Genomic DNA, 105,578 nt, shown 5'->3' on the forward strand with positions numbered 1-105,578 from the left:
AGCCTCCGCCAAGCTCAACTGGCCCGTCTGCTTCACTGCCATCGCGATTCCCTCAGACCGTCCACCTCAGAGAATCACAATCAGCGAATTACGCAACAGGCCCCGCTGGGGAGAAGAGGCTGGCATCAACGCAGGCGACCTCCTCTCCCCTCGGGGAGAGGTCGGACTGCCCCGAATTGCCCTTCGCAATTCGGTTGGCAATCCGGGTGAGGGGGCACTTGCCCATATGCGCCCTGCCTCCATTGGGCGAGGAACCAGGTTCTGCAATGTCTGGCCCGCTACGCGCTTGTATCCTGCAGGTTTTTCGGGGGATGATGTCGGGCTTGCGGCTGGTGGTGCGTCCTTGGGGCGAAACCGTCGCAACTCTTGGGAGGACATCATGACCTTGGAAACCACTCAATCATCCGTTCAGTCGCCGTGGCAGACCGCGGCAATCCTTGTCGCCCGCCTGATCTTTGCCGCCGTCTTCCTGATGGCCGTGACCTTCAAATTCATCGATATCGGCGCCACCGCCGGCTATATCGCGGCGGCCGGATTTCCGTTCCCGCTGTTCCTGGCCTGGTGCGCAGCCCTGCTCGAGGTCGTCCTCGTCCTATGCTTCCTGACCGGCGCCTTCTTCTCCTGGGCAGCACTCGTCGCCGGCGCCTATGTGCTGTTCCTGGGCTTCGCCTTCCACGGGCCATCGCACTGGGCCGGCAACCAGGCGGAGTTCGGCTTCTTCGTCGACCATTTCACCTTCCTGGCCGGGCTGCTGTTCGCCGCCGTGCACGGGCCAGGCCGCGTCCTGGCGCTGAAGCTTGGCAGGGGGTGATGCCGGAATTTCGGATCCGGCGTCTCGATCCGCACCAGCATCGTCGTGACATCGAGGACGGCCGGGTCCCGTCATTCAGGCCATCGCAGGTCGAGTGCAATAAAAGCGACAGCTAAAGTAACGGGCGTTCTAGGTTTATGCTTTTTGTAGAGGCGCCTGCATTCCCTCTGTACTTCCAACTTTCGACGGGCTAAGCAAGACACGGGTCTTTAGGGGGAATTCATGAACATCGCCACGCGTTTTGCTGCCGCCATGATCGGCGCGTCACTGCTTGCCGGCTGCACCACGTTGACCGAAGGCGAATTCAACACGATGCATGCCACGCTTGAAGGCAGCCCTGCCGTGAAGCGCCTGGTCATCAAGGACTGCATTGCAAGAGAGAAATCCACGTCGCTCGGCGAAAAGAAAACGTACGCTGCGTTCATGAATGTGAGCGTGGCGAAGTACGAGACGGCCCTGTGCAGCCGTATCAGCAATGCCATTGCCAGTGGCAGACTGACCTACGCCGACTATGTGAAGCTGCATTCGCCAACCGCCGACAACAGCAAGGTCATCAGGATCATGCAGGGCCGCTAGCAGTCGCCGCCAGCCCGGCACGGCAGCCGTTATCGCTGTGTCAACTCCGATCGCGGCGCCAGTTATGATCGCCGCGTCACATCTGGTCGTTGTAAGGTTCCTTGATCTGACCGACCATGCGCGCCAGTTTCGAGAAGGACGGCATGTCCGTCTCCGGCTGACACTGATTGGCCAACTCCAGCAGTCGGATCGGGAAGTTGACGGCGTCGCGGCTCGACGCCGACATGCCTTCGGACCTTTCCTCGTTGGTCTCGCTGGCTTCGGCCTTGCGCAAGGCGATGTCTATCTCCTCGACAGAGAGCACGCCCTTGCGGACCAGCACCTGATTGATCGATGCGATGGCCATAAGCAGGCCTTCGAGTTGCAGATTGGCGACATTCATGGCTTTTGCTCCCATTGGCTAAGCTTCAAACGCGCGAATGCCTGTTCTGATCCGGACGGTGGCGTCTCGCCGGCCGGTGTGCCTCGCCCACCACCTCGCATTTTTTGCTGCCGCCACATTTTGTTCTTGCTTTGTGCCGGCAGCTATGCTACTAATCTGGGTATGGTGCTGATTCACACCGACGACCCGCCTCCCGAGGCGGGTTTTTTGTTTCAGGCCGGTTTGGAGACTATCACGGCGAGCGAGGCGAGCTTTCCGTCACTCAGGCTTCGGATGTAGTTGCGGCGGCGCTGCAGGAATTCCGCGCCCATGACGATTTCATTTGCCTGCTGCTGCGCCGGCGAGGGCACGATGCCGGAATTGGCTCTCTTCAGCGCCAGCTCAACATGTTCGCCGGTTTCGTCGACGATCTCGTCGATGCGAAACCCGGCATCGCCAAACAGGGCTTTCAATTTTTCCCGATCGGCGAGGTGACTGGTCGCCGGCGAAACCGCCCATGGCATGGGGTAGTATGGCGCGCCGCCGGCGAGCACGGCCTCGGTCCAGATCAGCCTGCCCCGCGGTTTCAGCACGCGCCAGGCCTCGTCGATGACCGCGGCCTTATTCTCGATGTTCATGCCGACATAGAAGCAGATCGCCGCATCGAAGGTGCTGTCGCCAAAAGGCAATTTCGTCGCGTCGGCCTGATGGAAGCGAACCTTGTCGGACAATCCGCTGAGGGCGGTCAGTCGGCTCGACGCGGCGACAAAGGCCGGCGTCAGGTCGATGCCGTCGACCTGGCAGCCATAGGTCGAGGCCAGAAACCTTGCCGGCCCGCCAATGCCGCTGCCGATATCCAGGATCCGATCTGTCGGCGAAGGCGCAAGACGGGCCGCATGCTCCCGCGTGGCGATCAGTTCGCGGCCATGGAGCTGATCGAATGGATAGAGTTGCGCGGCGGCGAGTTTGCCGGCCGGGTCGGCGTCCGGGATCGCGGCCAAGATGCGATCGATGATGCCGTCGCTGCCGTAGTGACTGGTGACATTGTCCATGACGCGTTCCCCTCAAGCGCAAACACCATCCCATCAACGCAAGTCTCACGCAATGCCCCGCCTTTCTCGCCAAAGAACCCCTCTTTCCAGCCGTCCACCGATGAAGGGTGCGAGGTCGTCAGTGCATTTTTTTCCGCTGATGCCACATTTTGTTCTTGCTTTGTGCCGGCAGCTATGCTACTAATTTGGGTATGGTGCCAATTGGCTCCAACGACCCGCCCGCCGAGGCGGGTTTTTTGTTTCAGGCTTCCTTTTCGACCAAACGTTACGTGAGCTGCCAGCTGTGGGGCCGGCAGGACAGGGGCGCGAAGGAACGCGACCTGACGATCGTCGGAACCGCGAAATCACCAACCATGAATCCCGCAACGCGCTCGTGCGCCCACCCCAGAGAACATCCCCATGTCCAACCGTTACGCCACCATCATCACCGACGATGACGGCCACGAGGTCGTCAGCGCCATTGGCGAGTTCGCCGGCGCCGCACCCTATGCACGCATCGGCCGCTTCGAACTGGTCGCCGCCGGCGTGCGGATCGGTATGCTGCGTGGCGGTATCGTCGATGCGGTCGGCGGCTTCGGCTTCCCGTCGGAAGCACTCGACGGCAAGGCGGTGGCAATTCTCAGGGCACGGCTGAATGCCTTGCTTGACGCCGGTGCGATGAAGCCCGGCACGCTGACTGATGCGAAGCCGGCGAGCCAGCCGCACAAGCCGAAGTCGGCACGCGCCGGCAAGAAGGCCAAGCCGCGCAAGCGCATTGTGCGGCCAGCCAACAAGAAGCCGGCGATCTCCGCCGGGACGGCAGAGTAGGGCATGGCCAAGGCTCCTTCCACCGGCGATCCCCAGCCGCACGATCAAGCACCCGGCAAGCGAACCAAGCGGGCGAAGAAGACGCTGGCCGACGGCTTCCTCGAAGCGATCCGCGCCGATTTCCGCGCCCATGGCGCCGGCGTCATCGCCGAGGTGCGCGCCGAAAAGCCCGATCAGTATCTGAAGCTCGTGCTCTCGGTGCTGCCCAAGGATCTTAGTGTCAACATCAACAATCTGGATGCATTGAGCGATGACGAAATCAGGCAGCGCATCCGCGGCCTCGAAGGCGTCCTTAGGCCGTTCCTCGAGAAGCCGGACTTCGCAAAAGGCTTCGCCCAGCCGGGCGGCAAGGAAGGAATATCTCAGCCTGCTGGCGGAGCTGGACCGGAGGCGCCGCACTAACCAGCTTGCCGCCTATCGGCCTTATCCCCGACAGGCCGAATTTCACGCAGCCGGCGCGACCAATCGCGAGCGCCTGTTCATGGCCGGCAACCAGCTCGGCAAGACCAGGGCGGGCGGCGCCGAGTGGGCGATGCACCTCACCGGCCGCTATCCCGATTGGTGGCAAGGCAAGGTTTTCGATTGTGCGGTACGGATGTGGGCGGCCGGCGTCACCGGTGAAAGCACGCGCGACAACCCGCAGCGCATCCTGATCGGCCCGCCACAGCAGCAGGCGGCCTGGGGCACCGGGATGATCCCGGCCGACGCCCTCGTCAGCACGATGGCGGGACGGGCGCCGGGCGCGCTCGACAGCATCGTGGTGCGCTGGGGCGGCGGCGGCGATGTCCAGGCCGACGAATCGGTGCTGTCGTTCAAGAGCTACGAGAAAGGCCGCGAGAAATGGCAGGGCGAAACGCTGCACGGCGTCTGGTTCGACGAGGAGCCGCCGCTCGACATCTATTCCGAAGGGCTGACCCGCACCAACGCCACCGGCGGCATCACCATCGTCACCTTCACGCCGCTGCTCGGCATGTCGGACGTGGTGCTGCTGTTTTTGTCCGCGGAGCAGGTGGGAGGGATGGGGAGGGGATGACAGCGCTGCGAAATCGCGCAACTCGCGTTCCTTCGCGCCCCCCTCTGTCCTGCCGGACATCTCCCCCTCTAGTGGGGAGATTGGATGTCGCATTGGCTTTCGCCAATCTCCAATGCTTGCGGATAAGCGAGACGCTGAAGCTGCCATCTCCCCCCTTGAGGGGGAGATGTCCGGCAGGACAGAGGGGGGCGCTGTCCCGCCATCATGAAAACATCTTACCGAACAGCAGCATACGTCCAACACCTGCCACCATGATTCAATGCCGCGAGGGTGAAAAACAATGACCCGTCACGTCACCTTCATGACCATCGACGATGCCGAGCATTATACGCCGCAGCAGCGCGCCGAGATCATTGCCGCCTATCCGGCGCATGAGCGTGAGGCGCGGGCCAAAGGCATTCCGGTGCTCGGCTCCGGCCGCATATTTCCGGTGGCCGAGGAGCTGATCGCCTGTGAGCCGTTCCCGCTGCCGCGCTATTGGCCGCGGCTCGGCGCACTCGATTTCGGCTGGGACCATCCCTCGGCGGCGGTCGAGCTCGCCTGGGATACGGAGGCCGACGTCGTCTATATCACAAAGGCCTGCCGCGCTTCGCAGCAGACTCCCGCCATGCAGGCGCTGACTCTGAAACCGTGGGGCGAATGGCTGCCATGGGCATGGCCGCGCGACGGCCGCCGCGAGACACTGGAGGGTGCCGGCACCGCGCTTGCCAAGCAATATTCGGCACATGGGCTGAACATGCTCGCCAGCCATGCGCAGTTCGCCGACGGTTCGGTATCGGTCGAGGCCGGGCTGATGGACATGCTCGATCGCATGCAATCAGGCCGCTTCAAGGTGTTTTCGACGCTTTTGCCGTGGTTCGAGGAGTTCCGGCTCTATCACCGCCGGGATGGCCAGGTGGTGAAGTTGCGCGACGATTTGATGGCGGCGACCCGCTATGGCGTGATGATGCTGAGGGAAGCGGTGGTCGACCCGGCGGTGTTCAAAGCCGCGCGGCGGAAGGCGGGGCAGGCCGATCCGCTGGGGGCGTTTCGGTGACCATCCGCATCATCCCCGCCACACTGCGCGATCTCTCCTATATTGCCGCCAACCTGCGGCCGGAGGATCGAGCCGAGATCGACTGCCAGTTCGACGAGTGGTCGCCGGCTTTGCTGGCGCTGACGGCGCTGCAGGGGTTTGCCTATGTTGCCGAGCTCGACGGCAATCCGGAGGCCGGCTTCGGCGCCGCCGAACAGCGCAGCGGGCTGTGGATCGCCTGGAGCTGGGGCACGCGCCGCATGAGGCGCTGCGTGCCTGGGATTACGGAATTCTTTCACGCCGTGCTCGGGCCGCAGGTTGCGGCGCACGGCGCCTGGCGGGTCGAGGCGCGAGCGCTGGCCGCCAATGAATTGGCGCTGCGCTGGCTGGCCCGGCTTGGTGCCACGCAACGCTGCCGCCTGCCGGGCTACGGCCGGAACGGCGAGGATTTTCTGCTCTACGACTGGACGAGAATCTCTCACTTTGGAGAAAACCATGTGCCTTTTTCGAAAGCCGCCGGCGCTGAAGCCGTTGCCGCCGACACCGACCATTGCCGACAAGGACGTGCAGGCGCGCGAGGCCGCGTTGCGGGCCCAGCTGGCGGCCAATGATGGGACCGCGGGAACGGTGAAGACCGATTTGTCGCCCAGTGAGCTCACCGGCCAGCGCCGCGTGCTGCTGGGGGTTTGACATGGGCGCGATGAGAAGAGTGTTCCGCAACCGCGTGCTGGCGTGGTGGTACTGGCGCCGGCACGCAAGGTTGGTGAAGAAGAGAGGCGGGTGATGCTGCCGATCTCCCCCCTCGTGGGGGAGATGCCCGGCAGGGCAGAGGGGGGCACTGTCCCGCCGGCCTTGGTGATCAATTTGTAAGTTGCCGCCATCGGCTCATTCCGGCGGGAAACGAAAACAGAGGCTGGCGTTCCTTCGCGCCCCCCTCTGGCCTGCCGGCCATCTCCCCCCTCGAGGGGCCTCGAGGGGGGAGATCGCAGCTTCCGCGTTTTCCGTAACAACCGAGCGCAAATCGTGTTCCTTCCGCACGGTTGACATTCTTCCCTCAGCCGCCATGCTGCATTGCAACATGGCTATCGAGAAGTTCGGCATGACGGAAACATCGCGCATCGAGTGCCTGGACGGGCTTCGGGCGCTCGCCGCGATCTGGGTGCTTATCGGGCACTGCCTGCTGTTGACCGGCTGGCAGGTTCCTATCCTCGGCGAACCGGACCTCGGCGTCGATCTGTTCATCATGCTGTCCGGCTTCCTGATGGTGTTCCATTACCAGCTGCGCCAGGACAAGGAGCCCTGGCAAAGGCCGGAAACCTGGCTGAAATTCTGGACCCGCCGCTACTTCAGGATAGCGCCGCTGTTCTACATCATGCTGTTCGCTGCCCTGGCGCTTGGCCCCTATCTCTACCAGTCGAGGATGGTCATCGACGAGTTCCTGCTGAGGTCGCCGCAGGCGCCCGAGCGTTATCTCGACAGCGGCCTGAAGAATATTGGCGCCCATCTGCTGTTCCTGTTCGGCCTGGTGCCGAATTTCGCCTATCGCACGCCGCTGCCGGACTGGAGCCTCGGGCTGGAGATGCAGTTCTATGCGGTGTTTCCGGCGATCATGCTGCTGGTGCGCAGGCTTGACTGGGTATGGAGCGCCATTCTGGTAGCGGCCACCGGCAGCGCGATCGTGTTGTTGATGGGGCAATTGTCGGTGCATTTTCCGATGCCGTCGTTCCTGCCGCTGAAGATGCAGATTTTCCTGTGCGGGATGCTGCTGGCGGGCGTCGTCCATCAAAGGCAAAAGCGGCCCTTCGCATATCTGGCGTTGGCCATGGCTCTGGCCGCGCTGCCCTTCGGCGGCGGCTATGGGCTTGGCAAGCTTTTGATGCGGGAAGCGCTCGTATTGGGTTTCTTTGCCCTGGTTCTCTACCGGATGCTGCCGGGAATGATGGGCATCGTGGCCAGAAAGATCGCCATGACGCTCGCCAACAGGTTCTTTCATCTGATGGGTGAGCTTTCCTTCAGCATCTATTTGATCCATCTGCTGGTTCTCCAGCCGGTCGCGGCCCTGGTCATCACCCAGTTCGGCCACGAATTGTCGGCGCCGCTGCGCTTTGCGGTCGTCACTGTCGTCGTTCTGCCGGTGGTGTGCCTGCTGTCCTGGATCACCTACACGCTGATCGAAGTGCCCGGCCAGAAGATGGGACGTTTCGTGGTGCAGCGTTTTGGGCGGAGCCCGGCGCTCGAGGGCAGCGCATGATCAGCTGAAACTGCCGATCTCCCCCCCCTCGTGGGGGAGATGCCCGGCAGGGCAGAGGGGGGCGCTGTCCCGCCGGCTTGTGGATCATTTGTAACGCGACGTTAGGCGAATTCCGGTTGGGCGAATCCGGTCGGAAAAACATAAAAAACGCAGGCTTGCGATCCTTCGCGCCCCCCTCTGTCCTGCCGGACATCTCCCCCACAAGGGGGAGGTCGGCAGCTTCGGCGTCCCGCCGCTTCTTTTCAATCCAATCCATCAAGCGAGGCTGACCATGAGCGATTCCCGTGCTCGCGATATTCTGTCGCGACAGGCAGAACTGGAGAGCGAACGCAGCCAGTACGAGCATGTCTGGGAGGCGGTGTCCGAATTCTGCGACCCCGATGCGCCCGATATGTGGAGCGGCCGCCGCCAGGCCGGCACGGATTCGCAGGCCGAACGGCAGGAGCGGCGCGGTGCGCGCGTCTACGCCAACACCATCAACTCGGCCGCCAACCGGCTGGCCGCCGGGCTGGAAAGCCTGATCATCCCGCAGTCAGAGAAATGGCATGGGCTGTCGACCGCGGCAATCAACGACGAGGAAACCGACGAGGAAAAGGAATGGGCGGAAGCGCTGCGCGATTTCCTGTTTTCGCTGCGCTACTCCGCCAATTCGAACTTCGTGCCGGCAACACAGGCATGCCTGCGCAATGTCGTGCGCTACGGCCCAGCCTATCTCTACGCCGAGGAGGGTTTTGGCGGCACGCTGATCCGCTATGCCTCGATCCCCGTGGTCGAGGGCTATCTCTCGCGCAACCGCTGGGGCCAGGTCGATATTTTCCACCGCCGCTACGAGCGCACGGCGCGGCAGGCGGCGCAACTGCTCGGCTATGAAAAGCTGCCGATGCGGATCAAGGTTCTGGTCGACGACCCCTCGAAATGCGAGACGAAGATCTCGCTGATCCAGTGCATCCAGCCGCGCGACGAGCGCAAAATGTACAGTCTGAGCGGCACCTATCAGTATCTCGATACGGCGTTCGCTTCCTATCACGTCATCGAGGACGAGGAGGTGATCGTCAGGGAAAGCGGTTTTCGCTCGTTCCCGGTATCGTGCTTCAACTGGCGCCGCTACGAGGGCGATCCCTACGGCATCTCGCCGACCATCGAGGCGCTGACGACGGTGCGCGAGGAGAACGCCGTGCGGCGCTCCGGCCTGCGCGCCCTGCAGCAGATCACCGATCCGGCGACCGCGTCCAAGGCGCGGCTCGACTATGTGCCGGTGCTCAATCCCGGCGAGAATTATCCGGGCCTGATCGACGATGCCGGCCGGCCGCTGATCGCGCCCATCGCCACCGGCCAGAACCCGACCTATGCGTTCAATTATGCCGACAGCCGGGCCGAGGAGATCCGGGACATGATGTTCGTCAACCTGTTCCAGACGCTGGTGCAGAACCCGCAGATGACGGCGACCGAGGCCTTGATCCGGCAGGAGGAGAAGGGCGCGCTGCTCGGGCCGTCCGGCTCGATCATCCAGGCCGGCTTTGCCAGCAATCTCGACCGCGAGCTGGGTATTCTGGAAGACAAGGGACTTTACGAGGAAGACAGCCGCTTCCTGCCGCCGGCGAGCCTCGCCGGCAAGGCGCTGCGGCCGACCTTCACCGGCCCGCTCGACGTGCTGCGCCGCTCGGCCGAAGCCCGCGACACCATCCAGGTGGTGACGACGGCCATGCAGATGGCGCAATTCGATCCCGGCATCATGGACAATATCGACGGCGATGAAGCACTGAAGATCGTGCAGGGCGCGGGCCGCAGCCCGCAGCGCATCTTTCGCCGCCAGGACGAGGTGGCCGGTATTCGCGATGCTCGTGCCAAGGCCCAGCAGGAACAGGCCGGCATGGCGGCGGTCGCCGCCGCCGGCAAGGTCGCCAGGGATGCGGTGCCGGCGGCCGTACAGGCGCGCGATAGCGGCCTGCTGGATGGACTCGGCGAGCTGATGCCGCAGGGTGTGCAAGATGCTTCGGGCGGGCAGGGCGTATGAGTGGCAAACGCTTCGCCCATTCCAGCCAGGCCGGCGGCCCGGCCAAGGCGCAAGATGCGCTGGCCAAGGCCTATCTCAGGGTGTTCTCAGGCCAGGACGGCGAGATGGTGCTGGCCGACCTCACGGCTGCGACCGGCTATTACCGCCGCCCGTCCTATGGCGAGTGGCTGGCCAAGACAAAAACGCCGAACGGCTTCGAGCTGCACAGCGCGCTGAGCAACGCCCGCGCCGAGGTGGTGCAGCACATCATGGGGTTCCTGACGCTGGACGAAGCGCAACTGGCGGCACTGGAGAAGGCGGCGAGGGCGGAGGGGAGGTAGGGTTTGGGGCTACAGGATATCTGAACGCGAATAGCCATCGGTTCTGCGGTGCATCAATTCTGCAAGGCGCAGTCCAAATACCACGTGTTCAGATATGTTGGAGTTTGCAGCGTGACCCGCGCCTTGGTCGGAGGACCTTCAACATCTGCTGTCCTCATAACGAACGTGTCGAGCATGAATGTCGTGCTATCAAATGCAGCGACCTGATACACGCTGCGTTGGAAGATATCGTATTTCGTTGAGGATGGTTTGAACGTGCTCGATTTGCTGGTTACAATGAAGTGATCGGCAAATTCTTGGATATCGAATTTCCTGGCCTTGTTATTTGCGACGAATTCCGGGCTACCAGATGACGGTATGTCGGACCACGTGCGGAAGTCGCTCACCGTACATAAGAAGACGTCGCCGTCTTTCGAGTTTGCCGGCTCCATCGCAAACAAGCAAGCCAGCAAAAGGATTACGAGGCGGAGGATCACCGGCCTCGAAGTTGCAATAGCCCGCATCGCTCGTCCCCCTTGGTAGGGAAGATAGCGCTGACCTCTAATCAGCGGAAGGACCAAATCAGGGAAAAGGATGCGCCGAGGCTGAAGCTGCTTCCCTCTCCCCGTTTTACGGGGAGAGGATGCCGGCAGGCAGGTGAGGGGCGGTGCCGGCATTTCAGAAGTTTGCGCTGCCCCTCATCCCCCTGCCGGGACCTTCTCCCCGCAGAACGGGGAGAAGGGGGCACGCTCAATAATCGCCGTTATAATAGCGGTCGTCACAGGGGGCGGTGTAGATGCGGCCGCTGTTGCGATCCTGATAACGGCAAAGCTGTTCGCCGCGCGGCTGCGGCGTGGTGGCGTTGCCGACGACGGCGCCCAGCAAGGCGCCGGCTCCGGCACCGATGACCGTGCTCTTGGTGTTGCCGCCGATCGCCTGGCCGGCAAGCGCACCGGCGCCGGCGCCGAGCAGCGCACCGGTGCTGGTTCTCTGCTGTGCTTCGGTCTGCGCGCAGCCTGCCAATGCGGCGGTTACGAGCATGGCGGCAATGGCTCTGGAAATGGTCATCGTCTGGTACTCCCTTGAAGTCTATGAACTAATACACGGGCCGATTTTGCCAAGTGCGGTGGCATTTGCGGCGGAACATAGGCACTGAGCCTCACGAAATAAGACATGGTTGTTTTAGTCTGACAGCTCGGTTTCGGAAAGAAATGTAACCGAACAAGACGACGGAGCTTCATCTCAAATCGACCTTCGAGGGGCTACGCTGCCTCGATCTGCATCACCTTTTTTGCCGCAGCGGTCAGAAATCCGGATCGGCTGTAGCCGTGGCGCTCTGCATATCGATCGATCTGATCGAGGATATCTTCCGGAATGGTGACATTGACGCGCACGACTTTCGCCGCTTCGGCTTTCAAGGGAACCAGGATGGCGACACCGCTCAGATTGTCCTTGTCCGACATCACTTCCTCCAGGGACGACGGCTCGGGAATTGCTTCGCCATCCTCGACCAGCCCCTCGACATGAAAGGCCAGTGCTTCCTCGGCCATGGCGCGGGCATCATCCAGATTGACGCCTGCTGTCACCAGGCCCGGAAAATCGGGGAAGGAGACGCCGAAGTCGCTGTCCGCTTGCTTGTGGATCAGTCCGATGTAGTTCCGCATTTCTCTACCTCAGCTCAAGCCGGATTGTTTTTCGATACTCTTGAGAGTGCCGATCGGGATGTCGCGCTTGGGATGCGGTACTGTTACCCGGCCCGGCTTGGCCTTGTGCTTGAACTGGGCGTGACTTCCTTTTCGAGCCACTTCGTACCAGCCATCCGCCAACAGCCTGTGAATGACATCGGCGCTCTTCATGTTGTGTATAGATACACATAGAAGGCCTAAATGTCCATGAGATTTGCGGCAGATTACGTGCCGCGGTCCAGTTGAACCTTCCTCAAATCCCCAAAAATGGAGATACCAGATGACCCGAGGTCTTCCCCGGACGCTTTCGCGTGCCGCCGCCAGAGAAGCCGGCCTTGCCCCGCCCAAGGCGGGGCTTACCGCCAGGACGACCGGGCAGGGCGGCGCCTACCGCACCGTCTTCTGTTTCAATGCCATGCCGGTGCCGGTCACCGATGCACTGGCCTATGCCAGTCAGAAGCTGTTCGATTTCATCGATGGCAAGATCCGTATCAAGGGCGGCACGGCAAGATTGCAGTTCGCGGTGCTGACTACCCGCGCGTCGACCATCAACGACAATGCCGCGCTGACCTGGTCGCTCGGCTCGACGGCGGCGTCGAGTGCTGCGCTCGCCGGCACCATGATCAACGTGCTGGCGGCGACCGGCCGCACGCTGGATGGCGCGGGTGCTGCGCTGTCGAGCGCATCGGTCGCAGATATTGCCGCAGCCGCCACGCTCGACGGCACCGTGACGCCGGTCGACCTCTATCTCAACCTGGCGTTTGCCACCGGCACGGATATCGACGCTGACGGCACGGTTGCCGTCACCGGCACTATCACGCTGCTCTGGGAGAACTGGGGCGACAATATCTAGGTTCCCTCCAGATATGGGTGATTGGCGAAAGCGGAAGTGACGGCCAATCTCCCCCCGCGTGGGGGAGATGCCCGGCAGGGCAGAGGGGGGCGCTGTCCCGCCGGCTTATCCAGCTGATTCGTGCTTGCAATCTTTCCCGGGGCGTTGGTGACGAAGTGCACCGGATCCTCGCGTTCCTTCGCGCCCCCCTCTGTCCTGCCGGACATCTCCCCCACGAGGGGGGAGATTGGCAGCTTCGCCGCTGGCTCTCTCTAAACCTCAACATAAGGAATCTTTTCATGACAGATCTGGCAGACGCCGGGTCCGCGGTGGCGGCGCCACCGGCGGGCAACCTTGCACGGCCACCGGCCAACGGGGACAACGGGTCCGCCCCGCCTGCGGCCAAAAGCTGGTTTGACGGTCTTTCCGAAGGCAACCGCAAGCTTGCTGAAACCAAGGGCTGGACCAAGCCTGAAAGCCTCGATCGGGTTTTCACCTCTTATGCGGAGCTGGAGCGGCAGCAGGGTGAGAGCCTGCGCGTTCCGGCAGCCGATGCAGCCGCGGAAGACTGGGACAGGTTCCATGCCCGACTGCCCGAGGCGATGCGTCCGCTGACCTCGCCCGACAAGGTCGAGTACAGGCGCCCCGACGGGCTCCCCGAAAACTTCGCCTATTCGGACGAGCTCGCCAATGCGTCCAAGGCCTGGGCAGTCGAGGCAGGTGCTACCCCGAAGGTCGCGCAGGCCTATCACGACCGCTTCGTCGGCTACATGGCCGAGCAGGCCAAGGCACAGCAAATCGCCGTTGCCCGCTCGGTCGAGACGACCCACGACGACCTTGTGCGGGATTGGGGACCGACCGGCAGCGATGGCTTTCGCCAGAAGCTCGAGGTCGCCAACAGGGCGATGAAGAAGCTCGGCCTGGTCAATGCCTATAAGGCGAAGGGCATCCTTCTGCCGGATGGCGCCTTGACCGACCCGCAGATCGCCAAGGCGTTCCACGCCATCGGCGAGGCGATGTTCCGCGAAGACACGATCGACGGCGGCGCGGCCTTGAGTGGAGGCAATCCCTTCAAGCGCAATGCTGCCGGCGAGCGCAACCTGACCGGCATCTCGGCGCTGGTCAAAAGCGACCCCGCCCGTGCCCGGCGGCTGGCACGCGAGGCCGGCGAAAACCCCGATCTATGGATGCCCAACAACCCTCTCTGAAATTGGATCATGATCTTTTCCGAAAACCGGTTTCCACTTTTCTGGATCATGGTCCGCCAATCTCCACAAACCTGAAGGAAGACAAAAATGGCAGACGCCTATACCCGCATCGCGGACGCGATCGTTCCGTCCGTCTATGCGCAATACTCGTTCGAAGAGCATGTCCAGTCGCTCGACATCTACCAGGCCGGGATCCTGTTTTCCGACCCGGCCATCGCCTCGAAGCTCTCCATGGGCGGGCGTTCCGTCGACATGCCCGGCTGGAAGGATCTCGGCAACGATCCCTCGGAGCCGGTCAATGACGACCCGGCCGACTCGATCGAGATGAAGAAGATCGGTGCGCGCCGCGAAGTCGCGGCCCGCAATGTGCGTGCGCAGGCCTGGGGCATCCCGGACCTGACTTCGATCCTTGCCGGCGACGATCCGCAGAAGCTCATCGTGCGTCGCCAGACCGACTACTGGCAGCGCGCCAACAAGCTGACGCTGCTCGGCATCCTGAAAGGCGTGCTGGCCGACAACATCGCCAATGACGGCAGCGATCTGGTGCGCGTTACCGGTGCTTCCATCGTCGACACCGACATCATCGAGGCCGCCTATCTGATGGGCGACCGCGCCGACAAGTTCAAGACGATCTGGATGCATTCGAAACAGATGAAGGCGCTGAAGCTCGCCGACCTCATCGACTATGTGCCGTCGTCCGAGCAGGGCGGGCCGCTGATCCCCTATTACATGGGGCTCAGGGCCGTCGTCGATGACGATATTCCGGTCGCCGGCGGCGTCTACACCGCCTTCATGTTCAAGGACAAGGCGATCCTGTGGAACGAGCTGCCGGTCAACACCGAAGGCGGCCCGCTCGAGTTCGACCGCAAGCCGCGGCAGGGCCATGGCGGCGGCGTCACCGAAATGGTCGGCCGCCGTGTAACGCGCAAGATCAGATGGCATCAGCCGCCTAATGCTGGGAAAAGGTGATAATCGCCGGGAAGAGCCGCCAGAAGCCCGGAAAACAAGGCGTTCGGCGGTAACAGGCGGGGCCAGAAAGCCCGATAGCCAGAAAGCGGCCGCGCAACTTCACTTGGCACCAAAACGACCGCCGGCGAGGCGTCGCGCAACTTCACTTGGCACCGCCGAGCCTGCCGCAAAACGGCGCAGCGCAAGGGCGTAGAGCTTCAAAAACAGCCAAAACCGGCGAGCGGCGAACTCTGACCACGCGTCAGAGTTCGGGCGACGATGAGCAAAAAATCGAAAAACACATATTTATCAAGCTACTAAAGTCATTTTCCGGCCTTGGCTGGCTCGGTCGAACTCTGACGCGGCTGTTCGCCCTTATCGGCCCCCTTTGTCGATGATGGCGAGCGCCTCTGTCAGCAGTTGGGCTACGCGCTGCCGATCTTCCCCGTCATCTGCGAACGACTGCTCCAGCCTAGCGGCGATCTCGGCATTCAAAGACCGATCATTCGCGGCGGCGGCAATCCTGATCTGCTTCTGAAGCTGAGCCCGCAAGCGCAAGTGAAAATCGTAGGATCGATCGGCTGCCATAGGGCCGCTTATGGCTGAAAGAACTTTGCTCGAAAATGGCCCCACCGATGGGGTATATACCCCACGCTTGGGGTTTATCCACAGGCGAATCACGGAAGATTACGCGGATGTAATATGTGATTAGACAATCCCGGGTAATTGCCTAAATAACGATCACGAGGCCACTAATGTAAGCAATAAGACTAAAACTTTAATGTCTTGAGTAAGTCTTGCCGGTTGACGCCGGATTGGGCGAGCAACAGGGAAATTAGACCGAAAAATGCGGGCGGCAGAAGCAGACTCCACCGGAGCAGTCAACGAGGATGTGGGGACTAACCTAGTGGTCAGCCGGCGGGCATTGATCGCCGGCTTGGTCGCGGTAACGGCGACCGGCAAGATCGAACCAGCCCTGAGCCTGCCGCAAAAGATCGACGAGGCGGCGGCGAATCTGGCCGCGCTGATGAACCAGCTGCACGGCGGCGGCTCATGGTACGCGGAAGTCGATCACGAGGATCCGTTCGTCCTGATCGGCCGCGATCTGGCGGCTCCATAAACGGTCCGGCGCAGCATTTTCAGGGCAACCCGCTGCACTTCCTCGTCAGCCTTCACCAGGTCGGAGAAAACCTCGGCGAGCTCGGCGCGGATATTTGCCCCATCGTTGGGTGCCCCGTTCTTATCGACGGCGGCCGTGGCGGGTTGCTGCCCACCGTCGAGCAGATCAGCGACGGAAACCCTTAGAACCCGGCTCAGCGCTTCGAGGTTGGCAGTGCTGGGTGTGCGTCCGCGTTTGAGAATGTCGCGGACAAACGTCTCCCCCTTCCCGGCGAGGAGGGAGGCTTCCTTCATTGTCAAATCCCGCTCAGCGAGCCGCCTGACGATTCGATCTCTCCAGCCTTCGTTCATCGATGGGAAAATACCCATTGTGATAACGGTTGTCTCGTGGTCAATTGCCCATTGACGCAATGGGATTTTGCCCATTATTGTTTGGAAATGACCCAAATCGACGATCTCCTGATTCGCATCGAGGCGTATTGCCAAACGGAAGGCATCGCCCTGACCACCTTCGGTTTCCGAGCGGTAAACGACGGCAAGCTCGTGAAGAAGCTGCGGGCCGGCCACACGATCACGCTGCGGACATTCGACCGGATCGAGGCATTCCTCGCGGCCGAGGAGCGTGAAGCCGCATGACGTTCACGATTCCAAAGGGCATCCCGCCGATAGGCGGCATGCGGTGGGATTTTCCCATTTCTGACCATGGCAGCATCCAACACATACGCAACAACGCGCGGCCGGCACAGGTGAACCGCAGCCTCAACGCTAGCAACGGCAGCGAACTGGTGGCTAGGTCAAATCCGCAGCAACTTTTGGACAGTGGAGAGACCCTCTGATGGCTCTTTCGTCCAATTCCGCGTCTATTCTAGACATTGACGTTGCTTCGATCACAATCCTCTCAGGCCGCCGGCGTCTCGATCCTTCATGGGTCGAGACGCTTTCCGATCTTTTCGCCGGCCAAGGCCAGCTCCAGCCGATCGAGGTGATCGCCGAGGGTGATCGCTTCCGGCTCGTCTATGGCGCTCACAGGCTGGCCGCGGCAAGGCTGATCGGCTGGAAGACCGTCCGCGCAATCGTCAAGCAGGCAAAGGATTTCGCCGACGAGGCCGAGATCACGCTGCGCGAGATCACCGAGAACCTCGCCAGACGCGACCTTTCCGCTCTCGACAGGGCCGTCGACATCGCCCGGTGGCGGGAGGTTTATGAGGCGACGCACCTAGTGGCAAAGCCCGGTCGGAAGGCGAAGCCACTACTGGCCGAGGAATTAACTGCAAAGTTTGCAGTTAATTTCTCTGTCGCTGCCACAACGGCTTTCGGCCTTTCCGAGCGCAGCATTTTCAATGCCGTCAAGATCGCCTCGATCCCCGCGTCCGTCCGCGATTTGATCGCGCTCCATCCGGTCGCCGGTAACCAGTCCGAGCTCCTGGCGCTCGCTGCCGAACCGGTCGTCCGGCAGGAACAGATCGCCGCGCTGCTCACCGCCGAGCCGCCACAGGCCGGCTCAATCGCCGATGCCATCGCGATCATCGACCGCATGCCGAAACCGGCGACCGAGCCGCGCTGGCAAAAGCTCGCAACCGACTTCTCGAAGATGAAGGAGAGCGAGCAGGACCGGTTCTTCGAGCTGCACCAGGCCGCCATCCAACGGTGGATGAAAGGCCGGCAAGACTGATGGCCAAGCCTCCCCGCAACAACTCGACCCTGGACCTATTCCGCGACTATCAGCCGGCCCCGGTGGTCGAGCGTTTCGACGCGGAAAAGGTCCAGGCCTGGTCGATGGCGGGACGACTGTCGAAGGCCGTCAGCCTGACCCTGACGGAAGCGGACAAGAGCCGGGCCGATATCGCCCAGGCAATGTCCGACTACCTGAAGGACGAAGTCTCGAAGCCGATGCTGGATGCCTACGCCAGCCAGGCCAAGGAGCATTCGATTTCGGCCCTTCGCCTGCTCGCTCTGATCGCGGTCACAGGCGACGTACGCGCGCTCAACACCCTTCTGGAAGAGGCCGGGATGATCGTCGTCCCCAAAAAATACGAGGCGCTGATCATGCGGGAAATGGCCGACGAGGCCATCCAGCGGGCGACCCTCGATAGGCAGGCGTTCGATGCACAGTGGAAAGCAAAACGATGAAAGGCTTTCACATGAGACGCGATCTTCTCGACCTTGCACAAGACTGTTTATCGCTGCTGGCGGTGGCCGGCTTTGTCGCCTTCGCCACCTTCGGCAGCGCCGGCATTTCGGCGGCTGTCATCGCCTGGAGGCTCGGCCAATGAGCTTCCTCGCAATCGCCCTCGCCGGCGCCGCGCTCTACGCCGCCTTTCTCTACGGCCTGCACGTGTTGTTCACGCGCCAGCAGGGTGCCCGTCTGGCGGCCGGCGCGGCATTCCGGCGCCGTGTCCAGAAGCATGTCCATGGCGGAGGCCTTTGGTCATGAGCCACTGCGCCATGCCGGCATGCTCGAACGCTGCGACAGGCATCTTCTGCCCCGATCACTATTTCAGGCTTCCGGCCTCGCAGGCGCACTGGCTCGTCCGCTGGCAGCTCAAAATGCTGCGCTGCGAGGATGCTGACACCAAGCAGCACATGCGCGAGCAACTGCACGGCTACACGCAAGAAGCCATCCGCACCCTCCAATCCGCCGAGGCGATCTCCCAAGCCGCCTCGGCCAGCAGCGCCCGCCGCACAGACGCGGCGGGCGCATCACAGGCACGAGCATGACAGGCATCGTCATCGACGGCGTCCACCTTGGCACGATCGCCAAATTTGCCGGCAACAAGCGCGCGGCACGATGGGTCGCCTGGTCGATCCACCGGATTTCCGTGAGCGAAGCCAACAGCGCCAGGTTCGCGACCATGCACGCGGCGATCGACTGGCTGACCAGCGAGCACGACCGCGTGAAGGCAAGCGAGGCTGCGTCCAATGGCTGACGGCAAAATCCCGATCATCGGACAGATCGCAGAGGTGAACCGCGAGCTGGCCTTGCGCCGCAACGTGTTCCCGATCCGCGTCCGCGACAAGAAGATGAAACAGGCGGAAGCCGACCTCTGCATGCGCCGCATGGAGGCCGTGCTGGCGACCCTGATGTTCTGCCAGGCGCACGAGGCCGAGATACGGGCCTTCATAGCCGCCAAATCCGAAAAGTCGGGGGGGGGGAACATCATGAGCAGCGATCCTCGGCAAGTGACGATTTTCGATCTGTTGGCGGGCGGTAACCAGCCATGATCGAAGCCCGCCTCGACCTCCTCGAAAAGTTCCGTCCCGACATCATCAGCAACCTCATGCTGTTGTGGTGGAAAGATGATCTCTGCCAGCCGACGGACTTCTACCTTGCCGTAGCGCACGCGCCCTCCGTCACGAAGGACGCGCTCAAAGCCGGATTGCTGAGCGGTCGCCTGAAATACCGTGGCGGCGGCTTGACCGGCCGCCTGGAGCTGACCGCAGAGGGGCGCTACCTCGTCCGCCGGATGCTCCGGCGCATGCGTGTCACCGGTTCGCCAGAGGTGGCCGCATGAAAGACTGCCTGACCGCCCGCGAGATTGCCGCCGAGGCACTGCCGGACATGCCACGCACCGAGAGTGCCGTCATCCGTATGGCGACGCGTGAAGGCTGGGACGAGCGCGCCACACAGGCCCGCCAACGCGCCGGTCGGGGCGGCGCTACCGAATATCATGTCTCGCTGTTCCCGGTGCTCGCCCAGGTGGCCTACCAGCAGAAGCACCTCGTCATCGAACGGCCGGTCACGCCGGTCACAGCGGCGCCCGATGCCAGCCTGACCGCGCGGGCGCAGAAGGAGCGTGATGCCCGGCTGGCGATCGTCGCCGCCTTCGAGAAATTTTCGCGCGGCCTGCAGCTCGGCTACGCCACCCGCGTCCAGGTCTTCACCGATCGATACAATGTCGGCTCGCTCAACATCGACGAGTGGGTGCGAGAGATCGTGCCGACCCTGTCGAAGCGCTCGCTTGCCCGCTGGCAGTCGCAGAAGCGCGACGGCAAGGTCAACGCGCTCGGCCACGATCCCGCGCAGGCGCGCAAGGGGACCGGCATCCTCGAAACCGCCAATGACGGCGCGGTTCGCGCCTTCATGCTGGCGCTGATCGCCCATCAGCCGCATCTTTCCGGCGAGGCCGTCCAGACGCAATGCCGCTATGAGTTCGGCGACACTTTGAAGGTCGTTTCAAAGGGCGTTGAAACAGTCATTCCGATGCCGCCGGTGCGGACCTTCCAGCACGCATTGAAGGGGCTGAAAGCAAACCACAAGGTCGAGCTGCTCAAGCTGACCAATCCCGATCAATACCGCTCGCACATGGCGCCGGCCGGGGTCGGCATGCTGCGCCACATCACCGAGCCGAACCAGCTCTGGCAGATCGACGCCTCGCCAGTCGACGCGCTCTGCACGGACGGGCGACATTCGATCTATGCCTGCATCGATATCGCCACGCGCCGCACCGTCTGGCAACTTTCGCGCACCCCGCGCGCCTCGGCCGTCGCTCTGCTGATCCGCAAGGCCATCCTCGAATGGGGTGTGCCCGATGTCGTCAAGACCGACAACGGGTCGGACTTCGTCGCCAGGGACACGCAACGACTGTTCGCATCGCTGGGCATCGAGCCTGAGACCTCCGACGCCTATTCGCCGCAGCAGAAGGGCCATGTCGAACGCGTCATCAAGACGTTCCAGCATGACCTTGGACCGCTGCTCCCCGGCTTCGTCGGCCATTCGGTCGCCGATCGCAAAGCCATCGAAAGCCGCAAGTCGTTTTCACAACGCCTCGGCGAAACCGAGGCCGAGGTTTTCGGCGTCACGCTGACCGGCCAGCAGCTGCAGAAGCACGTCGATGATTGGGCAAGCACGATCTATCAGCACCGCCCGCATGCCGGCCTGAAGGGCAGCACGCCGTTTGGCGCCGCGCTCGCCTCGTCGAAGGTGGTGCGAAAAGTCGACGAGCGCGCGCTCGACCTGCTGCTGATGCCGGTCGCCGGCAAGGACGGCTACCGCAAGGTGACCAAGCTCGGCATCCCCATCGATAACAACTATTATCTGGCCCCGACCATCATGCCGGCAACCGCCGTGTTCGTCCGCATGGACCCGAACGACGCCGGCCGCGCCTACGCCTTTGCCCAGGACGGCGGCGAGTTTCTGGCCGAAGTCGTTTGCCCCGAGCTTTCCGGCCTTCATCCCGCAGACCTGGTGCGCGCCGCCAAGGAAATAAGCGCTGAACTGATGAGCGAACGCACCCGCGACATCAAGGCGGGCATGAAGCGGCTGGCGAAGGGACCGACACTGATAGAGCGCGCGCTCGAAGTGAAGCGCCGCGATGTGCCGAACGTCATCCCGTTGCCGAAGCGCGAAGAGGCGCACTCGACGGCACAGATCGAGGCGGCGATCGCCGCCATGTCGGAAAGGCTCAACCCGACCAGGGAGCTGACGCCGCGCGAGGCCGCCGAGCATCGCCGGATGATCGAGGAAATGCGGGTCGAGGACGAACGGGAGCTGAACGCCCGTTTCGAGATATTGCGCCAGGACCGGCTCGACGAGATCGAGGCCGAGCGGACGGCGCATCTGCCGAAGGATCAGAACATCGTCGCGCTGCCGGAAACCCCGAAGGAGCGCTATCGGCGCGCCGTCGAACTCAGGAAGCTGGTCGATGCCGGCAAGTTACCCGCCACGACGGCCGCCACGCTCGATGCGGTCTGGCTCGGGGGCTACGAGCCTTCGGCCGAGTTCAAGGCCCATCAGGCCATGCATGAGGATTTCGGGGACGTGTACCTGTCCTGAGTAACGGAAAAGCCCGGTCTGCAAACCGGGCTCTCCGACAGAACGGCCGCCACAGGTGGCACAGCACAACAACGAGGAAAATGATGAACGAAGCACTGAAAGTCAACCGGCCGGCGCCACTGAAGAACGTCGCGGCCTTTTCGACGTTGCTTGCCAAGATGGTCGACCGCGACCCCGACTTGCCGGGGCTCGCCGTGTTCTCCGGCCCGTCCGGCTGGGGCAAGACCAAGTCCGGGATCTATGGCGCCAATCGCTACCGGGCGGCTTATGTCGAATGCGGCCAGTTCACCACAGCGCGCTCACTTCTCTCACAGATCCTGATCGAGCTGGGCGAAACACGCCCGCGCGGCTCGATCGAGGATCTGAAGACCGACGCCATCATGCTGATGGTGGCCGAACCGCGCCGGCCGCTGATCATCGACGAGGCGCACTTCGTCGCCAAGAAGCGCTTCGTCGACCTGCTGCGCGAGTTGACCGACAAGTCGGGCGCGCCGGTCGTCATGATCGGCGAGGAGATGCTGCCCAAATATCTCGAGGAGTTCGAGCGCGTGCACAACCGCGTGCTCGAATGGCTGTCGGCTGTGCCTTGCGACGCCGAGGATTTTGGCCTGCTCGCCGCCAATCGCTGCCCCGGCATCGAGATCGCCAGCGATCTGGCCGCCGCTATTCTCGACAAGACCAAGGGCAACACGCGCCGCATCGTCGTCAACCTCACCAAGGTGGTTGAGGCCAGCCAGATACTCGGAACGAAACAGATCGATCTCGCCGCTTTCGGCGGTGCCGTCGCGATCTTCAGCACGCCGAAATTCACCCCGAGGAAGTTCGCATGAGCGGGCGATCCATCCTCGATATCGTGCAGATCAGCATCGCAGTGCCGCGCGGCGAGGCCGGCTACTGGTCGATCATCCGCGATCTCGATCTCGGCGGTCCCTGGACGGTGCGGCAGATCTGCGATCGGACGAACGTCAAGACGCAGGCGGTCGGCAGGTTCGTTCGGAAGCTTCGCCTCGCGGGCATTGCCCAAGTCGTCGAGCAGAAGACCGCCACCCATGGCGGCGGTGCCAATCTCCCGGCCACCGTCGTCTATCGCCTGGTCAAGCGCCCTCTCGTAGCACCCCGGCTGACGCCGGACGGCGAGACCCCGCCCGAGACAGCCATCGAGCAGGTCTGGCGCGCGATTAAGATGGCCAAGGTGTTCAGTCTTGCCGACATGGCAGAAGATTGCCCTGACGTGCCTCGGCGGACCGTGGAAGCCTATCTCTACGCGCTGTCTACTGCTGGCGTCGTAGCCGGCAGCCCAGGGCGCTATCGGCTTGTGCACAATCTCGGCCTGCAGGCACCGAAGATCCTCGCCACAAAAATGGTGTTCGATCCGAACAGCAAAACGGTCATCGGCCGTCCCGTCGCAAGCGAGGCGAAGCCATGAACCGGGGACCCGTCAAGCACAGCCGGCCGGACGGCAAGTCGTTTGTCGAAAAGGCGATCGACGCCCATGGCTCTCCGTTGCCCGACTGGCTAGACGAGTTGGCGCGGCTTGCCGATGCCAGTGATCTCGGCATTGCAGGCCAGCGCATCGGCTACAGCCGCTCGGCAGTCTCGACCATCATTAGCGGCAAGTATCTAGGCGATGTCGCCCGCGTCGAGCAGATGGTGCGCGGCGCATTGATGGCGGCAACCGTCGAATGCCCGGTGCTCGGCGAGATCGGCCGCGACCGCTGCCTGACTGAACAGAAGGAGCCCTTCCGCGCCACGTCGCGGCACCGCGCCCAGCTTTTCCATGCCTGCAAAACCTGCCCCCAACGGAGAAAATAGCCATGGGCGAAAGAATGTCTTTGGCGCTCTCGGACGGCCTGTCCGAACTGCGCGACCTGATTTCCGACTATCAGCACGAGCCCCGCATCCTCGATCCCGAAGACACCCGTGTCCTCTGCGAGTGCATCAAGGAACTTCGCGGGAAGGCCCGCGACATTGAGAACCGGTTGAGCTGCAAGGTCTGGAATGACCAGGCGCAGGCAGAGCGCGAGGCCGAGGCCGACCGCATCGCCGAAGCGGCGTGCCGGACGGGGTCGAATGTGCGGCTGTTTCCGGTCATCCCGCGGCCGTTTTCGGACGGCCGGCCGGGAGGTCGGGCATGAGCCACCCGTTGGACCAGATCGTCACAACCGACCTTGCCATGAAGGCTATGGGCCGAGTGCTGCAGATTGTCGTCGAAGAAATCCAGGCGACGACGCCTGGGCGCCGGCCCGACCCCACCGCAGCTGACCGCAAGATGATGGCAGCATGCAAGGAAGTCGGTGCCGCCGTCGATCGCCTGCTGCAGGCGAAGTTCTCGCCCGGTGAAATCCCGGCGCGCAAGGCGCTGGAACGGTCGGCCCTCCGCCTCAAGAAGGAACTGGAAAGGCAAAAAAATGCCCGCAAGTGAGGCGCTGCTGGCCGCCGTGGCCAAGCTCGACATGATCGACCTATGCGGCCGCATTGTCGCCGACCCCGAGCGCAACGCCGTGCGGGCCACCACAGCCGAGGTGCTGGCTTTGGCGATGGCCACGGAAGGGCTGTGGGCAATCGTCCTTGAAGCCAGTCTGCTGGTCTCGGCGCTTGAACGAACGATGCCGTGGACCGCCGAGGCTGACGCCGAACACCTGGAGCATGTTGTCCTGCAGATGGCCGCCGTGCGCGACCTGCTGGCCTTCATGCGCCCGATCCCGATCCAACAGGAGAATGACCATGCAAGCAGCAACTGAAGCCCGCGCCACCGGAAAAGTCCTGGTCGGCGACAAGCAATACATGCCCGACGCCAAGGGCAATCTCGTGCCGGTCGAAATGATCAAGCCGTCCGAGATGCTCGAAGACGAAACGGTCCGCACCATCCTCGGCTACGCCGCCGATCTTTCCGCCCAGATCGGCCGTTTCAAGGAACACACGTTCAACGATCTCGGCGCCTTCGAGGCGCTGCTCGCCCAGGAGTACGGCGCGACCAAAGGCGGCGCCAAGGGCAACAAGACCTTCATGACCTTCGACGGCATGAAGATGGTCAAGGTGCAGGTCGCCGACACGATCGACTTCGGCGCCCAGCTGCAGATCGCCAAGAGCCTGATCGACGAGTGCCTCACCGAATGGTCGGCCGACAGTCGGCCGGAGATCCGCGCCATCGTGACGCGCGCCTTCAACACGGACAAGGAAGGCCAGATCAACCGCGCCGCGATCTTCATGCTGCTGCGGCTCGATATCGGCGACGAGCGCTGGCAGCGCGCCATGGCGGCCATCCGCGACGCCATGCGCGTGGTCGGGTCGAAGATCTATGTCCGCTGCTACGAACGCGACCGTCTCGATGCCGACTGGCGGGCGGTCACAATCGATCTGGCGAAGGCGTGACGACGATGAACATCCACGAAAAATTGGACGAGCGCTGCGGGCTCGCGAAAACCTATGCCGAAGACGGCGCGTTTCACTCGGCGGCTCGGGTCTTGAAAGACCTAGCCGCCACCGTCGAACAGCACGCAATCGCCTGCGATCGGATGCTTCTCGAAGCAACGGTGGATCCTGAGGTGCGCCCATGACGCTCTGGATCGAAACGCTTGAGCGCCTCGTCACGCTGCTCGATGAGAAGCTGGCGGTCGCCAAGGCCGAAACCGGCGAATTCAGGCACGCCGACTATTCGGCGTGGCGCGCCGGTCACGACAGGGCAGAGGCCAAGCTGATCGAGTTCTTCACGAACGAGGAAGGCGCAAGGTTCAACCCGCGCCCGGCGGGTGAACATTCGGTCACGATGGCCGGGTTCCGCGCCAGCTCGACCAGCGGGACAACCGGCGCGCTGACGAACTGGCGCACGGCCGCCCGAAAGAAGATCGCGGCCGAAGACGGCTTCAATCCGCACGGCAGCGGCCCAATGCCGATCGAGCGGAGGGACGAGCCATGACCTCGATCTGGATCGACGGCCGGCACATGAGCATCCGCAGCTATGGAGCCACAGCCAAAGGCCCGCGCGCCATCGTCAAGGTAGAGATCGAGGTGAACGACCCTGCCTCGCTCGGCTATCTCCTCAAGGAGATTGGCGAAGTAAAACAGACGGTCGATCGTGAGGTCGACGAAGGGCGCAAAGCCGAGCGTGAGGCTAAAAAGCGGTCCGTCGCTGGTCGGCAGAAGCCTTTGGCGCTGCCCTATTTTGGTGGGAGCGGCTCATGAGCTCGCTCGCCGCCATCCACGTCGCCAACAAGCAGCTCGGCCTCGACGAAGACACCGCGCGCGATCTCTACCAGCGTGTCACCGGCAAGCGCAGCCTGCGCGAGATGAACGAGCGCGAGCACCTGCGCATCGTCGAGGAGCAGCGCCGGCAGGGTTTCAAGCCCGCTGAAAAGGGCCTTCAAGGCCCGTTCGCCAAGAAGCTGCAGGCGCTCTGGATCGCCGCCTGGAACCTCGGCATCGTCCGCGACCGGCGCGATGCCGCCATGCTGTCGTTCGTCAAGCGACAGACTGGCATCGAGCACACAAGGTTCCTGCTCGATGCCGAAGACTCCGCCAAAGCGATCGACGCGCTGAAGGCGTGGATGACGCGGGAGGCCGGCGTAGACTGGCACCTGTCCGTCAGTATGGCGGACTGGCTGCGGCTCTCCGGTGCAAAGATTGCACTCGCGCAATGGCAGCTTCTGTCGGTCGCGAAAGCCGTTGACCCCAAGGGCTTCCGCCAGTTCGTCTGGGACACCGCAAAGCCGCTCGACCAGATGACCGATCGCGACTGGCCGGTTGTGATGAACGCGCTTGGCAACATGATCAGGAAGGTACGCTGATGGCCGAGAAACACTCCACTTTGGTTGTCGAAATGGCCCGCGTCGTTCTGGCAGAGATCCCGCAGAATATCGAAGTTGACGCTGCAAGGTTCATAGCATCGGCGGACCTCTTGGTGACGCGCTTCGATGGCGCAACCCGGGCTGAATACGATGCGGTAATCCAACTCGTCGAAGAGCACAGAGGATCGATGATCCTTGATGCCATCGCCAGCGGCGTCCACAAGGCGAGGGTCGGTTGATGGTCGCCTATAGCTTCAAGGCGATGTTCGGCCCTCAGGTGTCCAGCCTGATCAAACGGCATACCGTGCGCGCCGATCGCAAGCGGCATGCCCGGTCCGGCGAGCCGGTGCAGCTCTACCAGGGCATGCGCACCCGCAACTGCGTCAAGCTGGTCGACCCCGATCCGATCTGCATCCGGGTCCGGCCGATCGCGATCGTCACCACGCCGCTCCTGGATGAGTTCATCGGCTCGATCGTCATCGACGGCCGCTCGCTGCATCGCGACGAGATCGAGGCCTTCGCCGCAGCTGACGGCTTCGGCATCGAGCATGTAGGCGATTGGCGATGGAAGCGCATCGGCAGGGTCGGGTCGGCTCGCTGGAACATGGGCGCCTTCTGGCAGGCCGAGCATGGCGCCGGTCTGTTCGAAGGCAAGCTGATCGAATGGGAGCCAGCATGAGCGTGCGTCGTCGTCACACCGGCAGGGTCAAGATTGACTTCGCCAAGATCGAGGCATTCGCCGCCTCGGAGCTGGCCGCCAATGCCCTTGCGGCTGCGAAGGGCTGCGACTGGACGCTGACCAAGCATTCGGCGCTCTACCGCTGCCGCAGCGGCCTCTATACGCTCTGCCTGATCTGGCATGGGCCGAACCGCGAGACGCTCACCACCACCATGCGCAATCTGCGGCTGGAGCTGGCGTGAGCGACGAGCTGCGATCCGCCGAGCTACTGGCCATGCTTGGCCCGGCGGATTTCGTGCGCCTCGCGGAAACCTATGGCGGCCGCCGCCTCTACGTGCCGGCGTCCGGTGACGACACCGACCTTGCCAAGAACCTCGGCGCTGCCGCGGCCAAGAAACTTGCCCGCCGCTATTCCGGATCGTATATCCGCGTGCCTCTTGCCCGCGAGCTTCGGGCACGGCAGTATCGCGCGAACGGCGCCTCGAACGGCGAGATCGCCGGACGGCTCGGCATCACCGAGACCGGCGTCGACAAGCTCTTCCGGCGCATGCCGGACAAGCCCGTCAAGGGCAGCCACGATCCGCGCCAAGCCGACCTCTTTTCCAGCAACTGACAGACCGCCCGCTTTGGCGGGCATGATTGCCGCCTGCCGCCGAAGGCATGGTGTTGCGAAATGGCCGGGACCTCTCCCGGCCGATTTCACAGGCGGACACTCCATGACCATTCCCAGCGGCTGGCTGCCCAATGCGACCATCCAGCGCGTCATCCTCCATTGGACGGCCGGTGGCCACAAGGCGACGGATTTCGACCGCCAGCACTACCACCTGTTGATCGAAGATGACGGCAAGCTGATCCGTGGCGTCCCGTCGATCGACCTCAATTCGCTGCCCAAGGCCAAGGCCGGCTATGCCGCGCACACGCTGAACTGCAACACCGGCTCGATCGGCGTCTCGATGTGCGCCATGGCCGGCGCGATCGAGCGGCCGTTCAACGCTGGCTCGCAGCCGCTCACGAAGGCGCAGTGGGACGCCGCAGCGTCCGTCGTCGCCGAACTCTGCCGCCGCTACACCATTTCTGTAGGACCAAAGACCGTGCTGTCGCATGCCGAGGTGCAAGCCAATCTCGGCATCCAGCAGCGCGGCAAATGGGACATCGCCAAGCTGCCGTTCGATCCCGCTTTCGATACAGCGCGCGAATGCGGCGACCGCTTCCGGGCCGAGGTGAAGGCGAAGCTCTGATGCCGCTTGTTCAGAAGAGCCGCCGTTTCTCGAAGGGGCTGGTCATCATCAATTGCGCCCTGGCTTGGGCGGCAGTGTTCGCGTCGATCGTCTATGCGCAGGCCGCTTACGTGGCCGCGACGGCGATCGGCCTCATCTTGGCAGTCAGCGGCGCCTACATGGGCGTCGGCCACATGGACCTGAGGCAGATGGTGCGGGCGATGTTGGCGGGGCAACTAGCGCCCCCCATCGCGGTGAGCGATGGCGGAGAGCCGGACGAGAATGGCGGTCTGCAATGACTGGCGCGGCCATCGGCTTGTTCTTGCGAAAGTGGGGGCTGCCCCTTCTTACGTTCGGCATCACGCTCCCGGTCTGGGTTTTCCTCGTCGCCGGTATCTGGCTGTGGTGGGACAAGACCTCGGCCGTGCGCCAGGCCGTCGACAAGGCCGTGACGGAACTCGTCGCCGGTGCCCAGCTCGACGCTCTCAATGCCGAGCTGGTCGAACAGCGCCGGCTGCGCGCCTGGAGCGACGGCAAGGCCGACGAAGCCAGCAAGATCGCGAATGATGAACGGGCTGCGCGCGTCCACCTCGAGACCACGCTCACACTGACCGACGACAAAAAAAGGAAAGCGGAAAATGAACTCGCCGTGCTTCAAGCCCGTGTTGACGGCCTTGTTGATCAGCAGCTGCTTGACAGCCTGCACAACCGATAAGGCCGCCCTGGGCAAAGCCTACGCCGACAAGGCGAAGGCCGGCGTCGTCGAGGAGGCGTTGGCGCAAGCCGATCGCGAGGTGCTCGAAGCGCGGCGCATGCCCGACTACCCGCCAGAATGCCGCCGCCACCATCGCAGCGGCATCAAGCTGGGCGACAAGCTCGGCGTCGCCAACAAGAAGGCCGACATCGCCCTCGGCAATGCTAACGCCCAGATCGACGGCTGCGCCGGCTGGTACGACGAGCGCCGGGCCGCGAGGGATCCGAAATGACGGCGGGCAACGCAGCCATCGACTTGGCCGAGCGGCGCGTCGAGCAGGAGTGCGCCGCCGGCGTCGCGCGCATCCAGGCGGCGATCCGCGGTCAATACGCCGCCGTCGAGGTGACCAGCTCGCCGTTCTGCGACTGCGGCGAGCGTATACCCGATGCCCGGCGTCACGCGGTCCCGAACTGCACTAGGTGCATCGACTGCGAAACCTTCATCGAACGACAGAGCCGGAGACGAGCCTGATGGACATTACGCCCTTGATGCCCTGGCTGGTCGCCATCTCGACGATCCTGTCGCTGGGAACGACCGTGTTCACCTTGCTGACCTCTGGCGCCAAGAAGACGGCCACCGATCTTTCGACGCACAAGAAAGAGACCGGCGAACGCTATGCCGAGTTGGAGAAGACGCTGGACGGCCACGGCGCTCGCATCCAGTCGATCGAAAGCGAAATGAAGCATCTGCCGGATGCGACGGCATTCATGGATCTGCGGCTCGCCGTGTCCGAGATCAAGGGCGATGCCGGAAAGCAGGCCGAGGTGGTCAATGGCATCGCCCGCACCGTCCACCGCATGGAGAATTTCTTGCTATCGGGATCGAAGAGCGAATGACAGACTTTGACGCCTACCTGACCTACGACGCCCGGCTGGTCATCCTGCGGGAACTGCACAAGCAGACCGACGGCCGCCTCAACGAGGCGCTGTTGACGAAGACGCTCGACACCTTCGGCCACAACCGATCGCGCGAGTGGGTCCGCACGCAGCTTCGCAAGCTCGCCGAATTGGACGCGGTGAAGGTGACCGAGGTCGGCACCTTCATGGTCGCGGCCATCACGCGCGCCGGCGTCGACCATGTGGAACGGCGCGCGATCATCGAAGGCGTGGCCCGACCCTCGCCGGAGGCCTGACATGGCGCGCAAAGGCCGAGGTCAGCTTTCGGCGATCGAGCGCCTGCCCGAGGAGTGCGGCCCGATCATCACCTGGGCGGCCACCGCGCTGCAGGACCGCGATCGTACGCAGAGCGAGATCTACGAGGAATTCTTCCTGAAGATGCAGGCCCTGCAGGCCGAGCACAAAGGCGAGCTGGAATTCGTCATCCCCTCTTTCTCGGCCTTCAATCGCTATTCGATCAAGTTGGCGATGATGACGCGCCGGCTGGAAGACACCCGCGAGATCGCCGCCACAATCTCGAAACGGTTCGACGCGCAAAGCTCGGACGATCTGACGCTGATCGCGGCCGAAGCGATCAAGACGCTGGTGTTCGAGCTTTTGACCGATGCCGGCGAGAGCGGGCTGGCGCCGATCGGCGCGATGCAGCTGGCCACGGCACTGAAGATGGCGACGCAGGCGCAGAGCGTTTCCAGCGACCGGCGCACCAAGGTGGCGAAGGAGTTCAAGGCCGATGTCGAAAAGGCCGTCGATACCGTCGCCAAGGCGAAGGGCATGTCGGCCGAGACGGCCGAGGCGATCAAGGCGCAAATCCTGGGCGTGAGGGCATCATGACGCATCCGGCAATCTCAGTCACCTTTTCGGCCTTCGACTTCGGCTGTTTGCGCGGCCTGCTTGTCCATGAGATCGCCAACGTCGAACGGCGCTTGACGGTTGTGGGCTATCCCGTCGCGCCGGGCGACAAGGAAATGACCGACGCCTATCTCCGGCAGCTCCGCTCGGCCCTGGCGACGGTTGAGGAAGTCTATGACGGGATCGGCTCGACATGAACGACCGCAAGAAGGTCGCGAAAATCGCGTTGCCGCGGTCGCCCGCGCCGGGCGCCAGCGCCACGACGACGGTCATCTTCGACGGCAACGGCATCCCGATCGGTGGCACGACCGGAGACAATCATCCGGCGAATGCCGAACTTCTGGTGCACACCTTCAACTTCGCGTGGTCGGACAAGTCTGCAGGAGGCCTGCATTGAGCAACACGATCCGCCTGGAGCTATCGACCGACGAGGCAGCATGCCTCAACAACGCTCTGCGCCTGGAGATGCAGGCCGCTGAAAAGCGGCGCAAGCTGCCGGCATGGATCGGTGTCGACGAATACATCCGGCGGCTCGACGCCTGCATTCAGAAGGTGACCAAGGCCTTTGAGAAAGCGACTGGCGCATGAACGGCGAGGCGATCAACGCGCATATCATCGGCGTGAGGGCGAACTGATGTCAGCCCGATTGCATTGCCTGGTTCCGTTCTGCCGGCGTACGCGCAAGGCCGATTGCCGTGAGTGGATCTGCGGGCCTCACTGGATCGCGATTTCCGTTCACCTGCGGCGGCGCAAATCCAAGCTCTATCGACGCTATCGTCGCTTGTTCGGGGATAATGGGTTCTGGACCTATCCGCCCGGATCGCCGCCGCGACTCCAGGCGGTGAAGCTCGATCGGCTTTGCGGCCGCGCCTGGGATCGGTGCAAGCGGGCGGCGATCGAAAGGGCCGCCGGAATATGACCGGCCCGATCTCCAAAGAGGAATGGGAAAAGGTTCGCCGCGAGAGCATGGCGAACCTCGACCACGTCATCCAAAGCGTCGGGCTGCCCAGCGTGCTGGTCGGTTATCAGAGCCGCACCGTCTCGCTGCTCGAAAGCACGGCTGTCCGGGTCCTGTTCATCGAGAAGAGTCGGCGCATCGGCGAGACCTGGGCGCTGGCCTCCTATGCCGTGCTGCGCGCCGGCCGGGCCAAGGATGCCGGCGGCATGGACGCCATGTACATCTCTTATTCGCAGGAGATGACGCGCGAATTCATTGACGCCTGCGCCATGTGGGCCAGGGCTTTCGCGCACGCCGCTATTGCCCAGGAAGAGTTCCTGTTCGACGACACGGACGCGGCCCATCCGGGTGAGACCCGGCAAATCAAAGCCTTCCGCATCCAGTTCGCGTCCGGCTTCGAAATCCTGGCATTGTCGTCGGCACCGCGTACGCTTCGCGGCAAGCAGGGCCTGGTCATCATCGACGAGGCGGCATTCGTCGACAGCCTGAAGGAACTCCTGAAAGCCGCCCTGGCCAACCTGATGTGGGGCGGCCAGGTCGTAGTCTGCTCGACCCATAACGGCGCCGACAACGAATTCAACGTTCAGGTCCAGGACATCCTGAGCGGCCGACAACCGAAGTTCCGCCACCTGAAGATCGATTTCGACCAGGCGCTGCTGGAAGGGTTTTACCAGCGCATCTGCCTGGTGAAGGGCGAGGAGTGGTCGCCCGAGGGCGAGGCAGCGTGGCGCCAGGACATCATCGACTTTTACGGCGACGGCGCCGACGAGGAGCTGTTCTGCATTCCGTCCATGGGCTCCGGCGCATGGCTGACCAGTCCGCTGATCGAAGCGCGCATGACGCTGACGCCGGAAGAGGCTCCCGTCATCCGCATCAATCTGCCACTCGATTTCCTGCACCGGCCCGAGCTGGAGCGCCGGCATCTGATGGCGCCGCATCTGGACGCGATCAAGAAAGTGGTCGACGGACTTGACGAGAACCGCCAGCACGCCTTCGGCTATGACCCGGCGCGCAAGGCCGATCCTGCAATCATGTCGCTGCTGTCGATCGACAAGGTGCTTCGGCGCGAGGCAGCGCTCACCGTTGAATTGCGCAACGTGCCGTTCCAGGAGCAGAAGGAAATCGCCACCCTGATGCTGAAGCGGGCGCCGCGGCTCTGCGGGGCAGCAGTGGACGCGACCGGCGTCGGCATGAACCTTGCCGAGGATCTCGGCCGGTCGTTCGGCCTGCACACCGAGGAGACACCCGGCGGCCTGGTCTGGTCGGTGACGCTCAGCCAGAACTGGTACAACGAGAATTTCCCGCCGCTTAAAACAGCCTTTGAAGACGCCGACATCGCCCTGACCAGGGACGCCGAGCATGCGGTGGATCTTCGCCTGGTCAAGATCATCCGCGGCATACCGTCGATCCCGCCGGAGCGCGTTGGCATGGCCGGCGCCAAGCGGCACGGCGATTTCGCGGTCGCGCTCGTCCTGGCGTATTTCGCCAGCCGCATGCAGTGGCACGAATATGCCTATCAGCCGGCAGCGATCGCCAAGAGCCGCTTTGAAGAAAGTTCGGAGGGCGCGTGGCGGAACCGGTCCGATGACATCGAGGGCAGCTTCCGTATGGCATCCGCCCGCCGCAACCGTGGGATTTTCTAATGGCTGAAGAATTCAAAGGGATCGTCGACCGCTACGGCCGCCCGATCGCCAAAGCCGCCTTGAAGGTCGAGCAGGCGGCTCCGACTGGCAGCGGCGTTCGCCGCCACGATGCCCTTCACCCGGCGGCTGGCCTCACCCCCGGCCGGCTGGCCGGCATCTTGCGGGCGTCGATTGACAACGATCCCGAGAGCTACCTCGCCCTGGCTGAAGACATGGAGGAGCGCGATCCGCACTATGCCGGCGTGCTTGGCGTGCGCAAGCGGCAGGTTTCTGGCCTAGAGATCACCGTTGAAGCGGCCGGCGAGGATGCCGCCAGTGTCGAGCATGCCGACCTGGTGCGTGAAGTCATCGAGCGAGACGGCTTCGAGGACGAGCTGTTCGATATTCTCGACGCGGTCGGAAAGGGCTTCTCCTGCACGGAGATCATTTGGGACACGTCCGAAGGACAATGGCGGCCGAAGCGACTGGCGTGGCGCGATCCGCGCTGGTTTGTCTTCGATCAGGTCGACGGTGAAACGCCCTTGCTGCGTGACGCAGGCCAGAACGTCCCGCTCAATCCCTATCAGTGGATCTACCATTCGGCCAAGGTGAAGTCCGGCCTGCCGATCCGGGGCGGCATCGCGCGTGCCGTCGCATGGACCTTTCTGTTCAAGAGCTTCACAATCAAGGATTGGGCAATCTTCTGCGAAGCCTATGGCCAGCCGCTCCGCCTGGGAAAATATGACGCCGGCGCGTCCGAGAAGGACAAGCAAATCCTGCTTGATGCGGTGAGCAACATCGGCGTCGACTATGCCGCCATAGTCCCCGCGTCGATGGCAGTCGAGTTCATTAAGGCCGACATTTCGGGGTCGCATGGGCTCTATAAGGAGCGCGCCGACTGGCTCGACCAGCAGACGTCCAAGGTGGTGCTCGGACAGACGGGAACAACGGATGCAATCGCTGGCGGCTATGCAGTCGGCAAAACCCATGACGGCGTGCGTGAGGATATCGAGAAAGCCGACGGCCGCCAGATCGCAGCCACGCTGAACCGTGACCTCACCCGGCCGACGGTCGATCTGAATTTCGGGCCGCAAAAAAAGTATCCAAGGATCTTGATCGGCCGGCCGGAGCAGGTCGACATCAAATCGTTGGTCGACAATGTGACCAAACTTGTTCCCCTGGGCTTGAAAGTCGGGATGTCGACGATGCGTGATCGTATCGGCCTTCCAGACCCCGCCAAGGGCGAAGAACTGCTCGTGCCACCGAAAGGTCCGGCCCCGACTGACCCGCCTGATGACAACCCGCCCCCGCCACTGAAACCCGGCGAGACCGAACAGACGGTCCACTCCACCGCGGGCACCGGCACCCGCGATGCGATCGAGCGCTCGACGGACGCCATGCTGGCCGATTGGGAGCCGCTGGTCTCGCCGATCGTAGCCGGCCTCGACGCGGAGATCGCAGCCGCCAGCTCCGTAGCCGATGTGAAGGCGCTGCTTTCAAAGCGCTTTGCCGGGCTCGATGCCGCCGCGTTGACCGAGCTGCTCGCCCGATCGGCATTTGCAGCCCTGCTCGCAGGCCAAGTTGACGACACGCTCTGAAGGGAACTCCGATGGTCTATTTCTTCGCGCTCTGTTCGTTCCTCGCCCTGCTCGGCTTCTTCATCAACTCCAAACGCCGAAATGGGCACGGCATGGCATACAGCGCCGCTATGATCGTGATCTGGATGCTCGCGGCGCTATGGTGGTCGGGCAGGATCGGTTGAGCCTGTGACCGCAGATCTGAAGCCACTGCCGCCGGCCGATGCGATCGCGGCGCTGTTTGCGCGCGGCCAGCGCTTCGATCCCGAATTCTCCTGGCTGGACACTTGGCAGGACGTGCATGCCCGCAGCTTCACGGTGGCGAAGTCGGCCGGCTTCGACATCCTGGGCGACATCTACCAGGCATTGCTGGTCGCCCTTTCGCAGGGCAAGACCTTTGCCCAGTTCGGCGCCGAGCTGACGCCGCTGCTTCAGACAAAGGGTTGGTGGGGTCAGCAGCCTGCCTTTGATCCGCTCTCCGGCGAAACCCGCTGGTCGCAGCTCGGCAGCGTCAGGCGGCTCACCACCATCTTCGACGTCAACATGCGGGTGAGCTATGCCGCCGGCCATTGGTCGTCGTTCGAGCGCAACAAGGCCACACGGCCGTTCCTGCGCTATGTCCATCTGGAAGGCCAGGAGCACCCGCGCCCGCTTCATGCGCTCTGGCACAACACGGTGCTGCCGGTCGACCATCCCTGGTGGAACACCCATGCATGCCCCAACGGGTGGAACTGCCATTGCACGCTGCAGAGCCTCTCGCAGCGTGACATCGACCGGCTGCAGCGAGAGGGCGAGATCCTGAAGTTCGAGCCGGTGTCCGGCACGATGCGCAAGTTCGTCAACAACCGCACCGGCGAGGTCACGACCGTTCCGGATGGCATCGATCCGGGCTGGGCTTACAATCCCGGAAAGGCGGGCTACCTCTCTGTCGTCGAGCAGGATCTGGCGCGAAAGTCCGGGGCGTCCGACTGGCTTCTCCCTTCGTCCTGACCGTCCCCACAGGATCGCCGCACAGCCGCACAGGAGGCCCGTGGGGCGTGGCACTGGTGCGCGAAGCGCCGTTTGCCGCTGTAGACCCGTTCAAAACCGATTTTAGGGGCTATCTGACTCCTGAGCGAGGTGATCGTAACGCAGCCTTGCCGGTTGCCTCTCGCTCGGCTACCGTTGCCTTGCGAATTCGGCGGCGGACCTGTCACGATCGGTCCCGCCAGTTCGATCCCCCAAGCTTCGACCACCGCCCGCCATGGCGGGCATGATTTGACGGCGTCGGCCGGGCCAATGTCCGGCGATGCAAAACGCACTTGCCGCACTTCTTTCGGCCGCCCTGGTCGCTTCGCATTCCACGGCGCTGACGCCGGCGGATGCGAATGGTTCGTGGGTGCAGCTGACGCCGGCCGGAACTTTTTCCGGGCGCACCGGCCAGGGTCCGTGGGTGACCGGCGACAAGGCATCCATGGAAACCATCGTCGCCAACACACAGCGCTACGCCGGCTCGACCGACCTCGTCATCGACTATGACCACCAGGCCGTCTTCAGCGCCGTGCCGGGTGTTGGCGGAACAGCGAAAGCTGCCGGCTGGATCAAGGAGCTGCAGGCGCGCGACGACGGCATTTGGGGCCGCGTCGAATGGACTGTGGCGGCGGCCACCGCGATCAAGGCCAGTGAGTACCGGTACCTGTCGCCCGTCTTCTTCCACGACAAGACCACCGGCCGGGTGCTCGCCATCCGCATGGCCGGCCTGACCAACACGCCGAACCTCGACCTGGTCGCGGTCGCGGCGAGTGCTCTTTTCCCTCTCAACAACCCAACCGGAGACAGCATGGAAAAAATCCTTGCAGCCCTTGGCCTTGCCAAAGGTACGACCGAAGACAGCGTCGTCGCTGCCATCAACACCATGCAGACCAGCAGCAAGGCGATCGCCAAGGCCGCCGGTCTAGCCGAGACGGCCAATCAGGCCGAGATCCTGACGGCGGTCAATTCCATCGTCTCTGATCGGACGAAGCTCGCCGCCGCCGCCGGCCTCGCTGCCGACGCCAAGCCCGACGACATCGTCACGGCGGTCCAGTCGGCGATCGCCGGCAAGGTGGACCCGACCAAGTTCGTGCCGATCGCGATGGTCACCGAACTCCAGGGAGACCTGAAGAAGCTGCGCGAGGATCTGACCGCCGACAAGGCCAGCGAGGCAGTCAATAGCGCGATCGAGGCTGGCAAGATCGCGCCGGCCCAGAAGGAATGGGCGCTCGGCTACGCCAAGGCCGATCTCAAGGCCTTCGACACCTTCGTTGGCAACGCGCCGGTGATGACGGCGTCACAGATCCGCACGTCCAAGAAGCCGGACGGCGACAACGTCGGCCTGTCGGATGCCGACATCGCCGTCTGCAACGCCATGGGCCTCGATCCGAAGAAATTCGCCGAGACCCTCAAGCTCAACAAGGAAACCGTCTGATGGTCGCGTCCAAGGATCTTGAAATCCCGGCTCGCTCCGGCGACCGCTTCGGCTACCCGGTCAAGTCGGGTGTCCGCATCTTCCGGAAGTCGATCGTAGCCCTGCTAGCAACCGGCATGGCGGTTCCCGCCGGCACCGCAGGAGCGGTGTCCATCGTCGGCCTGGCTGAAGGCAATGTTGACAACCGCGACGGCGCCGACGGCGATCTGAACGTCGAGGCGCTTCGCGGCTGCTTCGGCTTAGTCTTCGCTGCCGACGAGGTAGACATCGGCCGGCCGGTCTATGCCGTCGACGATCAGACGCTGAGCTTCGACGGCTCAGGCGGTCGCCTCCTGGCGGGCACGATCGCCGGCATTGGCGATGGCCGCACCTGGATCGATATCCCGGCAGCGGAGAAGGTCATGATCCCGCTGGCCACCCGCATCGCTACCTTGGTCGGCGCCGGCGTCACCAGGACGATCGCATCCGTCAAGGGCCGCATCACCCGGCTGCGCAGCGTCACCGACGGCATCCTGACCACCGGGGACGCCACCATCACCTGCGCCATCAACGGCGTTCCGGTAACCACCGGCGTCATCACCATCACCCAGGCCGGCTCGGCCGCGGGCGACGTGGACACGGTGGTGCCGACCGCCCTCAACGAGGTCAACCCCGGCGACGTGATCAGCTTCACGGTCGGCGGAACCAACGCAACCGCAACTCCGGCGACCGTCGTCGCCGAGATCGCGCAGTAGGAGAAGGCTTCAGATGGACATTAATGCTTCCACGCTGCGCAGCGTCTACACGGGGCTCAGCACCGCGTTCAACGCGCGGCTCGAAACGACCACGACCCTCTACAAGACGGTCGGCATGGACGTGCCTTCGAGCACGGCTATGAACGAGTATCCGCGCATGGACGATCTTCCCGGCATCCGCGAATGGGTCGGTGATCGCCTCGTCCACGATCTGTCGGCACAGACCTATATCGTCCGCAACAAGGAGTTCGAGGGCACGATCGGCGTCAAGCGCTCCTCGATCGAGGATGACCAGTTTGGCTTCTACACGACCATCGCCAGCCAGATGGGCCAGGACGCGGCCGAGTTTCCGGACCAGCTCGTCTGGCCACTCTGGAAGGCGGGCGACGCCACCCTTTGCTACGATGGCCAGAACTTCTTCGACACCGACCATCCCGGCTTCGACGAGAACGGTGCGGAGACCTCAGTCTCGAACTTCACCGCCGGCGCCGGCCCGGCCTGGTACCTGGTCGACGACACCCGGGTGATCAAGCCGATGGTGTTCCAGAAGCGAAAGCCGTTCAAGCTTGTGCCGATGGACCGGGAGACCGACACCAACGTCTTCATGAAGGGTCAGTTCATGTATGGCGTCGACGGCCGCTGCAACGCCGGCTTCGGCCTGTGGCAGCTCGCCCATATGTCCAAGGCAACCCTGACCCCCGCCAATTTCCAGGCGGCGCGGGAAGCCATGGCCGCGATCCGCAAGAAGAACGGCCAGGTCATCAACATCAACCCGACCAAGCTGATCGTCCCGCCCTCACTCGAAGCCGATGCCAAGCAGATCGTCGAAACCATGCTGATCAATGGCGGCGACAGCAACATCTGGTTCAAGGCGGCGGAAGTCGTGAAGGTCCCGCTGCTCGGCTGATCGAAGCCGATCGCACCTTTGGCCTGCCGGCACCGCCCAACGGGTGCCGGCGGGTTTTTCGGAAGCAGCCGAAGCCCGGCTTCTTCCGCAAGACCCAAGAGGAACCCCTATGACCACGACAGTTAAAGTCCACGTGAACGGCAACTTCCGCGCCACCGTCAAGCAGGACGACCGCGAACCGGTCGAAATCAACCCTGGCGAGGAGCGGTCGTTCTTTCTGCCTCACCCGGCAAGCAGCACCTTTTCTATTACGGAAGTCCCAGTCGATTCCAACGCCGGATAGGACGCTGCCGAATTTCGCCCTGCCGGCTTCGGCCGGCGGGTTTTCGAAAAGCAGCCCGCGAAGGCTCCTTTTCAAAGACCCGGAAACGAGGATTGAACGATGGCGAAAGCCCCGAGAACCCGCAATGCGAAGTCAGTAGTCGCGGATCAGAATATCGCGGCGAATGCTTCGCCTGAAGCCGGCGCCACCATGTTGGCACCGGCCGTTCCGTCGCTGGGGGCAGCGACGGAGAACAGCTCCACCATTCAAGAGGGCGTAACCGCTTCGGCGGCCAGCCCAACCACGGTAGCGACGACAAACGCTGCCGTGGAACCATCCGGCCGTGCGGTTGTCGAGCACGCGCCGGATGCCCCGTCGCCACAGGCGACGGGGACCATTTCCCCCGATAACCCCCCGGAGAGTGAGGGCCAGGGCGGAGCCGGCAATGGGGCCGGCTCCGCCGAGTCGCTCCCTCAATTTCTCGCAAACGACGAATTCAACGGGCCGGGAGGCGATCCGGACGAAATGGACTACGGCACCCTGAAGGACTTGGACACGCGCCTCGGCACGGCAGAGAACGAGTTCCGCTCCAAGTTCCCGCGCATAGCCGCCGCGATCGACGCCTGGCAGGCAGCCAATGCTGACGGAGATGTGCCGAGCGGCGTTCGCATCCGGTCGAAGCTCGACGGGTTCCGCCGTGCCGGCATCGCCCACTCCAAGGCGCCGGTCGAGCACGCCATGGAGGCGTTCAAAGGCCCCGAGCAGCTGGAGGCCCTTTTCGCCGAACCGAACCTGGTCGTGGAGCTGATCTGACCGTGCATGTCTTCCTGCCCATTTGGCTCGTGCCGCTGACGCTTACGGTCCTGGACTGGGCCGGGGCGCTCCTCGCCTGGCCCGCCTTCATCTGGCTTTTCGTGGTGGGTGCCTGATGTACGCCGTCCAACAGGATCTGGTCGACCGCTTCGGCGCCACTGAACTGATCCAGCTCACGGATCGGACGAACATACCGCCGAGCACGATCGACGGCGTCGTGGTCGGCCGCGCCCTGGCGGACGCCGACGGCGTCATCGACGGCTATATCGGCAAGCAGTTCACCCTGCCGCTTAACGTCGTGCCTCCGGTCCTGGTGAAGGTCGCTGCGGATCTCGCGCGCTACTATCTGCATGGCGAGGCGGCCGACAAGGACAGCATCGTTTCGCGCAACTTCGCCGCCGCGATCTCCTGGCTGAAGGACGTCTCGAAGGGTCTCGTCCTGATCGAGGAGGAAGGCGAGACGCCCGAACAGGCCGGCGGCGGCGCCATCAAGACCAGTGCGCCGAACCGCGTGTTCACCCGCGACAAGCTGCGGGGCTTCTGATGGCGACCGAAGGCATCCAGATCCGCCTCGTCGACCAGGCCGTGCTGGCGACACTCGATCGCATCGAGCGCCTGGCCGAACATCCCAGGACGATCATGTCGGCGATCGCCGCATACCTGGTCACCTCGACCCAGCGGCATTTCGAGCGCGAGACCGGCCCGGCTGGTAAGTGGCAGCGGCTCAGCCCGCGCACGGCCGCCAAGCGCATCGGGCGCGGCCAGCGCGGCTATGGCCACATGCTGCGCGTCACCAACCGGCTCTACAGCTCCATCACCGGCGAGGCGACGGAAACCGAAGCGGCGGTCGGAACGAACCTGCTCTATGCCGCCATCCAGCAGCTCGGCGGCGAGGTGAAGATCCCGGCGCGCGAGCAGGATCTGCATTTCGGCAAGACCAATCGCGGCCGCCGCTTCGTCAAGGCCTCGCGCAAGCGCAAGGAAACGGTCCGCGTCTCGATCGGCGCGCACTCGATCACCATCCCGGCGCGGCCCTATCTCTACGTCGACGAGGAGGACCAGGCCGAGATCCTGCGTATAGCCGAGGACGCCTTTCGCGCCGAAGCCGATGGCGGAGCCCGGCCATGACGCTGTCCGCAGAATTCCAGCAGCGCCTGCGCGATATCGACCCGCCGCTCTTTCGGCTGATTGCAGGCGCCGCCGCCTGGGCCTCGCTCAGTGGCGAACCGAAGACGACGCCCGCGGCCTTCGTCCTGGTCGAGGAAGAGCACAGCGGTGAAAACGAGCGCATGACCGGCAACGTACTGCAGCGCACCGAGGCTGATGTCGCTGTCATCATCGTCACCCGCAACGTCTCCGATGGCACCGGCGGGGCCGCTGCCGACGACATCGAAATCCTCAAGGACGCGGTACGCGGCGCCTTGATCGGTTTCGAGCCGACCAGCGTCAACAATGCCGACGTTGTCGAGCACATCTCGTCGAACCTTCTCAAAGCCAAGAACGGCCACGTCTGGCAGCGCGAGCTGTTCGGCGCCGGTTACTACCTCGTGGAGAAAAGCTGACATGGCAAAGATCGAAACGCCGATCGCCGGCGGTGCGTACAACCGGCACAAGGATGGAACGCTGGAGCGGATCGAGGGCACCGAGCCCGCGCCGCCGCCCGGCACGGAGGCCGAGCCGGTACCGGCGGGCACGGACGAACCATTGGCGGCCGAAACCGGCGCGCCCAGGAAGGGGAAATAGACTATGTCGATCCGCCGCTGGAAGAAGCTTTCCGCCCTCATCAAGATGGATGCCACGTACGGCGTCGATGCCGTGCCGACCGGTGCCGCCAATTACATCCAGCTCTCCGACGCGGTCTTCACGCCGCTCGCCGGCGACGAGGAGGCTCGCAATCTGATGCAGCCGTTCCTCGGGCACCAGGGCGTCTTGCTGACCGGCGACTATGGCCAGTTCAATTTCTCGGTCGAGATCGCCGGCGCCGGCGCCCTCGGCACGGCACCGGCCTATGGCCCGCTGCTGCGCTCCTGCGGCTTTGCCCAGGTGATCTCGGCCGGCGTCGACGTCCAGTATGATCTGATCCACGACGCCTTCGAGAGCAGCGGGCTCTATTACAACTCCGATGGCGTCAAGCATGTGCTGCTGGGCCTGCGCGGCAGCGTCTCGCTCGGCTTCATACCGAAGCGCATCCCGCGCTTCCAATTCTCGATGAAAGGCTTGGTCGGGACCATCACCGATGAAGCCTTGCCCGTCGTCACCAAGACAATGTGGATCGACCCGGTGGTGGTCTCCAAGGCCAACACGGTGATGGCGCTGCATGGCTGGACCGCGATCGCCGAGAGCCTCAACATCGACACCGGCTCGCAGGTCGTGCCGCGCCACCTGATTGGCGAGGAGAGCATCGAGATCACCGACCGTTCAGTGACTGGTACCGCCGTCGTCAAGGCGACATCGCTTGCCACCAAGGATTGGTTCTCGATCGCCCGCGCCCACACCAAGGCCGCGCTGGCGCTTACCCACGGCACGGTGGGCGGCAACACGGTGGCGATCGACAGCGACAAGGTGCAGATCGGCCGGCCGGCAGAGGGCCAGAGCGACAACATCCGCAACTATTCGCTGCCGCTGATGCTGACCAGCCTCGGCTCCACCGAGCTGAAGATCACCGTCAAATAAAGACGGCTTCAACGCCTCTAAAACCGCCGTTCAAACCTCAGGAAAGTGCCCCCATGAAATTTGTTATGACCAAGGAATATCGCTACTGGTGGCCGGTCAAGATCGAGCGCCCAGATCCGGTCAACCCCGGCAAGTGGCAAACCCAGAGCTACATGCACGAGTTCGTCGGCGTCAGCGAAGACGAGGCCAAGGAACTCGAAAAAGAGATCGCGGCGCTGGCGACGGCCGAGGAGAAGAGCGCTCGCCAGCACGATCTGATCATGAAGGCCAGCCGCAACTGGCGCGACGTCATCGGCGACGACAAGAACCCGGTCGAATTCTCCGAGGAGCTGCTGCGCCAGGCGCTCCAGGATACCTGGTACCGGGTCGGGCTCTACAACGCCTACGCCAGTTCGCTCGCCAGCCCGGCGGCCCGAAAGGGAAACTGACAGAGGCCGCGCGCGCCTGGGCGCTGGCACGGGAAGGCTTGACCGACCCGACCCGCCCTTCGCGGCCCGATGACCAGGCGCGGCAGGATGCCGAGGCGTTGGGCGTCCCGCCCGAGAACCTGCCCGATGATGCAGACGACGACGAAGAGAGCGACGTGTTCGAAGTGTGGGACATCAACATGCCATCGGTAGTGCTGTTTCTCGGCTGCGAGACACAGTGGCGCGTCGTCGCGCGCGGCATGCAGGGCCTGCTCTACTGGCTCGGCATCGACTATGCGGCGGCCGCTGTACTGCTGCGGGCGCGGCCGAAGCGTGAGAAGAAGCGCTATCCGGACGGCCGGCTGCTCAATGATCTGCGCGACATGGAGATCGCCGCGCGCGAAATCATGAACGAGGTGCGCGAGTGAGCCTCAATCTCGCCCTCGTCATCAGCGGCGACGCTGCCGGTGCGACTGCGGCGGCCGGCGCCACGGCAGCGTCGGTCCGCACGGTCGGCGTCGAGGCGGCCCGCACCTCGGCGGCGCTCACCGCCGCCAACGACCAGGCGGCGGCATCGTCACGTCGGGTGACTGAAGCCTTGACAGGCCAGGAGGCGGTGCAGAAGCGCATCCAGGGGATCGTGGCGGCCTATGCCGGCATGAAGGGACCGACCGACGACGCAACCTATCGGCAACGCGCCACCGACATAGCGGCCTATGGGGCGGCGCTTGACCGGATCAAAGCCACTTACGATCCATTGTTTGCGGCGCAGACGCGGTATCGGACGGCAGTCGAGGCAATCAACCAGGCTGAGCGCACTGGTGCGATCAGCGGCTCCTTGGCGATCGACGCACGTTTGCGAGAGACGGTCGCCCTCAACAGCCAGATCAGCGCCTTGACTGGCTTGGCCGCAGCCCAGAAAAATGCTGCGCAATCCATGGTCAACCGGGTCACCATTGTGCCCGATCGCGGTTCCGACATCGCTGCTTATGGCGACGAACTGGACCGGCTGAGGGCCCGCTTCAACCCGCTCTATGCCGCCTCAAAGCAATACGAGGCCGAGCTGACAGAGCTCAACAACGCGCACAGGGTCGGCGCCTTCACCAGCGCCAAGGAATACGATCTGGCGCTCACGAATCTGAACGATCGTTATACGATGCTCGGCCGAGCATCGGGCCAGATAGTGACGGGGCTGGGCTCCGTTGCAGGCGCGGCACGCCTGACTTCCTCGCAGCTGCTCAACCTGTCGCGGCAAGGCAACGACGTCGTCACCATGTGGGCGCTCGGCGCGTCGCCGATGATGATTTTCGCATCGCAAGCCGGCCAAATCTATGACGCGCTGGAGAGCGGGCCGAAAGGTCTGCGCGGCTCGCTGGCGGCGATCAGGGCATCGCTGGCATCGACGGCGAGGTCCTTCATCGGCTTCGTCGGGCCGGTCGGGCTGATCGCGGCCGGTGTCGGCGTGGCCGGCGCCGCCTTTGCGGCCTATTCGCTCCTGTCGCGCGAAGCAACCAAATCGCTCGACGGGGCGCTGAAGGACCATCTCGATCTCATCAAGAAAGTCGGCGAGGGTTGGAAAGACACTGAAAATGCCGTGCGTGGCGTTGGCCGGGAGTCCCAGACCGTTCTGTCGTTCCAATCGATGCAGGCGGTCAACGAACTCCGAAAATCGGTGGACGCGGGCACCGGCCAAAACCTGCAAAATCAGTTCGGTGGCTCGGAAGCCTTCACTGGAATACCTGGCTCCGGCCTCCCGCAAGACCAGTTCCAGATCTTCGACCGTTACAAGATCGGCGGCCTTGAGCCGGTGGTCAATCAGTTCATCAAGTCCGCCCAGACCGGCTATCCCGATGTCGTCAAGTTCAACGATGCCGTTGCGGCATTGGGCCAAGCCCCCGGAGCATCCGCCGAGCTCAAGAAACGCGTCGCGGAAATTCTAGGCTTCACCGCGACTCTCGCCGAGGCGCAGCGGGCCGTCCAAGAGTACGATCGCAATATCGGTCCAGGCGGCCTGATCAGGAGCGGCAGCGCATTCAACCAGCGCGACATGAAGGCCTATGACGAATGGAAGCTGGCGGACGACGCCGCTCACAACCAGCGCATAGGCGGCTTCCAGGCGCAATTGCAGGAGATGAACGCAAGATCGCCGGTGGAGAAACAGGCCGCCGCCGAGGCCGCGGCGCGCGCCCAGATCAACGCCAGCGAGAGCGCGGCCGCTCGCGCCGACCGCATCGACATCGCCGGCAAGCTTGCACTGGCCAATGCGACGAAGAGCCTTGTGGACGCGCAGAAGGAGCGTCTGCGCTCGCTCGACCAGACGGTTGCCGCGCAGCAGCTGGAGATCAGCCTGGTCGGCAAGACGGCCGCCGAGGCGGCGGGGCTGCGCATGGCCTTTCAGCTCGAACAGGCGGTCCGCGAGGAAGCCGCCCGAAACAACGTTCCTGCCGACGAGGCCGAGATCCGGCGCATCAGGGAAAAAGCCGCCGAATATGGCCGGCTCAGCGCCATTCAATCGGCTCGCGCCGCCATCTTCGAGCAGGGTCAGGATATCGAGACCCAGCGCGCCGAGCTTGCGCTGGTCGGGGCGAGTACCGCGGCCCATGATCGCGTCATCGCCGCCCTGACGACAGAGCAGCAGATCCGCCAGCTCGGCATCGACCTCTACGGCAAGGAAGCCGAGGCGATGCGCGCCAACACGGCGGAATTGTCGGCAATGGCGGAGGCCAAGGCCCGCGCCAATCTGGCGCGTGACCTGCAGTTCGAGCGCGACCAGCTCGGACGTTCGCCGATCGAAGCGACGGTGGCCGACCGGCTGAAAGGAGCCGGCCTCGCAGTCGACCTCAATTCCGAGGCTGCGGCGATGATCCGCATGAACGAGCTGCTCAAGCAGCAGAAGCAGCTCTGGGAGGACGTTCGCGAGACCGGCGTCGATGCGATCGGCAACATCGTCGACAGCGCCGTGGGCGGTTTTGCCGATATCGACAGCGTTCTCAAGAGTGCAGCCGACGACGTGCTGAAGCAGCTGACCCAGCTCGGCATCAAGAACCCGATTGCCAATGCGGTCTACAACAAAGGCCTGCCGACGCTGGACAGCATTGGCGGGATTGGCGGCTTCATTGGCACGCTGCTCGGCGGTCCGCAGCCCGCCGGCGGCCAGTCGGTCGGGGCCATGGACGTGCAGGCCGGTGTCGTCAACATCAACGGCGCGCTGGGCATCGGCGGCGGTACTGGTGGCGGTCCGCTGGGCGCGATTACCCGTCTGCTCTCTGGCGCCAACGACAACGGCGCGACCGGCGGCGCGGCCGCGTCGGCCACGTCGCAGAGCGGCATCGGCGCCCAGATCTGGAATTTCTTCGCCGGCAAGGGTCTCCAGTCGCACCAGATCGCCGGCATCATGGGGAATCTGACCGCCGAAAGCGGGCTCAACCCCAATGCCGTCAACCCCAATGGTGGCGCCAGCGGCCTGCCGCAATGGCTGGGCGGAAGGCTGTCCGGACTGCTGTCGGCCAATGGCGGCAAGGTGCCGGGCGTCGGCGGGCAGCTCGACTATATCTGGAAGGAGCTGCAGGGGCCGGAGAGCGGCGTGCTGAAGCGGTTGCTGGGCTCGACCGATGTTCGCTCCGCGACCGGCGCCTTCGCCGGCTTCGAGCGGGCCGAGGGCTGGTCGCAGGCTAATCCGGAAAACATCGCACTCTGGCAAAAGCGGCTGACCGCCTCGCAGGACGCGCTGGCCAGGTTCCAGGGCACGGCAAACGTCGCCACGAAAGACCTCGGCACCTTCGGCGGCGGGCTCGGCCAGCTCGGCAATGCGCTCAGCCAGTTCCCGGCTGCGCCGGCGGGCGGCGGTCTGTCCGGGTTTTCCGGCATCTGGTCTATGATCAGTGGCTTCTTCAGGTCGCCGGCAGCCTGGTCGGCGATCCAGTCGGGCACCGCCGGCCTCTACGATGTTGGCGGCCCGACCGGCGGTAGCGACCCGAACAAGGTCGCCGGCCTCGTCCACGAACAAGAGTACGTCATGGACGCGCCCGTGGTGCGCGCGCTCGGCGTTCCGTTCCTGGACAATCTGCGGCGCTCGGCCAGGTCCGGGCGCCACGGCCGCCTCGAAGATGCCGGCGCCCAAATGGAAGGTGGCTACCCGGTGCCTCGGTCAGGATCACGCGCCGGCGGCGGTGGCGGGGCGGTTATCGAGTTCAGGCACGACACGGTAGTGCACAACTACGGCAACAGCAGTGTGCGCACCGAAGAGACGGACGATGGCAAGGGCGGGCGCCGCACCGAGGTGATCGTCGGCGAGCAGATGGCGGCCGAGATGAACAGGCCGGGCAGTGCGGCCAATCGCACCTTGAACGCGCGCGGCGCCAGACAGCCGGTGAAACGCCGATGAGCCTGGTCTGGTACCCGCCCGAGCTGCCGAGGCCGGAACGCGCGCCCTACCAGGTGACGCGCGGCGACGGCCGCACCCGCAGAGCCGAAGACGCAGGCCCGCCGAACGTGCGGCGCCGCTTCTCGGCGGTCGCCGACACCGTGGCGTTTTCGACGGTGCTGACCAGGGCGCAACTTGCCCGCTTCGACCGCTGGTACAACGAGGAGATCAAGCAGGGCACGCAGCCTTTCCTGATGCCGGCATGGGACACGGACGGCCTGCCGCTGCTGACCGATGACGGCACGCCGCTCACCACCGAGGACGGCACCCCAATCCTGATCGCCGAGACGTGGCTTTGCCTCATCGGCCAGCAGATGCCGGCACGCGCGCCGAGCTCGCCGAGCAGCGTCCAGTGGCGCGTTTCCTTCGAGATCGCGGTGATGCCATGAGGCGCGTCTCGCTCAATGCCCGTCTGGCTCTCGACCAGGTCGCGACCGACGAGCTGGAGGTGGTGCTGGTCATTATCGAACATCCGCTGCTCGATGCCCCGGTGCGGCTTTCGTCCGACAATGCCGACAGGATCTCGGTCGAGCCGCTGATGTACGGCACCCGCTCGACCTGGCGTACCGGTGACGGCTCGCCGTTTCTCTTTATCATGCTCGACGCGCTCGTCCCCGACGAGGAAGACGACGCGCCGGCGCAGGCCTCGCTGGTGCTGGAGATCCTCGACAGCGACATCGCCGACATCCTCACCGCGACCACGGTGCAGGCGACCTGCCACATGGCGATCGTCCTGGCGTCGAGCCCGGACAACGTCGAGGCCGAATGGATCGGCCTGCTGATGACCGAGGCCGACGGCGACAGCGGCCAGGTGTCGATCAAGTTCTCGATGGAGCCGATCACCGACGAGCCGTACCCGGCCGACCGCATGACCAAGGAACGCTTTCCGGGGCTGCACCGATGAGCCTGATGACAGCCCCGGGCGACCTTCGCTGGACGCAGGCCTTCATCGGGCTACCCTTTGCCGACAAAGGCCGCGACTGGTCGGGCTGTGACTGTTGGGGTTTCGTGCGCCTGGTCCATGCCGAGCATGCCGGCAACGATCTGCCGTCCTATGCCGGCCTCGGCGCGGCCGAGCGGCGGGAGATCGCAGGCATCGTCGCCCGCGAAGCGCAGTCAGCGCTCTGGCTGAAAGTCGAGACACCGCAGGCGCTCGACATTCTCTGGTTCCGGCGCGGCCGCCTCGACGCCCATTGCGGCCTCTACCTCAGGCCCGGGCTGATGATGCACATGGTCGAGGAGGACTGCTCCAAGATCGAGCGCTTCGACGATGGCTCGCCTTGGCAACACCGCCTGACCGGCGTCTACCGTTGGCGAGGTGGCGCATGAGCGTCCACGTCACGGCCGCACCCATCGCCTTCCAGCCCGACCACGCCCGCGTCGAGCTGACGCTGCCTGAAGGGATGACCATCGCCGAAATGGTAGCCATGGCGCTTCCAGGTGCTGCCGGACCGGTGCTGGAGCGCACCCGCGTCGCGCTGGTCAGGGGCGACGGCGTCCAGGTGGTGCCGCGCGCGCTCTGGCACCGGGCGCGGCCGCATGCCGGCGTTCATGTCGTCATCCGCGTCATCCCAGGCAGCACCGCGCTGCGATCGGTGCTGCAGATCCTCGTAACGGTTGCCGCGACGGCTATCGCCACGTTCTTTTTCCCCGCTGGCGCCACTCTGCTGGGATCGGAAGCGCTCGCCGGCCTGGCCAAAGGCGTCCTGACCCTCGGCCTGACGGCACTGGGCGGGCTGCTGATCAATGCGCTGCTGCCGCTGCCCGGCCCCGAAAAGCCCGAGAAATCGACCTTCGCCATCGCCGGCTGGCAAAACCAGTTCACGCCCGACGCGCCAGTGCCGGTGGTCATGGGCACGCATCGCTACGCGCCGCCTTTCGGCTCAATGTCCTACATCGAGGTGGTCGGCGACTGGCTTTATGTGCGCGCCACATTCCTGCACGGCTACGGCCCGCTGGAGATCAGCCAGGAGAAGCTCGGCGACACGCTGCTGACCAAGTACGACGAAGTCCAGCTCGAGACCCGGCTCGGCTATGCCGACGACGAGCCGCTGTCGCTGGTCACCAGCCAGGTGCTGGAGGAAAAGGTCGGCGCCGATCTCGACCGGCCCTTCATCCGCGACGACATGGGCGATCCGGTCAAGCCGCTGGTTTCCGAGGCCAAGCCGATCAGCCGCTTTACCGCCCGCGACACCGCCTGGTCGATAGCCATCCTGTCGTTCCCGGCCGGGCTGATCATGATCGAGGAGGACGGCGACAAGAAGCCGCTGGCCGTCGCCTTCAAGCGGCGCTATCGGCTGGTCGGCACGGAGGCGTGGACGGTGCTGCCTCTCCTTACCGTCCGCAACAAGAAGGCCGCCGGCTTCTTCCGCGCCGACCGCATCGATTACCCGGTGCGCGGCGCCTATGAGGTCGAATACGAGCGCCTGAAAGACTCCGAGCAGGCGTCGTCGTCCGGCCCGCAATACATCATGAACTGCACCTGGGTGGTGCTGCAGAGCTGGCGGCCGGAATACCCGTTCAATTTCCGCAAGCCGGTCGCCATCCAGGCGCTGCGCATCAAATCGACGGCGCAGCTCAACGGCACGCTCGACAGCTTCAATGCGCTGGTCAAACGCCTCGCGCCCGACTGGGACGCAGGCACCGGCAGCTGGATCGTCAGAGCGACCAGGAACCCGGCCTCGCTGGCGCTGTTCGCACTGCGCGGCCCAGGCCTGTATCGGCCAAAGCCGGATGCCGAGATTGATTTTCCGGCGTTCCAGGACTGGCATGAGTTCTGCGCGGCCAAGGGCCTTGCCTATAACCGCATCCACGACTTCGAGGCGAAGTTTGGGGAGACCCTGGCGGCGATCGGCGCCGCCGGCCGCGCCGCCGTCAAATGGAACGGCAGCAAATGGACCGTCGTCATCGACCGGCCGCGTGAGCTTGTCGTCGACCACGTCAATCCGAGGAATTCCTCCGACTTCCGCTGGTCTCCCTCCTATTTCGAGCCGCCGCACGCGCTGCGCGTGCCGTTCATCGACGAGACCAACGACTATCAGCAGGCCGAGCGCCTTGTGCCGTGGCCCGGCCATGTCGGGGCAATCGACATCACCGAGGAGCTGAAGCTGCCCGGCAAGACCAATCCGGACGAGATCTGGCGCGAGGCGCGGCGCCGGCAATACGAGATCATGAACCGGGCCGTCAGATATTCGGCCGTGCAGCAAGGCACCGCGCGCACGGCAACCACCGGCGACCTGGTGGTGGCCTCGCGCGATGTGCTGAAGCGGGCCATGCATTCGGCGCGCGTCAAGGCGGTGCGCGGCGATCACGTCGAGATCGACGACGTCTTCACCATGGAAGCCGGCGAGACCTACGCAATCCGCTTCCGGCAATTCGATGCCGCCGACACGATCGGCATCAGCGTGGTCAGGACGATCGCCACCATCGCCGGCGAGAGCGGCGCGGTGCGGCTGACCGGCAGCGGCGAGAAGCCTAAGCCCGGCGACATCCTCCATTTCGGCCCCGCCTCGCTCGACAGCATCCCGCTGATCGTTTCCGGCATCACGCGCGGCAAGAACAACTCGACGGTGCTGTCGATGCTTCCGGCGGCTCCCATTATCGACGAGCTGACCGACGCCGAAGTGCCGCCGGCCTGGTCAGGCCGTGTCGGCGCCGAGATCGACCTGTCCCTGATCCCACCGGCAGTACCGAAGTTCACGGGCATCGAAACCGGCACGGTCGACACCGGCGACGCCAACGGTCTGACCGTCATGATTTCCGCCGGGACGTCGAACGCGATCGCCGTTGCCGCCTTCAAGCTGCAGACCAGGCTCGCCGGCGCGCTTGTTTGGCAGCCGCCACTGTCCTGCTCGCCGGCTGAGGGCGCCTTCGACGTGACCGGCTACCTGTTCGGCGACGAGGTCGAGCTGCAGGCCTGGGCGGTCAGCGTCGCCGGCGTCGAGAGCGATCTGACCGACATCATTTCCGTGATTATCGGTGCCGACGACTTCGTGCCGCCGTTGGCGGCGAACTCTTTCCTTTTGCTCGTGCTCTAGAGGGACACCATGGCCGCCAGCCAGATCAACACGACCGACACTGTCACCGGCGCAACAGTCCCGATCGACAGCGAGCTGGTCGGCGGCAAGCACCATCCCTCGCATGGCGTGCGCGACGGCATGGACGAGGCGCTGGGCGGCAAGACCGATGGCGCCGCGACCGACGACACCGGGACTTGGAGCTTGATTGCGCTGGTCAAGCGGCTGCTCGCAAAGCTGCCGGCGGCGCTCGGCCAAGGCACGATGGCACAGTCGTGGCGCGTGGTGCTTGCCAGCGACCAATCGGCCGTGAACGTCATCACTGTGGGCAACGTCGCATCGGGCGCGACGGATACCGGTCCTCCGGTCAAGGCCGCTGGCGTATACAATTCGACCCTGCCTACTCTGACGACCGGCCAGCGCGGTGATCTGCAGGTCGACTCACATGCCAATCTACGGGCCTTGGGGACGCTGATTGCTGCCTCGGGGGTCGACGGCCTCTCCAACTCAGTGGCCGGTGCGTTCCAGCAGTCGGCCACCGGCGCGGCCTCGAACGTTTATCCGGTGGTTCTGCCGATGCGGTTCAACGGCAGCTCGTGGGACCGCCACCGCAAGGCGAATGCTGCCTCCCGCATCGCTTCGGCGGCCGCCTCGACGAACGTCACCTCCGCCAAGGGTTCGGCGACCGATGTGCATCTCGTTGAGGGAACGTCGGCGCGCGGCTCGGTCTGCTATTTCAAAGTCTGGAACAAGGCGACCGTCGCAACGGTCGGCACGGATGTTCCGGTTTTGGTCAAGGCTATTCCGCCAAACGCTGACTTCTTCTTCGACTTGAAGGGGCACTACCTCTCGGCTGGCTACTGCTATGCGTTCACGACTGGACCTACCGATGGCGACACCGGCGCGCTCGCGGCCGGCGATATCACCTCCTTTTTCACCACCTTCGCGTAAGGACCCGCCGCTATGTCCCAATGGCAGATTTTCCGCAAAATCGAAGGCAAGGACGTTGCCGATATCGAACAGTTCGACGACGGCATCTGGGCTGGTCCTGGGGACGACGGCTTTACCGTCGACCACGTGATTGCCGAAATGAAGGCCCGGGGCGCATCTGGCTACAGCTACATCGGCCGCTCGACAAAGGTTGGGGAGCGGACGCAGGCCGACATCGTGCCCCGCGTCGCGGCTGTGGCCGAGGAACTCCGCGCCAAGGTCATGGGGGACAAGACGGCCGAGATAGTCTCGGCGATACCCAAGGGCAAGAAGCGCCTGGTTTCGGACATCGAAGCCGAGGTCGCCCGCCACCTTCAACAGAGCGAACACGAAATCACTGCCGCAGCACGTTCCATTGCCCTCAGAAACATGGGCCTCGCCGAATAATGGCGAGGCGCTGGGCGGCTATCCAAACCTCCTGACCGGAAAGACCAAACATGGCCGAAATTGGTGTGAAGACCACGGATATACCTTTGAGCAGCGCCCTTGATGACGTCCTCGGCAGCAAGACCGTTGACGGCATCCCTCTCACCCGGCGAACTGTCATTGCGGATCTCGCTTCGCAAATTTTGGCGAGTGAGCCAGCGGTGGGGGCATTTGCAGCTGAAGCAAATGCCCGCGCGACGGCCGACACGGCTGAATCTGTCGCTCGCCAAGCGGCCGATACTGCCGAAGCTGCTGGTCGCCAGGCGGCCGACACCGCTCTGGATACCCGCCTCACAGCCGCAGAAGGTGCCCTTGCGGTCGGCCTCAAGCCTGTCTCTGCATCGGTGCTTGTCGCGACGACCGGCAATGTCGTGCTCACCGGCGAGCAGGTGATCGACGGCACGCTGACAGCAGTCAGTGACGTCGCGGTGTGGAATAACGCCGATCCAAGGCAAAACGGCGTCTACACAACTGGGCCTGGGGCGTGGACGCGCCGAGCCGATCTTGACACGGGGGCAGAGCTTCTCAGTTCCAGATTTTTGGTTCGCCAGGGAACAATATATGGCGGCTATATCCTGGCCAACACAAACACTACGGCTCCCCTGGTAGGAACCGACAACATCACCTTTACGGAGTTCCTCAAGGCAGATCCGTCGGTCAATGCTGAGATAACGACCGCGCGCGACGGCACTCCTGTCTTGAACACACGCCTCACCACGCGCGAGAAAATTGCATTGCGGCGCGACCAAGCTGTTTCGAGCGCGGCCGGCAGCGTGGCGACCAAGGAAGCAACGCTCGATGCACTGCTTGCAAGCGTCAATGTCAGGCTCAGCCGCATCGACGCGGCCGCTGCCGGTCCTATCGTCTATGCCGACCCCTCGGCCGTCGGGTTGGGCAACGGGTCGAGCTGGGCCAACGCGTACACGACGCTGGCCGCTGCATTCGCAGCAGTGGTGGCAGGCGGTTCCGTCTATTCTAATTCGACCCAGGCAACGCCGTTCCCCACGGCCAATATCACCGGCGCCATCCCGAACAACATCGAGTGGGTCACGAACAAGGGCGCGGCCGGCGAGACGTGGATTTCCGGGAAATTGACGGCGGTATGGACCGATATGGGCGCGGGCATCTTCCGTTGTGTGCCGGTCGGCACCGTCGCGGCGGCCGCTTACGATCTCAAGGCGGACGACAGTGCCGGGACTGTTACCGGCATCAACCTGACCACCGCAGCCAACGTTGCCGATTTGGCGGAGTGGGGCATCGCCGCCGCCGATTGCGTCGCATGGTACGGCCTGCTGGAAAAGGAAGCGGTCGGGACGGCGACGCCGGCCGAGGGCAAGTGGTCGGTCACCGGCGGGTTTCTCTACATCAATCCGCCAGGCGCCCCTGTGCTCGCAACCGTCCAGACGCTGGCCTGCTACGCGAACACGACCGATGGCATCGCCTTCACTAAGACTGGGGCGGTGCATGAGAACCTGCACATCCATGGCGACCTGACGGTGTTTTTCACACCGTCCGCCACCGCTGGCACCGGCTATTCGGTCAAGCACAACAATGCCAAGGGCTGCGTGGTGGAGAACGTCCGCTCGATCATGTGCGGCTATCATGCGATCGGCTTTATCGGCACCTCCGAAGAGGGGAACGTCATGCGCGACTGCCTGACGACGCAGCATGCGCCCGACAGCGCGACCGGCGTCATGAACCCCTACGTGTTTTATTGCGACCTGACGCGCGACATCCCTGACGCTGGTCACAAGGGCGACAATCTCGTGTTTTTGGGCGTCCCATTGCTCAAGACCTCGGGGGCGCCTCTCTCGCTTACCTTGGGGCCAGGCCTCGGCTACAGCCACACCGCCGGCGCACACATCATGGGAGGCATCATATGGAGCCGTTGTCTGCAAATAGACTTCTTGGCTGAACTTGCCGCAAAGCATGCGGTGGCGATCATCAGCCAATACAAGTTCATCGCGTCGGCACTTTCGGGCGGCACCTTCGAGCGCTTCGACGAGAGGACATGGCCGGTCAAGGCCATCGGCTGCAAGGCCCGCGGCAGGGGCGCGTGGTTCCAGCAGGAGGTCGACTATTACGACTGCCGGATGACCCGAGACGGCTACGGCGCACAAGGCGATCTGCTCGTCCTAATGAACTCGTCGGCCGAGGTGTGGCACTTCCGCATCTCGGACAGCAAGATATGGACGGGCGAATGTCGTCGTGGATGGTCGGGGACGCAGGTCGGAGAAACCGTTTCATTCTTTGGCTGCGAGATCCTCCTTCAGGCGACAGGCTCCAACGCAGCCTTCAACCCTGCCTTCCTGGAGACGCTGGCGGCGAGCGCAGGCCAGTTCTACATCGAGCGTTGCGTGATTGACGGCATCGTCGGCAACACCATGTCGTTATTCCAGGGTGACGGCACCGGGGGCGGCACGCTCTACGAATTGTGCAACGTCAACATGCTCTCCAAGGGTGACAACATCGTCGGCAGCAGGATCACCGAGGCCTTCGACAGTTCGAATGGCGGTGTTGCGCCTAAGCCCATGAGCTACTGGACAAGCACGATCATCGGTGGTTCGACCGACTGGCTCAGCGCTCCTTCGCCGCTATCGATCGCGTAAGGTCGTTCGCGGGCTTCGAGATGCAGGACGTCAGCCTCCTCTACAGCGGTGCGGTCTTTGGGAACACAACCGCTCGGCACTTCGCCATGGCTTGGGACAGCCCGATCTGTCCGACTTTGTTTAGGTGAATCATATCTTGATAGCCGGTTTCCGCGCTGATGAACTGGGCATCATCAATGATCGGCACCCCACTCGCGGCGGCCAAGTTTGCTTCATAGCCTTGGCCGCGAACTCCGGACTTATTCTCCATCATAGTGGCGTGAGTGATCACACACACCGGCAACTTGAGATGCATCATCCTTGTGATCGCCGCGAGAGCGCTCCTCGCCGGCGGTATCTCTATCTCCTTCGGATCCTTTTCCTTCCACCGCAAGTATCGAGGAAAGTAGCGAAAAGCGGCGTCCGAGAGTGCGAACCAGGGGGTCACCGTTGGATGGGTTTTCGGATTGAGTGCGGCGAAGGTCGGGACGTCGCCGGCGTCGTGTGTCGAAAGGACAAGAATAAGCATGTCGGCATTGAACGTGCCGAAGCGATTTATGTAGGCCTCTTCATTCTCCGGTCCCCAACTGCCGGCGGAGGCGTTAAGATATAGCGCACCGTCGACGGAAAGGATGTTGGTAGCGAGGTCGGCCTGGTCGGTTAGCGCTCCGCCATTGATGACCGAGTCGCCGACAACCAAGGCCCTGAATTCGCCGGATGGTTTTGTGATCGGGAAGTGCGCACTACGCATGCCGAGCTCATTGATCACGATATGGTTGCCAAAGCGATAGACGTCCTGGTTCGGAGCCCACATATACTCAATAGTCGGATGCGCGACGGAGAGCGGCGGGGTTCCTAGGCCGAGATAATACCGGCAGAACAGCTCGCCTCCGACAAATGCCCAGAAACAGACGCTTAGGAGCGAGACCCAGACGATAAGCCAGTCGACCTGGCCGCCGACTGGTGGCTTGACGTTGATATTCATGTGGGATCCCCCGCCCGATGCATCTATCTTTTTGCCGGCCGGGGCATTGTTTGCTTGGTCGACCACCAGATCGATAAAGCGCGGCGATCCTCATGACGGGAACACTTTTGTCCCGTTCACTCGTTCCGTAGCTCTCGATAGGTTTTGATCTTTATCCGTGCCGCCCGGCACTCGGATGCGCAAAGCCACTTTCCCCCAGCCGCAACAGTTACCGCGCTCGCTTGGCGGGAAAGTCAATGTGGCGAACTCAACTATTTGTGTAGTTCCAGGGCCGCCGACGGGCCGATCTCATCTCATTGATCCGCGTACAAGCCCTTTGTCGGGTCGGTTTTCGGGGTCAAGGCAATTGCCCTATATCCGGGAACAATACGATGTGAGCAAGGAACGCAACAAACAGACATGTTGCAAAGAACCCCGCTGCTACAAACCACATAGCCAGGGTAGATCCCAAGCGCCGCGCCGAGATGGCAGCGCGAACGAGAACAAGGACAGCTGGCACCGCGCCGATGAGAATAATTATGATCCCGATCATGTCCCCTCTTCCAGTGTCCTAGTCCGGCTTGCCGGCGTCGTCGTCGAGCAGCTTGACTGGTCGGCGTTCATCGACCGCTACGTCTGGGCTGAGAATGTCCGCCTCTTCGCGATGGGTCAGCTGGCGAACAATTCCTTGTAGCCAGTCGTTACCATCCAGTTCGCCCGGTCGATATGGCTGCGAAGAGCCTTGCGAGCGCGGACCGGTTCAAGGACCGGGTCGATGCCTAGAATGAGCTTGGCCATCTCCTCTTCGCTGGCATTTTCGGCGCAGGCGTCCAGGATCTGCAGGTAGATAGTGAAATGCTCCTTGTCGTAAACCGTGATGGAGTCCGACCACGGAACTTCTTCAAAGATTCCATGCTTCATAACGAACATGCCTTCCGGATTGCTCCATGCGCACCGGCTGGAGGCCCGGCGCGCTCGCTGGGGTTTCCTTGCCCAGGAATTCTTGGCGCTGCTCGCGGTCTCGTCAAGAGGCCGGCGCTGTAACCACCTTTAACGGCCGTTGAAAGCGCGCGATTTAGTGCCAACTGAAGTTGCGCGGAGGTGCCAAGTGATTTTGCGCGCTACACGCCGGCATTTCGTGCCGCATGTGCCGGGCACCCGCTTCCTCGACGCGTCCTCGGCCGGCGAATTCGCCACCGATGCCGAGCTGGCACTGGCAGCAAACTGGGACCGCACGGCGTCGAGCGTCAAGCACATGACGTTCATCGCGCTGAAGACGATGGAGGCCTGATCCGGCCGGAAGGGGCGGGCATCAGACGTCCCGCCCCTTCTGGACACCAGGTCGGCCGGTGTGGCGAATCCCAAGTTCACCCGCTGCGCCGCGCCGGAGTGATGCGAATTTTGCGGTTCGCCACAACGTTCATGTTGCTCGTTTGGCCAATCGACGGCACCAAACAGTTACAAGAAAGGGCGATGCTGCCTTGTCTGAGCAAGGGAGGTAACTATGAACGTGAAGTACAAAACAGTTCAGGAAGTGCTCCGAAAAGCGGGCATTGTCATGAGCAAGAAGGGGGAAGTTCATCGCATAAACTTCTTCAGCGGTCTGGAGGACACCGCCTACTACACACCAAGTCTTCAAGATGCCCTGGACAAGGGCTTGGCTCTGGCGGGAGGTGCCGGAAGGGTGAAAGCAAGCGTCTTTGCCAAGTCAGCCGAAACAGGGATCTCGACCGGCGCACGCATCGGCTGACACAATCCAGGCAAGACATCGCCGCATTGCGCGGCGGTGTCGTGAAACTGCAACAACCGAAGCATTGCCGTCTTCCTCGCTCGAATGGAAAAAGACGGATCACGCAGCACGTGCCACCCATTCCCTGACGGGCGGCTGGCATCGTGACGGCTCCATGCACGAGACGTGCAACGTTCTGCCCAAGCAACAATCACAAAGAATCCCCAGCCGCCTTGAAGCGGCTTTTTGCCGTGGAGGCACCATGCCCCGTTTTCCCCGACCAACCACACAGACAGAGGCCTGAGCCATGGCCATCACCCCGCTCGATATCGCCAACATGGCGCTCGCCGTGCTCGACGAGGCGCCGATCGACAGTCTCGACCAGGACGCCAAGGCGGCGCGTCTGCTCAATCTGCACTTCGACCTGACCCGCGAGGCCGAATTGACCAAGCACGCCTATGTCTTCGCTATCCTGGCGGCCTCGGTCGCCGGCTTCGACACCGGCAGCGGCGCTGGCACGCTGAACTTTGCCTATGAACTTCCCGCCGACTGCCTGCGGCCCTTGCCGCTGACCCATAATGGCGAGCCGAACGGCGTGCCGCTCTCATGGCGGCAGGAGGCCGGGTTGGTCTATTCCGATCAGGCCGGGCCGCGCCTCATCCGCTATATCGCTAACCTGACCGACCCCAACGACTGGGACGCGCTGTTCACCGAGGTGCTGGTTGCGGCGCTCGCCATCAAGATCGCGCATCCCTTGACCCACAAGGCCGGCATGATCGACGTCGCCCGCAGCGCCTATGACAGGGCGCTGGATGCCGCCTACTCGGCCAATGCCATCCAGCGGGGCGGCAGATTGTCCGCGATTTCCTGGGCTTTCCAGCGCGGCGACAACAGGTTCGTCGGCCGATGACCACGCTCTATCCGGTCCAGGACGCTTTCATCCGCGGCGAGATTTCTCCCCGCTTGCACGCTCGCGCCTCGCTTGAGCTCTACCGGGCGGCGCTGTCCAAGTGCACGAACTTCGTCACGCTGCCGCATGGCGGCATCAGAAAGCGCGGCGGCACCTATTTTTGCGCGGAGGTGAAGGCTCCGTCAAAGGCGACACGGCTGATCCCGTTCATCTTCTCGGCCGATCAGGCCTATGCGCTCGAATTCGGCGACCTTTACATCCGCGTCTACGCCTATGGCGCCCGCGTCGGTACGGTCGAGGTGGCGGCCCCTTATCTCGAGGCCGATCTCTTCGACCTGCAGTTCGTCCAGTCGGCAGACCAGATGTGGATCACCCACAAGGATTATCCGGTCAAGGTGCTGACGCGCACCGCGCACACGACTTGGACGCTCGCCGATTTTGTCTTTCTCGACGGCCCATACGACAAGATCAACACCACCGCCACGACCTTGACGCCGGCCGCAACCGGCAACGCCATGCCGGTTATGGCCTCGAATACGCTGCCAAGCGGCACGGTCAGCAACAGCAACGGCTCATCCGACGTGTGGCAGGCTTTCGGCGGCGACAAGCAGGAGGGGGTGGACATAGCGGGATTTCCGAGCGGGTATCTGCGCTACCAGTTCGGCGGCGACGAGGCCAGGGCAGTCGACGCCTACTGGATTACCGCGACGAATGATCACTCAGACACTGTCTCGCCGACCCAGTGGCAGTTCCAGGCCTCGCACAACGGCACCGACTGGACGACGCTCGACAGCCGGGACGGAGAGACCGGCTGGTCCAAATCGGAAACCCGCTTCTTCGACGGCTTCAACAACACGGTTGCCTACGAATTTTATCAGCTGCTGTTTTCGGGCGGCGACAGCGACGGAACCGCTATCGCCGAACTGGCCCTGCACGAATACGCGCCGTCGCAAACGCCGTTTGATCTCTCGGCCTCCTCGGTCGTCGGCATCAACGACGGCACTGGATTCCAGACCAGCGATGTCGGCCGCGCCATTCGTCTGCTTGGCGCAGATGGCTTCTGGCGCTGGGCCAAGGTCACTGCCCGCACCAGCATGACGGTGGTCACCGTCCAGTTGTATGGGCATGCTCTTCCCGATCTCAGCCCGATCATCCGCTGGCGTCTCGGCACGTTCGTGCCCGGCAGGTACGTGCAGAGCGGTTCGCTTTACGAGGAGCGCCTGGCGTTCAGCCGAAAATTCTCGGTCTATGCCTCGCAAACCGGCGATTTCGACAACTTCGCCACCGGCGAGAAAGACACCGACGCGCTGGAATTCGTGCAGGCCGGCGGCGGTCAGGCCAATGACATTACGTGGGTGGCGGAATCGGACGGTGCGCTGATCATCGGAACGCTTGGCGGGGTGAGGGCGCTGTCCGGCTCCGGCATCGACGAGGCGCTGACACCGTCCTCGTTCAAGAACCGCCGGTCGCGGACCTTCGGCTGTGCCCCGATGCGTCCTGTCGATGCGGGGCAGTCGTTCCTCTATGTCACCCGCTCCCGCAAATCGATCGCCGAGCTGACACAAAACGCCACCGGCCGCTTCACCTCCGACGACGTCGGTCAAATATCGGAGCACATTCCGAAGAAAGGCGTCGTCGAACTCGCCTTTCAGACCGACCCCGACCCGCTGCTCTGGTTCCCGCTCGGGAATGGCGAACTCGGCGGCTACACGCACCAGCCGTCGCAAGACGTGCGCGGCATGCATATCCACCAGATCGCCGGAAGTTTCGCCGGATCGAACTGGGCCGTTGTCGAAAGCGCCGTGGTGACGCCCGGCCAGGACGGCAATGACGACCTGTGGCTGATCGTCAAGCGCACGATCGGCGGCGTGACCAGGCGCTATATCGAAATAAAGACCGTGCCGTTCGAATATGCGGCAATCGAGGACGCTTTCGAGGTCGACTGCGGGCTGACCTATTCGGGTGCTGCCGTCAATGTCGTCTCCGGCCTCGATCATCTCGAAGGCCAGGCGGTCGACGTGCTGGCCGGCGGCAAGGTCTACAAAGGGCTCACGGTCGCTTCCGGCCAGGTGATGCTGCCCGGCGGCGCCACCGCCGCCAAATGGCAGGTCGGGCTCGGCTACCAGTCCGAGGCCAACACGCTGGAGCTGGACGTCGGCGGCCGCGACGGCTCGATCGTCGGCCGGCGCAAGAAGGTCGCCAAGCTCATTCTTTCGCTGCTGGAAACCGACATCGCCGGGCTTCAGGTCCAGTCGTTTATCCGCGGCCGATGGGAGCAGGTTCGCATCCCGTCCGTGGTTGCTCCGGGTGCCATGGCGAAATTGTTCACCGGCAATGTCGAGGTGCCGATCGACGACAGCTGGGAAGGGCAGGGGCGGGTGAAGATCCGCCACGTCAATCCGACGCCCTGCACGATCAGGGCGATGACACCGGTGTTCGACGCCGAGCCTTAGACGCATTGCAGGTTGGCGAAACTCTTGACGACGGCCGATCTCCCCCCTCGTGGGGGAGATGTCCGGCAGGACAGAGAGGGGCGCTGTCCCGCCGACCAATCGTAATTACGTCCTTATCCATTCTGGCCTGACCGCAGTTAGGTAAAGCCGCGATCCTTCGCGCCCCCCTCTGCCCTGCCGCGCATCTCCCCCCACAAGGGGGGAGATTGGCAGCTGCGATGTCCTCCCTCAAGAAGGAAATTCTCCAGTGACCCAACTCCCCCATGCCGAAGACCTCGGCAGGGCGCGGACGGCTGCCGATTTTGCCGCCGTCATCGCCTTGCTCGACACCGACCTCAACAATGCGATCGCCCGCAAGGGCGAGCTGGAAACGGAAAAGTTTCACGCGATCTTCGGCGCCGGCAATTTGACGGCGGCGCGTGCCGCATTGGACGACTGCACCGCTGAAATTGCGCTGATCGAGAAAACCATCGAGGACGCGGACGAGCGCCGCGTTGGCGCCCCCCTGGACGAACCCCCCGCCGAACCCTGCGCTGACACGCCGCCGCACGGCGACGAGGTCAGGACAAACGCCGAGGCTCTCGGCGAGCGCTGGCGCACGGTCCACTGGCTGATCGAGCAACTGCGCCAGGAGCTGTTCGCGGCCGATGCCTTGAGCCGCGCCGTCACCGCCGCCAACGGCGTGTCCGACGGCGCCGCCGGGGTCAAAGTCAACCTGACCACCATCCGGCGCACGGCCATGGCCGGCCCGCGGGCCACAGCACCCACGCGGCTCAGTCGCCCGGCGATCCAGGCCGACCGGCTGCTTTTGTCCTTCCTCAGCCCCGGCGGCGTGCTCGACCGGCGGCCTTCGATCGGCGCGCCGGTCAACGGCATCAAAAGCAAATTCATTCCCGCCGGCGAACGAGGCTGACCATGTGCACACTAGCTCTTATCGGCACGGCGCTTTCCGTCGGCGGCGCGCTGGCGGAAGGCCAGCAGTCCAGGCAGATGGCCGACTACCAGGCCAAAGCCTATGAACAGCAGGCGCGGGCCGACGCTCAAAGCTCCGCCTTCGAGCAGGGCCAGGAGCGCCATAAGCAGGACCTGCTGCAGGCGCAGGCGCGTGCCCAGGCCGGCGCTTCGGGCGTCGCCATGGCGGGCTCGCCGACCGAGGTGCTGGCCGCCAATGCCAGGCAGGGCCAGCTCGACCTCAAGGCGATCCAGTACGGCTCGCAGCTGCGCCAGAACGGTCTCGGCACGCAGGCGGCGATCGCGCGCTTTTCCGGCAGGCAGGCGGTGGGCGCCTCGATCTTCAAGGCCGGCGGCAATCTCGTATCGGGCATCTCCGGGCTCTACGACCCGGCCAAGGCGGTGACGTTCGGCAGAAGCGCCTTCCCGCCGGCGCCGGGCGGAGGCCTCTACTGATGGCCACCATCCCGCTCCAGCTTGCCCAGCGCCGGCTCGATACCGGCACTGTGGCCTCCTATCCGAACGGCTCGCCGGTGGGCGCGGCCATGCAAGGCTTTGGCGACGAGCTCTCGGCGGTGGCCGAGCGCTTTCGGCAGCAGCAGAAGCAGCAGGATGCGTTCGACGCCGACATTATCGGCCGCGAGCTGAACGCACGCATCGCCCACGCCGAGGCCGTGGCCGTGCAGACCGCGCCGGCCGACGGCGGCGGCCTGCACGACTTCATGTATGGCCAGCTCGATCCGCACAGCGACGGCGTCGCCAAGCCCGGCCTGTTCGACCAGATCTTCGACGACACTGTGGCGAAAGTGCCGGAGGGCGAACGCGCCAATTTCCTCGCGCAAAAGCAGGCGTTGCGGCTCGCCGGCTCGGCGCGCATGGCCGCGCAGCAGCACGCGCGCCGCCAGAACTACGAGCAGGCCGAGTGGACCAAGGTCGAGCACGGCTACACAAGCGCCATCGCGCAGGGCGACCCGGACGACAGCGACACATTCGAGGCGATCAGGCGGAGCGGGCTCGAACTGATCGGCAAGATGGGCAGCCCGGTGGCCCGGCAAGCGGCCGAGGCTGCCTGGCGCAGCAACGCGGCAAAGGCGCTCGTCCAGGCGATGATCGCCCAGGATCCGAAGCGCGCTGCCGAGATGCTGGGGGCGGTGTTGGCCGCAACGGACGGCAAGACCAAGGACGATACCGTCGAGGCTGTGAGTGGGCCTCCGGCGGATGGAACTGCCGCACCGGCTTCGCTCCGTGACCGGGTAGGCAAGCTTACGCCGGACCAAAGGTCGGCGCAGGCCTTTGGGGACGACATTGCCCCCGAAGAGCGGCCAGGGTTGGTCCAGCAGGCCCGAGCCGCCGACGCGATGCGGCAAGTCGAAAAACGCACAAACATTATCCTGGCCGAGCAGAATGCGCCGGCCGACATCAGGGACAGTGGAACCTATTCCGGCCCGATCCCAACGCCGGAACAATTCGTCGCTCTCTATGGCGCTACCGAAGGCGCCGGGCGCTTCGAGGCGTTCAACAGGACCGTTGAGGTTAATCGCCAATTCCACGGCATGCGCGACCTGTCGAATAACGCCGTGCGGGCCATGGTCAAGGACGCCGACCCCACCGCAGATAGTTCAACGCCGGAAGTGGACAAGGCACGCCATGACGCTATCGCCGCCGCCGCGGACCTGACGTTCAAGGCCAGGCAGGCCGATCCGGGCGGCTATGTCCGCGAGGCATTCGCGAACCTTGATGCGGCCTGGAGCAACCTGTCGAAGCCGGGAGACTATCGGGCGGCGATCATTGGCTCCATCGCCGCCCAGCAACAGTTGGGTTTTGAGACCGCCCAGCCGCTACCCAACTCTGTCGCTGAGGACATTGTCGGCAGACTCAAGGCCCAGCCGCAACACCAGACCGCAGAGCTGCGCAATGTGTTCGCCGCGCTACCGAATCAAGCCGCGCGCGAAGCGGTGCTGAGCCACCTGTTTCAGACCAGCGCGTCCCAAACGGACAACAGCATCGCGGACAGGTCGGTCCGGGCAGCTGTAGTCGACCCGATGATGCTGCTCGATTTAGCCAACACTGTCGAGCCAGGACGATCGGTATCAAACGCGGAACTCACCAACTACTTACCGACGAATCAAGAGTGGCTCGGGAGATTGATAGCCGGCGACAGTGAGCGGGGGAGCCTATGGCGTCTTCTCGCGCAAAAACTCGTGGGCTCCGATGGGCTTGGCGAAGACAGCATCTCGGTGGCCGACTTCACGCCGTTGGGGACGTCATTTGCACTGGAGAAGGCTGGAAATGCAGCGCTGGAAGGCAACTACGACCAAACACTGCTCAATGCCGCGGGCGCAATTCCTGGCGATAGGTTGGCGGTGGTGGCCCTGGAACGCGCCGCGGCGAAGATTGCCAAGCCCTGGGTAGAGAAACTCTCAATATTTTCGAGGCGGCCGACTGACCTAGTCGAAGGCGGCGAGGCACTTGTTCGTGGGGTCGATGCCGAAACCCTTAGGCACCAGCAAGCGCTTGCGCGCTCGGTCTCGCCACCAATCCCACGCCGGAAGACGCGAGCCGGTGAAATGTCCGATAGTGCCTTTGATACCGCGTTACTAGGTGCGATGCTTGCTAGGGATACGTCCAAAGTTAAACATGCCGGGGCGAAGGTTGGGTGGGCTCCATCCAAGGACTATCGAAAAACCTTTTTCGACGCGAATCCTAGTCTCAACAAAAGCGACTATATAGTGCATCATGGCGTCGAGCAGGGAGTTTTTAAAAGGTATCCCGGGCTTTTTGCAGAGCAAGAGCTGCATTCAATCGAGAATCTTCGTGGAATCCGGAACGAGTTCGACATAAATTTGCACCAGAAGGTCATTCGGAACGAGTGGGAATATTTCTATAAGAAAAACCCTCATGCTACTCGCCAGAATGTCCTTGACTATGTTACGGAAATCGACAAGAAGTATGGACATTTGTTCTATCTACCAATAGGTGACTGATGAGATACTTTGACATTCTGCCCGATGTGGCCGGCGGATTGGGCGACGGCACTGTCATGGATACCAGTGTCCACCCTCCTATCGTGAGCAAGCTTGTGTACCAGATGGAGGGATGGATCGGTGATGTTCTTATAACAAGCTTTCCATGTTTCCTCGTGACGGAAGAGGCCGCGCACGCATTGTCAGAAATCGGCTTCACCGGAGCGGCATTCGCCCCTGTTGAAGTCATAACGTCCGAAGATTTTCGCGAACAGCAGCCCGAGGTAGAGCTTCCATCTTTCGTGTGGCTGAAGGTGAGCGGGAAGGCGGGTCACGATGACTTCGGCATCGCCAAGAACCTTGACCTCGTCTTATCAGAGCGAGTCTTCGATGTGTTTGATGAACGAGGTCTCCCTTCAGCTACCATCAAGCCGTTCGACATTTGGCATGAGCAGCGTTGAGCTTTGCGAGCCCATTCCGGTAGAGCCGTGCAGCGCACTCGCGACAAGCCTGTGCAGCGCTGAATATGGATGTGTCTCACGAGAAAGCGCTGGCCGACCGGGGGCACGCATCGTGCGAGAGCAGATCATATTAAACACCATAGCGATGCAGGAGACTATGCTCGCTGGGCAAGAAGAAGATGGCTCAAGCAAGAAATGAAAGGGAACACAAGTGGTCGAGCGAAATTGTAGCGACGTCAAACCCGACTTGACTAGCGTCACCCGCTTGCCGTCGGCTGACAAAAGCACAGGCGATGAAGAGCTTGATGCTGCACGTCTGGAAGCCCGAAAATATCTTGAGTTTTATGACTGGTTTCAGACATCAAGGGAGAATATCTTGGGTATGGGGCCGACGGCATAATATATATTTTCCTTTTCGAGATTGTACCTGGCAGGCCGGAAGTGGATCCGTGAGTATGGGTGATCGTAGGCGATGTGCCTCCGACATACCTGACTTGTGAGGACGCCAAGACTCCATACGAGGCGCTGGATGGATATGTCGGCGCCATGGAAGAGTGGGTCGAAGCTGCGCGACGAGGGGACCCGGTGGCGGATCTAATCCCGGTCGATGTGCCGGCTAGCCCAGCCAACGCCGAAATGTGGGTAGCCGTCTCAAGTTCCTTGATGAGAATGTGCTTCCGTTACTTCCGAAGTGATGTATCGGCGCTTCTCTGCAAGCGCCGGCAGCTAGCTAAAGGTTCTACCGTGCGGTGATCATCGGCAAGCCCCGAACTCGAGCAGCAAGCAGGCGCATTGCCCAGACTTCGATCGCAAAGAGCCGCGGCAAAGCAGCTTGGTTCAACCAGCTATACTAATCTTTTAGTGCTTTCACGATGCTGGCTTATGGCCCGCTAACCGCAGAGCGGTCAGTTGGCGGTGCCTTTTGGATCGCCCCCTGTTTCAGATGAAGGATTGACCTGTTGCGTACCGACTCTTTTGCGACCATGGCAAGGATCGCTTTTTTGCTTACCTTGGCCGGTGTTCTCCTGCTCGCGCTTTCGCCGGTGCGCTTCCTGCAGGAGTTGGACATGGGCTTCACCTTCCACCATGACAAGCTCAACCACGCCGCGGCGTTCGCTGTGCTGGCGGCGCTCGGAAGCCTCGGCTGGCCGGAACACAAGACGAGGCTGGTCGTGCTCCTCGCCATTACCGGCGCGGCGATCGAGCTGCTTCAGGGCGTGCAGCTGATCGCGCGCGATATGGATATCCTCGACTGGGTCGCTGACTGCGCCGGCATGGCCTGCGGGCTGGCGGCGATCGGCGGCACAAGAAGGCTTGTTGGCGGATTGCTATAGGCCTGGACCGCGTTGCTCGCTGTCCGCAAAATCGTCCGTGCCTGCCGCGCCGGATAACGCGGTGTCCGGCAGGCTAGCTTAGATTTCCCACCGCCAGCACCGAACCCCTTCCAGCCTCGCTTATGCGGGGCTTTTTTATGGAGCAACCCCTCATGTCCCGACCTGCAACTGCCGCCGTTCGTCTCCTGACCGGCGAACGCGAACCCGTGCGCCTCGCAACCACGGCCGGCATCCTCCTGCACGGCCTGCAGGCCATCGACGGCGTGCCGGCCGAAATCGGCGACCGCGTGCTGGTCAAGGACCAGGCCGACCCGACGCAAAACGGCATCTACACGGCGAGCGCAGGCGACTGGTTCCGTGCCGCCGACGCCCGCACGACGCGCACCCTGCAGAAGGGCACGACCGTTCACACCCAGATCGGGTCGGTCAATGCCGACCGCGTGTTCGAATTCACGGCCGACGAGCCGGCCGTCGGCGCCGATGCCATCACCATCGCCGCATCCGTTCCGCCCGACATCGCCGACGTAGTCGAAGAGGTCGAAGCGCTGCGCGATGAAACCCAGGCCTTGAAGGATGCTGCGGAAACCAGCGCCGGCCAGGCATCGGCCAGCGCAGCCGCTTCCGCCGCGAATGCCAGCCAAACCACGGCCGACCGGGCTGCCACCAATTCCGATGCCGTCGCCGCCGCGGCGGCCGTCGTCAGCGCCCAGGCCGCACGCGACGCTTCGTTCTACGGCAAGGGCATTTTCCCGACGACTGCGGCGGCAATCGGCTTCGGCGTCGTCGGCAATGGTGCGATCACGGCAGGCTCGGGCGGCGCCAATGGCACGTTCGACCTGGCGTTTGCCGGCGGCACCGGTTCGGGCGCCGCCGGCCGCTTCGTGGTGGCCGGCGGGGCGCTGACGCAGATACTGATCACGGCGCCGGGCTCCTACACGGTGGCGCCGACGTTGAGCTTTGCGGCGTCGGCGGGGCTGGCCGGCGCAGCGGCGGTGGCGGTAATGGGCAGGAATGTCGATGTCGGCGAGTATTTCTGGACGGAGGTCAGCGCCGGCATTGTGGGGCTGTACAGCGTCGGGGCAGGCCCGATTGCCGTCGACACCGGCATTCGCGCGTCACCGGCGGAAATTGCCCTGATCAGCTCACGGACTGTGGGGCCAGTCCCAATCACTGGTTCTGTCGGCGGCACGGTCGTTGCCAACGACAACGTCTTTTTCTGGCCAGGGTCGCTGTCGGCTGTCGATGAATATCTGTCGACGCTGGAGCTTGGATTTGGCGCCGTGCCGGGGACAGCACATATCGTCTTAGCCCACGTTGAGGCCGACGGGACGCTTAGCCTGGTTTCCGAGCAGACGATATCCGCTCCAGCCGGCCCGTCGTCAGTTGTTTCGGGGCTCGCGATCCTGAAGCCTGCCGGCAGTGTCATGGGCGTCCAACGCACTGGTGCTGGCAGCTGGTACTACACTGCCGGGGCAATTCCGAACGGCGAAGTCGAGTGGTTCACAGGGGCAATTCCTGGGTCGCACATGGTCAAGACTATAAGCGCGATAAATGGTCCACAATGGAGGGCAACCTTTAGCGGCGAAGTAGCCGGCAAAGCACGCGCGGCTGCGGCGGCACTTGCCGGCATTAATCAGGCGATCGGCACCACGCAGATGATCGGATGGCCAACGCTGGTCAACACGGGGACGGATACACCGGCTAGCTACAGCGTCATCCCTGAAATCCCGTCTTCAGTCAGTGGCTACATCACTGAAGTTAATGTCGGAGCCGCAGCCAACGGCGCTGCCAAGATCCACGTTGTTGATATTGCGGCTGGCCCCACCGTCAATGTGATTAGCACCACGCCCGTCGACTTGTTGAATGGCGTCGCCAAGCTATCGCTCGGCATTCCGATTGCGGTCGGGCAATATCCAGCGATCAGTGGTGGCGGCTACAAATATCAGGCGAACAGTAATCCGCTCGGCATTCGAGCGTGGGTGAAATCGGGAGCACTGTCGAATGGCGCAGCCGTCATCGAGCAAGGGGCGCACCGTTTCGAGGTTTCATTCACGATCAAGACTGGCATCATCGCCGATGTCTCGCGCGCCTTAAATCCGCCAACGACCAATGGGGCGGCGGCCGCCGGCATCGGCTTGTTGAAGGATGCCGATCACACCGGCGTCTCTGACGCCACCGCAATTTTTGCGGCCGCCGCGGCGCAGCATCCGCAACCCTATGTCGATCACGGCAGTTTCGCGCTGACTGCAATGCCCGCAACCGGCGATGGATTTTGGGGACCCGGAAAGCCATCTGTCGGCGGGCGCCGGTTCTTCATCCCAAGTCGGCCGTCGCTGCAGAATCTGTACGATGGCTTTCGGGCGAAGATGGCGGAACACATCGCCAACAATGACGTGCTTTGTCTGATCGCGGACAGCATCGGTCTTTGGGCGCTTGCCAGCGATGGGCCGAAGCACTGGTTCAACCATGTCACCAGTTTCGCCAACATCGGCATCGCTGCCGACGAGCCGGGCATGACCGCTTTGCGGCCCTCTTCCAGCTATACGCCGGCTTTCTATGGCGTCACGGCTGCTGGAACCGTCTCGACCGGAACGCGCGGGCCGATCGGCGAAAGCATCATCTTGGCGGCCGGCGCGTCTCTCACGTTCACCGGCGCCTATGAACAGGTCGACGTGCACTATACTCAGGACGCCGGCCAGGGCTCGCTTGCCTTCGCCTTTAACGGTGGCGCGGCCTACAAGACGGTCAATGCTGCCGGGGCTCTGGTGCTTGACCAGTTTTCTGGACCGTCGCTTACCGGGCAGGCCGCGAGTGGCAATTACACTCTTACAACGGTTGGCGGGCCGGTCGAGATCACCGGGCTTATCCGGCTTGGCATAAAGGCAACTGCTTCGCGCGCACGTTTGCGCACGCTGCGCGCGGCACATGGGAGCTTTACCTTCTCGTCCTACAATACGGCGCGTCTTACCTCTGCCATTGTTCAATGTGGTTATGCCGGTGGCAAGATCGTGCCGGTTCTGGCGCTCGGCATCAACGATAGCTTTGGCACTGCGCCATCGTCCATTTCGTCCACCATCGCGACGATCCTCAACACGCTGGAAGCGGCCTTGGCTCCCCGCATCATCGTGATGCCGCCCACGCGGCCATCGGCGGCATGGGATGCAAGCTACACGTCAGGCCGTACCTACGATGCCGCCCTCGGCGCAATCCGTCAGGCCTATAGGTCCCGCAATGTGCTGAGCATCCCGATTGATGGGTTCGACTATATTAGCTCGGGCAACTACCAAGAGGGTTTGCATTTCAACGATGCCGGCCATGACGGCAACGCGCAGCGCTTCATCGAACACGTCGCGGAAAGGGGATAACTAGTCGACACTGGACGCGGTTCGTGGGTTATGGCAGGGTTTCCCCGAAGGGGAGCCCAGTGCCATGGCCAACGCCGACAGCATTATTGCGATATACGATGACTACTATGCCGGCGACAAGGTGCACGCGAAACGCGAGATTGCTTCTGTTCAGTCAGTCGACCACGTCGAAGACTTTGTCCAAGGCGAAATCTTCGACACGATACTCGATATCGGCGGCGGCGAAGGCGCCGTGCTGGACAAACTCAACAAGCGTGGGATCGGAAAGACCTTGGCGGTGGTCGAGATTTCTTCTTCGGGTATCGAGGCGATCAACTCGCGGAAAATTCCCAATCTCAAAAGCGTCTTGCGTTTTGACGGATATCACATCCCCCATCCCGACAAGTCCTTCGACCTGGGATTGGCAATCCACGTGGTCGAGCATGTCGAGCACGAACGGATGTTTCTGAGGGAGGCGGCTCGGGTTTGCAAGAAGCTCTATATCGAAGTGCCTTTGGAACATACGCGAGATCTTAGCAAAGCCATTCGGATGTCGGGGCCGTTTGGGCATATCAACTTCTACACGATCCAGACGTTTAAAAACCTTCTCAAAACATCCGGGCTAAAGGTCGAACGGCTAAAGGCTTTTGGCCAAAGCTTGCCCTATGAGCAGTATCTGGCGGGCCGCTCAAAAGGTTGGCTAAAGCACCAAATCCGAACGGGGTCGTTGAAAATCGCACCCAAAACCGCGATGCGCAGCATGGCCTACATGGCTGGGGCACTATGCTCGACCAGCTGATGGATTTTTCGCGCCAATAGGTTTTGCTGGATTGCCCCCGACCATAGTCAAGGGGGGCACGTCTTTGGTCACTACAGATCCCGCACCGACGACAGCCCCTCTGCCGATCGTCACACCTTTGAGAATGATAACATTGAAGCCGATGAAGACGTTGTCTTCAATTTTCACCGGCGCCATTGTGATATTCGTCCAGTCCTTCTTGCCCTGATGCCAGTCAGCGACGTCAGCCGTCCGATTTTGCCATGCTGTTGCATGGGCGTTGTGGTCAACAATCGTTGTCCCCCAACTTATGATCACGTCATTCCCGATCTCGATGCGGTCTGCTGCCACTAGATGGCTCTTGCCGATGTAGGTTCCATTTCCGATAACGATCTGCGCGTCAGGCCGGTCGAACGAAAAATACGAGCTTAAGATGCAACGTTCGCCGATGGAGTGACGGCCGCGCCGAGCGGTGTGTACGCTGCGCAGGTCCATCTTCGTGCCGGCACCGGCCTTGATGCCGGCTAAGCGCTGCAAGAACGGTGGCACGAAACGCATTTATTGGTTTTGCCCGAAACGAGATAGCGATGTGCGACCGGTCTGGATTATCTAAATCGCGCTGTCAACCAATGAGCACTGTCAAGCGAGAGTGCAAGCATCCAGCGCAGCGGGAAAGTAGCGAGTTCACAAGGCAAGATCTTCGCCGTCACCGAAACTGCGTCCGCCGCCGCCAGCGGCTAGCGCCTGCTGTCCTGCGGCTTCTCGTGAGATTCCTGGCCTTTCGACCACCAGACAAAATACAGCGAGCCCATCTTCATCACAGGCACGCGGCGGTCGCGTTCCCGGGCCCGCAACTCACGATAGGTCTTCATCTTCAGAGTGCCGCCCGGCAATCTGATACGCACTGCCATCGGTCCAACTCCCGTTGTGCAACGCAGCAATTGTGTGCAATGCGGTAAGTAGAGACCTTCCGTTACGGAAGAGTCAACAGCGGCATCATCAACTTATTTTGCGCGCTGGCCGGCGGAGGCTTCGCGGTGCCGGGCGGGCAGGCCTGGACGAAAGGAGCTTCATCCTGGCGACTGATCGTCAATCAGGCGCTGGCGGTTCGACCACCAGGTGAAATAGACCCGGCCGAGCCTGACGACGGGTATGCGGCGGGCGCGTTCGCGATCGCGCAATTCGCGGTATACTTTCACCTTCAGCGTGCCGCCAGGCATCCTGATACGCACCGCCATCGATTCTGCCGCCCCATTGTGCAAAGCAGCACAAGAGACCTTCCGTCACGGAAGAGTCAACGCCCGCCCGCTGACTATTTTTGGGATTTGGCGAGCGGTCTTCGGAGGTTTGGCGCGCGGCGGTTCCTGATCCCGCACGGAGGCGCCAGTGCCCGGTCGGGGATCGTCGGTGCGCGGGCTATTTCCTGGGCGAGGATTTTCTGGGCGAGGATGGGCGATCGGACATGCCGCTCGGCCACCAGATGACGAAGTAATTGCCGACCTGCCAAACCGGCACCTCGCGATTCTGCTCGCGGCGCCGCAGCTCGTCCCTTTTCTTGATCTTCAAAGTCCCGCCTGGGAGTCTGATTCTTATCGTCACGTGTCCTCCCGCACCCCCTACAGGTACGAACGACATACGCGAACAGTTTCATCCCGGCTAAGCAATTTCATCCAGGCCGAGCAATTTCGGGGCCGATACAGCGCGCCGGACCGGCGCGAGATCGCCGGAACCGGCTCTATTTGAAGAAATCCGCAATGCCGTTGATGGCCAGCACCGCATAGACGATCGGTCCGGCGATAAACGCACAATAAAGGCAGAGGATCGCTGCCAGCACCGCGAGCAGCGGCTTGTCGCGACCGACGGCGCGGAGCTCGGACCTCACCGACCAGCGCGCCGCAGCGGTTTGTTCATCATCAGGCATGTGCACCATCCCGCGCCCATTTCACACGGCGGGTCGAAAACATCAACCTTCCTTGCCACATCGGCACGCGCTGCCGCCCAATTCTGCTTTGCCGCCACGCATCCGTTTTTCAACCTCAAAACCTGCCCACAAGGGCGGAAAGGACTGCCCATGGACCTTTCATTCAAGGGCGCCGCGAGGCGCCTCGATGACATAGACTTGCCGAAACTCGGCGCCCGGATCGGCGTCGGCGAGGACGAGATCCACGCGTTCCTCGATGTTGAAACCAGCGGGCACGGCTTCGACGCCGTTGGCCGGCCGGTCATCCTGTTCGAACCGCACGTCTTCTACCGCAACCTGTCGGGTGCCAAGCGGGCACAAGCGGTAGCCGCCGGTCTCGCCTATCCGAAGTGGGGCGAGAAGCCCTATCCCAGGGATAGCTACCCACGGCTCAGGGCAGCTTGTGCGATCGACGAAACCGCGGCGCTCAAATCGGCCTCATGGGGCTGGGGCCAGGTTCTCGGCGAGAATTTCAAGGCGGCCGGCTTTCTTACCGTGCAGGCGATGGCCGAGGCTATGATGGCGGACGAGGCACTGCAACTCGGCGCGGCGATCGATTTCATCGTCGAGAAGCGGCTCGACGACAATTTGCGCAATCACGACTGGGCGGGATTCGCCAAGGGCTACAACGGCCCTGGCTATCGCAAGAGCTCCTACGATACCAGGCTTGCCGAGGCCTATCGCAAATGGTCGCGCATCAAGGACACGCCGTGGCCGTCTGCCGGTCCGGTGTCATCGGCGGTCGTCCCCGCAGCTCCGCCAGAGTCAGCAAAACCGATTGCCGTTCTACCGCCGGCCGCCGCGCCCTCTGCGCCTCCTGTGGCTGTCGCCAAGCCCGGCTTCTGGGCAGCGCTGATCGCCGCCGTCCTGAAACTATCAGCCATCCTCAAACTGTTTGGAAGGAAATGACATGTGGACCCGGATCAAGAGCTTTTTCTGCGACAGCGAGACAATATTCTGGGCGCGGTTTCAGGCGGCCATCGGCGTCATCGCGAGCATCGTCACCTATGTCGACCCGCAGGTTCTTTCGCCGATCATTCCGGGGGAATGGTTCCCCTGGTTTCTTGTGGTCAACGGCGTTTTGACCGAGTTCCTTCGCCGCCGCCGCGCGGAGGATTTGTGATGGCCGCACTCCTCGCCATTCTCGGCGCCATCATCGGCAACAAGCTCGTCATGACGATATTCGCTGCTGTGGCCGGCGGCATCGGCCTTTATGTTGCGGGCGGCATCAACCGGGCGAAGAAGGAGGCGGCCAAACAGGCCGAGGCAAAAGTCGCGGCCGGAGAAGATCGCCTCGAAATGAACCGCGAGGCCGCCGCAGAAGAGCGCAAGGCGGCCGGCATGACCGATGCGGCAGCACGAGCGGAGGCTGGGAAATGGGCAAAGCGCTGATCCTCTGCCTGGTGCTCGCCGGCTGCACGACAACCGCGCCGGCCGGCAATCCGCGCCAGGTCTGGTGCGACCACAACCAGCCGCGCCGGCCATCGGCGGCCATCGTCGCCGCCGTGACCCGGCCCGAGCTCGACGAGATGAACGCCTTCAACGGGCAGGGTGCCAGATGGTGTGGGTGGACGCCATGATGCATGAGCTGCTCGACGTTCTGGGCATCAAGGCGCCGGTGCTGGTCGCCGGCCTTTCCGGCGGTATTTTGCGGGCTTTGTCGCGTCATCGCTACAAGGTCCGCGAAATGGTGGCCTCGCCGATCTGCGGCGCGCTGGCGGCGGCCTATCTGACGCTGCCGGTCGTGCATTATTTCCGCGCCGCCGGCCTGCCCATTCCTTCTCCGGACGACGACACCACGACGCTCGCCGCCGCGTTCCTCATCGGCGTCTCGGCGATGTGGATCTCGGATATCGTCTTCGAGGTGATCGTGCGCCGGTTCGGGCCGGTGAAGGAGGAGTAAGCCGCCCAAGCTGACAAAAGAGTGACGTTCAGTTGAAGCCCGCGGCGCCGAAAGGTGCGGCGGGCTTTTGCATTTTCCCTGGCAATCTGTACGATCTTTTCTCTGCGAGGGCGGCTCGATCCGGCGCTTGCGAAACCAAGATACGCTTTAGGCCTCACGGGAGATGGTGTCATGCTTGCCAGAGTCCTGACACAAGCGGCAGTCCTGACAGCCGGGGCGCTTCTGTTTGCCGCGACGGCCCATGCCCGGCCGGACAGCCGCGCGATGACGTGCGAACAGACACAGCTTCTGATCCAGAGGCACCGCTCGGTGGTGCTGACCACCGGACGGAACACCTACGACCGATACGTGCGCCAATTCGGCAATGAATGCGACTGGCCGCAGATGCCGCGCGTCGCTTATATCAAGACGCGTGACGGTCAATGTCTGGTCTATCGCTGCCAGGAGCCGGTCTTCGACCTCCCGAATTGAAAGCAGGGGCTTTTTCATCCGGCCGCCGACGCGGACAGCGAGGGCAGTGCGAAAGGCGGTGGCTCATTCTTCGTCGAAAGGACCACCTTCGCGTGCGAGATCGCGTGAAATAACGCGTTCATCGGTATCGTCCGGCAACGCCTCGTCGCTTTCCTGGTAAGCGTTATCGTCATCCTCCTCCGGCAGTTCGCCGTCTTTCTCGACGTCGTAACGGATGTCGCCGTTTTGCGGCACGCCGTCTGGGAGAATTCTCCCGCTCCGGATGGCGTCCCAGTCCTGCTGCTGGATCGTCGGGCTCTCGGTCTCGTCGTCGGTTCGTTCTTTCCTGCGCGGTTCCATCGCTGGTTCTCCATAATGTCGGTGGCACCTGAACTGGCTCAATGGTTGAACTCATAAGTCTGGTGGCCGGTTCCCGGGACACTGCGGTCCGGGCGCATTGCCGCACGACGGAACCAATCGCGCCTGCCTGCCTTCACAAGTCAGACGATCCTGGCGCGAAAGGAGCTCGACATGAGACCGCTCATTTTCTTGCCGTACATGCTAGGCGCGCTGGTGCTGGCGGTGCCAGCGTCCGCGCAGCCGGGCGAACAGTCGCAATCCGACCGCTGCAAGGTCGAGCCGCCGGACAAGAACAGCCAGCAGCAGAAGCCGGCCGGCAACAATTTGTCCGATACGCTCGAGCCATGCGGTGGGGTGCTGAAGCCGCCGCCAACGGGCGATCAGGGCATGGCGTCGCCGCCGCCGGATGAGGGCAGGACCCCGGTGATCAAGCCTGGCGAGGTGCCGCCACAGCCGCCCAAGCAGTAGCCGCTTCAATTGCTGCCACAGAGGCTGCCCATGGGCTGCGACGGGCGGTAACGCCGCGCCGCTCGAGCCGGCAGGTTTGTTGCAGTCGCCTAGGAACATTAGCTTGTCCTAAATGTTGTTTTAGACGCAGCCGATATCACCCCCTCCGGTATCGCTGCTGATCGGGAAACCGATCGGCCCGCGTCTTGCGACGCGGGCCACCGCAGTTCATCCGCAGTCCATTCGCCGCACCGCACGGGCACTTCACCGCTATTCGATTAGCCGCCACTTACGGAACAACAAGGTGGCCTGGGCGTTTGCCTAGAGGGTTCGCCGCTTCGACCGGAATGCCGCGTCGCAACCGTAAAGGCGAGGCCCGTAACAACAGGAGTAGACGATGAAAATCCACCTTGTTCCTGCTGCGGCGGGATTGGTGTTGCTCGCCGGCGTCGGCGTGGCCACCGCAGACCAGGTGATTGTCACACCCGAACAGCAGACGGTCATCCGCGAATACGTCCACAAGCACCCGTTGGCGTCGATCAATCTTCTGGGGGTGGAGCTCAATATCGGTTCCACGTTGCCCGATACGGTCGAGCTGCAACCGATCGATGTTCCCGACGTGCAATACAGATACGTCGTCGTCGACGGTCGCACCGTGCTCGTCGACCCCGGCACGCGCAGGATCGTGCACGTCATCGAGTGACCGGCGTTCCCAAACCGCGAACCGGATTTGGAAAGGTCACGGTCTTATGAAATCGAGTTCCATCCCGAGCGATCGGGATGGAGCTGCCGCTGTCGTCTCGGAATAAGGAAGGAGCCATTCCCATGCTGCCGCATGTCGAGCCGACCAACGTGGCCGCAGCCGTCGACAAACTGCTTGCTGAACGAGGCGATGGCCTGCTGTCGATGAAGGCAGCGATTGCGCTGTTGCGCGAACGCACCGGAACGGAGCGCTCGGACGCCGATCTTGAAGGGCTGATCATCAAGAAGGCGGCGCTCCTCGGCGTTGCTGTCCTGTGTGACAGAGAGGCTCAATAACGGTGCCTGCCGCTCAAGACGCGGGTCGAAATTTCGGCTAGAACAAAGTTGCTTACGCATGAACCGAGCCGACGGAGGCAACAGTGACGGACAGGCAGGAACGGATTCGCCAGCGGGCACACGCGATCTGGGAACAGGCAGGCAGGCCCGACGGGGCGCATCAGCAGCATTGGGATCAGGCTACCGCCGAGATCGACGCAGAAACCGCCGCGCAGGAGACCGCCAGCCGGCCGAAGCCGAAAGCACGCCAGCCTAAGCCGACGCCGGCCGCCAAAGAGGGAACCAAACCCAAGGCGCGACCGCGCAAAGCGTGAACTCGAGCGGATTTGATTGCATCGCTGGATCTCGTGGTTCGGTTGGCCCATCGTAAGGCGGGACCAGTCCTAACCAGTCCCGCTGCCGCCCACCCGCGATGGTAAGCCGGATTGTCGTGGCTTACTACTTACCGCAATTGTTGTCGTTGACAGTCGGGGAAACCGTCCCGGCAGGCTTGTTGGACGCATCGGGTTGGGCACCTTGCGGGGTTGCAGGGCAGTTTTGATCCGCATTGGAGTTCATGGCACCCGTCGTGCCCATCGTGCTGCTGGTCGTGCCAAGGTCGATGCCATTCGGCTTGCGACGATGCTCTTCTCACTGCCAGGCGCATTGTTGTCCGAGCCGGCATTCTGGGCCATCGCCGCGGTCGCCAGACCGGCTGCAAGTATGGAGGCTGTCAGGATTTTCGTAAGCATGTTGATCTCCATCATTCGGTTGTCGTCGCATGGCGACTACAGAGAAAACAATGCGGGCGACGGAAATGTTACGGCAAAAATGGCGCAGCACGGTGAAGCAAACACGCGCATGGTGGACCTTCTCGGCCCGTTTTCTATTGCGTCGTGTCGGATTGATGTAGTCGTTTTCAGATTTAAGAATTCGCCTTATTTCGATCGCTGACCGTTGCGGCGACGTTCGTCTATCGCGGCGCCCGTCAGTTGACGCTCGCATTGCTTCACCCGGCAGAGGACCTTCCCGAAGTAAAACTTTCGGAAAATTTCACTACAAACTTCACTCGGCTGTTGTGTGAACAGATACCATGAGGCCAGTAAGTTGATCGGCAAAGAAACCGATAATCTTCTTGCAAATTAGTAGGTATGCAACCGGCGATGTCGCGGGCTGTTCAGCGCAACTACAGCAAGGAGAGTGTTATGACCATCATAATCAAAACAATCACCGATGCGGTGGCGGGCAGCGCAGTTGTTTTCATGCTCTCGATGCCCGTGAATGCCGCGGACGGAATTGCCGTTGGTGTTGGCACTTCCATTGGCGGCAACGGCGGCATCAAAGCCGGCCTCGGCGCGACGGTTGGTGGCCGCCAGGGCATCAACGCTGGTGCCGGCGCAACGGTTGGGGGCAGCGGCGGCATCAAGGCCGGCCTCGGTGCGTCGCTGGGCGGCAGTCGCGGCATCAACGCCGGCGCCGGCGCAACGGTTGGCGGTTCCAGCGGCATTGCCGCGGGCGCCGGCGCGTCGGTCGGGGGCAGAAGCGGCATCAACGCCGGTGCCGGCGCCACGATCGGCGGTTCCGGTGGCATTGCCGCCGGCGCGGGGGTAGGTGTCGCCAGCGGCGTCAGGGCCGGCGCGGGGGTCGGGATCGGCAGCGGCATCAATGTCGGCGCCGGTGTCGGGATCGGCGGTGGTACCAATCCGAGCAATCCGTCCAACCCGGGCAGCCCGTCCAATCCCAACAATCCCAACAATCCCAGCAATCCCAACTTACCCCAGGTCGTCGCCGACATGTCGAGCGACAAGTTGGCCAGGATGAAGAGGCGCTGCGTCGACGTGCTCAGCAGCGAAGGCACTTATGACAGCGATTTGCGCCAGTTGTGCCTGCTGATCGCGCGCCGCTAGGGCGGATACATCGGAATGAAATGTCGGACCGGCCGAGAGGCCTTCGTCCACCAAACCTCCATCAGTCCAAAGCCCGCCATTATGGCGGGCTTTTTGCCGAGCACGTGGCGGCAGCATGACGGGGGCTCACAAGAGCACGCGCCTCAATGCGCTTGACGGCCAAAATCCGGCGAAACGGTCACCCCGCCCTCCAAGGCGTCCCGACCCAGCGCGGGACTGCTTTGCATCGGTTCGGGGCACGCGAACTCCGCCAGATCGGCTTGCGTGAAGCCGTCGAACTCGATAGCTGCGCCTTGGAGTTGGGCTGCTTGCATGACGAGCCATTCGATGTCTTCGCGCGCAACATTCTCGGCGAGGTTCTGCAGTCGCACGGCTTCGGCGACGGCAGTCAGATTGATGGCAATCCTGGACCGCAATGTAGCCCGAACTCGGGAATTGACGTCGTCATGCAGACGAACCGAAAATCTGTAGCGCATGGAAAACCTTCCTTTCAGGAGCGGTTTATCCCTCGCTTCCACCATGCGCCCAGGGGCGGCGATTGACAAGCGAAAATCTTGAAAAATCGTGCAGTATCAAATAGTTAGTGTATTTTGTCGATTGTGCAGTTGATGCTTGATCCGCTTCATTGGATTTCTGCACGGATCACGCATCTGGAGGCCTTGACGTACTCTGCCAATATACCTAACTCTACAAAGAATTAGGAACATACTAACTCAGCTAATTTTAGCCTGGTATGGCTGGAGGCCGAGATGTCCGAACTGGAACGCCCGGAACGATTGCAGATCATGCTGACCGTCGATGAACTGGCGGCATTGGAGAACTGGCGCTTCGACAAGCGCATGCCGAGCCGGTCGGCTGCGGTACGCGAACTTTTGAGGCGAGGCCTCACAGCCGATGGCTTCCTGACGGCGGCGCATGGGACCAAGTCGCGCGACTTCGGCATTCTGCCGCATTCTGCCGATGGTGACGGGGCAGCCGAGGGGTCTTCCAGCAGCGAACAGTGAATCTCCAGCGACCCCGTTCGCCCGCCGCACCTCGCATGGCCTTCACGGCCACTGGGTATCATCAAGCAGCTTGGTTTATCTGTGTGGCCCCTCCGCCGTCGGTTGACAGAGCTGGCGTTGCAGATACATTGCACAGGACTATACAGGCGCAATGAACAGGTATGCCTATGGTCCGCCGCGTGGTCCCATCGTCTCCCGGTACGGGCAAGCCCGAACAGATCGCCACGGTTCTCGAACATGAAATCCGCTCCGGTGTTCTGGGCTTCGGCGACCGGTTGCAAAGCGAGAACGAGCTCGTCCAGCGTTTCTCCGTCAGCCGCAACACCGTTCGCAAGGGCCTCGAGGAACTGTCCAGCCGCGGGCTGATCACCACCAAGGTCGGCATCGGCTCTTTCGTCACCTTCGATGGCAAGCCCGTCGATGACTCAATCGGTTGGTCGCGGGCGCTCGCCAACGCCGGCGCAAATGCCGAGACGCGGACGCTGCGGCTCGAGGTGATCGAGGACCCTGATCTTGCCGCACTGCTTGGTATAGAAAACCCGTTTTTCATCGCTGTCGATCGGGTGCGCACCAATGCCAGCGACGGCCACGCTATCTCCATTGAGCGCAGCCGCCTGCCATTGTCACCCGAACTGGAGGACGTGCCGTTACGCGGTCTGCGCGAAGGCTCGCTCCACCAGACGCTCCGCGGCGCCGGTCTCATTCCAGACCATGGCGAGGAATGGGTCGGCATCGAAATGCTCAACCCAGAGGACGCCGCAATCCTCGGCTGCCCGCAAGGCACGCCGTTCCTGCGCGGTTGCCGCTTGACCCGCGCCGCCGATGACCGGCCGATCGAATATGTGACCAGCCTGCTCAACCCGGCGCATTTTGCGCTGCATATGAGGTTCTGAGTGATGCCGGACGACACCGGGAACATAACCGATCGGGCCATGGGAGCGCTTGTGGGCGGGGCACTGGGAGATGCGCTGGGAATGCCGACGCAGCTTTTGTCGCCGGCGCGGATTGCCGAACTCTACGGTCATGTCGAGGACTTCATTGCTCCTTTCGCCGACCATCCGGTGTCGAAGGGACTCCCGGCCGGGACGATCACCGACGACACAGAACAGGCGCTTCTGCTTGGCCGTATCCTGGTCGAATCCGGTAACCGGTTCGACCATGCGCGGTGGGTCAACGCGCTGCTCGACTGGGAACGCGATGTCAAGGCGCGCGGCAGCTACGATCTGCTGGGACCATCAACCAAACGCGCCATCGACGCCATCAATAACGGTATGCCAGCCGAGGAAGCGGGACGCAGCGGCGACACAAATGGTGCAGCCATGCGCATCGCGCCAGTCGGCATCATGATGCCGCCAGAGCCGCTTGACGCACTGGTCGGCAAAGTGGCCGAAACTTGCAGGGCGACGCACAACACGTCAATCGCAATCGCTTCGGCCGCAGCGGTCGCTGCCGCCATCAGTCGCGGCATCGCTGGCGGTGACTGGCGCGCCGCTTCCGACAGAGCCATCGCCGGGGCGAGGCACGGGGCAACGCTCGGCTATTGGGTGACCGGCGGTGACATCGCCGCGCGCATTGGGTGGGCGCAGAAGCTCGTACGCGGCAAGGAGACGAGCGACGCGATCCGGCTGATCACCGATTTGGTCGGCACCGGCGTCGCCAGTCAGGAGTCCGTTCCGGCTGCATTCGCGGTGCTGGAAGTCGCCGGCGGCGATCCCTGGCAAGCGGCAGTCATCAGCGCCAATCTCGGTGGCGACACCGACACGATCGGCGCCATCGCGGCCGGCATGGCCGGTGCCTGCACCGGCTTTTCCCGATTGCCACAAAAACACATCGCCCGGATCAAAGGCCTAGACATTGGGCGGGTGCGCGCGCTCGCCGCCGACTTGGTCGCCCTGCGGACGGCGAAGAGCAGGTCCGGCAAGGATGCGGCAGCATGAGCGGGCGTCTCGTCCACATCGGCAGCGCGGTAGTCGACTATGTCTACCGCATCGATGCCTTGCCGGCACCGGGCACGGAGAAGACCGCATCGAGCTTTGCACAAGTCGCCGGCGGCGGCTTCAACATGATGGTCGCGGCCAGCCGCACCGGCATGAAGGTGGTGTTCGGCGGCCAGCTCGGCAGCGGACCCAATGGCGACTTCCTGCGCGCGGCCTTAGCCACGGAGGGGATCGAGACACTGACGCCGGCATCGCCGGTTCTGGACAGTGGCAATTGCGTCGCCATGATCTCGAGCGATGCCGAGCGCACCTTTGTCTCGTGGCCTGGTGCAGAGAGTTTGCTCAGCCTTGACATGATGGCGCTCATTTCGGTCGCACCGGGCGACTGGGTGTTCACCTCCGGCTATACGGTTAGCTATCCGGGAAGCCGAGAGGCGCTTGTCGACTGGATCGAGGTGCTGCCGGCGGAAATTCCTTTGGTCTTCGATCCGACGCCGATCATTTCAGACATTCCGCGCACCATTCTCGACCGGGTGCTGGCGCGCACGAGCTGGCTGAGCTGCAACGCCGCCGAAGCGGCTGAGATCGCCGGCACCGGCGATGTCGAGGCTATTGCTGCCCGGCTGCTGGCCAGCCACTGCCCCAACGCGGCAGGCGTGGTCGTCCGCGCTGGCGCAAAAGGCTGCTTCGTGCGGCTGGCCGACGGCACCGCCCAAGATGTGCCCGGGTTCAAGGTCGCGGCGGTAGACACCAACGGCGCCGGCGACACTCATATCGGCGCCTTCGTCAGCGCGCTCTCGCACGGCGTGTCGCCGTTCGAAGCGGCGCGTTACGCCAATGCGGCGGCGGCGCTCTCGGTCACCCGCCATGGCGGGTCGATGGCGCCGAACGACCAGGAGATCCAGCGATTCCTCAGCCATGACGATCGACCGACGACCGTGCATGGCCGGAAACAAGAGGCCCATTTCTGACAGCCTAATGGGATAACAAGCCCGCCAACCGGGCAACAATGAGAGGAACGAACATGCGCATGCCCAAACTGACTGCTTTTCTGACGGCAACCGCTGTCTTCGCTTCGGCGCTTACGCTGGCCGCCAGGGCCGACGAGGTGCACGTACTCAACTGGAAGGGCTATGGCGCCGACGAGCCCTGGGCCATAGCCGCCTTCGAAAAGGCAACCGGCAACAAGGTCGTCAACGACTTTTTCAATTCCGAACAGGAAATGCTGACCAAGCTCAGGACCAATCCCGGCCTTTACGATGTCGTCATGATCAATGCCGCCTTCAACGATCAGGCGATGGCGGAAAAGCTCATTCAGCCGATCGACACGTCCAAGCTGGCGAACTATGCCGACATCAGCAAGGACAAGGCCGGATCATCGATGCTTGTCCATGACGGCAAGGTCTATGGGGTGCCGTGGGTTTGGGGGCTGACGGCGCTCGCCATCAACGACAAGTCATTCGACAAGCCGCCGACCAGCATCGCCGAAATGTGGGATCCCGCCCACAAGGGCCGCGTTACCATCCGTGACGATGCCGTCGAGGCCGTGCAGTTCGGCGCCATCGCTACCGGCCAGAACATCAACGACGTCAAGGACATGGAGGCGGTCAAGGCGAAGCTGACCTCGCTGATGCCGCAGATCAAGACGTTCTGGAGCTCGGAGAACGACTGGAACCAGATGGTTGCCTCCAACCAGATCGACATCGGCACCTATTGGAGCGGCTCGGCCGACCGCGCCAAGACGCATTTCAAGCTGCCGGTCTCGCTGGTCATTCCCCAGGAGGGTGCCGTCGCCTGGCTTGACGCCTTTTCCATTCCGGTCGGTTCCAAGAACGTCGCCGGGGCGCAAGCCTTCATCAACTACATGATCGACCCAAAGTTCTATGTCGAATGGGTTACCAAGGTCGGCGCGCCGGTGTCGGCCAACACCAAGGCGGTCGAAGCGCTGCCAGAGGGTTCCTTCAACCGCAAGGTGATGGGCGACCCGGCAGTCGCCAAGCGCATCCAGTTCCAGGCGCCGATTACTGACGCGCAGCGCGAGACCTATCTGGCGCTCTGGCAGCAGCTCAAGGTCGACGTGAAGTAACAGCAGAAGCCGCGATCAGCCGACCATCAATGTCGGCTGATCCTTCCTATCCTGGGAGGAGATGTCATGGCAGTACAGATCGCAGCCGCGTCGCGCAGCGGGCTGAGATCGGCCTTGCCGCTGTTGGCGCCTGCCTATCTCTGGCTGACGGTTGCAATTTTCCTGCCGCTCTCGGCCATGGTCTTCTTCTCCTTCATGACCGATCTGCCGCTATCGGGAAAGCCGTGGGCATTCACGCTCGAAAACTATGCCGCCTTCTTTTCACAAAGCCTTTACCTGACATTGCTGGTGGCCTCGCTGCGCCTCGGCCTCGAGGTGACGCTGTGGTGCATCGTCATCGGTTATCCCGCCGCTTACGTGCTGGCCAAGGTGCTGAAAGGCCGCAGCCGCGAGGCGATTTTCCTGCTCGTCATCCTGCCGTTCTGGTCGAACGGGCTGGTGCGCATCTTCTCGTGGGCGATGGTGCTGCGTGAAGGGGGCATTCTCGACACAGCGCTCAACGCCGTGCTGCCGTTCAAGATCAACATTGATCTCATGTATTCCTATCCGGCCGTCATCATCGGGCTGGTGCACTCCTACGTGCCTTACATGGTGCTGACCTGCTATCTGACCCTGCAGGCCATCGATGACTCGCTGATCGAGGCTGGGCGCTCGCTCGGCGCCTCGCGGCTGCAGGTGCTGAAGCGGGTCATCATTCCGCTGTCGATGCCGGGGCTAGTGGCGGGCGCAGTACTCATCTTCGTGCCGGTCGTTGGCTCGTTCATGGAACCGCGCATCCTCGGCGGCCGCACCGGCACCTTCTACGGCACTGTCATCGAGGACCAGTTCGTTGCCGTGTTCAACTGGCCGCTGGGTGCCGCACTGTCCTTCATCCTGCTGGCTGTGGTGCTGGTCATCCTGGCGGTTACTTCGCCGGTGCTGCGGAGGGCCGCTTAGTGGCGACGACCCGAATCCTGGAATGGCTCGGCCGGGTCTACATTCTGATGCTGCTCGCCTTCCTGTACCTGCCCATCATCATCATGGCGCTGATGTCATTCAACGTCTCGCCCTTTTACCAACTGCCGTTCGAGTGGACCACGGAATGGTATGCCTCGCTCTGGCAGAACAATCAGCTGATCGCGGCCACGCGAAACAGCGTCGAGATCGCCGTCATCACTACCATCATCTGCACCGCGCTCGGCACCGCGGCGTCGCTAGGGCTCTATCGCTACGACTTCCGCGGTAAGAAATTCCTGCAGGCGCTGCTGTTTCCGCCGATCGCCATACCGTGGCTGATCACTGGCACGGCGATGCTGATTTTCTTTTTCGGCGTTGGCATCGGCCGCGGGCTGCATGCCATCCTGCTCGGCCACGTGGCGTTGGCGCTGCCCTATGTCATCGTCGTCGTCTCGGCCCGGCTGCAGACATTTGCGCCAGAGCTCGAAGAGGCGGCGCGCTCGCTCGGCGCCAATCAATGGCAGGTGACGAACCGCGTCACGCTGCCCTGGATCATGCCGGGCGTCATTGCCGGCGGGCTGTTCGCCTTCGCCGTGTCCTTCGACCAGTTCGTCGTCTCCTACTTTCTGTCGACGCCCGGCCAAACGACGCTGCCGGTCGAAATCTACGCGGCGATCCGCAAGGGTTTCACGCCCGAGATCAATGCTGTCTCGACGATCATCATTGTTGTGTCGATGGCGCTGATGCTGCTGACGGCGCGCTTCTTCAAATTCGGCGGAGAGAAATAATGGCGGGCGTGCAGGTATCGAATGTGTCGCGCAGTTTTGGCGCGCACAAGGCGCTGGACGATGTCTCGATCGATTTCGCCGACGGCGGCTTCTACGCCCTGCTCGGTCCCTCCGGCAGCGGCAAGACCACGCTGCTGCGCCAGATCGCAGGCTTCGACTTTCCCGACTCTGGTCGCATCTCCATAGGCGGCGAAAGTGTTGAGCGGGTGCCGGTGGAGAAGCGGCGCATCGGCATGGTGTTCCAGAACTACGCGCTCTTTCCCAATATGAGCGTCTCCGACAATGTCGCCTTCGGACTGTCGGTGCGCGGCGAGCCCAAGGCGGTGATTGCCAGCGAGGTGCAGCGCGCACTCGACCTCGTGCAACTCGGCACGCTCGGTGGTCGCCGGCCGCACCAGCTCTCCGGCGGCCAGCGCCAACGGGTGGCGCTCGCTCGCGCGATCGTCACCACGCCGCGCGTGCTTCTCCTCGACGAGCCGCTCGGCGCGCTCGACAAGGCGCTGCGCGTGGACATGCAAATCGAATTGAAGCGTATTCAGCGCGAGATCGGCATCACCACGATCTTCGTCACCCACGACCAGGAAGAAGCGCTGACGATGAGCGACCGCATCGGCATTCTGCGCGATGGCAAGCTGGTGCAGGAAGGCCCGCCCGAGGAGATCTACGATCGGCCGAAGAGTGAGTTTGCCGCCACCTTCCTGGGCGACGCGAACATCCTTCGCGGCAACGCCACTGGTACGGGCATCCGGCTGCCTGACGGAACGGGGATTGCCGCAGGCGCGGGGGTTACGCTTGTCGCCGGCATGAAGGCGAGCTGCGCCGTGCGGCCCGAACGAATCCGCATCGCCACCAATGCCGGCGTTCCGGACCGAGCCCATGCCAACATGCTCACGGGGCGGGTCTCCAAGCGTATCTTCGCCGGCAACAACAGCACATATTTTGTCGATCGCGATGGCCAGACAATCAAGGTCATCGTGCAGAACACCGGCATCGAAAAGCTGGCGGAAGGACAACAGGTGGTGCTGCGCTGGTCGTCCGAGAGTACGGTGCTGATCGACGCGAGCTAGCAGATCCAATCCTTCAGTCTTGCCAGGCGGTCGGCAATCGGGGAAAGCATGGTCGGGCAAACTCCGAAGCGGAATGCTCGATGCCCCTTGAATTGAATGCGGGCGACCAGTCGATGCTGCATGGCGAGCAAGGCTCGGCAGCGGCTGCCGCCATGAAGATCCTGGTCGCCTTCGCGAAGGCGGTCGACGCGCGCAAATTGCTGGACATTGCCGGTGCCCATATCGACGGCTGCCTCTATCACGGCCAGGCCAGCCTCGATTTCGTCGAAAGGCTGATCGAGGGCGGCGGCCGCGTTCGAGTGCCAACGACGCTGAATGTCGGCTCGTTCGATCTGATCCATCCTGGACTGGTGAAGATGACAGCCGCGGAAGAAGTGCCGGCGCGCCGTCTGATGAAGGCGCATCTGGAACTCGGCTGCCAGGCGACTTTCACCTGCGCGCCGTATCAGACGCGGTTTCGGCCAGGGTTTGGCGAGCAGATTGCCTGGGGTGAATCCAACGCCATCGTCTTTGCCAATTCGGTGATCGGTGCGCGGACCAACCGCTATGGCGATTTTATCGATTTGTGCTGCGCAATCACCGGGCGCGCGCCAGCCTGGGGGTTGCACCTGATCGAAAACCGGCGTGGCCAGGTACTGTTCGAGCTGACTGGCGGCCTCGAGCCTACCGACGCCCTGTTTGTCGGCGTCGGGCTGATCGTCGGGCAAAGGAGTGGCGACCGTATTCCGGTGATATCGGGCCTGCCGCCGCCGCGCGACGAGGACCAACTGAAGGCGCTGGGGGCGGCGGCGGCAACAACGGGCGCGGTGGCGCTATTTCATGCCGTCGGCATCACACCGGAGGCGAAGACCCGCGATGAGGCGTTGCACGGCCTGGTGCCGGAGGAAAAAATCCGCATCAGCCGCGCTGACATCGACCATGCTCTGGCCAGGCTGTCGAGCGTCCCCGACGGCGTGCTGCTTGCAGCCGTCTCGTTAGGCACGCCGCATTTCTCCCATGAGGAATGGATGCGCCTGTTGCCGTTGCTGCGCGACGTCGCGCCGAGCAGAGGCGTGCCGATCTATGTCAACACAGGGCGTGCGACGCTGGCGCGGCTGCAGGACGAGGGCGCACTGGCCGGCATGGCAGGGTTCGGCCTCGTTCCGGTCACCGACACTTGCACTTACGTCACCGCGATTCTGGAACGTCTCGACGGCGTGGTGATGACCAATTCGGGCAAATGGGCGCATTACGCACCTGGCAATATCGGTGTCTCGGTGGCCTTCGGTGACATGGAGGACTGCGTCCGCTCGGCTGCTGCCGGCCGCGTCGTGCGAAGCGCGCCATGAGGGGGCCGGACAGAACAGGTACATTCCACCTTGCCGGCTCGGCGCAAGGCCCGGCGCTGGTGCTTTCGCAGGCGCTCAGCTTCTGGGGCGGGATCGACGTCGAAACGGGCGACATCATCGACCATTCGCACCCGAACCTCGGCGGCAACATCGCCGGCAAGATCCTGGTGATGCCGAGCGGGCGGGGGTCGTCGTCCTCGTCTTCGGTTCTGGCCGAAGCTATCCGCAGGGGCACGGCGCCAGCCGGCATTATCCTGGAGCGGCCGGACCCGATCCTTGCCGTCGGCGCCATCGTTGCCGAATTCCTCTACGAAATCAGCATGCCGCTGGTCGTCTGCGAGATATCAGGCATTGTCTCCGGCGACCGGATCGCAATCGGTCTGGGCGAAGATGCCCAAGCGATGGTGAGCAAGATCTAGCCGGCCATCAGTCCTGCCGCGCCCCGCCGCCAATAGGCTGCGGCCAGTGTTTCGTTGCGGCCGAGCGTCAGCGTGCCGCGCCAGTGTTCGCGCACCGTCCTGGCGGCGGCTGCTTCGGCCGCGAACCAGCCGAATGCCGAACCGGTCGGCCATGCGACCGACCGGATGGCGCGCGCCAGCCTGTCGTCGAGCCCGGCCGGCACGCCGTCTCTCGGCAGCCAATGCAGCTCGATACCGGTCGCGTTGTCGATGGCCTGCCGTTCGCCATCGTCCGCGATCTCTATGAAGGCCACGCCTTTGGTCTCGGCGGGCAGCGTCTCCAACATGCGGGCCAGCGCCGGCAGGCCGGTTTCATCGGCGCCCATGAGATACCATGACGCCGGTCGTACTGGACGGCCGACCGGCCCCATGACGCCGATCTTCATGCCAGGCGCCGCCTGCATTGCCCAGCGGGCGCCGACGCTGTCGCCGGAATGGATCAGGAAGTCGACGTCGATAATGCCCTTTTCGACGTCGAGGGCTCGGATGGTATAAACACGCGCTACCGGGCGCCTGTCGTCCGAGGGCCAGGCCGGCAAGCCATTGCTGCCAAGCACGGGCCAGAGCGGATCGGGGACATCCCTGGTCGGGAACAGCATGCGGATATGCATGCCGCCGAATTTTGCGAAGCGCGCCAGATCGTCGCCGGCGAAGCGGATGCGGCGCATATGCGGGGTCAGGCCGTCGACCTGGGTGACGACCATCTCACGGAACTGCGCAAGGCGGATTTCTTCGGCGAGATCGCCGGTCCAGACGATCTCGGGTTTTTCCTCCTTGGCATAGACTTCGACAGCGGTAGCCAGCAGGTCCTTGATGCGGGCCAGCCCATCGCGGTCGGCGGCGTTGGCCCGCATCACCAGCCGCTCCATGTCAAGGGACGCGTCGCCGAAGGCGAAGCGGAAGTCGAGCCGCTGCCCCTCGCGCGAGGCATCGGCATCGAAGCTTTGCAGCCTATCGCTGATGCGGTCGATGTAATGCGGCAGGTTGCGCAGGTTCAAGCGCGCTTCGCAGGCCAGTCCGCTCGCTGATGCTTGCCTCATTCTCAACCTCCGATCCTGCCTGTGAGCGCCACCTTGAAGGTGCGGCCCTTGCCCTGTTCCGTCGCCGCCGTCGTCGACCAGGCGCTTTGCGGGTCGGTGTAGGCGGTGTTGAAGACGTTATCGACGCCGAAATCGAGTTTGGCATGGTCGTTGATGCGCCAGTTGGCAAAGACGTTGACGAGGTCGAAGCCTTCATCCACCACGGCCGGCGCGTCGGGGTTGGTGCGGCTTGTCCGGGTGATCTTGCCGACGCTGAGATATTGCGCACCGACGGTGAGCTGGTTCTCCAGCATGCGGAAACCGACGGTCGCCGAGAAGCGGTCGAGCGGCGTGTTGTTCAGCGCCTGGCCGGAGTAAACGCCGCTGACGACCTTGGCGTCGATCAGGGCGCCGGCGAGGTTCACGAAACCCCAGCCATAATCGTAGACGGCCTCGGCCTCGATGCCCTTCAGCCGTGCGTCGCCGATGTTGATCGCCGTGCGCGGCAACACAGTGAGGTCGACGTCGATATAATCTTCGACGGCGGTGTGGAAGACGTTGACCTTGGCACGAAACAGGTCACCCGCGGCCAGCACATCGTCATATCTCAGATTGATCCCGGCTTCCCAGTTCTTCGCCGTTTCGGGCTGCAGAAGCAAATTGGGCTGGTAGCTGTCGCCGCCGCCATGCGCGCCGCCGCCGCGGTAGACGTCCTGCAGGCCCGGCGCCCGGTAGCCTTCCGAATAGGTGCCGTAGAGTTGGAAGCCTTCCAACGGCGTCATGCCGACGGTAAGGCGGGGCGACCAGCGATCGCCCGAAATCGAGGCTTCCGCCGGCGGCACGGTCTTCGTTTCGCCGTCGAGCTGATAGCCGTCATAGCGGACAGCGGCAATGACCTGCAGCCAGTCGCTGTAGTCGCCCTGCCATTGCAGGAAGCCACCATAGCCCTGCTGTTCGCCGGCGCCGAAATGCGCGGCGTCCGACGAAGCCTCCAGATAGTAGTAATCGAGGCCGTAGGTGAGGGTGTGAGCGATCTCCCAGGCATCGAAGCGCGAGGAGTTCTTCAGGTTGAAGCCGGTCGTTGCGAGGTCGTAGTAGCGGAAGTTGCCGATCGCCGTTGCCGGCCAGACCTGCGTCTGCTCGGCGCGCGTGCGGTTGTGGTAGGCGTTGACACTGAGGTCGATCAGCTCGTTGTCGTCCGGCCTCCACGTATAGCCAGCCGTATAGGTCTGGTTGGTCGTGTCGGTGTCGTAGCGGCTCAGCGTCGGCGAGGTCGAGCCGCTCGATCCGGTGACCTGGTCGCCGTAGCGCTGCAGGATCGCGCCGAGCTTGAGCTCGTGGCCGTCGGCGGGCCGCAGGGTCGCCTTCATATAGCCGCTGGTGATGCTCTCGCCGGTCCACGGCACGGTGTCGCCATTGCCATCGGTGTAGCTGTCGCGGTCGCGGTAAATGAGGTTGCCGATGATGTCGGCGTCGTCGCTGAAACGGTAGGCGCCGGTGGTGCTGGTGGTGAAGCCGTCGCCATTATCCTCATAGCCCAGCTTCTCGCTCAGCGCCCAGCGTTCCTCCTGCTTGAGGAAATCGCCGGCATCCCTGGTCTCGAAGGAGACGACGCCGCCGATGCCGCCCGAACCATAGGCATTCGAGACCGGGCCGCGAATGACGGTCGCTTCCTTGATCAGTTCCGGCTCGACATAGAACGAGCCCGAGCCGTGTCCGACGCGCCAGTAATCCTGGCGGGCGCCGTCGAGCGTCACCACCACGCGGCCATATTGTTCGAGGCCGCGAATGTTGATGGCGGTCGCCGGATCGTCGCCGTTCATCGAGGCGGCAACGCCGGGCGTGGTGCGGAACATGTCGGCGGCGGTGTCGGGCTGGATGCGTTCGAGCTCTTCCTGATCGACGGCGCTGATGGCGGCCATCGATTCGATGATCGCCGTCTTGATCATCGTCGCCGAGATGGTGATCAGGTCGAGCACGGTCGGCTCGTTCTGCGCAGTTCTAGCCTGCTGGGCGACCTTGACCGGCCGGTCGGCCTTGGCGGCGGCGCCTTTCTTCTCCGGCTCCTGCGCGGCGGCCAGCGGCGCGGCACACAGGCCGAGCGCGAAGGCGACCGCGGTGCTCGCCATCAAGGTTTTGTTGCTTGTCAGTTTCATGCGTGCAGCCCCCGGAAAAAGCAAAGATTGCTGGCGGTGGCCGTTGGCCCTGGCTGGCATGATGGAGAAGCCTCGACACGCGGGCCGGGCAGGGTTACTTATTAAAACATGATGATAATAGTCAACTTAATTTTACAGGCCGCGACCATGACCGAATTATCTAAAATGGAGCAGCGAAACGGCGGGCTCTGCAGCGGTAGACGGCGGAGGCAGACGCGCTGGTTTCAATCGGGCGGGGTGGTAACGGTGCTGATGCTGGCGCTTTCTGCTTTTGCGCCGTCTTGCGGCTTCAAGGCGCTGGCCGCCGAGACGGTTGTCGATGCATCGGGGCGCACTGTCGCGACCGGTCCAGGGACCAGGATCCTGACACTCGGTTCCGATGTTACCGACATCGTCGATGCGCTGGGTGCCGGCGAGCGGATCATCGCCGTCGATCGCGGCAGCAAATATCCCGCTTCCGTCGCGCAAAAGCCCAATGTCGGCTACCGGCGCCAGTTGTCCGCCGAAGGCTTGGTCGCGCTTCGCCCGGACCTGATCCTGGCGGCCGAAGACAGCGGGCCGCCGGAGGCGATCGAAGTGCTCAAATCGCTGGCGATCCCGATTGTTCTTGTCCCGGAAGACAACAGTCCTCAAGGCATCGACCACAAGATTACGTTGATCGCCGCCTCGCTCCACCTCGAGGACAAGGGCAGGAAGGTTTCAAGGCAAGTGCTCGACGCCTTCCAGGCCGCTGCCGACCTCGCCGCGAAAATGCCGGCCGAGCGACGCAAGAAGGTGGTGTTCTTCCACGGCCTCGTGCGGCTGAGTGCTGCCGGTGCGGGCACTGCGGCCGACGCGATCATCCGCTATGCCGGCGGCATCAATCCGATGGCCGTAGTGCAGGGTTACAAGGCAGCGTCGGAGGAGAAGCTGATCGAAATGGCGCCCGACGTCATCCTGATGATGAGCGACGGCAAGGGCGGACCCACCGCCGAGCAGGTGTTCGCCACGCGCGCGCTGAGCGCCACGCCGGCGGCGAAGGCAAAGGCGCTGATCGTATTGGACGGCGCCTATATGGTCGGCTTTGGCCCGCGCACCGCCGATGCGATCCGCGATCTGGCGCAGGCGCTGTATCCGGAGACAGCAGGCGCCGACTAAGTCATGAACTTTATGACGTCATGTTCAGCGGGTACTCGCGCCCCATCTACCCCAAGCTTCCGTTCAGATCTCCGGGATGCTTTCCCTGAAGATCACCTGCAGTCTTGGCTGGTGCAACTCGTAAGGCAATCCCCTGACCGCATGGGTCAAGGTGTTGAGCGCCTCGCGGGCTTCGACTCGCGGGTTCTGGTCGATGACCGCGTCGAGCGTGCCGTCGAGCAAAAGCTCCTTGGTGCCTTCCGTTACCTCATGGCCGAGAAAGACGGTCGACAGTGCACGCCCGCGTTCCCTTAGCGCGCGGGCGATGCCGGTGTTGCCGGCGCCGACATTGTAGATGGCGGCCAGATCCGGGTGCCGGTCCAGCAGGGCGGAAGCCTCCGAATAGGCCTTTTCCCGATCGTCGAGCATTTCGCGCATCTCGACGATCTGCAGATTGGGCGATTCTTCCGTCAGTATGTGGCGGAAGCCCATCTCGCGCTCTTCGTGGCCGCGGTAGGAGAGCGAACCGGCGAACAGCGCGACCTTGCCCGGACGCTCCGCGCCCATGAAGCGGTTGAGCAGGTAGCCGGCGAGCCGGCCGGCGGCGCGGTTGTCGATGCCGATATAGGCAACCCTCGGCACATGCAGGATGTCGGAAGCGATGGTGACGACCTTGACGCCGCTGGCCGAAAGCGAGCGGATCGCCTCGCGGACCGTCGGATGGTCGAGCGCGATCACACCGACGCCTTGTGTCTGCCCGTGCAGTTCCTGCAGCAGACGGGCAAGCCGGTCCGGATTGAAGCCTTCGATAGTGGCGACGCGGACGTCGAGGTCCGGCCGCGACTGCGCCTGCCCCTCGATCTGGCGGTGCAGCATCTTGATGAAGGAATTGGTGCCGGCGGGCAGGGCGAAATCGAGCCGTATAACCTCACCAGGTATCGCGTTGCGCGAGTTCGGATTATTCGAATTTTCAGCGATATAGCCAAGCCGTTGCGCCGTTTCGAGCACGACCTCGCGGGTGCGCGCCCTGACCCCGGCGCGGTTGTTGAGCACACGGTCGACCGTGGCGGCGGAAACGCCGGCTTCCCGGGCTATGTCTGTCAGGGTGGACCGCACTGTCGATCACCTCATTCCAAAATGCGCCAAGGGCGCATCGAGATTACGCATTTCATGGGTCCGCTGTCGAAGCGGCGGCTTCATCGCCAGCCGCGATTCTGATGGGAAATGATGTAACCAGCCTTGGCCAATGCGCAAGCTGCCGCGCTACACCAAAATGCCGAAACGGACCAAAGCGGGGAGGTGGGCAGCCCGGCTCCCTCAAATTCAAGCACCGGCTTCAGTGTGAGTGCCTTGATACACGCCATTCGTCCCCTCCCATGAGATATTATGAGGTGTCTTGATTATTTATGATGTTGACAGGCTTCGTATAGTGCCGTCAATATCCATCATAAGGGCCGTGGAGGAACAAGGCCCTGAGGGAGGAGTTCCAATGTCGAATTTGATCCGCGTGTCGCGGCGCCGTTTGCTGGCGTCCGGTGGAAAGGCGGCAGTCCTTGTTGCTGCCGCAGGTATCGCACCGAAATTCATTCGCCCAAGCCGTGCCTATGCGGCCGATGCCCTGGCGCCCGGCATGATCGGTGGCCCGACGGGCTTCGACGGCTCGGAGCGCTATCAATATGGCGCTGACACGCCCGAGGGCCGCGCCATTGAGGCGGCCAAGGCGATGAAGGGCGCCGGCAAGGCGCCGGCCAAGATCGTGCTTGGCCTGTCCGATGGTTCGATCGGCCAATTGACGCAGCCGTTTCCGGCCGGTGCGCCGTCGATCAAGGATCTCTGGGAGAAGGAAACCGGTATTCCGCTCGAGATCGTCGGTGTGCCGAACGGCCAGGAATTCACCAAGACGATGCAGGACATCTCCACCAAGGGTGGAGCGTATGACATCTACGCGGTCGAATGGAACCGTCTTGGCGACCTCGCCGAGACCGGCGGCATCCTCAAGCTCGACGACTTCGTCGCGCAGTACAAGCCGGAATGGGACGATCCCGAGCGCGGCTATGTCAATGGCGCCAAGGGCGTCTCGCTGCTCAATCAGTATCGCGGCTCGACCTATGGCGTGTCGCTGGATGGCGACTTCCAGACCTGGGTCTACCGCACCGATCTGTTCGGCGACGCAGCCGAGAAGAAGGCCTTCTCCGACAAATACGACTATGAACTGGCGGCGCCGAAGACCTGGAAGCAGCATGACGAGATCGCAGCCTTCTTCCAGCGCCCGGACAAGGGCCTGTTCGGCTCGACCGATCTGCGCAACCAGGGCTGGGGCTATACCAACTGGTATCAGCGTTATGTCTCAATGGCTTCGCCCAATCAGTTCTTGTTCGACGATACCGGCAAGCCGCTGATCAATTCGGAGCAAGGTATTGCGGCGACCAGCGAGTACATCGCGTCGCTTGCGCACCATTCGCCGGATGCGATCTCCTGGGGCTGGCCGGAGCAGTACGGCAATTTCGCAAAGGGCGGTGCGGCCATGACCTGCGCCTTCTCCAATCTGCCGAAATTCCTCGATAATGCCGGCAACAAGGATTCAGCTGTCACCGGCAAGATCGGCTCGATGCTGCCGCCCGGCCGCGAGATCGACGGCAAGCTGGTCAGCCGTTCGGTGCTGTGGCTCAATCTGTCGGCGTCGGTGTCTTCGCAGGCCAAGAACCCGGAGGCCTGCTACCTGTTCCTGCAATGGCTGGGATCTAGTCGCATCTATGCGTGGATGACCGCCAACCCGGGCGGTTACTTCGATCCGTTCCGGCTGTCGGATTTCTCCGATCCGCTGGTCCGCCAGACCTATCATGCTTACCACATGGACGTGGTGCGCGAGACGGTCGCCCGCACCGTGCCCACCATCAACTATCCCGGCGCCACCGCCTTCCACAATGCGCTGGACGAGAACCTCGTCGCCGCGCTGACCAAGGCCAAGACAGCAGAGCAGGCGATGGCCGACACCGAGGCCGAGTGGAAGAAGATTGCCCGCCGCATCGGCGAGGAGAAGCTTCTCGAAGCCATCAAGACCAACAAGGAGGCCTGGCCCACCGTTCTCGATCCGATCGCCTGATCCTCCCGGATCTTACCAAGAGGGGAGGAGTGATTGCTCTTCCCCTCGATAACGAAGGACCCAGCAAAGCCGCAAGATGAAGCGTTCAGTTCCTTTCGAGATATTCCGCTATGCCGCGATCTTTGCGGCAATGGCGGTGACGCTGGTGCCGATCCTGTGGATGATGTCGATGGCGTTCAAGCCGATCGCCGAATGGTCGGCGACCGGCGCCGACCTGACCTGGTGGCCGAAGAACCCGACACTCAGCAATTTCCGCTTCGTCTTCGGTGAATCGACCAACAATCTTATCGTCGCGCTCGACCGCACAGCTTTGAAGCCGATCCTGTCGTCGCTGCTGTCGGCCACGTTCGGCACGGCGATCGCCATGTCGGCGGGCACAGCGGCGGCCTACGGGCTGTCGCGCTTCAACTCGGGCCAGAACCTGCCGCTGGCGCTGATCCAGCTTCGCCTGTTTCCGCCGATGGCGGTCATGACCCCGGTGATGATCATGTGGGCCTTCCTCAACTTCACCGACAGCTGGTGGGGGCTGTCGCTGATCTACGGCATCGTCACGCTGCCTTTCGCCTTCTGGCTGATGAAGACCTTCTTCGACGACATGCCGCGCGAGATCGAGGAGGCGGCACTGGTCGAGGGCTGTTCGCGGTGGCGCGTCTTCACCCGCATCACGCTGCCGATGATGCGGGCGCCGCTGGCCAGTGCCGCGCTGTTCGTCTTCATCCTCAACTGGTCGGACTATCTGATTGCGCTGCTTCTGACGACGCGCGAATGGGTCACGGTCCCGGTCTACATGGCCTCGCTGTCCTCCTCGATGACCGGACAGCTCTACGGCGCCAAGGCAGCTCTCGGCCTGATCGCCGCGGTGCCGCCGGTGATCATGGGCATCGCCATCCAGCGTCATCTGGTGCGCGGGCTGACCTTCGGGGCGCTCAAGCAATGAGCTCGGTGACAGCCACGATTTCGGAGGGCGACATGCAAGCCTCCAAGGCGGCGTCGGTGTTGCCGGACGAGGGCGCGCGGCTCGGATTCCGGCTGACCCTGCCGGCGCAGATCCTGGTGCTGTTCATCGCCGTCTTCCCGCTGCTGATGCAGCTCTACATCAGCCTGACCGACTGGTCGCCGCTGTCGGGCACCGGCTGGTGGAATGCCTGGTCGATGTGGAACAGTTTCGCCAATTACACCGACCTTGCCGCGGACGCGCGCTTCTGGAGCGCGCTGAAGCGCACGGCCATCGTCATGATCGTCTGCGTGCCGGCGGAGTTCCTGCTCGGCCTCGCGCTGGCGACGCTGTTTGCCGACGAGTTTCCCGGCAAGCGGATCTTCTATTCGATCCTCTTGATGCCGATGATGGTGGTGCCGGCGGTGGCCGGCTACATGTTCTTCATGCTGTTTCAGTCGGGCGGCCCGGTCAACGACATCCTGTCGGCGATGTCAGGCTTTCCCGTCACCATCGCCTGGCTCTCGGATCCGACGCTGGCGCTGATCGCGGTGATGGTCGCCGACATCTGGCAGTGGACGCCGCTAATGTTCCTGATCCTGCTTGCCGGCCTGGTCGGCGTGCCGGAGGACCAGATCAAGGCGGCGACGCTGCTCGGCGCCAACCCCTGGCAGCGCTTCGTCACCATCGTGCTGCCGAAGATGAAGACGATCATCATCATTGCGCTGGCGATCCGGGTGATCGAGAACTTCAAAATATTCGACACCCTCTACATCATGACCGGCGGCGGTCCCGGGGTCGCTACCGAAACCATCTCCGTTTACATCTACAAGCTCACCACGCAGGACCTGATCTGGGGCTATGTGGCGGCAATCGCGCTGGCCATATTGATCGTGCTGTCCATCGCCGCTGTGTTTGCCATGAAACGCATGGCCCGGGTACGCGAGGTGGCGGCATGAGCACGATCCATCTGCAAAACCTTGTCAAGAAATTTGGCGACTTCACTGCGCTGCAGACGATGGATCTGGCCATTGCCGACGGCGAGTTCATGGCGCTGCTCGGGCCGTCCGGCTGCGGCAAGTCGACGACGATGAACATGATCGCCGGCATGGAAGAGCCGACCAGCGGCAAGATCCTGTTCGGCGAACGCGACATGGCCGGCGTGCCGATGGGGCGGCGCGGCGTCGGCTTCGTCTTCCAGAACTATGCGATCTTCACTCATATGAGCGTGCGGCAGAACCTCGCCTACGGCCCGAAAATGCGCGGCGCACCAAAGGCCGAGATCGACCGCCGCGTCGGCGCCATTGCCGAGATGCTGCAGCTGACGCCGCTGCTCGACCGCAAGGCCGACCGGCTTTCGGTCAACATATTGCAGCGGGTGGCGATTGGCCGTTCGGCGATCATGGAGCCGGCGATCTTCCTGCTCGACGAGCCACTGTCCAATGTCGACGCCGCCTTCCGGGCGGTGATGCGGACCGAATTGAAGCAACTGCAGCGGCAGTTCCGGCAGACCATGGTCTACGTCACCCACGATCAGCTCGAAGCGATGACCATGGCCGACCGCATCGCGGTGATGGACCACGGCGTGCTGCAGCAGGTCGGCACGCCACTGGAAGTCTACAACAACCCGGCCAACGTCTTCGTCGCCCGCTTCATCGGTGCGCCGGGCATGAACCTGCTCAAGGGCTGGTTGGCGGAAAGTGACCGTGGCCTGGTCGTCGATCTTGGCCCACTCGGGGCGACGCCGCCGCTGCCGGTCGAGATCGCCAATGCCGCCAGCCGGATGCGCGGCGAGGTGTTTTATGGCTTTCGACCGGAGCAGGTGACGCTGGCCGAAAGCGGCCGTGGCCTCTGCATGCCGGTGAGTTTCGTCGAGCGGATCGGCGCGCGCACCATCATCCATCTTGGCGAGGGAGAGACCGCGGTGAAGGCGGTGTTCGACAATGATGTCGGGCTGGCGATCGGGCAGACAGCCGTCGTCGCGCCTGCGGCGGAGGCGGTGCGCGTCTTCGACGCCGCTACCGGCCTTGCGTTGAGAGCAGGTTGAGATGGCCGATATCGTTTTCCGTAATGTGACAAAACGCTATGGCGGCACGCTGGCTGTCGACGATGCCTCGTTCGCGGTCAACGACAACGAGTTCTTCTGCTTCTTCGGGCCGCCGCTGTCGGGCAAGTCGACGATACTCCGTCTGGTGCTCGGGCTGGAAACCCCGGACACGGGCGAGATCCTGATTGGCGGCAAGCCGGTCAACACGGTGTCGCCGGCGGAGCGCAATGTCGCCATGGTGTTCCAGAATCTGGCGCTGTTCCCGCATATGAGCGCGCGCGACAACATCCGTTTTCCTTTGGTCGAGCGGAAGGTGGCAGAAGCCGAGATCGAAAAACGCGTCGCCGATGTCGCGGCCAAGCTGCATATCGGACATATCCTGCACAAACCGCCGGCGCAGCTTTCCGGCGGTGAGCGGCAGCGGGTCGCGATCGCCCGCGCGCTGGTGCGTGATCCCGCCGCGTATCTGATGGACGATCCGATCTCGGCGCTCGACGCCCGGCTGCGCGAGGAGACGCGCGTCGAGCTCAAGCGCATCCAGCGCGAGCTCGGCAAGACGCTGATCTATGTCACGCACGACCAGGAAGAGGCGATGTCGGTCGCCGACCGCATGGCCATCCTGGAGAGCGGCAAGATCAGGCAGATCGGCGCGCCGGCCGAGATCTATGACCGGCCGGCCAGCACCTATGTGGCGCGGCTGCTCGGCTCGCCGATGATGAACATATTGAAGTCGGTGCACGGCGCGGAAGGCGTGGAGGCGGCCGAAGGCACGATCCGCATCGCGGACAAGGCGGCGCCGGCCGATGCCGTCGAGATCGGGCTCAGGCCGGAAGACATCAAGGTCAAGGCCTGGTCGGATGGAATCTCGGACGGGGGCGCGGGCCGCCCGGCGCGAGTGTTCGAGGTCGAGCCGCTCGGCGGCTACACCGTGGTGACGCTCGCCGCCGGGCAGGCGCGCCTGCGGGCGCTGTTGCGCGGCCAGCCGGACATCAGGCCGGACGCGATGGTGGCGATATCCTGCGAGCCGGGCAGGGTGCATTATTTCGGGCAAAGCGGGGAAGCGCTGGCAAGATGACGGCGGCTGCAAGAAACGAGCTTCGGGAGGAACATATGGCAAGCGAAGAAATAGCGGGCAACGGCTTCGAGCCGGACGTTAAAGTCCGCACCAGGGAATACAGGATCGGCTGCGTCGGCGCCGGTATGATCATGGCCGAATGTCACCTTGCCGCCTACAAGGAAGCTGGTTTTCCGGTGGTGGCGATCGCCTCGCGCACCAAGGCCAGCGCCGAGAAGGTCGCCAAGCGCTGGGATATCCCGACCGTCCATAACACGCCGGAACAACTCATCGAGGACAAGAACGTCGAGATCATCGATCTTGCCTTTCCGCCGGACCAGCAGCCGGCGCTGATCCGCCATGCGCTGAACCAAGCACATATCAAGGCGATCCTGGCGCAGAAGCCACTGGCGCTGTCGCTCGATGAAGCCGTCAAACTGCGCGACGAGGCGGCCAAGGCCGGCAAGATCCTCTCGGTCAACCAGAACATGCGTTACGACCAGTCGATGCGCGTCTTGAAGCAGATCATCGACAGCGGCGCGCTCGGCGACATCGTCTTCGCCCAGATCGACATGCATGCGATCCCGCACTGGCAGACCTTCCTCGAGGACTATGACCGGCTGACGCTCGCCAATATGAGCGTCCACCATCTCGACGTACTGCGCTTCCTGTTCGGCGATCCCCTGGAGATCACCACCCTGACCCGCAAGGATCCGCGCACCCGCTTTGATCATTCGGACGGCATCATCGTGTCGACGCTGCGGTTCCCGTCCGGCGTGTTCGCCGTATCGCTGGAGGATGTCTGGTCCGGTCCGCGCCAGGAGGGCTACCAGGACGACCAGCACATCAACTGGCGCGTCGACGGCACCAAGGGTGTCGCCAAAGGCACCATCGGCTGGCCGACGGGCGCTGCGTCGACGCTGACCTACGCCTCGACCGAGACCACCGATGGTCAATGGGTGACACCCAGCTGGGACACGATGTGGTTCCCGCATGCTTTCATCGGCGTCATGGAGCAGCTTCAGCACGCGGTTAAGACGGGCGAGCCGCCAGCGCTGTCCGTCGCGGACAATGTCAAGACCATGGCGCTGGTCGAAGCCGGCTACCGCTCGATCGACAAAGGCCGGACGGTCAAGCTTTCCGAAATATCAACTGACTGAATCACTTACAGGGAGGAATTCACACCATGATGCAGGCAGGTATTTTCACGGGTTATTTCCCGTATGGCCTCAAGGAAACCGCGCAGAAGATCCGTGCGCTCGATTTCAACACCGTGCAGCTCGACCTGCATTTCAGGGATATCGACCTGTCGTCCGGGCAGATCACCAAGGACAAGGCCAAGACCGTCCGCGATACGTTCCGCGACCACAATCTGCCGATCTGCTGTGTGTCGGGCTACACCAACATCATCCATCCGGATATGGGCGAGCGCGAGAGGCGCGTCGGCTATTTGAAGGAGATCATCCGCAACGCGCGCCATTTCGGCACCCCTTACGTGATCTCGGAAACGGGTACCTACAACACCGAATCCGACTGGGTGCATCACCCGAAGAACAAGACCGAGGAAGGGTTCGAGGAATGCCGCAAGGTCATCGCCGACCTTGCCCAGACGGCCTATGACCACGGCGCGGTCTTCCTGCTCGAAACCTATGTCAACAATGTCGTCGGCTCGGTCGAGGAGACGGTGAGGATGTTCGCGCAGGTCGACCACCCGGGCCTCGGCCTGTTGATGGACCCGACCAACTATTTCGAAACCCACAATATCGACCGGATGGATCAGATCCTGAACCAGGTGTTCGACACGCTGACCGACAAGATCAAGATCGCCCACGCCAAGGACGTCAAGCGTTCCGGCGGCGACAAGTCGGAGAAGCACGCAGACATTGGCGACGAGGACGCGCTGGAGAGCCACACTTTCCGCGGCGTCGGTGAGATCGAGCTGCCGGCGCCCGGCCTCGGTTCGCTGAACTACGACCTTTATCTCAAGCGGCTGGCCGAAAAGCACCCGAACATCCCGGTCATCATCGAGCATCTTTCGGAAGACGACGTGCCGCGCGCCAAGAAATTCCTCGATGGGAAATTCCGCGCCAACGGACTGTGATGGCGCGGTTCGGCTACGAAACAAGGGAGGAAGAGAAATGTTGAAATTCGCGTTGAAAATCGCGGCTGCCGCGACGGTTCTAGCCGGTGCAACGCTGGGTACTCCGGCGGTGGCGCAGGACGCCCAGAAGACGTTCTACCTGTTGTCGCATGGCGGCCCGTCGGATGCCTTCTGGATCGACTGGAATGCCGGCGCGACCAAGGCCTGCGACCAGCTCAAGGTGACCTGCAAGATCTCGTTCAGCGGCGGCGACATGGCGGCGCAGAAGGAAGCCTTCAACTCGGCACTCGCCGCCAAGCCGGACGGCATCGCCACGACTTCGGCGCAGCCCGGCCTGTGGACCGAGGAGGTCAAGGCAGCGAAGGCGGCCGGCATCCCGATCGTGTTCTTCAACACCGACGATCCGGCAACCGGCCGGCAAGCCTATGTCGGCGCCGACCTTAGGGAAGCCGGTGTCATCTGGGCGAAATATCTGGTCGACCACAAAATGGTGAAGCAGGGCGACAAGGTGTTCCTGCCGGTCGAAGTGCCGGGTGCCAGCTACCAGCAGCTCGAGACCGAAGGCATTGCCAGCGTCTTCGATCCGCTCGGCATCAAATATGACGTGGTCGATTGCGGCACCGATCCGGCCGGCATCATCGCCAAGATGACGGACTACATGGTGGCCAACAATCCGCCGGCAATCATCGCGCTCGGCGATTCCGTCGCGGCCAGCGTCAAGCGGGTGTTCGATGGCGCCGGCGTGCCGGCCGGCAAGATTCCGGTCGTCGGCTGGGGCAATTCGAAGGAAACGGCCGAGTCCGTCAAGGCCGGTTTCGTCAACGCGGCTGCCTGGCAGTTCCCGTCGGCGCAGGGCTTCATGCCGGTGGCGCTGCTCGGGTTGGCCGCCGCCGGCGAACCGATCGGCTACGACATCCACACTTTCAGCCTCTACGACGCCTCGAGCGTCGAACCGATCCTGAAACTCTACAACAAGTGATTGGAACTGACGCCCGCCGCGCAGGCGGGGGGGCGTCACCCTGAGATATGGTCCAAGCAGTCATGACAATTGCCGCAGAAGAGGAAATGCCGCGTGCCAAACGCAGGTCGAGCCTGATCCGCTCGCCGCAGTTCTCTTCGCTCGTCATCCTGATCGTCCTGCTTGCGGTGTTCGCGATCGCCGACGCGAATTTCCTGTCGCCGCTCAACATCTCCAACATGATGGCGTTCCTGCCCGAGCTCGGCATCATAGCGCTCGGCATGACGCTGCTTCTGACGGCGGGCGAGTTCGACCTTTCGGTTGGTGCTGTGTTCGGACTGGCGCCGGTTGTCGTCATGCTTCTGGTGCAGAACGGCGGGGTGGATATTGGCGTGGCGCTGCTGGCCGGCCTGCTGCTCTGCATAGCGATCGGTGCTATCAACGGGCTGATCGTCACCAAGATCGGCATCTCCTCCTTCCTGGTGACGCTGTCGATGCTGCTGGTTGTGCGTGGGGCAGCGCTTTACATCACCCAAGGCTTTCCGCTGAAGTCCTGGGACCAGCCCGGCTTCTTCGTGACGCTGCTGGCCGGCAGCCTCAATATCGGAACGTTCCGTTTCTATACCTCGCTGTGGTGGTTTATCGGCCTGTCGCTGCTGGCAATCTATGTGCTGCGCTACGCCAAGCTCGGCAACTGGATCAGCGCCATCGGCTCGAACCGTAACGCTGCCGTAGCGCGCGGTGTGCCGGCCGATGCGGTCAAGATCTGGCTGTTCATCCTGACCTCGGTGCTGGCCGGTCTCGCCGGCATGATCAGCGCCTTCCGCATCTCTGCCGCCTCGCCGGTGGCCGGCACCGGCTACGAACTCGAAGTGATCGCCATGGTGGTGGTCGGCGGCACGGCGCTGACCGGTGGGCGCGGCACCATTTTAGGTACCATCGTCGGCGCGCTGATGCTGCGCAGCATCCGCAACGGCATCGTGCTGATCGGCGTGCCTGGGCTCGCCTACAACATCTTCGTCGGCGTCATCATCCTTGCCATGCTCATTCTGCACGCTTTGCTGCAGAAGAACGCCGCCAGGAGCTGACCATGGAAGTGCTTCGGCTGCACAACCTGCAAAAGTCCTTCGGCAGCGTCCGCGCCCTGAAGAGCGCCTCCTTCACGCTCAACGAGGGCGAAGTGGTGGCCTTGCTCGGCGACAACGGCGCCGGCAAATCGACGTTGATCAAGGCGATCTCCGGGGTGTTTCCGGTCGACCGCGGCGACATCTATGTGCGCGGCCAGAAGGTCTCCATCCGCTCGACGCGCGATGCGATGGATCTCGGCATCGAGACCATCCACCAGGACACCTCGCTGGCACCGGACCTCAGCATCGCGCGCAATCTTTTCCTCGGCCGCGAGCCGGTCAACCTCAAATGGCTGGGTGTGTTCGCGCCGCTCGATCTCGCGCAATTGCGCGATGCCGCCTCGGCTCTTTTGAAGCGCGTCGGCATCTCGAAGAAGCTCGACGCCGATGCGCTGGTCAGCACGCTGTCGGGCGGCGAACGCCAGTCGATCGCCATCTCGCGCGCCATGCAATTCGCCGCCAAGGTCATCATCCTCGACGAGCCGACCAACAATCTCGGCGTCGAGGAAACGCACGGCGTGCTGCGCTTCGTCAAGGAAGTGCGCGACGCCGGTCACTCGGTGCTTTTGATCACCCACAACATCCATCACGTCTTCCAGGTCGCCGACCGCATCATCGTCATG

At 63.1% G+C, this 105,578-nt stretch carries 139 protein-coding genes (1 of these 139 running past the window's edge); 120 read left to right on the plus strand and 19 right to left on the minus strand.

Annotated elements, in window-relative coordinates; all coding sequences use genetic code 11:
• The first annotated feature begins 379 nt into the window (after positions 1–379).
• A complete protein-coding gene (locus NKH71_RS00005; protein ID WP_352481623.1) occupies positions 380–811 on the plus strand; it encodes a DoxX family protein in 432 nt (143 codons plus the stop codon).
• Positions 812–1,033: 222 nt separating this feature from the next.
• Positions 1,034–1,387: a hypothetical protein gene (locus tag NKH71_RS00010; protein ID WP_023718140.1), complete on the plus strand. Its 354-nt coding sequence runs from the start codon at positions 1,034–1,036 to the stop codon at positions 1,385–1,387.
• A gap of 76 nt (positions 1,388–1,463) precedes the next feature.
• Here NKH71_RS00010 and NKH71_RS00015 read toward each other — a convergent pair whose 3' ends face one another.
• Together NKH71_RS00015 and NKH71_RS00020 are read right to left on the minus strand one after the other, a co-directional pair.
• Positions 1,464–1,769, minus strand: a complete 306-nt coding sequence (locus NKH71_RS00015) for a hypothetical protein (RefSeq protein ID WP_023675713.1) — start codon at positions 1,767–1,769, stop codon at positions 1,464–1,466.
• A 212-nt stretch (positions 1,770–1,981) separates the two neighbouring features.
• The gene (locus tag NKH71_RS00020; RefSeq protein WP_023718142.1) at positions 1,982–2,800 is read right to left on the minus strand and encodes a class I SAM-dependent methyltransferase; all 819 of its coding nucleotides are present in this window, start codon (positions 2,798–2,800) and stop codon (positions 1,982–1,984) included.
• A 399-nt stretch (positions 2,801–3,199) separates the two neighbouring features.
• Here NKH71_RS00020 and NKH71_RS00025 point away from each other — a divergent pair, with 399 nt between their 5' ends.
• From NKH71_RS00025 to NKH71_RS00060, 8 genes are all read left to right on the plus strand, one after another.
• The gene (locus NKH71_RS00025) at positions 3,200–3,607 is read left to right on the plus strand and encodes a hypothetical protein (protein ID WP_023718143.1); all 408 of its coding nucleotides are present in this window, start codon (positions 3,200–3,202) and stop codon (positions 3,605–3,607) included.
• Between the two features lie 3 nt (positions 3,608–3,610).
• The gene (locus tag NKH71_RS00030) at positions 3,611–4,009 is read left to right on the plus strand and encodes a hypothetical protein (protein WP_352893995.1); all 399 of its coding nucleotides are present in this window, start codon (positions 3,611–3,613) and stop codon (positions 4,007–4,009) included.
• Positions 4,010–4,088: 79 nt separating this feature from the next.
• The gene (locus NKH71_RS00035) at positions 4,089–4,640 is read left to right on the plus strand and encodes a terminase large subunit domain-containing protein (RefSeq protein WP_245278545.1); all 552 of its coding nucleotides are present in this window, start codon (positions 4,089–4,091) and stop codon (positions 4,638–4,640) included.
• A gap of 280 nt (positions 4,641–4,920) precedes the next feature.
• Positions 4,921–5,676: a phage terminase large subunit family protein gene (locus NKH71_RS00040; protein WP_352589703.1), complete on the plus strand. Its 756-nt coding sequence runs from the start codon at positions 4,921–4,923 to the stop codon at positions 5,674–5,676.
• Entirely contained in the window at positions 5,673–6,266 is a 594-nt protein-coding gene (locus NKH71_RS00045; RefSeq protein ID WP_352496074.1) for a hypothetical protein, read from the plus strand. Before NKH71_RS00040 ends, NKH71_RS00045 begins: the two co-directional genes overlap by 4 nt.
• A 467-nt stretch (positions 6,267–6,733) precedes the next feature.
• Positions 6,734–7,906 (plus strand): acyltransferase family protein, encoded by a 1,173-nt coding sequence (locus NKH71_RS00050; protein WP_352496796.1) that lies wholly within the window; start codon positions 6,734–6,736, stop codon positions 7,904–7,906.
• Between the two features lie 271 nt (positions 7,907–8,177).
• Positions 8,178–9,920 (plus strand): portal protein, encoded by a 1,743-nt coding sequence (locus NKH71_RS00055; protein WP_352589709.1) that lies wholly within the window; start codon positions 8,178–8,180, stop codon positions 9,918–9,920.
• Positions 9,917–10,240, plus strand: a complete 324-nt coding sequence (locus NKH71_RS00060) for a Bbp19 family protein (RefSeq protein WP_352788691.1) — start codon at positions 9,917–9,919, stop codon at positions 10,238–10,240. The genes NKH71_RS00055 and NKH71_RS00060 overlap by 4 nt, the downstream gene beginning before the upstream one ends.
• A gap of 53 nt (positions 10,241–10,293) precedes the next feature.
• On the opposite strand, the gene NKH71_RS00065 is transcribed toward NKH71_RS00060, so the two are convergent.
• The 4 genes from NKH71_RS00065 to NKH71_RS00080 all read right to left on the minus strand — a co-directional run bounded on the left by NKH71_RS00065 (position 10,294) and on the right by NKH71_RS00080 (position 12,075).
• Positions 10,294–10,743: a hypothetical protein gene (locus tag NKH71_RS00065; RefSeq protein ID WP_023718150.1), complete on the minus strand. Its 450-nt coding sequence runs from the start codon at positions 10,741–10,743 to the stop codon at positions 10,294–10,296.
• Positions 10,744–10,969: 226 nt separating this feature from the next.
• Entirely contained in the window at positions 10,970–11,287 is a 318-nt protein-coding gene (locus NKH71_RS00070) for a YMGG-like glycine zipper-containing protein (RefSeq protein WP_023718151.1), read from the minus strand.
• A 194-nt stretch (positions 11,288–11,481) separates the two neighbouring features.
• On the minus strand, positions 11,482–11,883 hold the full coding sequence (locus tag NKH71_RS00075; RefSeq protein WP_023718152.1) for a type II toxin-antitoxin system HicB family antitoxin: 402 nt from the start codon (positions 11,881–11,883) through the stop codon (positions 11,482–11,484).
• Between the two features lie 9 nt (positions 11,884–11,892).
• The gene (locus NKH71_RS00080; protein WP_352788688.1) at positions 11,893–12,075 is read right to left on the minus strand and encodes a type II toxin-antitoxin system HicA family toxin; all 183 of its coding nucleotides are present in this window, start codon (positions 12,073–12,075) and stop codon (positions 11,893–11,895) included.
• A gap of 109 nt (positions 12,076–12,184) precedes the next feature.
• On the opposite strand from NKH71_RS00080, the gene NKH71_RS00085 reads away from it, so the two are divergent.
• The 3 genes from NKH71_RS00085 (at position 12,185) to NKH71_RS00095 (ending at position 14,913) form a co-directional block, all read left to right on the plus strand.
• Positions 12,185–12,757: a hypothetical protein gene (locus NKH71_RS00085; protein ID WP_352893998.1), complete on the plus strand. Its 573-nt coding sequence runs from the start codon at positions 12,185–12,187 to the stop codon at positions 12,755–12,757.
• Between the two features lie 278 nt (positions 12,758–13,035).
• Complete coding sequence (locus NKH71_RS00090; protein ID WP_023718155.1) at positions 13,036–13,944, plus strand: hypothetical protein; 909 nt, start codon at positions 13,036–13,038, stop codon at positions 13,942–13,944.
• Positions 13,945–14,031: 87 nt separating this feature from the next.
• Positions 14,032–14,913, plus strand: coding sequence for a Coat protein (locus NKH71_RS00095; RefSeq protein ID WP_352894001.1), 882 nt, complete (start codon positions 14,032–14,034; stop codon positions 14,911–14,913).
• A 354-nt stretch (positions 14,914–15,267) separates the two neighbouring features.
• Here NKH71_RS00095 and NKH71_RS00100 read toward each other — a convergent pair whose 3' ends face one another.
• A complete protein-coding gene (locus tag NKH71_RS00100; RefSeq protein ID WP_352690933.1) occupies positions 15,268–15,480 on the minus strand; it encodes an Arc family DNA-binding protein in 213 nt (70 codons plus the stop codon).
• Between the two features lie 259 nt (positions 15,481–15,739).
• On the opposite strand from NKH71_RS00100, the gene NKH71_RS00105 reads away from it, so the two are divergent.
• On the plus strand, positions 15,740–16,012 hold the full coding sequence (locus NKH71_RS00105) for a hypothetical protein (protein ID WP_352894002.1): 273 nt from the start codon (positions 15,740–15,742) through the stop codon (positions 16,010–16,012).
• Here the strand turns inward: NKH71_RS00105 and NKH71_RS00110 are convergent.
• Positions 15,964–16,437, minus strand: a complete 474-nt coding sequence (locus NKH71_RS00110) for a helix-turn-helix domain-containing protein (RefSeq protein ID WP_352894004.1) — start codon at positions 16,435–16,437, stop codon at positions 15,964–15,966. The genes NKH71_RS00105 and NKH71_RS00110 overlap by 49 nt on opposite strands.
• A gap of 12 nt (positions 16,438–16,449) precedes the next feature.
• Between NKH71_RS00110 and NKH71_RS00115 the strand changes: the two genes are divergently transcribed.
• From NKH71_RS00115 to NKH71_RS00415, 61 genes are all read left to right on the plus strand, one after another.
• The gene (locus NKH71_RS00115) at positions 16,450–16,647 is read left to right on the plus strand and encodes a hypothetical protein (protein WP_352690928.1); all 198 of its coding nucleotides are present in this window, start codon (positions 16,450–16,452) and stop codon (positions 16,645–16,647) included.
• Positions 16,644–16,847: a hypothetical protein gene (locus tag NKH71_RS00120; protein WP_352690926.1), complete on the plus strand. Its 204-nt coding sequence runs from the start codon at positions 16,644–16,646 to the stop codon at positions 16,845–16,847. The genes NKH71_RS00115 and NKH71_RS00120 overlap by 4 nt, the downstream gene beginning before the upstream one ends.
• Positions 16,847–17,683: a ParB/RepB/Spo0J family partition protein gene (locus NKH71_RS00125; RefSeq protein ID WP_352690924.1), complete on the plus strand. Its 837-nt coding sequence runs from the start codon at positions 16,847–16,849 to the stop codon at positions 17,681–17,683. The genes NKH71_RS00120 and NKH71_RS00125 overlap by 1 nt, the downstream gene beginning before the upstream one ends.
• The gene (locus tag NKH71_RS00130; RefSeq protein WP_352516708.1) at positions 17,683–18,141 is read left to right on the plus strand and encodes a hypothetical protein; all 459 of its coding nucleotides are present in this window, start codon (positions 17,683–17,685) and stop codon (positions 18,139–18,141) included. Before NKH71_RS00125 ends, NKH71_RS00130 begins: the two co-directional genes overlap by 1 nt.
• Positions 18,142–18,152: 11 nt before the next feature.
• Positions 18,153–18,284, plus strand: a complete 132-nt coding sequence (locus NKH71_RS00135; RefSeq protein WP_352452373.1) for a hypothetical protein — start codon at positions 18,153–18,155, stop codon at positions 18,282–18,284.
• Positions 18,281–18,445: a hypothetical protein gene (locus NKH71_RS00140; RefSeq protein ID WP_352690920.1), complete on the plus strand. Its 165-nt coding sequence runs from the start codon at positions 18,281–18,283 to the stop codon at positions 18,443–18,445. The genes NKH71_RS00135 and NKH71_RS00140 overlap by 4 nt, the downstream gene beginning before the upstream one ends.
• A complete protein-coding gene (locus tag NKH71_RS00145) occupies positions 18,442–18,729 on the plus strand; it encodes a hypothetical protein (protein WP_352894007.1) in 288 nt (95 codons plus the stop codon). The genes NKH71_RS00140 and NKH71_RS00145 overlap by 4 nt, the downstream gene beginning before the upstream one ends.
• The gene (locus tag NKH71_RS00150) at positions 18,726–18,938 is read left to right on the plus strand and encodes a hypothetical protein (protein WP_352894008.1); all 213 of its coding nucleotides are present in this window, start codon (positions 18,726–18,728) and stop codon (positions 18,936–18,938) included. Before NKH71_RS00145 ends, NKH71_RS00150 begins: the two co-directional genes overlap by 4 nt.
• Positions 18,931–19,233, plus strand: coding sequence for a hypothetical protein (locus NKH71_RS00155; protein ID WP_352894010.1), 303 nt, complete (start codon positions 18,931–18,933; stop codon positions 19,231–19,233). Before NKH71_RS00150 ends, NKH71_RS00155 begins: the two co-directional genes overlap by 8 nt.
• The gene (locus NKH71_RS00160; RefSeq protein ID WP_352894012.1) at positions 19,230–19,523 is read left to right on the plus strand and encodes a hypothetical protein; all 294 of its coding nucleotides are present in this window, start codon (positions 19,230–19,232) and stop codon (positions 19,521–19,523) included. The genes NKH71_RS00155 and NKH71_RS00160 overlap by 4 nt, the downstream gene beginning before the upstream one ends.
• A complete protein-coding gene (locus NKH71_RS00165) occupies positions 19,520–21,784 on the plus strand; it encodes a DDE-type integrase/transposase/recombinase (RefSeq protein ID WP_352894013.1) in 2,265 nt (754 codons plus the stop codon). Before NKH71_RS00160 ends, NKH71_RS00165 begins: the two co-directional genes overlap by 4 nt.
• Before the next feature lie 83 nt (positions 21,785–21,867).
• Positions 21,868–22,614 (plus strand): AAA family ATPase, encoded by a 747-nt coding sequence (locus tag NKH71_RS00170; protein ID WP_352546955.1) that lies wholly within the window; start codon positions 21,868–21,870, stop codon positions 22,612–22,614.
• Positions 22,611–23,210 carry a hypothetical protein gene (locus NKH71_RS00175; RefSeq protein WP_352894015.1) on the plus strand — a complete coding sequence of 200 codons (600 nt, stop codon included), beginning with the start codon at positions 22,611–22,613 and terminating at the stop codon, positions 23,208–23,210. The genes NKH71_RS00170 and NKH71_RS00175 overlap by 4 nt, the downstream gene beginning before the upstream one ends.
• Positions 23,207–23,596, plus strand: a complete 390-nt coding sequence (locus NKH71_RS00180) for a transcriptional regulator (protein ID WP_352894018.1) — start codon at positions 23,207–23,209, stop codon at positions 23,594–23,596. The genes NKH71_RS00175 and NKH71_RS00180 overlap by 4 nt, the downstream gene beginning before the upstream one ends.
• Positions 23,597–23,598: 2 nt before the next feature.
• Positions 23,599–23,919, plus strand: a complete 321-nt coding sequence (locus tag NKH71_RS00185; RefSeq protein WP_352894019.1) for a hypothetical protein — start codon at positions 23,599–23,601, stop codon at positions 23,917–23,919.
• 8 nt (positions 23,920–23,927) lie between these two features.
• The gene (locus tag NKH71_RS00190) at positions 23,928–24,206 is read left to right on the plus strand and encodes a hypothetical protein (RefSeq protein ID WP_352894022.1); all 279 of its coding nucleotides are present in this window, start codon (positions 23,928–23,930) and stop codon (positions 24,204–24,206) included.
• A complete protein-coding gene (locus tag NKH71_RS00195) occupies positions 24,193–24,525 on the plus strand; it encodes a hypothetical protein (RefSeq protein ID WP_352894024.1) in 333 nt (110 codons plus the stop codon). Before NKH71_RS00190 ends, NKH71_RS00195 begins: the two co-directional genes overlap by 14 nt.
• Entirely contained in the window at positions 24,509–25,156 is a 648-nt protein-coding gene (locus tag NKH71_RS00200) for a DUF3164 family protein (protein WP_352894026.1), read from the plus strand. Before NKH71_RS00195 ends, NKH71_RS00200 begins: the two co-directional genes overlap by 17 nt.
• Before the next feature lie 5 nt (positions 25,157–25,161).
• Positions 25,162–25,341, plus strand: a complete 180-nt coding sequence (locus tag NKH71_RS00205; protein WP_352894027.1) for a hypothetical protein — start codon at positions 25,162–25,164, stop codon at positions 25,339–25,341.
• On the plus strand, positions 25,338–25,700 hold the full coding sequence (locus NKH71_RS00210) for a hypothetical protein (protein WP_352894028.1): 363 nt from the start codon (positions 25,338–25,340) through the stop codon (positions 25,698–25,700). The genes NKH71_RS00205 and NKH71_RS00210 overlap by 4 nt, the downstream gene beginning before the upstream one ends.
• Entirely contained in the window at positions 25,697–25,966 is a 270-nt protein-coding gene (locus tag NKH71_RS00215; protein ID WP_352894029.1) for a hypothetical protein, read from the plus strand. The genes NKH71_RS00210 and NKH71_RS00215 overlap by 4 nt, the downstream gene beginning before the upstream one ends.
• Entirely contained in the window at positions 25,963–26,568 is a 606-nt protein-coding gene (locus tag NKH71_RS00220; RefSeq protein ID WP_352894030.1) for a regulatory protein GemA, read from the plus strand. Before NKH71_RS00215 ends, NKH71_RS00220 begins: the two co-directional genes overlap by 4 nt.
• A complete protein-coding gene (locus NKH71_RS00225; RefSeq protein ID WP_352894032.1) occupies positions 26,568–26,807 on the plus strand; it encodes a hypothetical protein in 240 nt (79 codons plus the stop codon). The genes NKH71_RS00220 and NKH71_RS00225 overlap by 1 nt, the downstream gene beginning before the upstream one ends.
• Positions 26,807–27,247: an ASCH domain-containing protein gene (locus NKH71_RS00230; RefSeq protein ID WP_352894034.1), complete on the plus strand. Its 441-nt coding sequence runs from the start codon at positions 26,807–26,809 to the stop codon at positions 27,245–27,247. The genes NKH71_RS00225 and NKH71_RS00230 overlap by 1 nt, the downstream gene beginning before the upstream one ends.
• Positions 27,244–27,489 (plus strand): hypothetical protein, encoded by a 246-nt coding sequence (locus NKH71_RS00235; protein WP_352894035.1) that lies wholly within the window; start codon positions 27,244–27,246, stop codon positions 27,487–27,489. Before NKH71_RS00230 ends, NKH71_RS00235 begins: the two co-directional genes overlap by 4 nt.
• Positions 27,486–27,860: a hypothetical protein gene (locus NKH71_RS00240; protein WP_352894037.1), complete on the plus strand. Its 375-nt coding sequence runs from the start codon at positions 27,486–27,488 to the stop codon at positions 27,858–27,860. Before NKH71_RS00235 ends, NKH71_RS00240 begins: the two co-directional genes overlap by 4 nt.
• Before the next feature lie 103 nt (positions 27,861–27,963).
• Positions 27,964–28,485 (plus strand): peptidoglycan recognition protein family protein, encoded by a 522-nt coding sequence (locus NKH71_RS00245; protein ID WP_352894039.1) that lies wholly within the window; start codon positions 27,964–27,966, stop codon positions 28,483–28,485.
• Positions 28,485–28,763: a hypothetical protein gene (locus NKH71_RS00250; protein WP_352894041.1), complete on the plus strand. Its 279-nt coding sequence runs from the start codon at positions 28,485–28,487 to the stop codon at positions 28,761–28,763. Before NKH71_RS00245 ends, NKH71_RS00250 begins: the two co-directional genes overlap by 1 nt.
• A complete protein-coding gene (locus NKH71_RS00255; RefSeq protein ID WP_352894043.1) occupies positions 28,760–29,179 on the plus strand; it encodes a hypothetical protein in 420 nt (139 codons plus the stop codon). Before NKH71_RS00250 ends, NKH71_RS00255 begins: the two co-directional genes overlap by 4 nt.
• Positions 29,157–29,450, plus strand: coding sequence for a hypothetical protein (locus NKH71_RS00260; protein ID WP_352894045.1), 294 nt, complete (start codon positions 29,157–29,159; stop codon positions 29,448–29,450). Before NKH71_RS00255 ends, NKH71_RS00260 begins: the two co-directional genes overlap by 23 nt.
• The gene (locus tag NKH71_RS00265) at positions 29,447–29,689 is read left to right on the plus strand and encodes a TraR/DksA C4-type zinc finger protein (RefSeq protein WP_352894047.1); all 243 of its coding nucleotides are present in this window, start codon (positions 29,447–29,449) and stop codon (positions 29,687–29,689) included. The genes NKH71_RS00260 and NKH71_RS00265 overlap by 4 nt, the downstream gene beginning before the upstream one ends.
• Positions 29,689–30,054, plus strand: a complete 366-nt coding sequence (locus NKH71_RS00270) for a DUF2730 family protein (RefSeq protein WP_352894049.1) — start codon at positions 29,689–29,691, stop codon at positions 30,052–30,054. Before NKH71_RS00265 ends, NKH71_RS00270 begins: the two co-directional genes overlap by 1 nt.
• A complete protein-coding gene (locus NKH71_RS00275; protein WP_352894050.1) occupies positions 30,051–30,350 on the plus strand; it encodes a VpaChn25_0724 family phage protein in 300 nt (99 codons plus the stop codon). The genes NKH71_RS00270 and NKH71_RS00275 overlap by 4 nt, the downstream gene beginning before the upstream one ends.
• 1 nt (position 30,351) lies before the next feature.
• Entirely contained in the window at positions 30,352–30,945 is a 594-nt protein-coding gene (locus NKH71_RS00280; protein ID WP_352894052.1) for a DUF3486 family protein, read from the plus strand.
• Positions 30,942–31,160, plus strand: coding sequence for a hypothetical protein (locus NKH71_RS00285; RefSeq protein ID WP_352546912.1), 219 nt, complete (start codon positions 30,942–30,944; stop codon positions 31,158–31,160). Before NKH71_RS00280 ends, NKH71_RS00285 begins: the two co-directional genes overlap by 4 nt.
• Positions 31,157–31,360 (plus strand): hypothetical protein, encoded by a 204-nt coding sequence (locus NKH71_RS00290; RefSeq protein WP_352894054.1) that lies wholly within the window; start codon positions 31,157–31,159, stop codon positions 31,358–31,360. The genes NKH71_RS00285 and NKH71_RS00290 overlap by 4 nt, the downstream gene beginning before the upstream one ends.
• A complete protein-coding gene (locus NKH71_RS00295; protein ID WP_352894056.1) occupies positions 31,357–31,551 on the plus strand; it encodes a hypothetical protein in 195 nt (64 codons plus the stop codon). Before NKH71_RS00290 ends, NKH71_RS00295 begins: the two co-directional genes overlap by 4 nt.
• Before the next feature lie 327 nt (positions 31,552–31,878).
• Positions 31,879–33,564 carry a terminase large subunit domain-containing protein gene (locus NKH71_RS00300; RefSeq protein ID WP_352894059.1) on the plus strand — a complete coding sequence of 562 codons (1,686 nt, stop codon included), beginning with the start codon at positions 31,879–31,881 and terminating at the stop codon, positions 33,562–33,564.
• Positions 33,564–35,141, plus strand: a complete 1,578-nt coding sequence (locus NKH71_RS00305) for a DUF935 domain-containing protein (RefSeq protein ID WP_352894062.1) — start codon at positions 33,564–33,566, stop codon at positions 35,139–35,141. Before NKH71_RS00300 ends, NKH71_RS00305 begins: the two co-directional genes overlap by 1 nt.
• 11 nt (positions 35,142–35,152) lie before the next feature.
• Entirely contained in the window at positions 35,153–35,305 is a 153-nt protein-coding gene (locus NKH71_RS00310) for a hypothetical protein (protein WP_352453352.1), read from the plus strand.
• 4 nt (positions 35,306–35,309) lie between these two features.
• Positions 35,310–36,110, plus strand: a complete 801-nt coding sequence (locus NKH71_RS00315) for a phage head morphogenesis protein (RefSeq protein ID WP_352813545.1) — start codon at positions 35,310–35,312, stop codon at positions 36,108–36,110.
• A gap of 298 nt (positions 36,111–36,408) precedes the next feature.
• Positions 36,409–37,566 carry a phage protease gene (locus tag NKH71_RS00320; RefSeq protein WP_352894064.1) on the plus strand — a complete coding sequence of 386 codons (1,158 nt, stop codon included), beginning with the start codon at positions 36,409–36,411 and terminating at the stop codon, positions 37,564–37,566.
• Positions 37,566–38,300 (plus strand): hypothetical protein, encoded by a 735-nt coding sequence (locus NKH71_RS00325; RefSeq protein WP_352516668.1) that lies wholly within the window; start codon positions 37,566–37,568, stop codon positions 38,298–38,300. The genes NKH71_RS00320 and NKH71_RS00325 overlap by 1 nt, the downstream gene beginning before the upstream one ends.
• 13 nt (positions 38,301–38,313) lie before the next feature.
• Positions 38,314–39,207 (plus strand): Mu-like prophage major head subunit gpT family protein, encoded by an 894-nt coding sequence (locus tag NKH71_RS00330; RefSeq protein ID WP_352894067.1) that lies wholly within the window; start codon positions 38,314–38,316, stop codon positions 39,205–39,207.
• A gap of 109 nt (positions 39,208–39,316) precedes the next feature.
• Positions 39,317–39,490: a hypothetical protein gene (locus tag NKH71_RS00335; RefSeq protein ID WP_352795488.1), complete on the plus strand. Its 174-nt coding sequence runs from the start codon at positions 39,317–39,319 to the stop codon at positions 39,488–39,490.
• A 99-nt stretch (positions 39,491–39,589) separates the two neighbouring features.
• Positions 39,590–40,282 carry an HI1506-related protein gene (locus tag NKH71_RS00340; protein WP_352894068.1) on the plus strand — a complete coding sequence of 231 codons (693 nt, stop codon included), beginning with the start codon at positions 39,590–39,592 and terminating at the stop codon, positions 40,280–40,282.
• Between the two features lie 115 nt (positions 40,283–40,397).
• A complete protein-coding gene (locus tag NKH71_RS00345) occupies positions 40,398–40,826 on the plus strand; it encodes a gp436 family protein (protein ID WP_352894071.1) in 429 nt (142 codons plus the stop codon).
• On the plus strand, positions 40,826–41,410 hold the full coding sequence (locus NKH71_RS00350; RefSeq protein WP_352876585.1) for a phage virion morphogenesis protein: 585 nt from the start codon (positions 40,826–40,828) through the stop codon (positions 41,408–41,410). The genes NKH71_RS00345 and NKH71_RS00350 overlap by 1 nt, the downstream gene beginning before the upstream one ends.
• Positions 41,407–41,844: a phage tail terminator protein gene (locus tag NKH71_RS00355; protein ID WP_352795483.1), complete on the plus strand. Its 438-nt coding sequence runs from the start codon at positions 41,407–41,409 to the stop codon at positions 41,842–41,844. Before NKH71_RS00350 ends, NKH71_RS00355 begins: the two co-directional genes overlap by 4 nt.
• 1 nt (position 41,845) lies before the next feature.
• The gene (locus tag NKH71_RS00360; protein ID WP_352571316.1) at positions 41,846–42,025 is read left to right on the plus strand and encodes a hypothetical protein; all 180 of its coding nucleotides are present in this window, start codon (positions 41,846–41,848) and stop codon (positions 42,023–42,025) included.
• 3 nt (positions 42,026–42,028) lie between these two features.
• Positions 42,029–42,955 (plus strand): phage tail tube protein, encoded by a 927-nt coding sequence (locus NKH71_RS00365; RefSeq protein WP_352894074.1) that lies wholly within the window; start codon positions 42,029–42,031, stop codon positions 42,953–42,955.
• Positions 42,956–43,008: 53 nt separating this feature from the next.
• Positions 43,009–43,383: a hypothetical protein gene (locus NKH71_RS00370; protein ID WP_352894076.1), complete on the plus strand. Its 375-nt coding sequence runs from the start codon at positions 43,009–43,011 to the stop codon at positions 43,381–43,383.
• Between the two features lie 38 nt (positions 43,384–43,421).
• Positions 43,422–43,790, plus strand: coding sequence for a DUF1799 domain-containing protein (locus NKH71_RS00375; protein WP_352894077.1), 369 nt, complete (start codon positions 43,422–43,424; stop codon positions 43,788–43,790).
• Positions 43,787–47,746, plus strand: a complete 3,960-nt coding sequence (locus tag NKH71_RS00380; RefSeq protein WP_352894078.1) for a phage tail tip lysozyme — start codon at positions 43,787–43,789, stop codon at positions 47,744–47,746. The genes NKH71_RS00375 and NKH71_RS00380 overlap by 4 nt, the downstream gene beginning before the upstream one ends.
• A complete protein-coding gene (locus tag NKH71_RS00385) occupies positions 47,743–48,174 on the plus strand; it encodes a hypothetical protein (protein ID WP_352516656.1) in 432 nt (143 codons plus the stop codon). The genes NKH71_RS00380 and NKH71_RS00385 overlap by 4 nt, the downstream gene beginning before the upstream one ends.
• Positions 48,171–48,689 (plus strand): DUF1833 family protein, encoded by a 519-nt coding sequence (locus NKH71_RS00390; RefSeq protein ID WP_352894080.1) that lies wholly within the window; start codon positions 48,171–48,173, stop codon positions 48,687–48,689. Before NKH71_RS00385 ends, NKH71_RS00390 begins: the two co-directional genes overlap by 4 nt.
• Positions 48,686–49,114 carry a C40 family peptidase gene (locus NKH71_RS00395; protein WP_352894083.1) on the plus strand — a complete coding sequence of 143 codons (429 nt, stop codon included), beginning with the start codon at positions 48,686–48,688 and terminating at the stop codon, positions 49,112–49,114. Before NKH71_RS00390 ends, NKH71_RS00395 begins: the two co-directional genes overlap by 4 nt.
• Positions 49,111–51,822, plus strand: coding sequence for a TipJ family phage tail tip protein (gpJ, locus tag NKH71_RS00400; RefSeq protein ID WP_352894086.1), 2,712 nt, complete (start codon positions 49,111–49,113; stop codon positions 51,820–51,822). Before NKH71_RS00395 ends, gpJ begins: the two co-directional genes overlap by 4 nt.
• 9 nt (positions 51,823–51,831) lie before the next feature.
• Positions 51,832–52,752, plus strand: a complete 921-nt coding sequence (locus tag NKH71_RS00405) for a hypothetical protein (protein ID WP_352894089.1) — start codon at positions 51,832–51,834, stop codon at positions 52,750–52,752.
• Between the two features lie 12 nt (positions 52,753–52,764).
• Positions 52,765–53,178: a hypothetical protein gene (locus NKH71_RS00410; protein WP_352894092.1), complete on the plus strand. Its 414-nt coding sequence runs from the start codon at positions 52,765–52,767 to the stop codon at positions 53,176–53,178.
• 50 nt (positions 53,179–53,228) lie between these two features.
• Positions 53,229–55,826, plus strand: coding sequence for a hypothetical protein (locus tag NKH71_RS00415; RefSeq protein WP_352894095.1), 2,598 nt, complete (start codon positions 53,229–53,231; stop codon positions 55,824–55,826).
• A gap of 40 nt (positions 55,827–55,866) precedes the next feature.
• Here the strand turns inward: NKH71_RS00415 and NKH71_RS00420 are convergent, their stop codons facing one another.
• Positions 55,867–56,790 carry a hypothetical protein gene (locus NKH71_RS00420; protein WP_352894098.1) on the minus strand — a complete coding sequence of 308 codons (924 nt, stop codon included), beginning with the start codon at positions 56,788–56,790 and terminating at the stop codon, positions 55,867–55,869.
• A gap of 373 nt (positions 56,791–57,163) precedes the next feature.
• On the opposite strand from NKH71_RS00420, the gene NKH71_RS00425 reads away from it, so the two are divergent.
• Positions 57,164–57,463, plus strand: coding sequence for a hypothetical protein (locus NKH71_RS00425; RefSeq protein ID WP_352894100.1), 300 nt, complete (start codon positions 57,164–57,166; stop codon positions 57,461–57,463).
• Here NKH71_RS00425 and NKH71_RS00430 read toward each other — a convergent pair.
• Positions 57,439–57,690: a DNA -binding domain-containing protein gene (locus tag NKH71_RS00430; protein ID WP_352894102.1), complete on the minus strand. Its 252-nt coding sequence runs from the start codon at positions 57,688–57,690 to the stop codon at positions 57,439–57,441. The genes NKH71_RS00425 and NKH71_RS00430 overlap by 25 nt on opposite strands.
• A 187-nt stretch (positions 57,691–57,877) precedes the next feature.
• Between NKH71_RS00430 and NKH71_RS00435 the strand changes: the two genes are divergently transcribed.
• The 11 genes from NKH71_RS00435 to NKH71_RS00485 all read left to right on the plus strand — a co-directional run bounded on the left by NKH71_RS00435 (position 57,878) and on the right by NKH71_RS00485 (position 71,713).
• The gene (locus tag NKH71_RS00435; RefSeq protein ID WP_352894105.1) at positions 57,878–58,060 is read left to right on the plus strand and encodes a hypothetical protein; all 183 of its coding nucleotides are present in this window, start codon (positions 57,878–57,880) and stop codon (positions 58,058–58,060) included.
• Between the two features lie 213 nt (positions 58,061–58,273).
• The gene (locus NKH71_RS00440) at positions 58,274–58,519 is read left to right on the plus strand and encodes a hypothetical protein (protein WP_352589722.1); all 246 of its coding nucleotides are present in this window, start codon (positions 58,274–58,276) and stop codon (positions 58,517–58,519) included.
• A gap of 286 nt (positions 58,520–58,805) precedes the next feature.
• Complete coding sequence (locus NKH71_RS00445) at positions 58,806–59,408, plus strand: phage connector family protein (RefSeq protein WP_352788682.1); 603 nt, start codon at positions 58,806–58,808, stop codon at positions 59,406–59,408.
• Positions 59,405–61,861, plus strand: a complete 2,457-nt coding sequence (locus tag NKH71_RS00450) for a phage tail protein (protein WP_352894108.1) — start codon at positions 59,405–59,407, stop codon at positions 61,859–61,861. The genes NKH71_RS00445 and NKH71_RS00450 overlap by 4 nt, the downstream gene beginning before the upstream one ends.
• Before the next feature lie 247 nt (positions 61,862–62,108).
• Positions 62,109–62,774, plus strand: coding sequence for a hypothetical protein (locus NKH71_RS00455; RefSeq protein ID WP_352589731.1), 666 nt, complete (start codon positions 62,109–62,111; stop codon positions 62,772–62,774).
• A 2-nt stretch (positions 62,775–62,776) separates the two neighbouring features.
• The gene (locus NKH71_RS00460) at positions 62,777–63,268 is read left to right on the plus strand and encodes a hypothetical protein (RefSeq protein ID WP_352589734.1); all 492 of its coding nucleotides are present in this window, start codon (positions 62,777–62,779) and stop codon (positions 63,266–63,268) included.
• Positions 63,268–65,796: a hypothetical protein gene (locus NKH71_RS00465; protein ID WP_352894110.1), complete on the plus strand. Its 2,529-nt coding sequence runs from the start codon at positions 63,268–63,270 to the stop codon at positions 65,794–65,796. The genes NKH71_RS00460 and NKH71_RS00465 overlap by 1 nt, the downstream gene beginning before the upstream one ends.
• A complete protein-coding gene (locus NKH71_RS00470) occupies positions 65,796–66,236 on the plus strand; it encodes a hypothetical protein (RefSeq protein ID WP_023723056.1) in 441 nt (146 codons plus the stop codon). The genes NKH71_RS00465 and NKH71_RS00470 overlap by 1 nt, the downstream gene beginning before the upstream one ends.
• A 1,001-nt stretch (positions 66,237–67,237) precedes the next feature.
• Positions 67,238–67,570, plus strand: a complete 333-nt coding sequence (locus NKH71_RS00475; protein WP_352788677.1) for a hypothetical protein — start codon at positions 67,238–67,240, stop codon at positions 67,568–67,570.
• A gap of 152 nt (positions 67,571–67,722) precedes the next feature.
• Positions 67,723–70,935 carry an SGNH/GDSL hydrolase family protein gene (locus NKH71_RS00480; protein ID WP_352894113.1) on the plus strand — a complete coding sequence of 1,071 codons (3,213 nt, stop codon included), beginning with the start codon at positions 67,723–67,725 and terminating at the stop codon, positions 70,933–70,935.
• Between the two features lie 64 nt (positions 70,936–70,999).
• Positions 71,000–71,713: a class I SAM-dependent methyltransferase gene (locus NKH71_RS00485; protein ID WP_352788673.1), complete on the plus strand. Its 714-nt coding sequence runs from the start codon at positions 71,000–71,002 to the stop codon at positions 71,711–71,713.
• Here NKH71_RS00485 and NKH71_RS00490 read toward each other — a convergent pair.
• From NKH71_RS00490 to NKH71_RS00505, 4 genes are all read right to left on the minus strand, one after another.
• Positions 71,696–72,250: an acyltransferase gene (locus NKH71_RS00490; RefSeq protein WP_352788671.1), complete on the minus strand. Its 555-nt coding sequence runs from the start codon at positions 72,248–72,250 to the stop codon at positions 71,696–71,698. The genes NKH71_RS00485 and NKH71_RS00490 overlap by 18 nt on opposite strands.
• A 179-nt stretch (positions 72,251–72,429) precedes the next feature.
• Entirely contained in the window at positions 72,430–72,603 is a 174-nt protein-coding gene (locus NKH71_RS00495) for a hypothetical protein (RefSeq protein WP_352788670.1), read from the minus strand.
• 159 nt (positions 72,604–72,762) lie between these two features.
• A complete protein-coding gene (locus tag NKH71_RS00500) occupies positions 72,763–72,930 on the minus strand; it encodes a hypothetical protein (protein ID WP_352589751.1) in 168 nt (55 codons plus the stop codon).
• 497 nt (positions 72,931–73,427) lie between these two features.
• Complete coding sequence (locus NKH71_RS00505) at positions 73,428–73,613, minus strand: hypothetical protein (protein ID WP_023723040.1); 186 nt, start codon at positions 73,611–73,613, stop codon at positions 73,428–73,430.
• A gap of 150 nt (positions 73,614–73,763) precedes the next feature.
• Between NKH71_RS00505 and NKH71_RS00510 the strand changes: the two genes are divergently transcribed.
• From NKH71_RS00510 to NKH71_RS00535, 6 genes are all read left to right on the plus strand, one after another.
• The gene (locus NKH71_RS00510) at positions 73,764–74,561 is read left to right on the plus strand and encodes an N-acetylmuramidase family protein (protein ID WP_352788668.1); all 798 of its coding nucleotides are present in this window, start codon (positions 73,764–73,766) and stop codon (positions 74,559–74,561) included.
• Position 74,562: 1 nt separating this feature from the next.
• On the plus strand, positions 74,563–74,775 hold the full coding sequence (locus tag NKH71_RS00515; protein WP_352788666.1) for a hypothetical protein: 213 nt from the start codon (positions 74,563–74,565) through the stop codon (positions 74,773–74,775).
• On the plus strand, positions 74,775–75,044 hold the full coding sequence (locus tag NKH71_RS00520) for a hypothetical protein (protein WP_023723037.1): 270 nt from the start codon (positions 74,775–74,777) through the stop codon (positions 75,042–75,044). Before NKH71_RS00515 ends, NKH71_RS00520 begins: the two co-directional genes overlap by 1 nt.
• Positions 75,029–75,232, plus strand: coding sequence for a hypothetical protein (locus tag NKH71_RS00525; protein WP_023723036.1), 204 nt, complete (start codon positions 75,029–75,031; stop codon positions 75,230–75,232). Before NKH71_RS00520 ends, NKH71_RS00525 begins: the two co-directional genes overlap by 16 nt.
• Positions 75,232–75,555, plus strand: coding sequence for a hypothetical protein (locus tag NKH71_RS00530; protein WP_036245970.1), 324 nt, complete (start codon positions 75,232–75,234; stop codon positions 75,553–75,555). The genes NKH71_RS00525 and NKH71_RS00530 overlap by 1 nt, the downstream gene beginning before the upstream one ends.
• 171 nt (positions 75,556–75,726) lie before the next feature.
• On the plus strand, positions 75,727–76,026 hold the full coding sequence (locus NKH71_RS00535) for a hypothetical protein (RefSeq protein ID WP_023723034.1): 300 nt from the start codon (positions 75,727–75,729) through the stop codon (positions 76,024–76,026).
• A gap of 63 nt (positions 76,027–76,089) precedes the next feature.
• On the opposite strand, the gene NKH71_RS00540 is transcribed toward NKH71_RS00535, so the two are convergent.
• Positions 76,090–76,365: a hypothetical protein gene (locus tag NKH71_RS00540; RefSeq protein ID WP_023723033.1), complete on the minus strand. Its 276-nt coding sequence runs from the start codon at positions 76,363–76,365 to the stop codon at positions 76,090–76,092.
• A gap of 171 nt (positions 76,366–76,536) precedes the next feature.
• On the opposite strand from NKH71_RS00540, the gene NKH71_RS00545 reads away from it, so the two are divergent.
• The 6 genes from NKH71_RS00545 (at position 76,537) to NKH71_RS00570 (ending at position 79,736) form a co-directional block, all read left to right on the plus strand.
• Positions 76,537–76,833, plus strand: coding sequence for a hypothetical protein (locus tag NKH71_RS00545; protein WP_352788664.1), 297 nt, complete (start codon positions 76,537–76,539; stop codon positions 76,831–76,833).
• Between the two features lie 376 nt (positions 76,834–77,209).
• Entirely contained in the window at positions 77,210–77,515 is a 306-nt protein-coding gene (locus NKH71_RS00550) for a DUF1236 domain-containing protein (protein ID WP_031195423.1), read from the plus strand.
• 122 nt (positions 77,516–77,637) lie between these two features.
• Positions 77,638–77,850 (plus strand): hypothetical protein, encoded by a 213-nt coding sequence (locus NKH71_RS00555; RefSeq protein WP_352524156.1) that lies wholly within the window; start codon positions 77,638–77,640, stop codon positions 77,848–77,850.
• 83 nt (positions 77,851–77,933) lie between these two features.
• The gene (locus NKH71_RS00560) at positions 77,934–78,164 is read left to right on the plus strand and encodes a DUF2934 domain-containing protein (protein WP_352589766.1); all 231 of its coding nucleotides are present in this window, start codon (positions 77,934–77,936) and stop codon (positions 78,162–78,164) included.
• A 223-nt stretch (positions 78,165–78,387) separates the two neighbouring features.
• On the plus strand, positions 78,388–78,783 hold the full coding sequence (locus NKH71_RS00565) for a hypothetical protein (protein WP_352788661.1): 396 nt from the start codon (positions 78,388–78,390) through the stop codon (positions 78,781–78,783).
• Between the two features lie 251 nt (positions 78,784–79,034).
• Complete coding sequence (locus tag NKH71_RS00570; RefSeq protein ID WP_352788659.1) at positions 79,035–79,736, plus strand: hypothetical protein; 702 nt, start codon at positions 79,035–79,037, stop codon at positions 79,734–79,736.
• A 143-nt stretch (positions 79,737–79,879) separates the two neighbouring features.
• Here the strand turns inward: NKH71_RS00570 and NKH71_RS00575 are convergent, their stop codons facing one another.
• On the minus strand, positions 79,880–80,281 hold the full coding sequence (locus NKH71_RS00575; protein WP_352589772.1) for a hypothetical protein: 402 nt from the start codon (positions 80,279–80,281) through the stop codon (positions 79,880–79,882).
• A 204-nt stretch (positions 80,282–80,485) separates the two neighbouring features.
• Between NKH71_RS00575 and NKH71_RS00580 the strand changes: the two genes are divergently transcribed.
• The 10 genes from NKH71_RS00580 to NKH71_RS00625 all read left to right on the plus strand — a co-directional run bounded on the left by NKH71_RS00580 (position 80,486) and on the right by NKH71_RS00625 (position 89,301).
• Positions 80,486–80,740 (plus strand): hypothetical protein, encoded by a 255-nt coding sequence (locus tag NKH71_RS00580; RefSeq protein WP_023721298.1) that lies wholly within the window; start codon positions 80,486–80,488, stop codon positions 80,738–80,740.
• 167 nt (positions 80,741–80,907) lie between these two features.
• The gene (locus NKH71_RS00585) at positions 80,908–81,633 is read left to right on the plus strand and encodes a GntR family transcriptional regulator (protein WP_023721297.1); all 726 of its coding nucleotides are present in this window, start codon (positions 80,908–80,910) and stop codon (positions 81,631–81,633) included.
• 3 nt (positions 81,634–81,636) lie between these two features.
• A complete protein-coding gene (locus NKH71_RS00590) occupies positions 81,637–82,677 on the plus strand; it encodes an ADP-ribosylglycohydrolase family protein (RefSeq protein WP_023721296.1) in 1,041 nt (346 codons plus the stop codon).
• Entirely contained in the window at positions 82,674–83,648 is a 975-nt protein-coding gene (locus NKH71_RS00595; RefSeq protein WP_352788656.1) for a PfkB family carbohydrate kinase, read from the plus strand. Before NKH71_RS00590 ends, NKH71_RS00595 begins: the two co-directional genes overlap by 4 nt.
• A gap of 53 nt (positions 83,649–83,701) precedes the next feature.
• The gene (locus NKH71_RS00600; protein WP_352481612.1) at positions 83,702–84,763 is read left to right on the plus strand and encodes an ABC transporter substrate-binding protein; all 1,062 of its coding nucleotides are present in this window, start codon (positions 83,702–83,704) and stop codon (positions 84,761–84,763) included.
• A 66-nt stretch (positions 84,764–84,829) separates the two neighbouring features.
• Positions 84,830–85,699, plus strand: coding sequence for an ABC transporter permease (locus tag NKH71_RS00605; RefSeq protein ID WP_352481611.1), 870 nt, complete (start codon positions 84,830–84,832; stop codon positions 85,697–85,699).
• Positions 85,699–86,487: an ABC transporter permease gene (locus NKH71_RS00610; RefSeq protein WP_031194613.1), complete on the plus strand. Its 789-nt coding sequence runs from the start codon at positions 85,699–85,701 to the stop codon at positions 86,485–86,487. The genes NKH71_RS00605 and NKH71_RS00610 overlap by 1 nt, the downstream gene beginning before the upstream one ends.
• A complete protein-coding gene (locus NKH71_RS00615) occupies positions 86,487–87,554 on the plus strand; it encodes an ABC transporter ATP-binding protein (RefSeq protein ID WP_352788654.1) in 1,068 nt (355 codons plus the stop codon). The genes NKH71_RS00610 and NKH71_RS00615 overlap by 1 nt, the downstream gene beginning before the upstream one ends.
• Positions 87,555–87,634: 80 nt before the next feature.
• Positions 87,635–88,882, plus strand: a complete 1,248-nt coding sequence (locus NKH71_RS00620; protein ID WP_352788651.1) for an aconitase X — start codon at positions 87,635–87,637, stop codon at positions 88,880–88,882.
• Positions 88,879–89,301 (plus strand): aconitase X swivel domain-containing protein, encoded by a 423-nt coding sequence (locus tag NKH71_RS00625; protein WP_352641248.1) that lies wholly within the window; start codon positions 88,879–88,881, stop codon positions 89,299–89,301. The genes NKH71_RS00620 and NKH71_RS00625 overlap by 4 nt, the downstream gene beginning before the upstream one ends.
• Here the strand turns inward: NKH71_RS00625 and NKH71_RS00630 are convergent.
• Both NKH71_RS00630 and NKH71_RS00635 read right to left on the minus strand, forming a co-directional pair.
• On the minus strand, positions 89,298–90,380 hold the full coding sequence (locus tag NKH71_RS00630) for an SIP domain-containing protein (protein WP_352788649.1): 1,083 nt from the start codon (positions 90,378–90,380) through the stop codon (positions 89,298–89,300). The genes NKH71_RS00625 and NKH71_RS00630 overlap by 4 nt on opposite strands.
• 2 nt (positions 90,381–90,382) lie before the next feature.
• Positions 90,383–92,515: a TonB-dependent hemoglobin/transferrin/lactoferrin family receptor gene (locus NKH71_RS00635; RefSeq protein ID WP_352894121.1), complete on the minus strand. Its 2,133-nt coding sequence runs from the start codon at positions 92,513–92,515 to the stop codon at positions 90,383–90,385.
• A 147-nt stretch (positions 92,516–92,662) separates the two neighbouring features.
• On the opposite strand from NKH71_RS00635, the gene NKH71_RS00640 reads away from it, so the two are divergent.
• Positions 92,663–93,652 (plus strand): heme/hemin ABC transporter substrate-binding protein, encoded by a 990-nt coding sequence (locus tag NKH71_RS00640; protein ID WP_352788644.1) that lies wholly within the window; start codon positions 92,663–92,665, stop codon positions 93,650–93,652.
• A gap of 63 nt (positions 93,653–93,715) precedes the next feature.
• Here NKH71_RS00640 and NKH71_RS00645 read toward each other — a convergent pair whose 3' ends face one another.
• Positions 93,716–94,747 (minus strand): LacI family DNA-binding transcriptional regulator, encoded by a 1,032-nt coding sequence (locus NKH71_RS00645; protein WP_352788642.1) that lies wholly within the window; start codon positions 94,745–94,747, stop codon positions 93,716–93,718.
• 373 nt (positions 94,748–95,120) lie between these two features.
• On the opposite strand from NKH71_RS00645, the gene NKH71_RS00650 reads away from it, so the two are divergent.
• The 10 genes from NKH71_RS00650 to NKH71_RS00695 form a co-directional block, all read left to right on the plus strand.
• The gene (locus tag NKH71_RS00650; protein ID WP_352788639.1) at positions 95,121–96,734 is read left to right on the plus strand and encodes an extracellular solute-binding protein; all 1,614 of its coding nucleotides are present in this window, start codon (positions 95,121–95,123) and stop codon (positions 96,732–96,734) included.
• A 76-nt stretch (positions 96,735–96,810) separates the two neighbouring features.
• Positions 96,811–97,671: a carbohydrate ABC transporter permease gene (locus NKH71_RS00655; RefSeq protein WP_023721285.1), complete on the plus strand. Its 861-nt coding sequence runs from the start codon at positions 96,811–96,813 to the stop codon at positions 97,669–97,671.
• Positions 97,668–98,627, plus strand: a complete 960-nt coding sequence (locus NKH71_RS00660) for a carbohydrate ABC transporter permease (protein ID WP_023721284.1) — start codon at positions 97,668–97,670, stop codon at positions 98,625–98,627. The genes NKH71_RS00655 and NKH71_RS00660 overlap by 4 nt, the downstream gene beginning before the upstream one ends.
• Positions 98,624–99,715: an ABC transporter ATP-binding protein gene (locus NKH71_RS00665; protein ID WP_352788637.1), complete on the plus strand. Its 1,092-nt coding sequence runs from the start codon at positions 98,624–98,626 to the stop codon at positions 99,713–99,715. The genes NKH71_RS00660 and NKH71_RS00665 overlap by 4 nt, the downstream gene beginning before the upstream one ends.
• 1 nt (position 99,716) lies before the next feature.
• Entirely contained in the window at positions 99,717–100,790 is a 1,074-nt protein-coding gene (locus NKH71_RS00670; protein WP_352788634.1) for an ABC transporter ATP-binding protein, read from the plus strand.
• A 35-nt stretch (positions 100,791–100,825) separates the two neighbouring features.
• Complete coding sequence (locus NKH71_RS00675; RefSeq protein ID WP_352788631.1) at positions 100,826–101,929, plus strand: Gfo/Idh/MocA family protein; 1,104 nt, start codon at positions 100,826–100,828, stop codon at positions 101,927–101,929.
• Positions 101,930–101,955: 26 nt separating this feature from the next.
• The gene (locus tag NKH71_RS00680; protein WP_023721280.1) at positions 101,956–102,870 is read left to right on the plus strand and encodes a sugar phosphate isomerase/epimerase family protein; all 915 of its coding nucleotides are present in this window, start codon (positions 101,956–101,958) and stop codon (positions 102,868–102,870) included.
• 37 nt (positions 102,871–102,907) lie between these two features.
• Complete coding sequence (locus NKH71_RS00685) at positions 102,908–103,849, plus strand: sugar ABC transporter substrate-binding protein (protein WP_352481596.1); 942 nt, start codon at positions 102,908–102,910, stop codon at positions 103,847–103,849.
• A gap of 62 nt (positions 103,850–103,911) precedes the next feature.
• The gene (locus NKH71_RS00690; protein WP_352788628.1) at positions 103,912–104,916 is read left to right on the plus strand and encodes an ABC transporter permease; all 1,005 of its coding nucleotides are present in this window, start codon (positions 103,912–103,914) and stop codon (positions 104,914–104,916) included.
• On the plus strand, positions 104,913–105,578 hold the 5' portion of the coding sequence (locus NKH71_RS00695) for an ATP-binding cassette domain-containing protein (protein ID WP_352481708.1). Its footprint extends 117 nt past the window's final position; only the first 666 of its 783 coding nucleotides appear in the window; its start codon is at positions 104,913–104,915; the stop codon falls past the right edge of the window. The genes NKH71_RS00690 and NKH71_RS00695 overlap by 4 nt, the downstream gene beginning before the upstream one ends.

It is taken from the genome of Mesorhizobium sp. M0983 (assembly GCF_040318975.1).
GTDB lineage: Bacteria > Pseudomonadota > Alphaproteobacteria > Rhizobiales > Rhizobiaceae > Mesorhizobium.

What these genes read in the sequence shown, in the direction of transcription:
- NKH71_RS00180 (WP_352894018.1), top strand. Translation starts at nt 23,207, where the DNA reads ATGAACCGGGGACCCGTCAAGCACAGCCGGCCGGACGGCAAGTCGTTT.
- NKH71_RS00030 (WP_352893995.1), top strand. Translation starts at nt 3,611, where the DNA reads ATGGCCAAGGCTCCTTCCACCGGCGATCCCCAGCCGCACGATCAAGCA.
- NKH71_RS00470 (WP_023723056.1), top strand. Translation starts at nt 65,796, where the DNA reads ATGAGATACTTTGACATTCTGCCCGATGTGGCCGGCGGATTGGGCGAC.
- NKH71_RS00500 (WP_352589751.1), bottom strand. Translation starts at nt 72,930, where the DNA reads ATGGCGGTGCGTATCAGGATGCCTGGCGGCACGCTGAAGGTGAAAGTA.
- NKH71_RS00580 (WP_023721298.1), top strand. Translation starts at nt 80,486, where the DNA reads ATGTCCGAACTGGAACGCCCGGAACGATTGCAGATCATGCTGACCGTC.
- NKH71_RS00270 (WP_352894049.1), top strand. Translation starts at nt 29,689, where the DNA reads ATGGACATTACGCCCTTGATGCCCTGGCTGGTCGCCATCTCGACGATC.
- NKH71_RS00105 (WP_352894002.1), top strand. Translation starts at nt 15,740, where the DNA reads ATGCGGGCGGCAGAAGCAGACTCCACCGGAGCAGTCAACGAGGATGTG.
- NKH71_RS00395 (WP_352894083.1), top strand. Translation starts at nt 48,686, where the DNA reads ATGAGCCTGATGACAGCCCCGGGCGACCTTCGCTGGACGCAGGCCTTC.
- NKH71_RS00305 (WP_352894062.1), top strand. Translation starts at nt 33,564, where the DNA reads ATGGCTGAAGAATTCAAAGGGATCGTCGACCGCTACGGCCGCCCGATC.
- NKH71_RS00160 (WP_352894012.1), top strand. Translation starts at nt 19,230, where the DNA reads ATGATCGAAGCCCGCCTCGACCTCCTCGAAAAGTTCCGTCCCGACATC.
- NKH71_RS00535 (WP_023723034.1), top strand. Translation starts at nt 75,727, where the DNA reads ATGCTTGCCAGAGTCCTGACACAAGCGGCAGTCCTGACAGCCGGGGCG.
- NKH71_RS00210 (WP_352894028.1), top strand. Translation starts at nt 25,338, where the DNA reads ATGACGCTCTGGATCGAAACGCTTGAGCGCCTCGTCACGCTGCTCGAT.
- NKH71_RS00550 (WP_031195423.1), top strand. Translation starts at nt 77,210, where the DNA reads ATGAAAATCCACCTTGTTCCTGCTGCGGCGGGATTGGTGTTGCTCGCC.
- NKH71_RS00640 (WP_352788644.1), top strand. Translation starts at nt 92,663, where the DNA reads ATGACCGAATTATCTAAAATGGAGCAGCGAAACGGCGGGCTCTGCAGC.
- NKH71_RS00660 (WP_023721284.1), top strand. Translation starts at nt 97,668, where the DNA reads ATGAGCTCGGTGACAGCCACGATTTCGGAGGGCGACATGCAAGCCTCC.
- NKH71_RS00405 (WP_352894089.1), top strand. Translation starts at nt 51,832, where the DNA reads ATGGCCGCCAGCCAGATCAACACGACCGACACTGTCACCGGCGCAACA.
- NKH71_RS00685 (WP_352481596.1), top strand. Translation starts at nt 102,908, where the DNA reads ATGTTGAAATTCGCGTTGAAAATCGCGGCTGCCGCGACGGTTCTAGCC.
- NKH71_RS00275 (WP_352894050.1), top strand. Translation starts at nt 30,051, where the DNA reads ATGACAGACTTTGACGCCTACCTGACCTACGACGCCCGGCTGGTCATC.
- NKH71_RS00235 (WP_352894035.1), top strand. Translation starts at nt 27,244, where the DNA reads ATGAGCGTGCGTCGTCGTCACACCGGCAGGGTCAAGATTGACTTCGCC.
- NKH71_RS00245 (WP_352894039.1), top strand. Translation starts at nt 27,964, where the DNA reads ATGACCATTCCCAGCGGCTGGCTGCCCAATGCGACCATCCAGCGCGTC.
- NKH71_RS00615 (WP_352788654.1), top strand. Translation starts at nt 86,487, where the DNA reads ATGGCGGGCGTGCAGGTATCGAATGTGTCGCGCAGTTTTGGCGCGCAC.
- NKH71_RS00480 (WP_352894113.1), top strand. Translation starts at nt 67,723, where the DNA reads ATGTCCCGACCTGCAACTGCCGCCGTTCGTCTCCTGACCGGCGAACGC.
- NKH71_RS00555 (WP_352524156.1), top strand. Translation starts at nt 77,638, where the DNA reads ATGCTGCCGCATGTCGAGCCGACCAACGTGGCCGCAGCCGTCGACAAA.
- NKH71_RS00115 (WP_352690928.1), top strand. Translation starts at nt 16,450, where the DNA reads ATGACCCAAATCGACGATCTCCTGATTCGCATCGAGGCGTATTGCCAA.
- NKH71_RS00410 (WP_352894092.1), top strand. Translation starts at nt 52,765, where the DNA reads ATGTCCCAATGGCAGATTTTCCGCAAAATCGAAGGCAAGGACGTTGCC.
- NKH71_RS00200 (WP_352894026.1), top strand. Translation starts at nt 24,509, where the DNA reads ATGCAAGCAGCAACTGAAGCCCGCGCCACCGGAAAAGTCCTGGTCGGC.
- NKH71_RS00140 (WP_352690920.1), top strand. Translation starts at nt 18,281, where the DNA reads ATGAGCTTCCTCGCAATCGCCCTCGCCGGCGCCGCGCTCTACGCCGCC.
- NKH71_RS00675 (WP_352788631.1), top strand. Translation starts at nt 100,826, where the DNA reads ATGGCAAGCGAAGAAATAGCGGGCAACGGCTTCGAGCCGGACGTTAAA.
- NKH71_RS00450 (WP_352894108.1), top strand. Translation starts at nt 59,405, where the DNA reads ATGACCACGCTCTATCCGGTCCAGGACGCTTTCATCCGCGGCGAGATT.
- NKH71_RS00505 (WP_023723040.1), bottom strand. Translation starts at nt 73,613, where the DNA reads ATGCCTGATGATGAACAAACCGCTGCGGCGCGCTGGTCGGTGAGGTCC.
- NKH71_RS00385 (WP_352516656.1), top strand. Translation starts at nt 47,743, where the DNA reads ATGAGCCTGGTCTGGTACCCGCCCGAGCTGCCGAGGCCGGAACGCGCG.
- NKH71_RS00215 (WP_352894029.1), top strand. Translation starts at nt 25,697, where the DNA reads ATGACCTCGATCTGGATCGACGGCCGGCACATGAGCATCCGCAGCTAT.
- NKH71_RS00680 (WP_023721280.1), top strand. Translation starts at nt 101,956, where the DNA reads ATGATGCAGGCAGGTATTTTCACGGGTTATTTCCCGTATGGCCTCAAG.
- NKH71_RS00050 (WP_352496796.1), top strand. Translation starts at nt 6,734, where the DNA reads ATGGCTATCGAGAAGTTCGGCATGACGGAAACATCGCGCATCGAGTGC.
- NKH71_RS00570 (WP_352788659.1), top strand. Translation starts at nt 79,035, where the DNA reads ATGACCATCATAATCAAAACAATCACCGATGCGGTGGCGGGCAGCGCA.
- NKH71_RS00155 (WP_352894010.1), top strand. Translation starts at nt 18,931, where the DNA reads ATGGCTGACGGCAAAATCCCGATCATCGGACAGATCGCAGAGGTGAAC.
- NKH71_RS00310 (WP_352453352.1), top strand. Translation starts at nt 35,153, where the DNA reads ATGGTCTATTTCTTCGCGCTCTGTTCGTTCCTCGCCCTGCTCGGCTTC.
- NKH71_RS00285 (WP_352546912.1), top strand. Translation starts at nt 30,942, where the DNA reads ATGACGCATCCGGCAATCTCAGTCACCTTTTCGGCCTTCGACTTCGGC.
- NKH71_RS00525 (WP_023723036.1), top strand. Translation starts at nt 75,029, where the DNA reads ATGGGCAAAGCGCTGATCCTCTGCCTGGTGCTCGCCGGCTGCACGACA.
- NKH71_RS00220 (WP_352894030.1), top strand. Translation starts at nt 25,963, where the DNA reads ATGAGCTCGCTCGCCGCCATCCACGTCGCCAACAAGCAGCTCGGCCTC.
- NKH71_RS00080 (WP_352788688.1), bottom strand. Translation starts at nt 12,075, where the DNA reads ATGAAGAGCGCCGATGTCATTCACAGGCTGTTGGCGGATGGCTGGTAC.
- NKH71_RS00095 (WP_352894001.1), top strand. Translation starts at nt 14,032, where the DNA reads ATGGCAGACGCCTATACCCGCATCGCGGACGCGATCGTTCCGTCCGTC.
- NKH71_RS00440 (WP_352589722.1), top strand. Translation starts at nt 58,274, where the DNA reads ATGAACGTGAAGTACAAAACAGTTCAGGAAGTGCTCCGAAAAGCGGGC.
- NKH71_RS00130 (WP_352516708.1), top strand. Translation starts at nt 17,683, where the DNA reads ATGGCCAAGCCTCCCCGCAACAACTCGACCCTGGACCTATTCCGCGAC.
- NKH71_RS00630 (WP_352788649.1), bottom strand. Translation starts at nt 90,380, where the DNA reads ATGAGGCAAGCATCAGCGAGCGGACTGGCCTGCGAAGCGCGCTTGAAC.
- NKH71_RS00250 (WP_352894041.1), top strand. Translation starts at nt 28,485, where the DNA reads ATGCCGCTTGTTCAGAAGAGCCGCCGTTTCTCGAAGGGGCTGGTCATC.
- NKH71_RS00520 (WP_023723037.1), top strand. Translation starts at nt 74,775, where the DNA reads ATGGCCGCACTCCTCGCCATTCTCGGCGCCATCATCGGCAACAAGCTC.
- NKH71_RS00125 (WP_352690924.1), top strand. Translation starts at nt 16,847, where the DNA reads ATGGCTCTTTCGTCCAATTCCGCGTCTATTCTAGACATTGACGTTGCT.
- NKH71_RS00300 (WP_352894059.1), top strand. Translation starts at nt 31,879, where the DNA reads ATGACCGGCCCGATCTCCAAAGAGGAATGGGAAAAGGTTCGCCGCGAG.
- NKH71_RS00430 (WP_352894102.1), bottom strand. Translation starts at nt 57,690, where the DNA reads ATGAAGCATGGAATCTTTGAAGAAGTTCCGTGGTCGGACTCCATCACG.
- NKH71_RS00165 (WP_352894013.1), top strand. Translation starts at nt 19,520, where the DNA reads ATGAAAGACTGCCTGACCGCCCGCGAGATTGCCGCCGAGGCACTGCCG.
- NKH71_RS00150 (WP_352894008.1), top strand. Translation starts at nt 18,726, where the DNA reads ATGACAGGCATCGTCATCGACGGCGTCCACCTTGGCACGATCGCCAAA.
- NKH71_RS00325 (WP_352516668.1), top strand. Translation starts at nt 37,566, where the DNA reads ATGGTCGCGTCCAAGGATCTTGAAATCCCGGCTCGCTCCGGCGACCGC.
- NKH71_RS00290 (WP_352894054.1), top strand. Translation starts at nt 31,157, where the DNA reads ATGAACGACCGCAAGAAGGTCGCGAAAATCGCGTTGCCGCGGTCGCCC.
- NKH71_RS00600 (WP_352481612.1), top strand. Translation starts at nt 83,702, where the DNA reads ATGCGCATGCCCAAACTGACTGCTTTTCTGACGGCAACCGCTGTCTTC.
- NKH71_RS00100 (WP_352690933.1), bottom strand. Translation starts at nt 15,480, where the DNA reads ATGGCAGCCGATCGATCCTACGATTTTCACTTGCGCTTGCGGGCTCAG.
- NKH71_RS00175 (WP_352894015.1), top strand. Translation starts at nt 22,611, where the DNA reads ATGAGCGGGCGATCCATCCTCGATATCGTGCAGATCAGCATCGCAGTG.
- NKH71_RS00280 (WP_352894052.1), top strand. Translation starts at nt 30,352, where the DNA reads ATGGCGCGCAAAGGCCGAGGTCAGCTTTCGGCGATCGAGCGCCTGCCC.
- NKH71_RS00585 (WP_023721297.1), top strand. Translation starts at nt 80,908, where the DNA reads ATGGTCCGCCGCGTGGTCCCATCGTCTCCCGGTACGGGCAAGCCCGAA.
- NKH71_RS00620 (WP_352788651.1), top strand. Translation starts at nt 87,635, where the DNA reads ATGCCCCTTGAATTGAATGCGGGCGACCAGTCGATGCTGCATGGCGAG.
- NKH71_RS00065 (WP_023718150.1), bottom strand. Translation starts at nt 10,743, where the DNA reads ATGCGGGCTATTGCAACTTCGAGGCCGGTGATCCTCCGCCTCGTAATC.
- NKH71_RS00075 (WP_023718152.1), bottom strand. Translation starts at nt 11,883, where the DNA reads ATGCGGAACTACATCGGACTGATCCACAAGCAAGCGGACAGCGACTTC.
- NKH71_RS00320 (WP_352894064.1), top strand. Translation starts at nt 36,409, where the DNA reads ATGCAAAACGCACTTGCCGCACTTCTTTCGGCCGCCCTGGTCGCTTCG.
- NKH71_RS00015 (WP_023675713.1), bottom strand. Translation starts at nt 1,769, where the DNA reads ATGAATGTCGCCAATCTGCAACTCGAAGGCCTGCTTATGGCCATCGCA.
- NKH71_RS00360 (WP_352571316.1), top strand. Translation starts at nt 41,846, where the DNA reads ATGGCAAAGATCGAAACGCCGATCGCCGGCGGTGCGTACAACCGGCAC.
- NKH71_RS00530 (WP_036245970.1), top strand. Translation starts at nt 75,232, where the DNA reads ATGCATGAGCTGCTCGACGTTCTGGGCATCAAGGCGCCGGTGCTGGTC.
- NKH71_RS00120 (WP_352690926.1), top strand. Translation starts at nt 16,644, where the DNA reads ATGACGTTCACGATTCCAAAGGGCATCCCGCCGATAGGCGGCATGCGG.
- NKH71_RS00070 (WP_023718151.1), bottom strand. Translation starts at nt 11,287, where the DNA reads ATGACCATTTCCAGAGCCATTGCCGCCATGCTCGTAACCGCCGCATTG.
- NKH71_RS00595 (WP_352788656.1), top strand. Translation starts at nt 82,674, where the DNA reads ATGAGCGGGCGTCTCGTCCACATCGGCAGCGCGGTAGTCGACTATGTC.
- NKH71_RS00355 (WP_352795483.1), top strand. Translation starts at nt 41,407, where the DNA reads ATGACGCTGTCCGCAGAATTCCAGCAGCGCCTGCGCGATATCGACCCG.
- NKH71_RS00330 (WP_352894067.1), top strand. Translation starts at nt 38,314, where the DNA reads ATGGACATTAATGCTTCCACGCTGCGCAGCGTCTACACGGGGCTCAGC.
- NKH71_RS00460 (WP_352589734.1), top strand. Translation starts at nt 62,777, where the DNA reads ATGTGCACACTAGCTCTTATCGGCACGGCGCTTTCCGTCGGCGGCGCG.
- NKH71_RS00345 (WP_352894071.1), top strand. Translation starts at nt 40,398, where the DNA reads ATGTACGCCGTCCAACAGGATCTGGTCGACCGCTTCGGCGCCACTGAA.
- NKH71_RS00225 (WP_352894032.1), top strand. Translation starts at nt 26,568, where the DNA reads ATGGCCGAGAAACACTCCACTTTGGTTGTCGAAATGGCCCGCGTCGTT.
- NKH71_RS00145 (WP_352894007.1), top strand. Translation starts at nt 18,442, where the DNA reads ATGAGCCACTGCGCCATGCCGGCATGCTCGAACGCTGCGACAGGCATC.
- NKH71_RS00635 (WP_352894121.1), bottom strand. Translation starts at nt 92,515, where the DNA reads ATGAAACTGACAAGCAACAAAACCTTGATGGCGAGCACCGCGGTCGCC.
- NKH71_RS00515 (WP_352788666.1), top strand. Translation starts at nt 74,563, where the DNA reads ATGTGGACCCGGATCAAGAGCTTTTTCTGCGACAGCGAGACAATATTC.
- NKH71_RS00490 (WP_352788671.1), bottom strand. Translation starts at nt 72,250, where the DNA reads ATGCGTTTCGTGCCACCGTTCTTGCAGCGCTTAGCCGGCATCAAGGCC.
- gpJ (WP_352894086.1), top strand. Translation starts at nt 49,111, where the DNA reads ATGAGCGTCCACGTCACGGCCGCACCCATCGCCTTCCAGCCCGACCAC.
- NKH71_RS00510 (WP_352788668.1), top strand. Translation starts at nt 73,764, where the DNA reads ATGGACCTTTCATTCAAGGGCGCCGCGAGGCGCCTCGATGACATAGAC.
- NKH71_RS00020 (WP_023718142.1), bottom strand. Translation starts at nt 2,800, where the DNA reads ATGGACAATGTCACCAGTCACTACGGCAGCGACGGCATCATCGATCGC.
- NKH71_RS00110 (WP_352894004.1), bottom strand. Translation starts at nt 16,437, where the DNA reads ATGGGCAAAATCCCATTGCGTCAATGGGCAATTGACCACGAGACAACC.
- NKH71_RS00650 (WP_352788639.1), top strand. Translation starts at nt 95,121, where the DNA reads ATGTCGAATTTGATCCGCGTGTCGCGGCGCCGTTTGCTGGCGTCCGGT.
- NKH71_RS00495 (WP_352788670.1), bottom strand. Translation starts at nt 72,603, where the DNA reads ATGGCAGTGCGTATCAGATTGCCGGGCGGCACTCTGAAGATGAAGACC.
- NKH71_RS00390 (WP_352894080.1), top strand. Translation starts at nt 48,171, where the DNA reads ATGAGGCGCGTCTCGCTCAATGCCCGTCTGGCTCTCGACCAGGTCGCG.
- NKH71_RS00590 (WP_023721296.1), top strand. Translation starts at nt 81,637, where the DNA reads ATGCCGGACGACACCGGGAACATAACCGATCGGGCCATGGGAGCGCTT.
- NKH71_RS00605 (WP_352481611.1), top strand. Translation starts at nt 84,830, where the DNA reads ATGGCAGTACAGATCGCAGCCGCGTCGCGCAGCGGGCTGAGATCGGCC.
- NKH71_RS00420 (WP_352894098.1), bottom strand. Translation starts at nt 56,790, where the DNA reads ATGAATATCAACGTCAAGCCACCAGTCGGCGGCCAGGTCGACTGGCTT.
- NKH71_RS00365 (WP_352894074.1), top strand. Translation starts at nt 42,029, where the DNA reads ATGTCGATCCGCCGCTGGAAGAAGCTTTCCGCCCTCATCAAGATGGAT.
- NKH71_RS00545 (WP_352788664.1), top strand. Translation starts at nt 76,537, where the DNA reads ATGAGACCGCTCATTTTCTTGCCGTACATGCTAGGCGCGCTGGTGCTG.
- NKH71_RS00060 (WP_352788691.1), top strand. Translation starts at nt 9,917, where the DNA reads ATGAGTGGCAAACGCTTCGCCCATTCCAGCCAGGCCGGCGGCCCGGCC.
- NKH71_RS00655 (WP_023721285.1), top strand. Translation starts at nt 96,811, where the DNA reads ATGAAGCGTTCAGTTCCTTTCGAGATATTCCGCTATGCCGCGATCTTT.
- NKH71_RS00335 (WP_352795488.1), top strand. Translation starts at nt 39,317, where the DNA reads ATGACCACGACAGTTAAAGTCCACGTGAACGGCAACTTCCGCGCCACC.
- NKH71_RS00485 (WP_352788673.1), top strand. Translation starts at nt 71,000, where the DNA reads ATGGCCAACGCCGACAGCATTATTGCGATATACGATGACTACTATGCC.
- NKH71_RS00690 (WP_352788628.1), top strand. Translation starts at nt 103,912, where the DNA reads ATGACAATTGCCGCAGAAGAGGAAATGCCGCGTGCCAAACGCAGGTCG.
- NKH71_RS00445 (WP_352788682.1), top strand. Translation starts at nt 58,806, where the DNA reads ATGGCCATCACCCCGCTCGATATCGCCAACATGGCGCTCGCCGTGCTC.
- NKH71_RS00465 (WP_352894110.1), top strand. Translation starts at nt 63,268, where the DNA reads ATGGCCACCATCCCGCTCCAGCTTGCCCAGCGCCGGCTCGATACCGGC.
- NKH71_RS00625 (WP_352641248.1), top strand. Translation starts at nt 88,879, where the DNA reads ATGAGGGGGCCGGACAGAACAGGTACATTCCACCTTGCCGGCTCGGCG.
- NKH71_RS00540 (WP_023723033.1), bottom strand. Translation starts at nt 76,365, where the DNA reads ATGGAACCGCGCAGGAAAGAACGAACCGACGACGAGACCGAGAGCCCG.
- NKH71_RS00035 (WP_245278545.1), top strand. Translation starts at nt 4,089, where the DNA reads ATGGCCGGCAACCAGCTCGGCAAGACCAGGGCGGGCGGCGCCGAGTGG.
- NKH71_RS00670 (WP_352788634.1), top strand. Translation starts at nt 99,717, where the DNA reads ATGGCCGATATCGTTTTCCGTAATGTGACAAAACGCTATGGCGGCACG.
- NKH71_RS00135 (WP_352452373.1), top strand. Translation starts at nt 18,153, where the DNA reads ATGAGACGCGATCTTCTCGACCTTGCACAAGACTGTTTATCGCTGCTG.
- NKH71_RS00265 (WP_352894047.1), top strand. Translation starts at nt 29,447, where the DNA reads ATGACGGCGGGCAACGCAGCCATCGACTTGGCCGAGCGGCGCGTCGAG.
- NKH71_RS00205 (WP_352894027.1), top strand. Translation starts at nt 25,162, where the DNA reads ATGAACATCCACGAAAAATTGGACGAGCGCTGCGGGCTCGCGAAAACC.
- NKH71_RS00370 (WP_352894076.1), top strand. Translation starts at nt 43,009, where the DNA reads ATGAAATTTGTTATGACCAAGGAATATCGCTACTGGTGGCCGGTCAAG.
- NKH71_RS00195 (WP_352894024.1), top strand. Translation starts at nt 24,193, where the DNA reads ATGCCCGCAAGTGAGGCGCTGCTGGCCGCCGTGGCCAAGCTCGACATG.
- NKH71_RS00085 (WP_352893998.1), top strand. Translation starts at nt 12,185, where the DNA reads ATGACCCGAGGTCTTCCCCGGACGCTTTCGCGTGCCGCCGCCAGAGAA.
- NKH71_RS00665 (WP_352788637.1), top strand. Translation starts at nt 98,624, where the DNA reads ATGAGCACGATCCATCTGCAAAACCTTGTCAAGAAATTTGGCGACTTC.
- NKH71_RS00415 (WP_352894095.1), top strand. Translation starts at nt 53,229, where the DNA reads ATGGCCGAAATTGGTGTGAAGACCACGGATATACCTTTGAGCAGCGCC.
- NKH71_RS00025 (WP_023718143.1), top strand. Translation starts at nt 3,200, where the DNA reads ATGTCCAACCGTTACGCCACCATCATCACCGACGATGACGGCCACGAG.
- NKH71_RS00230 (WP_352894034.1), top strand. Translation starts at nt 26,807, where the DNA reads ATGGTCGCCTATAGCTTCAAGGCGATGTTCGGCCCTCAGGTGTCCAGC.
- NKH71_RS00170 (WP_352546955.1), top strand. Translation starts at nt 21,868, where the DNA reads ATGAACGAAGCACTGAAAGTCAACCGGCCGGCGCCACTGAAGAACGTC.
- NKH71_RS00055 (WP_352589709.1), top strand. Translation starts at nt 8,178, where the DNA reads ATGAGCGATTCCCGTGCTCGCGATATTCTGTCGCGACAGGCAGAACTG.
- NKH71_RS00090 (WP_023718155.1), top strand. Translation starts at nt 13,036, where the DNA reads ATGACAGATCTGGCAGACGCCGGGTCCGCGGTGGCGGCGCCACCGGCG.
- NKH71_RS00340 (WP_352894068.1), top strand. Translation starts at nt 39,590, where the DNA reads ATGGCGAAAGCCCCGAGAACCCGCAATGCGAAGTCAGTAGTCGCGGAT.
- NKH71_RS00255 (WP_352894043.1), top strand. Translation starts at nt 28,760, where the DNA reads ATGACTGGCGCGGCCATCGGCTTGTTCTTGCGAAAGTGGGGGCTGCCC.
- NKH71_RS00350 (WP_352876585.1), top strand. Translation starts at nt 40,826, where the DNA reads ATGGCGACCGAAGGCATCCAGATCCGCCTCGTCGACCAGGCCGTGCTG.
- NKH71_RS00185 (WP_352894019.1), top strand. Translation starts at nt 23,599, where the DNA reads ATGGGCGAAAGAATGTCTTTGGCGCTCTCGGACGGCCTGTCCGAACTG.
- NKH71_RS00010 (WP_023718140.1), top strand. Translation starts at nt 1,034, where the DNA reads ATGAACATCGCCACGCGTTTTGCTGCCGCCATGATCGGCGCGTCACTG.
- NKH71_RS00005 (WP_352481623.1), top strand. Translation starts at nt 380, where the DNA reads ATGACCTTGGAAACCACTCAATCATCCGTTCAGTCGCCGTGGCAGACC.
- NKH71_RS00040 (WP_352589703.1), top strand. Translation starts at nt 4,921, where the DNA reads ATGACCCGTCACGTCACCTTCATGACCATCGACGATGCCGAGCATTAT.